The sequence below is a fragment of the Thalassobacillus devorans genome (assembly GCF_900176565.1).
GTDB classification, from domain to species: Bacteria; Bacillota; Bacilli; order Bacillales; family Halobacillaceae; genus Thalassobacillus; species Thalassobacillus devorans_A.
Genome location: NZ_FXEH01000004.1, coordinates 1 through 115,343, shown reverse-complemented (window position 1 = coordinate 115,343; position 115,343 = coordinate 1). Strand labels below are relative to the sequence as shown.

Annotated in this window: 121 protein-coding genes, 2 tRNA genes, 2 rRNA genes and 5 pseudogenes (1 of these 130 running past the window's edge); 53 read left to right on the top strand and 77 right to left on the bottom strand. The window is 39.9% G+C overall.

The genetic code is table 11. The features are described 5' to 3' along the window. Nucleotides 1-1,228: the 5' portion of a benzoate/H(+) symporter BenE family transporter gene (locus B9Y67_RS02550; protein ID WP_085505219.1), read on the bottom strand. 26 nt of this gene lie to the left of the window's left edge; 1,228 of the gene's 1,254 nt are visible here — the first part of the coding sequence; it begins with the start codon at nt 1,226-1,228; its stop codon lies beyond the left edge, outside the window. An 83-nt stretch (nt 1,229-1,311) separates the two neighbouring features. After that, complete coding sequence (locus B9Y67_RS02545; RefSeq protein ID WP_085505218.1) at nt 1,312-2,691, bottom strand: MFS transporter; 1,380 nt, start codon at nt 2,689-2,691, stop codon at nt 1,312-1,314. Nucleotides 2,692-3,031: 340 nt separating this feature from the next. On the opposite strand from B9Y67_RS02545, the gene B9Y67_RS02540 reads away from it, so the two are divergent. Next, nucleotides 3,032-3,817 (top strand): SDR family oxidoreductase, encoded by a 786-nt coding sequence (locus tag B9Y67_RS02540; protein ID WP_085505217.1) that lies wholly within the window; start codon nt 3,032-3,034, stop codon nt 3,815-3,817. A gap of 103 nt (nt 3,818-3,920) precedes the next feature. Here the strand turns inward: B9Y67_RS02540 and B9Y67_RS02535 are convergent, their stop codons facing one another. The 8 genes from B9Y67_RS02535 to B9Y67_RS02510 form a co-directional block, all read right to left on the bottom strand. Further along, nucleotides 3,921-4,772 carry a DegV family protein gene (locus tag B9Y67_RS02535; protein WP_085505216.1) on the bottom strand — a complete coding sequence of 284 codons (852 nt, stop codon included), beginning with the start codon at nt 4,770-4,772 and terminating at the stop codon, nt 3,921-3,923. Between the two features lie 683 nt (nt 4,773-5,455). Beyond that, nucleotides 5,456-5,707, bottom strand: a complete 252-nt coding sequence (locus B9Y67_RS02530; protein WP_085505215.1) for a hypothetical protein — start codon at nt 5,705-5,707, stop codon at nt 5,456-5,458. Nucleotides 5,708-5,927: 220 nt separating this feature from the next. Then, nucleotides 5,928-7,040 carry a DEAD/DEAH box helicase gene (locus tag B9Y67_RS20920; protein ID WP_369668739.1) on the bottom strand — a complete coding sequence of 371 codons (1,113 nt, stop codon included), beginning with the start codon at nt 7,038-7,040 and terminating at the stop codon, nt 5,928-5,930. Further along, nucleotides 7,007-7,588, bottom strand: a complete 582-nt coding sequence (locus B9Y67_RS21190; protein WP_441007543.1) for a TOTE conflict system archaeo-eukaryotic primase domain-containing protein — start codon at nt 7,586-7,588, stop codon at nt 7,007-7,009. The genes B9Y67_RS20920 and B9Y67_RS21190 overlap by 34 nt, the downstream gene beginning before the upstream one ends. Continuing rightward, nucleotides 7,518-8,240, bottom strand: coding sequence for a TOTE conflict system archaeo-eukaryotic primase domain-containing protein (locus tag B9Y67_RS20915; RefSeq protein WP_254901680.1), 723 nt, complete (start codon nt 8,238-8,240; stop codon nt 7,518-7,520). The genes B9Y67_RS21190 and B9Y67_RS20915 overlap by 71 nt, the downstream gene beginning before the upstream one ends. 303 nt (nt 8,241-8,543) lie before the next feature. After that, on the bottom strand, nt 8,544-9,134 hold the full coding sequence (locus B9Y67_RS02520; protein WP_085505214.1) for a zeta toxin family protein: 591 nt from the start codon (nt 9,132-9,134) through the stop codon (nt 8,544-8,546). Further along, complete coding sequence (locus tag B9Y67_RS02515; protein ID WP_085505213.1) at nt 9,124-9,333, bottom strand: hypothetical protein; 210 nt, start codon at nt 9,331-9,333, stop codon at nt 9,124-9,126. The genes B9Y67_RS02520 and B9Y67_RS02515 overlap by 11 nt, the downstream gene beginning before the upstream one ends. A 737-nt stretch (nt 9,334-10,070) precedes the next feature. Continuing rightward, nucleotides 10,071-10,346: a hypothetical protein gene (locus tag B9Y67_RS02510; RefSeq protein WP_085505212.1), complete on the bottom strand. Its 276-nt coding sequence runs from the start codon at nt 10,344-10,346 to the stop codon at nt 10,071-10,073. Nucleotides 10,347-11,395: 1,049 nt separating this feature from the next. Here B9Y67_RS02510 and B9Y67_RS02505 point away from each other — a divergent pair. Next, a complete protein-coding gene (locus B9Y67_RS02505) occupies nt 11,396-12,901 on the top strand; it encodes a potassium/proton antiporter (RefSeq protein ID WP_085505211.1) in 1,506 nt (501 codons plus the stop codon). 286 nt (nt 12,902-13,187) lie between these two features. On the opposite strand, the gene B9Y67_RS02500 is transcribed toward B9Y67_RS02505, so the two are convergent. From B9Y67_RS02500 to B9Y67_RS02470, 7 genes are all read right to left on the bottom strand, one after another. After that, entirely contained in the window at nt 13,188-13,376 is a 189-nt protein-coding gene (locus B9Y67_RS02500) for a hypothetical protein (protein ID WP_085505210.1), read from the bottom strand. 647 nt (nt 13,377-14,023) lie between these two features. After that, complete coding sequence (locus B9Y67_RS02495; protein ID WP_085505209.1) at nt 14,024-14,692, bottom strand: P-II family nitrogen regulator; 669 nt, start codon at nt 14,690-14,692, stop codon at nt 14,024-14,026. Next, the gene (locus tag B9Y67_RS02490; RefSeq protein ID WP_254901679.1) at nt 14,682-16,115 is read right to left on the bottom strand and encodes a DUF1538 domain-containing protein; all 1,434 of its coding nucleotides are present in this window, start codon (nt 16,113-16,115) and stop codon (nt 14,682-14,684) included. The genes B9Y67_RS02495 and B9Y67_RS02490 overlap by 11 nt, the downstream gene beginning before the upstream one ends. Nucleotides 16,116-16,548: 433 nt before the next feature. Continuing rightward, nucleotides 16,549-16,821 carry a hypothetical protein gene (locus tag B9Y67_RS02485; protein WP_176223894.1) on the bottom strand — a complete coding sequence of 91 codons (273 nt, stop codon included), beginning with the start codon at nt 16,819-16,821 and terminating at the stop codon, nt 16,549-16,551. Nucleotides 16,822-16,846: 25 nt separating this feature from the next. Further along, on the bottom strand, nt 16,847-17,329 hold the full coding sequence (locus B9Y67_RS02480; RefSeq protein ID WP_085505206.1) for a class I SAM-dependent methyltransferase: 483 nt from the start codon (nt 17,327-17,329) through the stop codon (nt 16,847-16,849). Nucleotides 17,330-17,454: 125 nt separating this feature from the next. Continuing rightward, on the bottom strand, nt 17,455-18,480 hold the full coding sequence (locus B9Y67_RS02475; protein WP_085505205.1) for a serine hydrolase domain-containing protein: 1,026 nt from the start codon (nt 18,478-18,480) through the stop codon (nt 17,455-17,457). Nucleotides 18,481-18,634: 154 nt separating this feature from the next. Then, the gene (locus B9Y67_RS02470) at nt 18,635-18,901 is read right to left on the bottom strand and encodes a CD3324 family protein (RefSeq protein ID WP_085505204.1); all 267 of its coding nucleotides are present in this window, start codon (nt 18,899-18,901) and stop codon (nt 18,635-18,637) included. 424 nt (nt 18,902-19,325) lie between these two features. On the opposite strand from B9Y67_RS02470, the gene B9Y67_RS02465 reads away from it, so the two are divergent. Next, nucleotides 19,326-20,087, top strand: a complete 762-nt coding sequence (locus B9Y67_RS02465) for a MerR family transcriptional regulator (RefSeq protein WP_085505203.1) — start codon at nt 19,326-19,328, stop codon at nt 20,085-20,087. Between the two features lie 605 nt (nt 20,088-20,692). Here the strand turns inward: B9Y67_RS02465 and B9Y67_RS20910 are convergent. The 6 genes from B9Y67_RS20910 to B9Y67_RS02440 all read right to left on the bottom strand — a co-directional run bounded on the left by B9Y67_RS20910 (nt 20,693) and on the right by B9Y67_RS02440 (nt 28,191). Then, nucleotides 20,693-21,346, bottom strand: coding sequence for an HNH endonuclease (locus B9Y67_RS20910; protein WP_254901678.1), 654 nt, complete (start codon nt 21,344-21,346; stop codon nt 20,693-20,695). Then, the gene (gene ltrA, locus B9Y67_RS20905) at nt 21,343-22,437 is read right to left on the bottom strand and encodes a group II intron reverse transcriptase/maturase (protein WP_254901677.1); all 1,095 of its coding nucleotides are present in this window, start codon (nt 22,435-22,437) and stop codon (nt 21,343-21,345) included. The genes B9Y67_RS20910 and ltrA (B9Y67_RS20905) overlap by 4 nt, the downstream gene beginning before the upstream one ends. A gap of 780 nt (nt 22,438-23,217) precedes the next feature. After that, on the bottom strand, nt 23,218-23,670 hold the full coding sequence (locus B9Y67_RS02455) for a hypothetical protein (protein ID WP_085505202.1): 453 nt from the start codon (nt 23,668-23,670) through the stop codon (nt 23,218-23,220). A 366-nt stretch (nt 23,671-24,036) separates the two neighbouring features. Continuing rightward, nucleotides 24,037-24,591 carry a GNAT family N-acetyltransferase gene (locus B9Y67_RS02450; RefSeq protein WP_254901676.1) on the bottom strand — a complete coding sequence of 185 codons (555 nt, stop codon included), beginning with the start codon at nt 24,589-24,591 and terminating at the stop codon, nt 24,037-24,039. Between the two features lie 252 nt (nt 24,592-24,843). Further along, entirely contained in the window at nt 24,844-26,658 is a 1,815-nt protein-coding gene (ltrA, locus tag B9Y67_RS02445; RefSeq protein WP_085505200.1) for a group II intron reverse transcriptase/maturase, read from the bottom strand. 768 nt (nt 26,659-27,426) lie between these two features. After that, nucleotides 27,427-28,191 (bottom strand): AAA family ATPase, encoded by a 765-nt coding sequence (locus B9Y67_RS02440; RefSeq protein ID WP_085505199.1) that lies wholly within the window; start codon nt 28,189-28,191, stop codon nt 27,427-27,429. Between the two features lie 467 nt (nt 28,192-28,658). On the opposite strand from B9Y67_RS02440, the gene B9Y67_RS02435 reads away from it, so the two are divergent. Then, entirely contained in the window at nt 28,659-29,216 is a 558-nt protein-coding gene (locus tag B9Y67_RS02435) for a hypothetical protein (RefSeq protein ID WP_085505198.1), read from the top strand. An 18-nt stretch (nt 29,217-29,234) separates the two neighbouring features. Further along, nucleotides 29,235-29,573 (top strand): hypothetical protein, encoded by a 339-nt coding sequence (locus B9Y67_RS02430; protein ID WP_085505197.1) that lies wholly within the window; start codon nt 29,235-29,237, stop codon nt 29,571-29,573. Between the two features lie 261 nt (nt 29,574-29,834). Here the strand turns inward: B9Y67_RS02430 and B9Y67_RS21120 are convergent, their stop codons facing one another. The 10 genes from B9Y67_RS21120 to B9Y67_RS02375 all read right to left on the bottom strand — a co-directional run bounded on the left by B9Y67_RS21120 (nt 29,835) and on the right by B9Y67_RS02375 (nt 37,407). Beyond that, complete coding sequence (locus B9Y67_RS21120) at nt 29,835-30,032, bottom strand: hypothetical protein (protein ID WP_369668735.1); 198 nt, start codon at nt 30,030-30,032, stop codon at nt 29,835-29,837. Between the two features lie 672 nt (nt 30,033-30,704). Then, nucleotides 30,705-31,439 carry an IS21-like element helper ATPase IstB gene (istB, locus tag B9Y67_RS02420; protein ID WP_441007547.1) on the bottom strand — a complete coding sequence of 245 codons (735 nt, stop codon included), beginning with the start codon at nt 31,437-31,439 and terminating at the stop codon, nt 30,705-30,707. A 26-nt stretch (nt 31,440-31,465) separates the two neighbouring features. Then, nucleotides 31,466-33,034 (bottom strand): IS21 family transposase, encoded by a 1,569-nt coding sequence (istA, locus tag B9Y67_RS02415; RefSeq protein ID WP_085505195.1) that lies wholly within the window; start codon nt 33,032-33,034, stop codon nt 31,466-31,468. 118 nt (nt 33,035-33,152) lie between these two features. Then, nucleotides 33,153-33,830 (bottom strand): MFS transporter, encoded by a 678-nt coding sequence (locus tag B9Y67_RS02410; RefSeq protein WP_085505194.1) that lies wholly within the window; start codon nt 33,828-33,830, stop codon nt 33,153-33,155. Nucleotides 33,831-34,245: 415 nt separating this feature from the next. Beyond that, complete coding sequence (locus B9Y67_RS02400; RefSeq protein ID WP_085505192.1) at nt 34,246-35,175, bottom strand: ABC transporter ATP-binding protein; 930 nt, start codon at nt 35,173-35,175, stop codon at nt 34,246-34,248. Beyond that, nucleotides 35,175-35,864, bottom strand: a complete 690-nt coding sequence (locus B9Y67_RS02395; RefSeq protein WP_085505191.1) for an ABC transporter permease — start codon at nt 35,862-35,864, stop codon at nt 35,175-35,177. The genes B9Y67_RS02400 and B9Y67_RS02395 overlap by 1 nt, the downstream gene beginning before the upstream one ends. 28 nt (nt 35,865-35,892) lie before the next feature. Next, nucleotides 35,893-36,171 (bottom strand): hypothetical protein, encoded by a 279-nt coding sequence (locus B9Y67_RS02390; RefSeq protein ID WP_085505190.1) that lies wholly within the window; start codon nt 36,169-36,171, stop codon nt 35,893-35,895. Further along, nucleotides 36,164-36,472 carry a DUF2089 family protein gene (locus tag B9Y67_RS02385; protein ID WP_085505189.1) on the bottom strand — a complete coding sequence of 103 codons (309 nt, stop codon included), beginning with the start codon at nt 36,470-36,472 and terminating at the stop codon, nt 36,164-36,166. Before B9Y67_RS02385 ends, B9Y67_RS02390 begins: the two co-directional genes overlap by 8 nt. Nucleotides 36,473-36,738: 266 nt before the next feature. Beyond that, complete coding sequence (locus B9Y67_RS02380) at nt 36,739-37,017, bottom strand: hypothetical protein (RefSeq protein ID WP_085505188.1); 279 nt, start codon at nt 37,015-37,017, stop codon at nt 36,739-36,741. A gap of 180 nt (nt 37,018-37,197) precedes the next feature. Then, complete coding sequence (locus B9Y67_RS02375; protein ID WP_085505187.1) at nt 37,198-37,407, bottom strand: hypothetical protein; 210 nt, start codon at nt 37,405-37,407, stop codon at nt 37,198-37,200. A gap of 426 nt (nt 37,408-37,833) precedes the next feature. Between B9Y67_RS02375 and B9Y67_RS02370 the strand changes: the two genes are divergently transcribed. The 3 genes from B9Y67_RS02370 to B9Y67_RS02360 all read left to right on the top strand — a co-directional run bounded on the left by B9Y67_RS02370 (nt 37,834) and on the right by B9Y67_RS02360 (nt 40,112). Then, on the top strand, nt 37,834-38,433 hold the full coding sequence (locus tag B9Y67_RS02370; RefSeq protein ID WP_085505186.1) for a recombinase family protein: 600 nt from the start codon (nt 37,834-37,836) through the stop codon (nt 38,431-38,433). Then, the gene (locus B9Y67_RS02365) at nt 38,426-38,653 is read left to right on the top strand and encodes a hypothetical protein (protein WP_085505185.1); all 228 of its coding nucleotides are present in this window, start codon (nt 38,426-38,428) and stop codon (nt 38,651-38,653) included. Before B9Y67_RS02370 ends, B9Y67_RS02365 begins: the two co-directional genes overlap by 8 nt. Before the next feature lie 640 nt (nt 38,654-39,293). Next, on the top strand, nt 39,294-40,112 hold the full coding sequence (locus B9Y67_RS02360; protein ID WP_085505184.1) for an ArdC family protein: 819 nt from the start codon (nt 39,294-39,296) through the stop codon (nt 40,110-40,112). A 138-nt stretch (nt 40,113-40,250) separates the two neighbouring features. Here B9Y67_RS02360 and B9Y67_RS02355 read toward each other — a convergent pair whose 3' ends face one another. Then, entirely contained in the window at nt 40,251-40,580 is a 330-nt protein-coding gene (locus B9Y67_RS02355; protein WP_085505183.1) for a hypothetical protein, read from the bottom strand. Nucleotides 40,581-41,005: 425 nt separating this feature from the next. On the opposite strand from B9Y67_RS02355, the gene B9Y67_RS02350 reads away from it, so the two are divergent. Then, entirely contained in the window at nt 41,006-41,278 is a 273-nt protein-coding gene (locus tag B9Y67_RS02350; RefSeq protein WP_085505182.1) for a hypothetical protein, read from the top strand. A 10-nt stretch (nt 41,279-41,288) separates the two neighbouring features. Here the strand turns inward: B9Y67_RS02350 and B9Y67_RS02345 are convergent, their stop codons facing one another. Further along, entirely contained in the window at nt 41,289-43,040 is a 1,752-nt protein-coding gene (locus tag B9Y67_RS02345) for a DUF4158 domain-containing protein (protein WP_085505181.1), read from the bottom strand. Between the two features lie 244 nt (nt 43,041-43,284). Between B9Y67_RS02345 and B9Y67_RS02340 the strand changes: the two genes are divergently transcribed. From B9Y67_RS02340 to B9Y67_RS02335, 3 genes are all read left to right on the top strand, one after another. Next, a complete protein-coding gene (locus B9Y67_RS02340; protein WP_085505180.1) occupies nt 43,285-44,538 on the top strand; it encodes an MFS transporter in 1,254 nt (417 codons plus the stop codon). 194 nt (nt 44,539-44,732) lie between these two features. Then, complete coding sequence (locus B9Y67_RS20565) at nt 44,733-44,888, top strand: hypothetical protein (protein WP_176223893.1); 156 nt, start codon at nt 44,733-44,735, stop codon at nt 44,886-44,888. 47 nt (nt 44,889-44,935) lie between these two features. Further along, complete coding sequence (locus B9Y67_RS02335; RefSeq protein WP_085505179.1) at nt 44,936-45,919, top strand: hypothetical protein; 984 nt, start codon at nt 44,936-44,938, stop codon at nt 45,917-45,919. Between the two features lie 302 nt (nt 45,920-46,221). On the opposite strand, the gene B9Y67_RS02330 is transcribed toward B9Y67_RS02335, so the two are convergent. Beyond that, nucleotides 46,222-46,464: a hypothetical protein gene (locus B9Y67_RS02330; protein ID WP_085505178.1), complete on the bottom strand. Its 243-nt coding sequence runs from the start codon at nt 46,462-46,464 to the stop codon at nt 46,222-46,224. A 659-nt stretch (nt 46,465-47,123) separates the two neighbouring features. Beyond that, nucleotides 47,124-47,261, bottom strand: coding sequence for a hypothetical protein (locus B9Y67_RS20560; RefSeq protein ID WP_176223892.1), 138 nt, complete (start codon nt 47,259-47,261; stop codon nt 47,124-47,126). Nucleotides 47,262-47,702: 441 nt separating this feature from the next. Here B9Y67_RS20560 and B9Y67_RS02320 point away from each other — a divergent pair. From B9Y67_RS02320 to B9Y67_RS02310, 3 genes and pseudogenes are all read left to right on the top strand, one after another. Continuing rightward, nucleotides 47,703-48,520: pseudogene (locus B9Y67_RS02320) on the top strand (ArdC family protein). Nucleotides 48,521-48,950: 430 nt separating this feature from the next. After that, complete coding sequence (locus B9Y67_RS02315) at nt 48,951-50,027, top strand: glycerophosphodiester phosphodiesterase family protein (RefSeq protein ID WP_085505176.1); 1,077 nt, start codon at nt 48,951-48,953, stop codon at nt 50,025-50,027. A 101-nt stretch (nt 50,028-50,128) separates the two neighbouring features. Beyond that, nucleotides 50,129-51,055 (top strand): phosphatidylinositol-specific phospholipase C/glycerophosphodiester phosphodiesterase family protein, encoded by a 927-nt coding sequence (locus B9Y67_RS02310; RefSeq protein WP_217807562.1) that lies wholly within the window; start codon nt 50,129-50,131, stop codon nt 51,053-51,055. 292 nt (nt 51,056-51,347) lie between these two features. On the opposite strand, the gene B9Y67_RS02305 is transcribed toward B9Y67_RS02310, so the two are convergent. Beyond that, nucleotides 51,348-51,971, bottom strand: a complete 624-nt coding sequence (locus tag B9Y67_RS02305) for a hypothetical protein (RefSeq protein WP_085505175.1) — start codon at nt 51,969-51,971, stop codon at nt 51,348-51,350. A 309-nt stretch (nt 51,972-52,280) separates the two neighbouring features. Here B9Y67_RS02305 and B9Y67_RS02300 point away from each other — a divergent pair, with 309 nt between their 5' ends. After that, entirely contained in the window at nt 52,281-52,904 is a 624-nt protein-coding gene (locus tag B9Y67_RS02300) for a restriction endonuclease (protein ID WP_254901673.1), read from the top strand. A 50-nt stretch (nt 52,905-52,954) separates the two neighbouring features. Here the strand turns inward: B9Y67_RS02300 and B9Y67_RS02295 are convergent, their stop codons facing one another. Beyond that, the gene (locus B9Y67_RS02295; protein ID WP_085505174.1) at nt 52,955-53,350 is read right to left on the bottom strand and encodes a GntR family transcriptional regulator; all 396 of its coding nucleotides are present in this window, start codon (nt 53,348-53,350) and stop codon (nt 52,955-52,957) included. A gap of 125 nt (nt 53,351-53,475) precedes the next feature. On the opposite strand from B9Y67_RS02295, the gene B9Y67_RS02290 reads away from it, so the two are divergent. The 5 genes from B9Y67_RS02290 to B9Y67_RS02270 are packed head-to-tail and all read left to right on the top strand — an operon-like array spanning nt 53,476 to nt 57,585. Beyond that, the gene (locus B9Y67_RS02290) at nt 53,476-53,835 is read left to right on the top strand and encodes a PadR family transcriptional regulator (protein WP_085505173.1); all 360 of its coding nucleotides are present in this window, start codon (nt 53,476-53,478) and stop codon (nt 53,833-53,835) included. Further along, nucleotides 53,822-54,583 (top strand): permease prefix domain 1-containing protein, encoded by a 762-nt coding sequence (locus tag B9Y67_RS02285; protein ID WP_085505172.1) that lies wholly within the window; start codon nt 53,822-53,824, stop codon nt 54,581-54,583. The genes B9Y67_RS02290 and B9Y67_RS02285 overlap by 14 nt, the downstream gene beginning before the upstream one ends. A 49-nt stretch (nt 54,584-54,632) precedes the next feature. Further along, nucleotides 54,633-55,415, top strand: a complete 783-nt coding sequence (locus tag B9Y67_RS02280) for an ABC transporter permease (RefSeq protein ID WP_085505171.1) — start codon at nt 54,633-54,635, stop codon at nt 55,413-55,415. A gap of 2 nt (nt 55,416-55,417) precedes the next feature. Beyond that, the gene (locus B9Y67_RS02275; RefSeq protein ID WP_085505170.1) at nt 55,418-56,932 is read left to right on the top strand and encodes a hypothetical protein; all 1,515 of its coding nucleotides are present in this window, start codon (nt 55,418-55,420) and stop codon (nt 56,930-56,932) included. Between the two features lie 17 nt (nt 56,933-56,949). Beyond that, nucleotides 56,950-57,585: an ATP-binding cassette domain-containing protein gene (locus B9Y67_RS02270; protein WP_085505169.1), complete on the top strand. Its 636-nt coding sequence runs from the start codon at nt 56,950-56,952 to the stop codon at nt 57,583-57,585. Between the two features lie 81 nt (nt 57,586-57,666). On the opposite strand, the gene B9Y67_RS02265 is transcribed toward B9Y67_RS02270, so the two are convergent. Next, on the bottom strand, nt 57,667-58,050 hold the full coding sequence (locus B9Y67_RS02265) for a hypothetical protein (protein WP_085505168.1): 384 nt from the start codon (nt 58,048-58,050) through the stop codon (nt 57,667-57,669). A 570-nt stretch (nt 58,051-58,620) separates the two neighbouring features. On the opposite strand from B9Y67_RS02265, the gene B9Y67_RS02260 reads away from it, so the two are divergent. The 4 genes from B9Y67_RS02260 to B9Y67_RS02240 all read left to right on the top strand — a co-directional run bounded on the left by B9Y67_RS02260 (nt 58,621) and on the right by B9Y67_RS02240 (nt 61,449). Next, nucleotides 58,621-59,433 (top strand): helix-turn-helix domain-containing protein, encoded by an 813-nt coding sequence (locus B9Y67_RS02260; RefSeq protein ID WP_085505167.1) that lies wholly within the window; start codon nt 58,621-58,623, stop codon nt 59,431-59,433. 3 nt (nt 59,434-59,436) lie between these two features. Beyond that, complete coding sequence (locus B9Y67_RS02255; RefSeq protein ID WP_085505166.1) at nt 59,437-60,009, top strand: MEDS domain-containing protein; 573 nt, start codon at nt 59,437-59,439, stop codon at nt 60,007-60,009. 844 nt (nt 60,010-60,853) lie between these two features. Beyond that, the gene (locus tag B9Y67_RS02245; protein WP_085505164.1) at nt 60,854-61,054 is read left to right on the top strand and encodes a hypothetical protein; all 201 of its coding nucleotides are present in this window, start codon (nt 60,854-60,856) and stop codon (nt 61,052-61,054) included. A 203-nt stretch (nt 61,055-61,257) separates the two neighbouring features. After that, nucleotides 61,258-61,449, top strand: a complete 192-nt coding sequence (locus B9Y67_RS02240) for a hypothetical protein (protein WP_085505163.1) — start codon at nt 61,258-61,260, stop codon at nt 61,447-61,449. Between the two features lie 209 nt (nt 61,450-61,658). Here B9Y67_RS02240 and B9Y67_RS02235 read toward each other — a convergent pair whose 3' ends face one another. After that, on the bottom strand, nt 61,659-62,570 hold the full coding sequence (locus B9Y67_RS02235; protein ID WP_254901672.1) for an endonuclease/exonuclease/phosphatase family protein: 912 nt from the start codon (nt 62,568-62,570) through the stop codon (nt 61,659-61,661). A 295-nt stretch (nt 62,571-62,865) separates the two neighbouring features. Here B9Y67_RS02235 and B9Y67_RS02230 point away from each other — a divergent pair, with 295 nt between their 5' ends. From B9Y67_RS02230 to B9Y67_RS02215, 4 genes are all read left to right on the top strand, one after another. Then, the gene (locus tag B9Y67_RS02230) at nt 62,866-63,495 is read left to right on the top strand and encodes a cell wall hydrolase (RefSeq protein ID WP_085505162.1); all 630 of its coding nucleotides are present in this window, start codon (nt 62,866-62,868) and stop codon (nt 63,493-63,495) included. A gap of 114 nt (nt 63,496-63,609) precedes the next feature. Continuing rightward, entirely contained in the window at nt 63,610-63,876 is a 267-nt protein-coding gene (locus B9Y67_RS20555) for a hypothetical protein (protein WP_085505161.1), read from the top strand. 191 nt (nt 63,877-64,067) lie between these two features. After that, nucleotides 64,068-64,394 (top strand): hypothetical protein, encoded by a 327-nt coding sequence (locus tag B9Y67_RS02220; RefSeq protein ID WP_085505160.1) that lies wholly within the window; start codon nt 64,068-64,070, stop codon nt 64,392-64,394. Between the two features lie 172 nt (nt 64,395-64,566). Next, nucleotides 64,567-64,866 (top strand): hypothetical protein, encoded by a 300-nt coding sequence (locus tag B9Y67_RS02215; RefSeq protein ID WP_085505159.1) that lies wholly within the window; start codon nt 64,567-64,569, stop codon nt 64,864-64,866. Nucleotides 64,867-65,212: 346 nt separating this feature from the next. Here the strand turns inward: B9Y67_RS02215 and B9Y67_RS02210 are convergent, their stop codons facing one another. Beyond that, entirely contained in the window at nt 65,213-65,770 is a 558-nt protein-coding gene (locus tag B9Y67_RS02210; RefSeq protein WP_085505158.1) for a recombinase family protein, read from the bottom strand. A 1,440-nt stretch (nt 65,771-67,210) separates the two neighbouring features. Between B9Y67_RS02210 and B9Y67_RS20550 the strand changes: the two genes are divergently transcribed. The 4 genes from B9Y67_RS20550 (at nt 67,211) to B9Y67_RS02190 (ending at nt 68,982) form a co-directional block, all read left to right on the top strand. Further along, on the top strand, nt 67,211-67,387 hold the full coding sequence (locus B9Y67_RS20550; RefSeq protein WP_176223891.1) for a hypothetical protein: 177 nt from the start codon (nt 67,211-67,213) through the stop codon (nt 67,385-67,387). A 54-nt stretch (nt 67,388-67,441) separates the two neighbouring features. Further along, nucleotides 67,442-68,080 (top strand): hypothetical protein, encoded by a 639-nt coding sequence (locus B9Y67_RS02200; RefSeq protein ID WP_085505157.1) that lies wholly within the window; start codon nt 67,442-67,444, stop codon nt 68,078-68,080. Between the two features lie 352 nt (nt 68,081-68,432). Further along, nucleotides 68,433-68,639: a VOC family protein gene (locus B9Y67_RS02195; RefSeq protein WP_085505156.1), complete on the top strand. Its 207-nt coding sequence runs from the start codon at nt 68,433-68,435 to the stop codon at nt 68,637-68,639. Between the two features lie 28 nt (nt 68,640-68,667). Next, nucleotides 68,668-68,982 (top strand): hypothetical protein, encoded by a 315-nt coding sequence (locus B9Y67_RS02190; RefSeq protein WP_085505155.1) that lies wholly within the window; start codon nt 68,668-68,670, stop codon nt 68,980-68,982. A 692-nt stretch (nt 68,983-69,674) separates the two neighbouring features. Here the strand turns inward: B9Y67_RS02190 and B9Y67_RS02185 are convergent. After that, nucleotides 69,675-70,019: a DJ-1/PfpI family protein gene (locus B9Y67_RS02185; protein ID WP_139823710.1), complete on the bottom strand. Its 345-nt coding sequence runs from the start codon at nt 70,017-70,019 to the stop codon at nt 69,675-69,677. A 44-nt stretch (nt 70,020-70,063) separates the two neighbouring features. On the opposite strand from B9Y67_RS02185, the gene B9Y67_RS02180 reads away from it, so the two are divergent. Continuing rightward, complete coding sequence (locus B9Y67_RS02180; protein ID WP_254901671.1) at nt 70,064-70,348, top strand: spore coat protein; 285 nt, start codon at nt 70,064-70,066, stop codon at nt 70,346-70,348. 157 nt (nt 70,349-70,505) lie between these two features. Here the strand turns inward: B9Y67_RS02180 and B9Y67_RS02175 are convergent. Then, nucleotides 70,506-71,058, bottom strand: a pseudogene (locus B9Y67_RS02175) (transposase); the annotation flags it as partial. On the opposite strand from B9Y67_RS02175, the gene B9Y67_RS20545 reads away from it, so the two are divergent. Both B9Y67_RS20545 and B9Y67_RS02170 read left to right on the top strand, forming a co-directional pair. Next, nucleotides 71,045-71,221 carry a hypothetical protein gene (locus tag B9Y67_RS20545; RefSeq protein WP_176223889.1) on the top strand — a complete coding sequence of 59 codons (177 nt, stop codon included), beginning with the start codon at nt 71,045-71,047 and terminating at the stop codon, nt 71,219-71,221. The pseudogene B9Y67_RS02175 and the gene B9Y67_RS20545 sit on opposite strands and share 14 nt — an antisense overlap. Nucleotides 71,222-71,337: 116 nt before the next feature. Continuing rightward, nucleotides 71,338-71,772, top strand: a complete 435-nt coding sequence (locus B9Y67_RS02170) for a cell wall hydrolase (RefSeq protein WP_085505619.1) — start codon at nt 71,338-71,340, stop codon at nt 71,770-71,772. A gap of 377 nt (nt 71,773-72,149) precedes the next feature. Here B9Y67_RS02170 and B9Y67_RS02165 read toward each other — a convergent pair whose 3' ends face one another. The 3 genes from B9Y67_RS02165 to B9Y67_RS02155 are packed head-to-tail and all read right to left on the bottom strand — an operon-like array spanning nt 72,150 to nt 75,821. Further along, nucleotides 72,150-73,235, bottom strand: coding sequence for a Ger(x)C family spore germination protein (locus B9Y67_RS02165; RefSeq protein WP_085505153.1), 1,086 nt, complete (start codon nt 73,233-73,235; stop codon nt 72,150-72,152). After that, complete coding sequence (locus tag B9Y67_RS02160) at nt 73,232-74,344, bottom strand: GerAB/ArcD/ProY family transporter (RefSeq protein ID WP_176223890.1); 1,113 nt, start codon at nt 74,342-74,344, stop codon at nt 73,232-73,234. The genes B9Y67_RS02165 and B9Y67_RS02160 overlap by 4 nt, the downstream gene beginning before the upstream one ends. Then, nucleotides 74,337-75,821 (bottom strand): spore germination protein, encoded by a 1,485-nt coding sequence (locus B9Y67_RS02155; protein WP_139823709.1) that lies wholly within the window; start codon nt 75,819-75,821, stop codon nt 74,337-74,339. The genes B9Y67_RS02160 and B9Y67_RS02155 overlap by 8 nt, the downstream gene beginning before the upstream one ends. Before the next feature lie 508 nt (nt 75,822-76,329). Here B9Y67_RS02155 and B9Y67_RS02150 point away from each other — a divergent pair. Continuing rightward, the gene (locus B9Y67_RS02150; RefSeq protein ID WP_085505150.1) at nt 76,330-76,743 is read left to right on the top strand and encodes a hypothetical protein; all 414 of its coding nucleotides are present in this window, start codon (nt 76,330-76,332) and stop codon (nt 76,741-76,743) included. A 1,023-nt stretch (nt 76,744-77,766) separates the two neighbouring features. Continuing rightward, nucleotides 77,767-78,006: a hypothetical protein gene (locus tag B9Y67_RS02145; RefSeq protein ID WP_085505149.1), complete on the top strand. Its 240-nt coding sequence runs from the start codon at nt 77,767-77,769 to the stop codon at nt 78,004-78,006. Here B9Y67_RS02145 and B9Y67_RS02140 read toward each other — a convergent pair. The 12 genes and pseudogenes from B9Y67_RS02140 to B9Y67_RS02085 form a co-directional block, all read right to left on the bottom strand. Then, entirely contained in the window at nt 78,003-78,170 is a 168-nt protein-coding gene (locus B9Y67_RS02140) for a YqzL family protein (protein ID WP_085505148.1), read from the bottom strand. The genes B9Y67_RS02145 and B9Y67_RS02140 overlap by 4 nt on opposite strands. 406 nt (nt 78,171-78,576) lie before the next feature. After that, entirely contained in the window at nt 78,577-79,437 is an 861-nt protein-coding gene (locus tag B9Y67_RS02135; protein ID WP_085505147.1) for a DUF421 domain-containing protein, read from the bottom strand. An 18-nt stretch (nt 79,438-79,455) separates the two neighbouring features. After that, nucleotides 79,456-79,662: a DUF1657 domain-containing protein gene (locus tag B9Y67_RS02130; protein WP_085505146.1), complete on the bottom strand. Its 207-nt coding sequence runs from the start codon at nt 79,660-79,662 to the stop codon at nt 79,456-79,458. Between the two features lie 12 nt (nt 79,663-79,674). Continuing rightward, nucleotides 79,675-80,025, bottom strand: a complete 351-nt coding sequence (gene spoVAE / locus B9Y67_RS02125) for a stage V sporulation protein AE (RefSeq protein ID WP_085505145.1) — start codon at nt 80,023-80,025, stop codon at nt 79,675-79,677. Beyond that, nucleotides 80,022-81,026 carry a stage V sporulation protein AD gene (spoVAD, locus tag B9Y67_RS02120; RefSeq protein WP_085505144.1) on the bottom strand — a complete coding sequence of 335 codons (1,005 nt, stop codon included), beginning with the start codon at nt 81,024-81,026 and terminating at the stop codon, nt 80,022-80,024. The genes spoVAE and spoVAD overlap by 4 nt, the downstream gene beginning before the upstream one ends. Beyond that, a pseudogene (spoVAC, locus tag B9Y67_RS02115) lies at nt 81,026-81,504 on the bottom strand (stage V sporulation protein AC). Before spoVAC ends, spoVAD begins: the two are co-directional and overlap by 1 nt. A gap of 13 nt (nt 81,505-81,517) precedes the next feature. After that, nucleotides 81,518-81,964 (bottom strand): YhcN/YlaJ family sporulation lipoprotein, encoded by a 447-nt coding sequence (locus B9Y67_RS02110; protein ID WP_085505143.1) that lies wholly within the window; start codon nt 81,962-81,964, stop codon nt 81,518-81,520. 73 nt (nt 81,965-82,037) lie between these two features. After that, on the bottom strand, nt 82,038-82,244 hold the full coding sequence (locus tag B9Y67_RS02105) for a DUF1657 domain-containing protein (protein ID WP_085505142.1): 207 nt from the start codon (nt 82,242-82,244) through the stop codon (nt 82,038-82,040). A 279-nt stretch (nt 82,245-82,523) separates the two neighbouring features. Further along, nucleotides 82,524-82,721 carry a hypothetical protein gene (locus B9Y67_RS02100; protein WP_139823708.1) on the bottom strand — a complete coding sequence of 66 codons (198 nt, stop codon included), beginning with the start codon at nt 82,719-82,721 and terminating at the stop codon, nt 82,524-82,526. 78 nt (nt 82,722-82,799) lie between these two features. Then, the gene (locus tag B9Y67_RS02095) at nt 82,800-83,003 is read right to left on the bottom strand and encodes a DUF1657 domain-containing protein (RefSeq protein ID WP_085505140.1); all 204 of its coding nucleotides are present in this window, start codon (nt 83,001-83,003) and stop codon (nt 82,800-82,802) included. Nucleotides 83,004-83,540: 537 nt separating this feature from the next. Further along, a complete protein-coding gene (locus tag B9Y67_RS02090) occupies nt 83,541-85,010 on the bottom strand; it encodes a phospholipase D-like domain-containing protein (protein WP_085505139.1) in 1,470 nt (489 codons plus the stop codon). 129 nt (nt 85,011-85,139) lie between these two features. After that, the gene (locus tag B9Y67_RS02085) at nt 85,140-85,823 is read right to left on the bottom strand and encodes a DUF421 domain-containing protein (protein WP_139823707.1); all 684 of its coding nucleotides are present in this window, start codon (nt 85,821-85,823) and stop codon (nt 85,140-85,142) included. Between the two features lie 224 nt (nt 85,824-86,047). Between B9Y67_RS02085 and B9Y67_RS02080 the strand changes: the two genes are divergently transcribed. Next, nucleotides 86,048-87,372, top strand: a protein-coding gene (locus B9Y67_RS02080) for an IS3 family transposase (protein WP_139823706.1) whose coding sequence is annotated in 2 segments (ribosomal slippage) — nt 86,048-86,417 and nt 86,417-87,372 — 1,326 coding nt in all. Because the reading frame shifts where the segments join, the coding sequence is not laid out codon by codon here. A 29-nt stretch (nt 87,373-87,401) separates the two neighbouring features. Here the strand turns inward: B9Y67_RS02080 and B9Y67_RS02075 are convergent. Continuing rightward, nucleotides 87,402-87,791: pseudogene (locus tag B9Y67_RS02075) on the bottom strand (cyclase family protein); the annotation flags it as partial. A gap of 169 nt (nt 87,792-87,960) precedes the next feature. On the opposite strand from B9Y67_RS02075, the gene B9Y67_RS02070 reads away from it, so the two are divergent. Both B9Y67_RS02070 and B9Y67_RS21185 read left to right on the top strand, forming a co-directional pair. Beyond that, on the top strand, nt 87,961-88,857 hold the full coding sequence (locus B9Y67_RS02070) for a cupin domain-containing protein (RefSeq protein ID WP_254901670.1): 897 nt from the start codon (nt 87,961-87,963) through the stop codon (nt 88,855-88,857). 317 nt (nt 88,858-89,174) lie between these two features. Beyond that, nucleotides 89,175-90,836, top strand: a pseudogene (locus B9Y67_RS21185) (IS1182 family transposase). Nucleotides 90,837-90,864: 28 nt separating this feature from the next. On the opposite strand, the gene B9Y67_RS02060 reads toward B9Y67_RS21185, so the two are convergent. The 5 genes from B9Y67_RS02060 to groES all read right to left on the bottom strand — a co-directional run bounded on the left by B9Y67_RS02060 (nt 90,865) and on the right by groES (nt 94,327). After that, nucleotides 90,865-91,434: a manganese catalase family protein gene (locus B9Y67_RS02060; RefSeq protein ID WP_085505136.1), complete on the bottom strand. Its 570-nt coding sequence runs from the start codon at nt 91,432-91,434 to the stop codon at nt 90,865-90,867. Between the two features lie 30 nt (nt 91,435-91,464). Further along, nucleotides 91,465-91,725, bottom strand: a complete 261-nt coding sequence (locus B9Y67_RS02055) for a spore coat protein CotJB (RefSeq protein ID WP_062446436.1) — start codon at nt 91,723-91,725, stop codon at nt 91,465-91,467. Next, nucleotides 91,725-91,949: a spore coat associated protein CotJA gene (locus B9Y67_RS02050; RefSeq protein WP_085505617.1), complete on the bottom strand. Its 225-nt coding sequence runs from the start codon at nt 91,947-91,949 to the stop codon at nt 91,725-91,727. The genes B9Y67_RS02055 and B9Y67_RS02050 overlap by 1 nt, the downstream gene beginning before the upstream one ends. Nucleotides 91,950-92,344: 395 nt before the next feature. Continuing rightward, nucleotides 92,345-93,982, bottom strand: a complete 1,638-nt coding sequence (gene groL / locus B9Y67_RS02045; RefSeq protein WP_085505135.1) for a chaperonin GroEL — start codon at nt 93,980-93,982, stop codon at nt 92,345-92,347. A gap of 60 nt (nt 93,983-94,042) precedes the next feature. Further along, entirely contained in the window at nt 94,043-94,327 is a 285-nt protein-coding gene (gene groES / locus B9Y67_RS02040) for a co-chaperone GroES (protein WP_139823705.1), read from the bottom strand. A 243-nt stretch (nt 94,328-94,570) separates the two neighbouring features. Here groES and B9Y67_RS02035 point away from each other — a divergent pair, with 243 nt between their 5' ends. From B9Y67_RS02035 to B9Y67_RS02025, 3 genes are read left to right on the top strand one after another with little or no spacing between them, the layout of a single operon-like run. Then, nucleotides 94,571-95,290 carry a type II CAAX endopeptidase family protein gene (locus tag B9Y67_RS02035; protein ID WP_139823704.1) on the top strand — a complete coding sequence of 240 codons (720 nt, stop codon included), beginning with the start codon at nt 94,571-94,573 and terminating at the stop codon, nt 95,288-95,290. Then, nucleotides 95,287-95,487, top strand: coding sequence for a YdiK family protein (locus tag B9Y67_RS02030; RefSeq protein ID WP_085505132.1), 201 nt, complete (start codon nt 95,287-95,289; stop codon nt 95,485-95,487). The genes B9Y67_RS02035 and B9Y67_RS02030 overlap by 4 nt, the downstream gene beginning before the upstream one ends. Before the next feature lie 57 nt (nt 95,488-95,544). After that, nucleotides 95,545-96,081, top strand: a complete 537-nt coding sequence (locus B9Y67_RS02025) for a GNAT family N-acetyltransferase (RefSeq protein ID WP_085505131.1) — start codon at nt 95,545-95,547, stop codon at nt 96,079-96,081. Between the two features lie 39 nt (nt 96,082-96,120). On the opposite strand, the gene B9Y67_RS02020 is transcribed toward B9Y67_RS02025, so the two are convergent. The 3 genes from B9Y67_RS02020 to moaC form a co-directional block, all read right to left on the bottom strand. Beyond that, a complete protein-coding gene (locus B9Y67_RS02020; RefSeq protein WP_085505130.1) occupies nt 96,121-97,539 on the bottom strand; it encodes an MDR family MFS transporter in 1,419 nt (472 codons plus the stop codon). A gap of 187 nt (nt 97,540-97,726) precedes the next feature. After that, on the bottom strand, nt 97,727-98,386 hold the full coding sequence (locus B9Y67_RS02015) for a redox-sensing transcriptional repressor Rex (RefSeq protein ID WP_085505129.1): 660 nt from the start codon (nt 98,384-98,386) through the stop codon (nt 97,727-97,729). Nucleotides 98,387-98,391: 5 nt separating this feature from the next. Beyond that, a complete protein-coding gene (moaC, locus tag B9Y67_RS02010) occupies nt 98,392-98,886 on the bottom strand; it encodes a cyclic pyranopterin monophosphate synthase MoaC (protein ID WP_085505128.1) in 495 nt (164 codons plus the stop codon). Between the two features lie 164 nt (nt 98,887-99,050). Between moaC and B9Y67_RS02005 the strand changes: the two genes are divergently transcribed. The 9 genes from B9Y67_RS02005 to B9Y67_RS01965 all read left to right on the top strand — a co-directional run bounded on the left by B9Y67_RS02005 (nt 99,051) and on the right by B9Y67_RS01965 (nt 110,604). After that, nucleotides 99,051-100,985, top strand: a complete 1,935-nt coding sequence (locus tag B9Y67_RS02005) for an ABC-F family ATP-binding cassette domain-containing protein (RefSeq protein ID WP_085505127.1) — start codon at nt 99,051-99,053, stop codon at nt 100,983-100,985. Between the two features lie 180 nt (nt 100,986-101,165). Beyond that, a complete protein-coding gene (locus B9Y67_RS02000; protein ID WP_085505126.1) occupies nt 101,166-101,855 on the top strand; it encodes a response regulator in 690 nt (229 codons plus the stop codon). Then, entirely contained in the window at nt 101,855-103,246 is a 1,392-nt protein-coding gene (locus tag B9Y67_RS01995) for a sensor histidine kinase (protein ID WP_085505125.1), read from the top strand. Before B9Y67_RS02000 ends, B9Y67_RS01995 begins: the two co-directional genes overlap by 1 nt. A gap of 12 nt (nt 103,247-103,258) precedes the next feature. Then, the gene (locus B9Y67_RS01990) at nt 103,259-104,320 is read left to right on the top strand and encodes an NAD(P)H-dependent flavin oxidoreductase (RefSeq protein WP_085505124.1); all 1,062 of its coding nucleotides are present in this window, start codon (nt 103,259-103,261) and stop codon (nt 104,318-104,320) included. Between the two features lie 185 nt (nt 104,321-104,505). Further along, on the top strand, nt 104,506-105,405 hold the full coding sequence (dsrO, locus tag B9Y67_RS01985; RefSeq protein WP_085505616.1) for a sulfate reduction electron transfer complex DsrMKJOP subunit DsrO: 900 nt from the start codon (nt 104,506-104,508) through the stop codon (nt 105,403-105,405). Between the two features lie 12 nt (nt 105,406-105,417). Next, nucleotides 105,418-106,692, top strand: a complete 1,275-nt coding sequence (nrfD, locus tag B9Y67_RS01980; protein ID WP_085505123.1) for an NrfD/PsrC family molybdoenzyme membrane anchor subunit — start codon at nt 105,418-105,420, stop codon at nt 106,690-106,692. A gap of 2 nt (nt 106,693-106,694) precedes the next feature. Then, the gene (locus B9Y67_RS01975; protein ID WP_085505122.1) at nt 106,695-109,796 is read left to right on the top strand and encodes a molybdopterin-dependent oxidoreductase; all 3,102 of its coding nucleotides are present in this window, start codon (nt 106,695-106,697) and stop codon (nt 109,794-109,796) included. A 14-nt stretch (nt 109,797-109,810) separates the two neighbouring features. Beyond that, complete coding sequence (locus tag B9Y67_RS01970) at nt 109,811-110,404, top strand: molecular chaperone TorD family protein (protein ID WP_085505121.1); 594 nt, start codon at nt 109,811-109,813, stop codon at nt 110,402-110,404. A 17-nt stretch (nt 110,405-110,421) separates the two neighbouring features. Then, nucleotides 110,422-110,604 carry a twin-arginine translocase TatA/TatE family subunit gene (locus B9Y67_RS01965; protein WP_085505120.1) on the top strand — a complete coding sequence of 61 codons (183 nt, stop codon included), beginning with the start codon at nt 110,422-110,424 and terminating at the stop codon, nt 110,602-110,604. Between the two features lie 349 nt (nt 110,605-110,953). On the opposite strand, the gene tsaD is transcribed toward B9Y67_RS01965, so the two are convergent. The 9 genes from tsaD to B9Y67_RS01920 all read right to left on the bottom strand — a co-directional run. After that, on the bottom strand, nt 110,954-111,994 hold the full coding sequence (tsaD, locus tag B9Y67_RS01960) for a tRNA (adenosine(37)-N6)-threonylcarbamoyltransferase complex transferase subunit TsaD (protein ID WP_085505119.1): 1,041 nt from the start codon (nt 111,992-111,994) through the stop codon (nt 110,954-110,956). Beyond that, nucleotides 111,981-112,439, bottom strand: coding sequence for a ribosomal protein S18-alanine N-acetyltransferase (rimI, locus tag B9Y67_RS01955; RefSeq protein ID WP_085505118.1), 459 nt, complete (start codon nt 112,437-112,439; stop codon nt 111,981-111,983). The genes tsaD and rimI overlap by 14 nt, the downstream gene beginning before the upstream one ends. Continuing rightward, the gene (tsaB, locus tag B9Y67_RS01950) at nt 112,440-113,126 is read right to left on the bottom strand and encodes a tRNA (adenosine(37)-N6)-threonylcarbamoyltransferase complex dimerization subunit type 1 TsaB (protein WP_085505117.1); all 687 of its coding nucleotides are present in this window, start codon (nt 113,124-113,126) and stop codon (nt 112,440-112,442) included. Then, complete coding sequence (gene tsaE, locus B9Y67_RS01945) at nt 113,123-113,578, bottom strand: tRNA (adenosine(37)-N6)-threonylcarbamoyltransferase complex ATPase subunit type 1 TsaE (RefSeq protein WP_085505116.1); 456 nt, start codon at nt 113,576-113,578, stop codon at nt 113,123-113,125. The genes tsaB and tsaE overlap by 4 nt, the downstream gene beginning before the upstream one ends. A 5-nt stretch (nt 113,579-113,583) precedes the next feature. Next, nucleotides 113,584-114,567 carry a thiamine-phosphate kinase gene (gene thiL / locus B9Y67_RS01940; RefSeq protein WP_085505115.1) on the bottom strand — a complete coding sequence of 328 codons (984 nt, stop codon included), beginning with the start codon at nt 114,565-114,567 and terminating at the stop codon, nt 113,584-113,586. A gap of 124 nt (nt 114,568-114,691) precedes the next feature. Next, a tRNA-Asp gene (locus B9Y67_RS01935) sits at nt 114,692-114,768 on the bottom strand. Between the two features lie 101 nt (nt 114,769-114,869). After that, nucleotides 114,870-114,946: transfer RNA gene (locus B9Y67_RS01930), tRNA-Met, on the bottom strand. Between the two features lie 50 nt (nt 114,947-114,996). After that, nucleotides 114,997-115,110 (bottom strand): 5S ribosomal RNA (gene rrf / locus B9Y67_RS01925). Nucleotides 115,111-115,234: 124 nt separating this feature from the next. Continuing rightward, a 23S ribosomal RNA gene (locus B9Y67_RS01920) occupies nt 115,235-115,343 on the bottom strand; the annotation flags it as partial.

Sequence of the window (115,343 nt, the reverse complement as noted above, 5' to 3'; positions counted from 1 at the left end):
TTCTCACTTTGACTTCTTTCTTTTTACTAAATGCGAAGTGATTTTTTTCAACGAGTAAGGAGACAAACAGACTTCCGATAATGGCCCACAATGGTGCACCGATTTTGAAGAAGTTTACGCCTGACATTCCGATGATTAAGGCAAAAAATGCACCCATTTGAAACTTAGTATCTGAGAACGCTGTTTTCAGTGAGTTGATGAGAACCCTTAGCATAGCCAGGCCGGCAATGACCGTAACGATGACACTCGGCATGGCAGTGACAAATGGAACAACGACCGCTGCAAATAAGCCAAAGCTTGCGAAGAACACGCCGTTCATGACCGATGCTGCATAGCGGCTATCTTTTTTACCGACTTCGTCTGCGGAACAGATGGCCGTCATTGGTCCGGCGATGCTGATTGCATGCCCCCCAAACAGAGAAGCGAAAAGTCCAACCGAAGAACCATATACAGCCATGCCCGTTGTTGGCGGTTTATAACCTTGAGCCAGTAGTATCCCTGTCGCTTGAGCATTTTCCGCACAGATAATCAAGAGTGTCGGTGGAATACTAATCGACACAATCGCCTCCCAACTAAATGCGGGCATCACAAGTTCTGGAAGCACAAACATACGCTGAGCAGCTGGATATTCAAAAGCATTTGTAAAGATCGCCACAACTACCGAAACGATTAACGCAGACAATACAGGTGGAACCTTTCTAAGGTATCGTAATGAAAGTAAAAACGCGAGGATCGCTGAGCCTGCGAGTAACGGTGCGAGAGTTATCGATGTAATCATGTCTATCGCAAATTGGATCATCACACCAACAATCATTCCCATAACAATCGGAAGAGGGATCCATTTCAGTACCTTTTCAATTAATCCGGTAGAACCAAGGAGGATAACAAGAATATTTGCAATGATATATGCTCCCACCGCTTCATGGATAGAAAAGTGATTTAACGACCCCGCCATTAGTACAGCGCCAGCGATTGTATGGGCTACGGAAATAGGCTGGCGATACTTTAATGCAATAAATATGCCGAGTAATCCACTAAAAAAATAAACAGCAAAAATCCAGCTGATCGCTTGTGTATACGTTAATCCACCATTCGTTGCCGCTCCGATGATAATTAATGCAGGCCCAGTGCATCCAAAAATGGCTGCGACTAAACCCGAACTAATGGCATTAATGTTCAAATTCTGAGGTAGTTCTTTTAGATTTGTCGGAAAACGATTCTCTTCCATATAATCTCCTTTCTAATAATGCCTAATAAGTGTCAGTCTTGAAGAAGATGTTCAAGAAGTTACGTAACCCATCTGAGCGGAAATTAGCAGATCCCTTTTTCACGTATATCACCTTTACTGGGTAGACCAGTATTCTGACTAGTCGCTTGCTCCTTTATATTAGAAGCTGAATATTTATCAGCAATCAATGATAACCCGATTGCAGCCACAATACTAACAATGGAAAATACGAGGAAATTCATGAATTCAGGTAGAGCTAATGTCAACAAGAACCCTCCTAAAATCGGTCCAGTCATACCGCCGAATCGACCAATTCCTGAAGCCACCCCTAAACCTGTTGATTTCATTTCTGAAGGGTAGAACGATGTAACATAAGCTTGAATTAAAACTTGAGCACCTGTTGTAGCAGCACCCGCAATTGCCACTAATATGAAGATATAAAATGTACTCCCGCCAAACCCTAGTAAAGCTAAAGCAATGGCTCCGGAAATATAAGAGGCCATAATAACCTTTTTAGAACCATATTCTTCACAAAGACTACTAAGAGCAAGAATCCCGATAATAGCTCCGCCTTGAAGGGCAATCAGGAAACCTAAACTTGAATTTAATCCGTAACCCGTTTCGATCATTAGCTTCGGTAACCAAGTATTTAATCCATATACCATTAAGAGGGCACAGAAGAATGCTATCCAGAAACCGATAGTTCTGAAAGCACGATTCTCCTTGAATAGTCCCGCAACAGGTACTTTTGTTTGTGTTACTTTTACTTCCTCAATTTCATCAGTCATCTTGAATGTTGAACCAGGACTTACTTTGGCAAGCGTGGAAAATAGTTCTTCTTTTTTATCAGTACGGATAAGATATTTAGAAGATTCCGGTAGTTGTTTCATCATAAAAGGAATAGCTAAAAGCGGTAATCCCGCAACAATAAACACAGACCGCCATCCAAATCCCTCAATTAAAAGAACTCCAACAGTCGGTGCAAGCGCTCCACCGATGGCAAAGCTGACTAATGTATAAGATACTAATTTAATTTTCATTTTTCTAGGAGCGTAATCCGAAACTAGAGCGGCAATATTCGGCATAATGCCTCCAAGTCCTAATCCTGCGATAAAACGATAGATAGAAAAAGTCACTGCTGAGTTTGCCAAACCACAAAGTAGAGTGAATAAGCTAAATAGAAGTACGTTGATAATAATAACTTTCTTTCTTCCAATACGGTCCGCCAGTATGCCAAAGATAATGGCGCCAAATACCATGCCGAAGAGACCATAACTTGCTATTGATCCTGCTTCAACGGCATTTAAACCCCAATCTTCCATTATGAGTGGTAAAGCTGTCCCATAAACAGCTAAATCATATCCATCGAATAAAATGATCAAGAAACTCCATAAAAATAAACTTAAATGTAAGCGGTTAAATTTACTTTCAGCAATAATTTGATCTGGATTTACTTTTGCCATACACATCTCCTCTTTCCCTTAAAAGATTTTTAAAATTTTTCAAGTAGTATCATTTTGAAAAACAATAATTATCCTTCTTTAATAATAGGGATCACCTCCATCCTTCCTTTCAGTAAACCTATTATATGGGCATGTAATGTATAAGATAAGATTGAGATTTCTCTATACGCAACAAAAATTGAAAAAATTTAAATAATTTAGAAAATACAATCAATTAATAGAGAACTAATTTACTGATGGTATAGAAAGCTTAAAAAGATGACGTCACTACACCTTATGGGAAGTTTTAACAAAGGGACAAGAGGGAACTTCTCTGACATAGGAAGGGAGGAAATAAAATATGAGTAAAACAATTTTCATCACTGGTGCAGGAAGCGGTTTAGGTAAAGGCACAGCAATCGGATTAGCTAAAAAAGGCCATCACGTGATTGCAGCGGTTGAGATTATCACCCAAATTACTAGTTTAAGAGAGGCAGCTTCAGAAGCTGGGGTAGAATTAGAGGTAATTAAATTAGACATTAAAAATAAGCGTGATCAGGAGTTAATTAAGGAGTACGATTATGATATTTTCGTAGCCAATGCAGCTATTGGTGAAGGCGGGCCCATTGCGGAGGTTCCAGTAGATCGTGTCCGGGATATATTTGAAACAAATGTATTCAGTACACTGGAAAACGCTCAAATTGCAGCTAAGAAATTCGTAGAAAAGAAAGCAGGAAAAATTGTGTTTTTGAGCTCAATTGTAGGGATTGTCGGTATGCCGTACCTTGGTCCTTATGTAGCTTCTAAGCATGCAGTCGAAGCGCTAGCGAAAACCATGAAAGCCGAGCTTGAAGAGTTTAATGTCCAGGTAGCTACGATTAACCCTGGACCATTTGAAACCGGCTTTAATGACCGTATGTTTGAAGAAAAGCATAAATGGTACGATGAAAACAAAAACTTCACACCAAGAGAATCGATTGCTGAAACGGAGAAAATACTAGACGATCAATACGATCCACAGGATATGATCGATAAAATGGTAGAGGTGATCGAATCCGATCATCATGCTTACCGAACAGCCTATCCTCAGGAGGCTGAAGATATGATGAAAGAGGAAGAAAAGAAGAATTGGGAAGCGAAAATATAATTGCTTTTTGAAAGTGCCTGACCCCCACTGCGTTATCACTTTAGCAGAGTGGTGATCAGGCACTTTCTTTTATAGTAGAAGGAAAGCTAACTTCACTTCAAAACTATTGCTCTACTCCTGCTACCCCAAATCCCCCGGGGCCAGAATGGGTAGAAATCATACCTCCCGCTTGGATCCACCTTATATATTGGAATCCGTTTGCTTTAGCAACCTCCTCCATCCGCGTCTTGATCCTTTCATCGAGTCCGATTGAGTAGATAAAATAAAGCTGCTGTCGATCGATGTTATATTCATTTAAATAATCGTGAAAGAGTTTTTCAGTAGCAGTACCCATTTTCCCGCGGTACTTCTTTGTAGACATAAGCTTTCCATCTTTCAACTCTATGCATGGCTTTATTTTCAACAGAGCTCCTATCAGAGAAGCCATATTGCTTACCCGTCCTCCCGCTTTAAGAAACTCCAGGATACCTGGGATGAAAGCCAGCCTTGATTTAGGAACAATTGCCTTTATCTTTTCAACAAAGTGTTCTGGTTCAATGCCAGGTTCTTTTTCTAATAACTCAGCCGCATACAATACAATTGCAGCTAACCCGCCAGTAACGTTCAGCGCATCAATGAGAAAAATGTCTTCATATTCTTCTGCAGCAATTACCGCATTTTGAAAAGAAGAAGATGCTTTTGATGTATAACCAATATGGATAATGATGCAATCTGGGAAATTATCTCTTATAGTTGCAAAAAACTCCTGATACTCATGAGTATTGGTGGCGGTAGTAGAGGGTATTTTCTTCGTACGCCTGTAGTAGTCATAAATATCCTCGACTGGCAAAGAACCGTCTAAATAATCTTTTCCATCCATAATAATGTGCATGGGAACTACTTGAACCTCGTACTTTTCAGCTAAATCACCCGGTAAGTCGGCACCGCTTTCTGTCGATAAGATTATCCTTCGCATTCTATTTCCCCCTCTGGTTATATTTGGCCTGCGTCCATTCTTCCTGCATTACATTATACTTTAACTATACATGAGATAATCCCATTCGCATTGTAATAACTTTTATTCGCCGTACTTTTAGTGCAATTTTTTAAAAGTGCCTGACCCCCACCTCGGTAGACACAAAACTTAACAAGCTGGCCTTTTAGAGGGCTTTTCCAATTAGTAATGGGGAACAGGCAAACACACCGATGAATAATAATGATTGCGACTCCCTCGCTCTTGGAGCTGTGATTATGATGGAGATTGTGAAGTTTTTGAGGTATCGAAAAGAATAAATTATAAACAAAAAGGGCTTCTTAGGAGTTATATTAACTCTTAAGAAGCCCTTATATTAGCATTTATTGGCATACAAACTAAAAGTATTTATTTACCAAGGGGTTAGGACGGTTGATTACATCATGCCGCCCATTCACTCGGCTATTTAATAGGACAATAATAAGACCCACAGAACCTTGTTATAGCAAGGTTTCAATCGTAAAGTTAGTTTATAAACCACAATAAGTTTTAATACTTTATGAACAGTATCCAGTCATAATCCAGTCCTCTATAGTGGAATAATAGACGCAATTCAATACTTTTGAATTGTGCAGTTTTTGAATAGGCGGTAAAATTATTTTTCAGAAAAAAATAAGAATTTTATTTTATGACCAACACACTTCGTCGATCTCATAATCTTCTGAGCCATCCGCTTCCCCAGTTATACAAGAAAAACACCCCTGGTAAGCAATTGCACTACCAATAGCCCAAATTTCCTGACCACAGTTGAAGCAGCTCGCCCCATTTTTCTTATTATTAACCGCCTCTTTAAGCCTTTTCTTTAATTTGTTTGGTTCTTCACCAGGATTACTCTTACAATGCTTATTCACGTAGGAGTCTATAGAAATAGGTACCATAAATGATTTCCTTTCTTATACTTTTTTATTATTTTATCGTAACTCTTTTATTCACTAAAGGGCTATAATTTCTTTTCAATACTAATTAAGGAATGTTTTAATCTTTTGAAAAGAATGGTAGACTCTTCGATTTGCTTAATCAGTTCATTCCATTTAAAAGGAGAGATCGAGGGATTTTGAATTTCATTTTAAATATTCATCCCACCCACAATATATTCTATCAAAATAACTTCATCTGTTGCCCGCTGCTATTTTCATCACCACCACCTTGAACTTTATAACCCATCGATTTATATCCCTGCATGCGCTTTTCATACATGTTCTTCAACTCGGGAACCTGATAATCAACATAATCGTATACTTTTACAACATTCTTATCTGTATGAACGCGATGTAATCTACCGACATATTGCTGGAGCGTGCCTTTCCAGGCGATTGGCATGGCAAGAAACAGAGTGTCCAGCCTAGCATTGTCAAATCCTTCTCCGATATACTTTCCGGTGGCAATGATAAGCCTCTCTTCATTATCTGAAAGACTTTCTATTAGTTTTAATCGGTCTTTCTCTTCTTGCTTACTCAGCTTGCCTGTTAACACAATTATATTCTTAGCAAATCCTTTAAAGAGCTTTTCCAATTCATGCACATGTTCGATCCGCTCTGTCAAAATAATTGGATTCGCATTATTCTCAAGTTCTCTTAATACATCATTGAATATCAGCTTGTTCCATTTTTCATTAATAGCTAAATTTGTATAAACCTTCTGAATGCTGTCATCGTTATTTTTAAAACTAGTAAACCGGGGAATAAGCACATGGTCAAACGGATGGAGTTTTGCCTGGCTTTTGGCAGTAACTTTATAACATATTTCCCCACATTGCATAGCAACTATCTTTTGCAGCCCGTCTTTTCTAGTTAGGGTTGCAGTTAGTCCGTGAATGTAAGCAGCCTCTACTTCCCTTAGTACTTTTTCGAAACCTACCGCTGAAATATGGTGGCATTCACCGACAATCACCTGTCCATAGCCTTTGGCTTTTTCGCGCATATCCTCTGATCTAATCAAAGTTTGAATCTTAGCAATGTCCACTTTACCTGTCGGTTTCTTTTTACCTCCACCTATTTGACCAATCTGATTTCCATCCAAGTTAAGAAAGGACTGCAAACTTTCTTTCCACTGGGTAAGTAGCTGCTTGGTATGCACGAGGATTAACGTGTTGATATTTCTCTCTGCAATCAGCGCTGCCGCCACAACAGTTTTACCAAACCCAGTTGCCGCTGATAGGACACCACAACTACTTATCTTCATAGCGTAGACCGCTTCATTTTGTTTCGGCAGAAGACTCCCACGAAAATGAAAATTGTGACTGCTACCTTTGTTTGATCATCGATGTAGAAGGTAATTTTGTTCCTAGATAATATAGCTTTTATATCTCCCAAACAGCCGTGCGGGATAACCACCGAGTCATCCATCTCATAACTACAGTCAATTTTTCTAGGTATCCTGTGTGTAGACAATCTTTTGGATTGTGCTTTATAAAATTCAGGGTTATTGATGACAGCGAGCTTTATTAACTCGTTCAAAATATTTGATGGAAGCTTATTTTTGGGAATATGTATGCCGTTTTTTCTTATGATGGTTATTTCAGAAGGTATATTTATATCATATGATGTTGGTTCACTTTTCACAGTGTAACTGCTCGAATTATTGTGCTTTAACAGAATTGATTCAACCGTTTTTTTACTGATTCTTTTTACAGACTCCAGATACGTCCATTGATCAATATATGGCTCGAATTTTTTATTAACAAAGACACTATAACCATTTTTCCTGGGGAATTTCTGCAAAGGTAGAGCGATCAGGTTTCCAAAACCTCCTTTTGGCATTGTATCTTGATTTGGAAAAAAACCGATCAAACGAATCAACACCTGTCTCGTATCGCTTTTCCAGGGTCAGGTTCATAAGAAGATTCCCTAATCTACGAGCAGTTTTAGCCTCCATTTTATCACTGAAAAAGATCCAGACATGGCAACCATCTCCAGATCTGGAAATTTCCACGCTTGCAGGCACACCTACATCGTTACAAACACCAATGAACGTGAGAGCGTCCTTTTGCCAGTCTTTTTTATCAAAATCAACGGCCAAAAACCAGCACGTTTCATCTTTTAATAAAGGATAGATTCCAATAGTTTTATTGCCACGCAAGTGATCCTCAATGACATTGTCCGTTAGTGGCAGCAAATCACGCTCTTTATATATTTTTTTGGGTTCATATTTACGGGCCGGCACATAGTTTGACTTTCCATTGCCCTCCCAACGCACCGCATATACCTCAGTCCGTCCTTTAAACAGTCTTCTGAAGATAGTGATGCGTTTCTGTAAAATTTCACTTCTCGCCATGTGTTGAACATGTTTGTCTTGATAGTTAGAGACAGGAATTTTATGCTTTGCCAGCAATTCTTTCAATTTTTGATTTTCATCTTTTAGCCGAGTGATTTCCTTTAATGCACTTTCCAATTTCCGCTCTAAATCGTTCATGAATTATCCCTCTTCATGCAGTTTGATTCCAGTTTTTAAATATATTGAGCCGTGCCTAACAATTCGTTTAACATTATCAATTTGTTTATGAAACCTATTTTTATTGTGATATGAGGATGTCAAAAAATCGCTATCCTTAAACAACCCTGCTCTGCCAGTTAAAAAACTACATTCCTGATAGTTCCTATACTTATATGATAATGGCAAATACTCTTTTAAGCATTAGCCCTTTTATAATGAACCTTTGATTTCGAGATATTATAAAAACTGCCTTATTTTTAGACAGTTTTATGAGGTTCACTATTAACTTTTCAATTGTTCTTTAATGGGAAGAACCCATTCAGGCAGCTCACTGCTTTCATATGCAATGTAGTTATCATAAGCCTCTAAGACGATTTCACCATTAAAATTACTATTGTCCATCACTACTAAATTATCTATTAATGACAAGTTTTTAATCAAATTTTCTTTTGACTTCACATGCCTATTAAGGATGTCTTCCGTGGGTATATGATGTCCTCCGTTTTGCACTCGCAAAGCAACTCGTTCAATATTCTGTTGAACATCTTCTAATCCAAGATAAAACATCGTTATTTCGAAACCATTTTCTCGAGCCATTTTAATTCTTTGCAGAAATGTTTTTCCTGAAAGTGTCGTTTCTACAGAGAAACTCCTCTTATTTTTGATACAATCTTTGGCTAATTTAATTGCTGACCGGCCGGCTTCTGCCCTCTTTGACTCAGGATTAGATGGATCTAAATGTCTTGCAATTCCGTCTGGATCTATATTCGTCTCAATACCAATCTTGTCTATAATTAGATTTCGTATTGTGCTTTTCCCGCTTCCATTGTTACCTGCAAAAATGTACATTATTGGTTTGTCACTAGATCTCATTTGATTTTCCCTGTCTCTCTTCAGTATATGGTTTTATTTCACCATTAGGGAATTCTTTGACTAAACCGTCTTTTGTAGCATACACAATGTAGGTGTTGTTGACTTTAGCATCTATTTTGGCTCTTTCTCCCGTCATTTTAGCCCATTGATTAACCCAGCCATACTTTCTTTTTCTTGAGTGTTCATTGTGTTCAAGCATAATAATTCCACCTCTAAATCATCGTTTTTCTTATTTCTATTATATCATACGGTAAAGCTATACAATGAACAGCCTGCTATCATAAATAAAGGTATATCCCATTTTTACACCTTATCTCGAAAATGCCTTCCATTATTCTGCCCTATCTTGAAAACTAGTTTTGAGATTTATCGTCCTGTCACTTTATAACCATTATTTCAAAATCAATCCTTTAATTTATCACTTATAAATTTAAAAATAAAAGAAAAGCCTCTCAAGAGTTTATAAACTCTTGAGAGGCTTTTAGATTTAGTAAACAATTTTAAAAACCAGTCAAAATCCAGTCAATTTGTTTTCAAATCCTATGATGAAAGGGTTTTGGGGGCTATCACATCATGCCGCCCATGGATTCACTTAAGTTAATAAAGGAAAATAACATCAAAACCGAGGGATAAAAGCAGTGTATATAAGGTCCGTATTCAACATCTATAACAAAAGAAAATAAATAGTTCTGTCGAATAGTATGTCAAAAAGTATGTCAATTGGGAAAGACCTGGTGAAAATAGTGGCTGACTATATCCGATTCCATAGGTGAAGAAAGTTCATAGCTTCTCCTTCCTTTCATTGAGTATAACTTATTTCTTTGAATAATTAGCACTGAAATTGAAATAAAATAACAGCCACTTACGGCTGTTATAGTTCACCAGTATTCTTATAGCGCTCGTATTTTTCTGTAAGTTAATTGACTTACAACATAACTAGGCATCTTCTAATTCGAAAAACTCCTGATATTTTTCAGGGTCATTGGCAAGTATCTCTTTTACTTTATCTTCATTTAATTTATTTAGTACATCTGATGTATTTTTACCTTCAACCAACTCAAACCAGTTTCCCTTACTTGTCTGATACAATTGCGCTGTCACCCAAGTCTTAGTATGACCATAAGTACTATCTATGTTGGCATATTTCTGAAACTCATAAATAAGGTTCGCTTTTTCAGTATCATACAATTTCCCCTCAATAACCTTTCTCATACCAATCCTCCTAAACCTTTATTTATGTTTTATTTCTCCGTGATAAAACTTTTCTCCTTGCCAGTATATAGTATGAGAACCAAAACATGAAGTGGTTCTGTTAATTCTTTAATCTATAATATTATTCATTTTTGATAATACAGCACAAAAGAACATAATAAAATAGATTATTTGTTAAAAGAACCTAATTTAGGACGGTTCCGGATACTCAAATAATGATCCTCCTAAAATAGGATGGCAACATAATAAAACAGACTAACATTTTTATTATGTTTTTTGGAACAGGTATATATGGTATTAACCAAGCCTTTTAAAAAGGTTAGAAGGATTTCATTGTATCGTCAACGGATACCGGTCAAGAGAAAAGAGCCACCCGATGCTCCTCCGCGGACCTTGTAACATAAAGACAATTATCTAGTCTTCTAAGTTTGCCTCTTATCAGAAGAATTAATATCAGATAATTTGATAACCATAACTCTACAGGCTAGTGCTTCTGTAGGCCGTTGCTAATTAATCCATAACTTTTCTCTTAATTAAGAAGCTATTGACTATGCGCTTATATTCTTGAAATCTTTAAGTACAATTTTTTGCTTTAGCGGCTAATTCTCCTTCTTTTTTGTTCAAATTATATCTATTATTGGTATAATTAGTTATAGTCTTAAAGGGGTGGAGTTTGGCAATTATGTGGTTTAACTTGTACTTCTTTCGCTGGTAAAGTCCAACTGAAATAGTTGCAACCATTGAGAGAAATTATTTAACCTAAACCTACAATTACATCTATAACTATTTCTGTCCATAAAGCTGTTAAAATCAACGGTTTGAAAATTCCTCTTCCTTACTCAGATCCACCTCAACAATGCAATTCACCGGTTTCTTTTTTAACACCCGAATAAGGTTGAAAAAGAAAAGTTCGAGGAACAACAAGGTGAGAATATAGGTTTTATTGTGACTGTAAAACACCAATCAGACTATACATAAATATTTCAAAATTGTATTCCAGTTAAAAAAGTATATACAAATTACATAATTTATAAGGAGAATTAAACACAATGTTTTTTGAAACATTCGGTACGGACACTTTCTTAATGCTCACTGCATTATTACTTTTCAGTGGAATATTCGCTTCAAAATTTTCTACTAAGTGGGGACTCCCCTCTCTTATCTTATTTATAATCGTAGGTATGCTCGCTGGAAGTGATGGTTTAGGAATTATTTTTTTCGATAATGCTAAGGTAGCCCAGATCATAGGTGTGTTCGCTTTGGTGATTATCCTATTTGAAGGAGGGCTACATGCAAAATGGGCAACGATTCGCTCGGTAGCGATTCCTTCATTATCCCTAGCTACAGTAGGAGTACTAATAACCTCTACAATTATTGGATATTCTGCTTTTCTCTTATTTGACTTAACTCTCCTAGAAGGAATGCTTTTAGGGGCGATTGTTGGATCTACAGACGCGGCAGCAGTTTTCGCTGCTCTTAAAGAAAGGAATATAAAAGCTAAGATGGGGGCTACTCTTGAGGCTGAATCCGGTACAAATGATCCTATGGCTGTCTTTTTAACTATATCACTCATAGAGTTAATTTCACGGCAGGATAGCTCTATTTGGATGCTAGTCCCTACATTCTTTTTACAAATGGGACTGGGACTTATTTTGGGAGTTCTTTTTGGCAGGTTAGCTTCTTTTTCTATTAACCGAATAAGATTAGAATCAAGTGCGCTTTACCCTATATTATCAGTAGCTTTTGCCCTGCTTATTTATGGGATAACTGCACTTATTGGAGGGAGTGGCTTATTGGCAGTATATATAGCCGCATTAGTGATAGGAAATCGGGAATTAACCTATCGATATTCCATTTTTCAGTTTAATGAAGGATTTGCTTGGATGGCGCAAATTATCATGTTTATTATCTTGGGGCTGTTAGTGTTTCCAGCGCAACTTTTTTCCTTACAAGTTATTCTAGGTGGATTAATTTTATCTGTATTGTTAATGCTTGTGGCCCGCCCTATTGCAGTTTTTCTTTCTTTAATAAAACTCAATTATTCAGTTAAAGAAAAGGTCTTAATATCCTGGGCAGGCTTACGTGGAGCCGTTCCAATTGTTCTTGCCACATTTCCAATCGTCGAGGGCCTTGAGAATAGCCAAACCCTCTTTAACATCGTATTCTTTATCGTATTAACATCAGCATTAATTCAAGGTTCCACCATCTCCTGGGCAGCTAAAAAATTAAAACTGGTAGGACCTAAAAAAGATGTTCCACACCATTCTATTGAACTGATATCCATGGGAAAAGTGGCTGCAGAGATGGTTCAATTTCAGACGAACAAAGAATCTGCGGTTGTTGGAAAGAAACTGAAAGAACTTTCTTTACCCAATCGTTCAAATGTAAATGCAATAATTAGAGACAACCATGTGATAACCCCCTATGGAGAAACCACAATACACCCGGGAGACTTCTTATATATTCTTGTTGAGTCAAAGTATAAAGACCAATTAACAAAAGAATTAGAACAAAAGGTTAGCTCAAAGGAAATAGATAAGCATCTAAAGGATTAAAATACAAAAACCAGCCCTTAATATTTATTAAGGGCTGAATGATTTCGTACTATATCAGATTTGAATTTGTCTAATGAATAGGTATGTTGTATTTCAGGTTCTGAAAGCGTGACAATAAAGAGACGGTCAATTAACAGAAACAATCACTATAGTACAATTTTAATCATGCTTTACAGGACATATATGAGCCCAGCTAAAAGGATTCTGTTTTTTTCCACCAAAATTCACCATGCTAAATTTGATCATCAGTGGGTGTGACTTAATAAATGGGTTTACCATTTTATCTTTATTCCAAACCCACTATCTGTTTTAATTCCCTAGCATTGAACATATCCCAGGAAAATCGAGGTATATATTCTCCCCATTCAACACCTGTAACAATACCTGAAATAAAAATACCTCCAAAGAAAATGATTAACACTAAGAAACTCATACCATAATACAATAACGTATCTTTATCATTTGAATATTTCATGTTTTCTCTCCTTTTTATCCTACTTTGTGCTTAGGTAGAGAGAAAATCATGTATAGCTTGATTGAAAGAACTTCACCTTCATAAACTGTGATAGTGATCTCACTGAAGTTACATAAGTGGGATAGGTATAACAAGGGAGAGAGCGCCGCAAACTGTAAGCTCTCTCTTTCGAGAGCTTTAATGGACGGAAATCCTCTTTCTCACTTTTCGGTAGAACAGTGGCATTTGAAAAATGCACAGCTTTCTGAGTTGAAACTACTGGTTTAGCCGTCAATTCAGTGGGGGAGGGATTGTATGGCTTTACAGCTATCTCATGAAATGAATTCACTGTTACCAACAATAAGAATAGTGAAATAACAATTTTATAAAAGTTAACCTCTCTCCCCTCCCTTCGGCTAGCAATGAAATATACCTCATTTTTATTTTACCAGCAAAAGTAAATAGTAAAAAGCATGCTTATCTATCCATTTGCTCTTTTTGTGAATTTTCATAATCCATTATAAATAATATATTCAGAAATATATTTAAAAATTGTATCGAAGAACTTTTTTGTGGTATATTCGCCAATAAGTCTAAGCAGACAAAAACAGGAAAAGCACATTTACCGCATTTCCTGCACTAATCAATTACCTTTTAAATTCTAAAAATCACTTATATAAACCATAAGTATTATTTACATCTTGAATGAAGATAATCCCGTTTCCTGGCTCATCAATCTTAAGCTTACTCCTTATTGACGCTACTATTTCTTCAGTACTTTCTTTTTCACTCAGAATCAAAACAATTTCTTTTTCAGGTTCAATATCCATTGCAAATACCTTGCTAGTCTCATGGATTCCAGATCCTCTTGCATTAATAATGGTGCCTCCTTTTGACCCCGCCTTGGTTGCTGCACCTATTACTTCTTCGGCATTCCCTTTTTCAACGATTACCGTAATTGCTTGATACATACTATGATCTACACCTCTTTCTTCTTTTCCTTTGTGTCCTTTATAATTTCTCGCCCCTACTACCTTACCTACAGAGATGGTAAATACAATACCTTTATGCTTTTTTATAAAATTGAATTTCTTTGCAAGTTGTTCAATTACATGATTGGCTTTTTCTCTATAAGAAAGCATCATTACAATCTCTTTGCGTACATCGTTGATTCCTAATAAATTCAGGAGGCGGCTTTTTAATGTCCCTCGTCCAAGTAACACTGTTCCGCCTGAAATACCATGTTTTTTAGCTGTTTGTACTACTTTGCTTCCAAGTCCCAGATCAACGATTACATAAACTAATTCTAATTCGGCGATATCTGAATTACTGGACATCCCTTACTTCGCCTCCTTTTCTCGCTTTTAATTTAAATACAAAACCAACTACCTGTAATGTGATTAGCGGGGTTAATGCTACCAGTGCAATCATACCAAATCCATCTATTAACACGTTGGCACCCTCTATCGCTTCAGCTGCACCTTGAACAAACGCCAATATAAACGTTGCGGTCATCGGTCCTGAGGCAACCCCTCCTGAATCAAAGGCAATTCCGACAAAAAGCTTTGGTACCACATAGGTCAAAGCTATGGCGATGATATAACCTGGTAAAAGATAATGCCATAATTGGAGTTCGGGAATAAGTATTCTTAAGATTGATAATGACACGGCAAAACCAACCCCGATACAGAGAGAAAACATGACGATCTTTCTCCTTACATAACCACTGGTAACATCCTCTATCTGATGTGTTAATACATAAACTGCTGGTTCTGCAAGAATCGTAACGACCCCAAGAACAAAAGCTATAATAACAATATATGATTTATTATCCAAAGATGCGATTGAATGTCCTATAGCGGTTCCAACTTCCATAAATCCAGCATTTACCCCTACTAAAAATAAAACAAGCCCAACAAATGTGAATAAAATCCCTGTCAGTATTTTTCTAACCGCTTTTATAGTCATTTTAAATGAAAATTTTTGGAATACAAGAAAAATTATTAAAATGGGGAGAAGTGCCAATGTGATTTCTTGTGCAATTATAGGAAGCTCATGTAAAAAAGCACCTAAAATCGATACGGAATCAGCCGAATGTTGATCAAGACTCCCCGATAACTTGTCCGTCTGAGCAATGATATTCATAATCATAACAGCTATAATTGCGCCTGTTGATGCAATAGCAACAAGTCCAAAACTATCTTTCTCCGAAGCTTTACTATCCCTCTTTAGAGAAGAAATCCCTAGTGCAAGTGCCAAAATGAACGGAACCGTTAACGCTCCTGTTGTTGCTCCAGAAGCATCAAAGGATATAGCTAAAAACTCGGGTGAAGTAAATAAAGATAGGACTAAAATAATCAGATACAAAACAGATAGTACTTTATATAATGGGATATTGAACACAATTCTAACAAGTCCTGTCGCAATAAGTACTCCAATTCCTATTGAAACAACAACCACGATACTAGCTTTTGGGATCAGACCTGACGTGACTAGATCAACCTGTCGGGCCAATATATGTAAATCAGGTTCCGCGATTGAAATAAAAAAGCCAAGTAACAGCCCAGCGATCACAACCACCCAAATTTTATTGGTTTTGGCTATTGTTTTCCCCATCGCTTTTCCGATAGGTGTAATTCCGATATCAACCCCAAATAAAAATATAGATAATCCAATAATGATGAATATTGCGCCGATTATAAAACTGACAATTAATGAAGACTCCAACGGAGCTAATGTAAAGTTCAAAATCAAGACCATTACTGTAATGGGAAGGACTGCATATAATACTTCTTTTAACTTTGAGACTATTACGGTCAAAAAGCTCATTCCTTTCTATGTAGTTTTAAGAAGCTCTGACACTACCATGTTCTAATTATTGATACTGGGCTAATGAGAGAATGTGAATTCAAGATGGAGGTTTAAAGAGGGTAATCAATAAAAAGGATACTACAGAATAATTGGAAAACTAAGATAAATTGATACCTAGTATAGTCAACGCATCTTCCTTTTTTAACCATACCGATATTTTATAATGATTGTAAGGTCTACTTTTAATTTTATCATTAACAAAGTTTTTGTAGGTAATTTTCTATTTTTATAACCTACGTATCAGCTAGTAATAGCTGCAATCGAGTTCGAGATATATCTTGGGGAGTCTTTTACTTTAGCACCCGTTTGTATTATAAGGATTTTATTTAGTTTTTTTACCGATATACATTATATGCTCTGCCATACTGAGTAAATCTTCTCGTTCACACACCTGCTCAGCTAAATCCAGCCAAGCATTTATAACTTTAGGGCGTTGTCTTAGAAGTTCAGGCTCACGTAGATACAAAAAACTTTCGCAATTAAGCAAGTGAAGTTTTTCTAGGTTAAATTGACTGAATAAAGGAAGTACATTTTTTGGTGATATAAAAAAGTTATCCGAAAACCCTTGTCCCGCAAAGTTTTCATCTTCCACCAAACTATTTAGCTGAGATTTCCGTTCTTCATCTAATATTAATTCGGGATTTCGTATGAGATAATCCCATACGAAAGAATAGGAAGAAACAAATGCCACAAATATAGTTCCATTTGGTTTTAGTTTTATTTCGGTCATCCTTACTTTTGAGATGATACATCGGTCCCATACAAAGAATGTGGTCAAATCTACTGTTGCCTAAAGATGATAAGTCACGTGCGTCTAAACACAAACCTTTCAATGAAAGACCGAGCTCCTTTGCTTTATTCAATGCATAATCAATATTATTTTGGGATAGATCTGCTAAAGTCACATCACATCCACGTTCAGCAAGATAAAGTGAATATTTACCTGGTCCACCGCCAAGGTCCAACACTTTATCATTTGGTTTAATATAACGGTTCATAAAGCGTTTACTAAGTTCATACTCCACTTTATGACGTTCAAGGCGCTCCCACTCATAATTTACTGTTTCGTCGTAAAATTTTCTCACAATTTCTAAGTCATCCATATATATCCCCCCTGTATTTTATATTTCCACAATCCTGCTCCGTTAGCACGATAAGCGATAAAAACTGTTCAGCTATCGCCCCCGTTTGTTGAATACTTGATTTCGAGATACTTTACCCAGCGAGTTTATTTTAAAAGTACTTCCTCAATTTTTTTCGTAATATCGAAAGGACCAGATTCGATATTGGAAGGTATAACCATCTTCAAATTAGATTCAGGGTAAATAGAAGATCTAAAGCTGACACCTGGATCATACCCCATCACATGATATTTATATATTTGCTGCATCCTTTTGTTCATCCATACACCGTAACCATAATGGATTTCTCCATTTACATGAACATGCGGTTTAAGCATTTTCATTGTCGTCTCTTCATTCAAAAGTTTAAAGTTAAATAACGATTCCCACAATTTAATCATATCGGCTGCTGTAGTAAATGCACCACCATCAGACCCACCTTTTTTAGGAATAGAATAAATATTTGTTCTCCAGGTATTATCTTTATGGTTATCAATGTATCCTTTTGCTGTGTTCTCGGGTAGTTGGTCCAAAGAGAAATACCCTGAATCTAACATATTGCACTTAAAAAAGACTTCTTTTTCTATGTATTCTGTAAAAGGCATTCCTGTTTGTTCTTCCAAAATCAGACCTAAGAGAATATATCCTGCATTATTATAATGGAAGCTATCCCCTGGCTTGAAGTTCATTGGTTCAGCTTGAAATAGAGGTAAAAAATCTTTAAGAGTATTGATTTGATAAACAGGATAGTCCTTCCACAAATCTTCATAATCACTCATCTTTTCTTCATCAAAGTAATCAGGTATGCCAGATGTATGTGTTAAAAGATGATGGATCGTAATCTCTTTATCGAAGTTTTGAAATTCTAGATCTAAGCAGTCAACTAAACGAGTCTCGAAATTTATTAAACCTCTTTCGACTAACTGTGAAATCCCGATAGCCGTAAATAACTTACATCCAGACGCTATCCCAAAACGGGTGTCCATATTGTTCAGCCTTTTTTCAGACCTGTCCGCATAGCCAAAGGACAAATTCGTTACATCCCCGTTATGTTTCACATGTACCACACCTGAAAAATCAATCTTATCGCCTATGTTAGTGATTATATTGTTTAATTCACTGTTCCCCATCATTTTTCCCCTCCGCATTGTTTCGCAATTTCAACTATTAAGTTAATTACAGTTTACGCTTCTTAGAGCTTCGGTTAAATACTCAAAATGATTATGAAAAAAACTCACCATAGAAAAGGGCTACCTTTAACAATGTAGCCCTCTATTTCAACCTCATTTAATTTCTTTGGTAAACAATATTCTTGATTGTTTCGGCAGAAAGAAAATATTCCTCAGATATCTCATCAATATTTATACCCAATTTGAATTTTTCTTTAATAATGCGATTCCTTTGATCTAACCTTCTTCTACTACCAGAATGTGTCCCCCACTTCTGATAGTCACTTTTATCCTTAGGTATATAAATCGTCTTACCTTGAACGTATTTTTGTAACTCTTCCAATAGTTCTGGAGGTAGTATACTTTCAGCTTTAACATAACTCATTTCTTTTGCCCCTTATAAGATATTTAAATTAGATATCACAAGGTGCAAAGCCTAAAAAGGTAGAAATGGTTACTAATAGCGAGCGACTTCTTATATCCTCACGCAAAGTATCGCTATACCTTATTAGACTTTGCATGAGGCATTAGCGATTTAGCAAACGAAATAACTTGTCTAATTTCAATCCCTCCCAACATTTTCAATTCAAACATATCAAATGAACAGTTCCTTTTCCATTTGTTCACTGGAAATGTATGCTATCAGTAAAAGAAAAAACGACCTCCGTATTTAACTAAAGCCCCCTTTAGCGAAAGATTCAGTTTCAAGATAAACAATATAAATAACATTTATTTATAAACATCCTAAAAAAACTCTTTACCTTGACGTTGCGTAAAGGTGTATATTAAGAATGTCAGGAGGTGAGCAGATGGAATATACGGTGAAAAAATTAGCAAAATTAGCTGGAGTCAGTTCCAGAACTTTACGTTATTACGATGAAATCGGGATTCTTAAGCCGGCAAGAATCAATTCTTCGAGATATCGTATCTATGGTCGAAAAGAGGTAGATCAACTGCAGCAAATATTGTTCTATCGTGAACTCGGTTTAGAACTGGAGAAAATAAAAAAAATTATAACCTCTTCCTCTTTCGACCCGGCTCAAGCACTTTTGGATCACCGAAGAAAGCTACTGGCAAAACGAGCACAGCTCGATCAATTGATTGACAGCGTGGATAAAACAATCGCTGCCTCAGAAGGGAGGATCACTATGCAGGATAAGGAAAAGTTTGACGCATTCAAGCAAAGACTCGTGGATGAAAACGAGAAAAAATATGGCAAAGAGGTTAGGGAAAAGTACGGAAATAATACTGTTGAGAAATCTAATCAACAAGTACTGAAAATGTCTGAAGCCGAATATGAAGAAGTTCAGAGACTAGAAAAAGAAATGAAAGATGAATTGAGCAAAGGGTTAAAAACAGGAAACCCAGCGAGCGAAGCAGCTCAAAAAGCTGCTGCTCTCCATCGCCAATGGCTAAGCTTCTTTTGGGTAAAATATACCCTTGAAGCACATGCAGGAATAGCGCAAATGTATGTGGATGATGAACGTTTCACAGCTTATTACGATGATGAGGAACCCGGTACAGCTAAGTTTCTCCGTGACGCTGTACAAATTTATACAGGGGCTAAGTAAGAATAACGGAGGAAGTCACACCCCAGTAGCTTCCTCTTTTTTTAGACTTTTTTATAGTTAAGGATAGACCTCACCCAAAAAAGCTTCCAATTCCCAAATATTCCACCTACGAGTGAAAAGAGTTATTGCTGCTATCCATTATTACTAATTATATTAACCATAGTAAGACCAACTAATATTCCTATTAAAAGAATTAACTACGATTTTAGATTTAATTTAATGGTGCCAGCCCCCTTATTACTACAGAAAAGTCTAATGAAAAATTCTAAAACCTCCAATAAAATTTTAAGCTCTGCTCATAATTAGTTCCAATTATTTCAAAACCACCTATTTACTCAGCCTTTTTATAAATAAAACATGAGTTATCTCGAAACTGAGTCTTCCACAATCCTGCCCCTTAGCAAAAAAGCGATTGCTCTTATTGAACAATGGTTAGCAATAGGTAAGCGTTTGAAGTTATCTCCAGCTTTTCCCCTGCTCCACACCGAACGTGCTAGTTTCCCAGCATTCGGCGCTCCATCTAAAGATATGTACTAAATTATAACTTTTCGAGACTGGATGCGTCGATCCCTTCCACCCCACATACCTTTCGGTATTGATTGATTTTATCTAAGATCAATCGATTCTGTGGTAATTGTTTGAGATAAACCTTTATCTTCTCTATATCTTTTACATGAATCAGTCGATGAATTATGAAGAATACGCAGGTTTTTAAATTGGTCGCTTCCTCCAAGATTCTTTGGCATATAGTGGTGACAGTGAACATCTGAAGCGTGAAGATATTCGCCTGTAATTTCGCATTTCCCCATCTTCATACTATACCGACTAATACGATTATCCAGGTATTCGACACTTCGATTCGGTAAAGAAGACTTCATTAAGTGTCCAATTTCTTTCTGGATATCTGGGCGGATACTTTTGTGTATCTGTTCTCTGCCTTTCTTCGTGTAAAGCGAAAGCTTTGAACTGAAGCTCATCGCATGAAATGTTTTCACATTTCCGATGGGAAATAGATACGTACCATTGATATAGATCGTTTTCGTTCCTAAACTAAAGGTTCTCTTATAAAAAGGCGGTGGCTGAAAAGGATGTTTTAGCGTTCCAATCGGTCGAAGGCGGTTCACTAAAAATGGTTTAAGATCGTAAGCAAGACGTGAAAACACGAGACTTACATGAGTCGCTCGCTTAAAGTATTGGTGAAGTCCTAGAACAAAGCTATTGTAACGATGAATATTCTCAGCAGAAGGCGAAGCTTTCATTCTTCGAATGAGCTTCTTCGCTTCCTGTTTGATTTTCTCACTTTTTTAGAAATGACCCCAGTATGGGCCACTCGTTTCTTACCCTTTTTATTCGCACGAATGGTGAACCCTAAGAACTCAGATTCCCGTTTTCTCAAGTTTACAATTTGAGATTTTTCTGGAGAGATGTCCAGTTTTAAGCGCTCTTTAAGGTACAGACGTACCGCGTGGTACCACCGTTGCGCTGTCTTTCCATCCCTGCATAGAATTTTAAAATCATCAGCATATCGGACCAGGTATCCCTTTTTCAGGTTCGTTTGTTTTCTCGCTCGCCTTCTGGCATCATCTGAGCTGTAAGGTTTCATCAGAGGAAATACTTCCCACTGATCCGCAACCCATTGGTCTAGATCATTTAAGACGACATTGGAGAGTAATGGTGACAGGATACCACCCTGAGGCGACCCTTTTTCTGGAACACCTTCACCATCAATTTCCGACTTGATCATTTTAGAAATACAAGCCAGTACCTTACGGTCTTGAATGCCGATATTCCATAGTTGCTTCTTCAATAGACGATGATTCACGTTATCAAAGAAACTTTTAATATCTACATCAACGACGTAATGAAGTTGACTATGATTAATCAAAAACTGTATCCTTGCCATAGCATGATGAGCAGATCGTAGAGGTCTGAAACCGTAGCTATGTTTAAAGAATTGAGATTCTACAATCGGTTCGAGAGCTTGTTTGAAGCATTGTTGGATCACTCGATCCAAGATGCATGGAATCCCAAGGGGTCTCCATTTTCCGTTCTCTTTTTCAATCCATTCTCTTCGAACTTTCTTCGGGTGATAGTTTCTAAGTTTGGTTCGGACTTCGTTTACCAGATCTTTTTCGGATAGCTCTTTCATGTCATCGCTGGTCTTCCCATCGGTTCCTGGTGTTTTTGATCCCTTATTGGTTTTAATCATGCGGAAAGCGAGCAGGATGTTTTCTCTCGATATGATGGTTTCATATAACTGAGAGAACGTATTTCCCTGACTCGCTTTTTCATGAAGATCCGTAAAGGTCTCCGTCATATTATAATAATCCCAGTTTCGCAGCGTTGACACTGTGGCATCCCTCCTTTGGAGGGATGTTCCTACCCGATCGGTGCCATTCACGTTAGGAAAATAATCGTTTCATACTCTAGACTTGGGGCTATTCCTCCACTTCCATTACAGAAGTTTCATCAGTCATTCCCCTACCCTTACAAGGATAAATGCTTTTCAGCATACCTTTATAGCAACCGTTTCGGGTGACAGCCCTTGATTCAACGTTCCTTGCTTTCCAAGTACCATACAACGTAGCTATCCATACTAAACGTAGATGCTTCCTTTAAGCCTGTGAGCTGGATACCGCCATCGTTCGGTATAGCGTCTTTCAGAGGGGGCAGTTTTACTCCACACCACTCACGTCATCGTAAGATGACACGTAAGTTTCCTTACGTTCGAATCTTTAGACCCTTACCTTCGGAAGTTCGTCAGTTCCTATCTCAAGGAACCATTCTCATCTTATCTAGTTTTTCAGCCGTGGGGCATATCCGTCAGCATACCCAATGGCTTCAGCCTTCGTTCTGCCCAATCTACCTGTGCTTCACACCCTAAGACCTGCCCGTCTTAGCGCATGCAGGAGTGTTGACGGGATGGTTTCCGGAAACATGGATCCATCATTCCCATCCTCCGTTGTACCGTTGAAGTTTATTAAAATAAACTTCCTGCCTTTCACGCTGAAAAGCGTTTATAGCAGAACTTGTCGCGCGCCCCCTATTGTTGAAGAATTGTTTTCGAGATACCCTGCATTAAATGAGCACTAACCCTGTACTAGTTCGTATAATAGAGGGAAATAGATCTCTACTCTAAAATATTATACTTCTTAAGTATTTTTATATAGAAGGCCGATACCATAAACCCAAATAAATAGATGAAAAGTGTCCAGAAAATGTTCCAACCATGTGAATAGATAATTTTACCCACCCAAACCCCCACAAGTTCCATAAAAGCGGTAATGAGCGTGAATAAAATAATAAGGAGAGGTGTATTGATTATTTCCTTTGCTTTTATATAACCAAACAAAACGGACAATAGGGGGAAGTAACCGACTTTGAAAGGAAACGCTGACAAAGAATTGTTCTGCTCATAAGTCGGAGTAACTTCCCAAAAAAGTCCAAAACCCCAATCACTGCCCACAAATGCAATAGCTACACCTAGTGGATACATCAATATGATTACCACTGGATTTTTTATAAATAAATAACCGATCGTTACCCAGGGAATAACTAGACCGACCACTATATTGATCCACATATCTGGGAACTCCTTTTACTTTTTTATTTTAATGTTCCCAGGCAAGAGTTATTTTATTAAGTAAGATATCTCGAATTCAAGAATTCAAACCTTCCACAATCCTGCCCATGAGTTAAAAAAAGGGAGCGTCTATATTGAACAAACGCCCCCTATTGTGGAAGACTTGATTTCGAGATATCTTGGAGCAGAACTTAAACTAAAGCCCCCATCAGTTTAATACATCAGGGGGAGAAACTTCATTATTGTTTTTATCGAACAAAGTTAACTCTGTGGGGAAAGGTCTTTCAATATAAACAATTGTATTAGTGACCAAGTAGATCCGCTATTAAATACACCGTCTGGGAACTAAAAATTGTAATAGAAAGATTATTCTCTTTTCGTTTTCCCAATTACAGTACCCTTAACCAGCCAATCGTTTCTTGTTAATTTCATGTTTATGGAGTCTATCCATTCCCCCTCGAACTCCAATTCATTTTCATCTACATTTTCTACTACAAATCCAACCTTTTGATATACATGCTTAGCTCTTGGGTTAAAGTCATACACACTCAAAGTTAATTGGTTTAGTTTCGTGTGATTAAATACATAATCTATCATTCGTTGGGATGCTTCCGTCCCTAAACCTCGATTTCTTCCTCTCGGACCAATAAGTATTCTAAAATTCATACTATTACTATTTTCATCATATAAATTGACGACAACTTCTCCTACTAAGATATTTTGGGATTGATCCACGATTGCAAGATCTAAACGATCCGTTTGTTTATTTCTTGTGTTATACCACTCTTGTACCGCATCCTTATCATAATCTGTGGTGCTTCCTGTTAGTTTTATGACTTCGGAATCTTTTAAACATTCCTCTATATAAGGAAAATCCTCCTCTTTAAAAGGTCTAAGAAAAATTTTCTCTCCCACAATCATTGGTTTCTGATTTGAAAATACCATTTCTCTCTCCCTCCATTGCATATACGCTTAAACAAATGGTCCCCTTAGAATGATAAGTCCCCCTTGACAAAACTACTCAATTATTAGACGTTCGTCTTCCACTTTTGTTAGCAATAGGTAAGCGTTTGAAGTTATCTCCAGCTTTTCCCCTGCTCCACACCGAACGTGCTAGTTTCCCAGCATTCGGCGCTCCATCTAAAGATATGTACTACATTATAAGTTCCTATGTTACTTTTCGAGACTGGATGCGTCGATCCCTTCCACCCCACATACCTTTCGGTATTGATTGATTTTGTCTAAGATCAATCGGTTCTGTGGTAACTTTTCAAGATAGACCTTTATCTTCTCTATATCTTTTATATGGATAAGTCGATGAATATCTTTATGAAGAATACGGAGATTTTGAAATTGATCGGTACCTCCTTGGTTCCTTGGCACGTAATGATGGCAATGAACTTCTGATGCATGGAGGTACTCGCCAGTGACTTCGCACCTCCCCATCTTCATACTATATCGACTAATACGATTATCCAGATATTCGATACTTCGTTTTGGTAGAGAAGACTTCATTAAATGTCCAATTTCTTTTTGGATATCCGGTCGGAGACTTTTGTGTATCTGTTCTCTCCCCTTCTTCGTGTAAAGCGAAAGCTTTGAACTGAAGTTCATCGCATGAAATGTTTTCACATTTCCGATGGGAAATAGATACGTACCATTGATATACATCGTTTTCGTTCCTAAGCTAAAGGTTCTCTTATAAAAAGGCGGTGGCTGAAAAGGATGTTTTAGCGTTCCAACCGGTCGAAGGCGGTTCACTAAAAATGGTTTAAGATCGTAAGCAAGACGTGAAAACACGAGACTTACATGAGTCGCTCGCTTAAAGTATTGGTGAAGTCCTAGAACAAAGCTATTGTAACGATGAATATTCTCAGCAGAAGGCGAAGCTTTCATTCTTCGAATGAGTTTCTTCGCTTCCTGTTTGATTTTCTCGCTTTTTGAAGAAACGACTCCAGTATGGGCCACTCGTTTCTTACCCTTTTTATTCGCACGAATGGTGAACCCTAAGAACTCTGATTCTCGTTTTCTCAAGTTTACAATTTGAGATTTCTCTGGTGAGATGTCCAGCTTTAATCGTTCTTTAAGGTACTGACGTACCGCATGGTACCACCTTTGCGCTGTCTTTCCATCCCGGCATAGAATTTTAAAATCATCAGCATACCTGACCAGATATCCTTGTTTCAAATTCGTTTGTTTTCTCGCTCGCCTTCTGGCATCGTCGGAACTATAGGATTTCGACAGGGGAAAGACTTCCCACTGGTCCGCAACCCATTGGTCTAGTTCATTTAAGACGACATTGGAGAGTAATGGTGACAAGATGCCACCCTGAGGTGACCCTTTTTCTGGGACACCTTCACCATCAATTTCCGACTTGATCATTTTAGAAATACAAGCCAGTACCTTACGGTCTTGAATGCCGATATTCCATAGTTGCTTCTTCAATAGACGATGATTCACGTTATCAAAGAAACTCTTAATATCTACATCAACAACAAAATGAAGTTGACCGTGATTAATCAATGATTGTATCCTTGCCATAGCATGATGAGCAGACCGAAGAGGTCTGAATCCGTAGCTATGTTTGAAAAATTGAGATTCTACGATCGGTTCGAGAACTTGTTTAAAGCATTGTTGGATCACTCGATCCAAGATGCATGGAATACCGAGGGGCCTCCATTTTCCGTTCTCTTTTTCAATCCATTCTCTTCGAACTTTCTTCGGGCGATAGGTTCTAAGTTTAGTTCGGACTTCATTTACCAGATCATTTTCGGAGAGCTCTTTCATGTGATCGATGGTTTTCCCATCGGTTCCTGGTGTTTTAGAACCTTTATTCGTTTTAATCGTGCGAAAAGCGAGCAGGATGTTTTCTCTCGATATGATGGTTTCATATAAATAAGAAAACGTATGTCCCTGACTCGCTTTTTCATGAAGATCCGTAAAGGTCTCCGTCATATTATAATAATCCCAGTTTCGCAGCGTTGACACTGTGGCATCCCTCCTTTGGAGTGATGTTCCCACGTTCCTACCCGATCGGTGCCATTCACGTTAGGAAAATAATCGTTTCATACTCTAGACTTGGGGCTGTTCCTCCACTTCCATTACAGAAGTTTCATCAGTCATTCCCCTACCCTTACAAGGATAAATGCTTTTCAGCATACCTTTATAGCAACCGTTTCAGGTGACAGCCCTTGATTCAACGTTCCTTGCTTTCCAAGTACCATACAACGTAGCTTTCCATACCAGACGTAGATGCTTCCTATAAGCCTGTGAGCTCGATACCGCCATCGTTCGGTATAGCGTCTTTCAGAGGGGGCAGTTTTACTCCACACCACTCACGTCATCGTAAGATGACACGTAAGTTTCCCTACGCTTATAAATTTAGACCCTTACCTTCGGAAGTTCGTCAGTTCCTATCTCACAGAACGATTCTCATCTTATCTAGTTTTTCAGCCGTGAGGCATATCCGTTGGCATACCTTAGATATGGCTTCAGCCTTCGTTCTGCCCAATCTACCTGTGCTTCACACCCTAAGACCTGCCCGTCTTAACGCATGCAGGAGTGTTGACGGGATGGTTTCGGGAAACATGGATCCTTCATTCCCATCCTCCGTTGTACCGTTGAAGTTTATTAAAATAAACTTCCTGCCTTTCACGCCAGAAAGCGCTTATAGCAGAACTTGTCGCGCGCCCCCTTTACTTGAAGACTCGAATTCAAGATAGTTCAAAAGATCTTTCATTATTTATTAGATATCAATTAACTGTCTTGTTCAAAAAGGTGATGTAATAGCCGATCCTTGTCTTCAAAAAATTGCTTCATTATATTGTAGTGATCGGTGTTCTCTAATTTTGTCTCTTTCATTCCTTCTTCACTAAGTTGAATAATTTTTGAATTTGGATAAGCCATGATTATTGGAGAATGGGTAGATATTATAAATTGAGAACCTTTATTAACAAGTTCATGTATTCGTGAAAGCATAGACATTTGTCTTAAAGGAGATAAAGCAGCTTCTGGTTCATCTAAGATGTATAGACCGTTACCTTGAAAACGGTTAGTAAATGCTGCAAAAAAAGATTCCCCGTGTGATTGTTCATGTAATGAATCTCCACCAAATGAATCAACAATTTTTGGACCAAAAGACGGGGCTCTATCTAACTCTTCAATATTCGTAGCTAAATTGTAAAAAGTTTCAGCTCTAAAGAAAAAATTATCTCTTGCCTTACTAGCCCCCTTGGACAATAGTAAATATTGTTCTAAGATAGAGTGAGAATCATAATTGGAAAAATTAAAATTGAGAGTTCCACCCTCGGGATTAAAGCCAAACTTAATGGCAATACCTTCTAACAGTGTTGACTTACCCATTCCGTTCTCTCCGATAATATAGGTAACATTAGGATGAAATAGCAATTCTTTAAAATTCCTAATAACAGATAAATTAAATGGAAAAGCCTCATATGAATTTATACTTTCTGTTTTTAGGTTTAGTCTTTTAAGGTACTGATTGTCTTTATTCAATATCACTCTGCAACCCCCTCACTCTTATTTACTTCCTAAAGAAATCAACTACTTAATAGAAATTCGCTCAAAGCTATAGATTTTAAATTTGTAGTTTTCTGCAATCAGGGCTATACATCAATTCCTGCATAACCCTGGACAAGTGGTTAAGATAGACTGTGTAGCCCTGCATGACCTTACTGGCTACACTGCAAGGATCACTTAGCCACATAGGCCCCATGTCAAGTTACTCAGGCAAAGAATAAATATAATTCAACTCTTATATTGCCGATTGCCATTTCCTACATATTTCTTAATTGCCAAATATATTCAAAATAAAATAATATACCACTATATGACAATAGCCTAATGGTAACATTTTATAAAGTTTATTAGTTTAATTAAAAATGAGAATTCATAGAATTAGATGTTGCATTTAAAAAGGAATAAAGTTACTATTAGGAAGTATTTTACATTTTTGGGAAGTATGTAGTATGAAAAAGCCTATGATTTCTTTAATCAGTGCAAGTATTATTTTTTCTGGATTTTCTCCAAGCTTAACAAACGTCGTTTCTGCTGAAGAACATGACAACAATCCCTCAGTAAATGTTGAACAACAGAAAGAGGGTATTGCTTATGATGAAAAAACTATTTCAGATAAGTTAAGAGAAACATCAACGTTTGCTTTGGTCTTACCATACAAAGAAGGTATTGTGGAGGTTCCTGAAGGTTATGTAGTTTCTTTAATAACCAATCCTCAAACTAATCTTTCTTTCTACAAAATAGAAAGCCAGGTACAAGTTCAAGGATTAAAGAAAACAGCTATCGTCTATGCTTTTCGATATGGAGGTAAAGCCTTAAGTACTGTTTTGGATGTAGTTAGTGACAGTACAGCGAAGTACGTGAAAAAGAATTCCGGTAAGATTGCGGATGCTATAGATGACGCAAGTACAATGATTCATGGTGAGATTTATCAATCTCTCCTCTCTGCTGGGGTTCCAACTTTCTATGCTCGAAATATAGCGTGGGCAATAGATGCATTCCTACTGTAAGAAAGGAAATAGAACATAATGGAAAATAGCCAGTATAAAGAATTATTAGCTGAAATAGAGAAATTAAAGTTTCACAACCGCAGTCTCCTTACACTTGTGGGATTACTACATGACGATAAAATGAAAGAGCCTACTATACATGAAACAGTAGTTACGTATGATTTATCAAAAAAAGATTTGAGAGAACTTACAAACCTTATTCAAAATTACGATGGTAATAACTTTGCTTTGGAACAAAAAGCAATAAAAATTAACCCGATCTTTAATAGGACTAACATAATTTCTATTGTTAAATCGCTTGTAGTCTCGGGTTTATTTAAAGAAAAGAGCTTAGAAATCTTAGAATCATATAAGTAATTATTTAGTTTTTAGATCTTTACATAGTTTGTAAAGATCTTTTTTTTGGGATTTCGAAATTAATTAGTATATTTATCCATTTATCAAATTTTCTTGAAGTTAAATCTTCCACTATCCTACTTGTTTTAAAAATAAGAGAAAAAGCTGAAGATCAACTATACTATCTTCAGCTATCGCCCCGTTTCTGTAATACTCGAATTCGAGAAATATTTTGAGAAATCTTTACTTTAGCACCGTTAATACAATAAGGGTGACTGTATTCTATTTATATGTCTTTGCAAATGTCGAAGGTGAAAATGAAACTTTATACTTTCCTTCAAGTTCTTTCTGTACTTTTTCTGTTAGTTTCAATCCTTCTTTATTATGCTCTTCTTCAAGTTCAACGGCATTAGGTACTATTCCATCTTTGTCCCAATCAATCCATACACCATACTTCCCAATCCATTTTATTAACTCCAACTTCAAATCGTATTTAATTGAAATCTCTTCTATGTCAAGGTTACAATTACACCGATTACACCAAATAGGGTCTGCTCCCTTAATTCATTTGTTTCCTGTTGTTTACAAAGACATCTCATAGTGTATTCCATCTCCATTTATTAAAGTAAACCACCCCTTTAGTGATCATCCTTATTAAACGATTGCCCCCGTTTCATGAAGACTCGATGTCGAGACATTACGAACCTAATTTAGATTGTGCGGAGTAATTCGAAGAGATTTATTCCTAAATACAACTAAACCTAAAGTGATGGTAAAAAAACCTGATATGAATACGGTATTAGAGGCGCCTATCCAATCCCTTAATAAGCCGCCTAAAAATGTCCCCACTGGAAAACCAACGCCTGCGATCATTCCTAGTACTCCTAACACTCTCCCACGTATTTCATCGGGCACTAACTTTTGTTCCAGCGTGGGTTCTACAATGTTATAAGGCGCGTACACCATTCAACCTAAGAACATAATACAGTAGATAACAACCTCATTGGTAAGCTGGCTCATCACTAGCGGAGCCACTCCCCATAAGCAAATGACAATCCCAAGTGAATAAGAGTAGTAAACATTAAATTTCAGACGCACCCATATAAATGAACCTGCTGTGACCGTCAAGTAAAATGACACAATTTCTGCTTGTTAATTTGAAACACTTTGCTGCCCAAATATGGTTTTTCGATGCTTCATACGCCAACTGTCTTCATTTAAATGAATGATTTCCACTCGATGTAATATACGATCTAAAATCGCGGTTGTAATTGCCTGATCTCCTAATAATTCACCCCATTCTTTAGGACCTTTATTGGACGTTAATATAATCGATGTTTGATTGTACAGATCATTGATCAAATGAAAAAACATATTGGCTTCCTGTTTGTCCATTGCCATAAACATTAAATCGTCAATGATAACTAGATCTGCTTCTCGTATTCTCTTCATTCTTGTTTTCGATTTCCTTGTGATTTCTTCAGTCTTTAATACATGAATGAGATCACCCATCGTAGTAAAAATCACTTTATATCCTTGGTTGAGAGCCTCTATGCCCAGCCCAATCGATAGGTGGGTTTTGCCGACACCTGGCGGTCCAAGGAAAATAATATTATATAGCTGCTCCATCCACGTTAAGTCCTTTAACTGATTTAGTTTCTTTGAACTTAATGCTTTCTGTTCTTTTAAATCGTATTCTTCCAGAGTGCTGAAAAACGGGAACGTCGCCCATTTAAACCGTTTCTCTAATAGCTTTTCTTCTCTGCGCTTTTGTTCATAGGTTGCCACATCCAGGAGAAACTGAGTAAAGGATGCGTCCTTTTGCTCAGCTTCTCTTAAGAGTGTAGGAAGATGGTTAGCTGTTTCGGTCAGGCGGAGGGTTTTCATCAAATCTTGTAATTGATTCAGCTGACTCAATTAGACTCACCCTCCAATATTTCAGTATAAGCATTTACTGTTCTCTTTTGGGCTTCCGTATCCATGAGCCAGCCTGAAATCTTATTTATTGATGATACAGCCCGGGCGTTATCGGTTACTGTACCATCAACTTGGCGTTGTCGTTTGATGTATGAAACGATATCGCTAAAATCTGTCGCACTATAAAGATTTCTTTTCACACATTCTTTCAGTGCTGCTGATAAGATTGCCCCATTGTTCTCCTTTGTCTGCTTTAAAATAATCTGCAGCTGATCTCTAATATACCGAGGGTAGTTTTGCCGGATGATACTAAGATAGTCGTATGCGGAATCCACCTCTTCAAATCGTTTCGCAACCGTATCCATAAATGCATTGATGCCTTTTGTCCGATCGCGCGAATGGCTTCTATCCTTCACTAATTGGCCTTTTCCTTCAGGAATAGTGTGTTTTGCAATCAATTCTCCTGTATCGGTAATATAGATGAATAGTTGTTTGTCTTCCGTTTCTTTGATACCGACGGTATCATATTTATGGAATGTTCCCAGTGGAAGAGAATACCGATTCGACAAATAACGAATTGTATTGTCCTTATGGACGCTTCTTGTTATACTATTTTCATAATTGTTTTTGATTGTTAATTTTTCTGTGACTGGTCTCAAGTGTTGCTTTTCCAAGGAGAACACTTCGACCGGTCTTTTTTTTGTTGTGTTGTGGATTTTATAGTTCCCTGTTCGGTTTAGCCACTGCCAACCCTGCTCATTCCAGGAATCAATGTTGTGATACACTCTATGTCTCGCAAAGTTATGCTTGATAAAGCCAACCACATTTTCAATTTTCCCCTTACTTTCTGGGTCAGCTTTTCTACAAACCCGAAGGTTTAAACGCCTGGTTTCCTTATAATGTTGAAACTCTTTCGTTAAGATAAGATCCCCACCATTTTCACTGACCACGATTAAATTATCCTGATCATAAACGATTTCTCTTGGGATTCCGCCATACCACCGAAAAGCATCTTCATGTGCTTCCATCACATCCTGGGTAGTGAAAGGTCTGTCTAACCATTTTTTATATTTGTATCTCGAGTTAGATAAAACAAATGCGATAAAGCTCAGCTTCACCTCTTGATTGTCAGGTGTTCTTTGTTTTGTATGACCAAAATCAACCTGCATTTGTTCTCCCATTGGCTGGTCAGGAATAGCTTCATAATTCCGTGGTAGAGTCTCTTTCTCTATTCTATATTCAGTACGTAATTCTCTAACGTAGGCACGAACTGTGCTCTCGCCAATCTCCAGTGATTCATACCTTTCCTGTAACCAATCTTGCACTTGTGCTGCCGACATATCAGGATGTTCTCTCAGCCAGGATAAAATTAACGCTTTGTAAGGATCTAACTTTTTCTCTCTCGTTTTTATACTTTCTACCCATTCGGCCATCTCCGAAGGAGACTTCTGCAGGTTGCGGTACACCGTTGATCTTGATACCCCCAACTTTTCCGCCACCTTCGATTTACTAAACCCTTGCTTAATTAACTGTTGAATCTCCATATACATTTCCCACTTATCCACCTTTTCTGCGCCCTCCATTGATGTCTGTATAATCTTAAATATCATACAATGGGAGAGCTATATATTTTACTGGTATATTTGGGTAAATAAGTGTTTCTTCTAATCTAGCGGAAACTGTCTACTTTAGTTTAGCAGTCACACCTGCCAGTGCTCCTACAGCAAACACGGACCAAATTAATCCCAAGGTGCTTGAACCGCCACTTAAGGATTCACCCACGAAGACCGGGAGTACAGGTTCTAATGGGGCATAGGTGACATTAAAAGCTAAGGTTACACTTGCGATCACCATCAATATTTTATGCCTTTTTAAAAAAGAAAAACTTTCTCTTAAATCAGTTATTATATTTTGAATCTTTTCTTTCCATGGATCCGTATGTAATATTCGAGATTTGTCTTGGTGGAATACCTCTTCAGGAATACGAAAGTAAAGAAAGGAAGCCATTAAAAAGAATCCTACCGTAACTAACAGCGTAACTGAAGCACCAAGAAAGGAAGTTAGAAAACCTCCTACTGCCGGCCCTATTAAATAGCCTGTTTGCCCAGCAATAGCTAACAGTGCATTAGCGTTTTCTAACTCTTTCTTAGATACGAAAGCTGGTAAAATAGTAATGCTTCCTATATCAGTAAAAGCTGACAATAAACCATTAATAAAGACAATTAATAAAATAATGGATAATGTCAAAAGACCATTCCAATGTAAAAGAGGAATAAGCAGAAGTAACATCCCTCTACAAAGGTTGTCTACCACCATTAAAGTTCTTCTGTTATATTGATCAAGAATTACTCCCACGACCATACTATCAGTGGGGCAATCGTTGCTGAGGTAATCACGAAACCAATGGCAGAAGCTGAACTAGTTTGTTGATATACAAACCACGCTAAAGCAATCCAGGATATCTTTTTACCTAGATCAAGTACCAAACGAGCAATAATAAAAGAGCTGAAATTCTTATCGAACATTAGATGAAACATATGGGAAGAACCCCTCAGAAAGCGTAATACATTATGAGTTTTATGAGCTATATAAAACTCCATTATCCATACCAATTATTTCAAATTATACCCAAGAACTCAATGCAGCCACTCGTTACCACTAGCCCCACTTTCATACTGAGCTTAAATCCTTTTACCATAATCACTAGATATTAAAGAATTGCCCCCGTTACTTGAAGACTCAGTTTCGAGATAATTAGTTATTTTTCATCTATATACTAGGCACTATCCTTCTGTTCATTCAAGTTAAGAAAGATTTCTTCCAAAGATGGCTCATCGACTTCTAACCTGTACACATTTATATTATTGATCACAAAAATTTTATTGATTTCAGGTATAAACTTTTCTTCCTCAATTAAAATCTCTGATAACGTATCTCCTAGGTTTACATCATTCACCCAAACACTCAGATCCTTACCCATTTTTTCTCTTGAACCTTCTAAAATAGAACTGTGTTTTATATATAAGGTAATATCTCTTTTATAATGAGCTCTTAACTGTTCCATATTTCCCTTGGTTTGTATCGTTCCGTTGTTCATTATGGCAACTTCATCACACAACTTTTCAACTTCATCTAAATTATGTGATGTTAAGAAAATCGTAGTACCAGTAGCCGCGATCTCATTAATCAATGTATGTATACTTAGAATGGAATTAGCATCAACACCAGATGTAGGTTCATCTAAAAACAAAATATCGGGTTTATTTATTATCGCCTGTGCAATACCTAGTTTCTTCTTCATTCCGAAAGAGAAGTTTTTTGCCTTCACTTGGATAGCGTCTTCAAGACCGACTCTTTCCAGTGTATCGATCATTTCTTTCTTAGGCGTTGAAAGCTTCATCACCTTACTAAAGTACTTCAGATGGTCCAAAGCAGTAAGGTCGTCATAGAAAGAAGAATAGTCCGGTAAAACCCCGATTCTGTGCTGTATGTCTCTTATACCTTTTCCCATGTGTCCAAGAATTTCAAAAGAACCGTCAGTAGGCTCCATTAGGCCGGTAATCATATTGATGAATGTGGATTTACCAGCACCGTTTTTCCCAAGGAACCCAAAAATCATGCTTTTATCTACAGTTAAATCGATTCCGTTAACAACTGTCTTTTTTCCGAATTTCTTAGTTAAATTGCGTGTGGTAAGTGCTGACATCATAAATCCCTCTTTCTAAATATCAATAAACTGAGTATTACGAATATCAAAGTGAATAGAACAACAATGTAAGACATATATGTTTGGTCTTGCGAGTAATAGAAATAAGGTGTGATGTAACCGATCATTTTCACGAATACATTCTCTGTCGCTAAGCTCCATAATCCAAGAACCTGTAATGCTATTGAAATAGTGATACCCAAAAACATCGTCAATGAAGGGCTGCGGAAGATAGTCGATAAGAAAACTGCAAGTCCTATGAAATAAGAAACGAACACGACCATCTGAAACCACTCAACAATATGAAATGTGTTTGAAAAAGGAATAATGAGAAGCAATGCGAGAAATAGACAAATGGCCCAGAAAAAAAGATTGCCTAAGAATTTCCCTAATATGATATTTGCTCTTGAAGTTTTCGTTGCAAGGAACCTTACTGTTCTGGAGGCCATTTCCTTATTCACGACACTGTGAGCTAAACTCGTTACAAAAAGTGGGGCAGCAAAAAGTAATAGTGCCATCAATGCACCTGCGTATGCATCATCACCTATGCCGAGCTCTTGAAGCTGTGTCTGAAAATTACTGATGATTTTAGCCGCTCCTATAGTCACCCCGAAAAGAACAGCAATAATAATTATAGAGCGGATACTTTTGAATAAACTTGTGAATTCTCTAAAAGGTATTGTAAACATCGTTTCTACCACCTTCTCCATTTATAGGTTATATGTCTTGTGTTCTCATTTTGTTTAATTCTTTTTCCCTCTTCTTTTGTAAATCTTTTCTTCCTTTTTTCCATTCTCCGACCAAAAATAGTAGACCCACTAGAGTAATTAGCAAAGAGCTGAGCATTCCGCTATTCCCTGCTATAATGAAATATGCCATTGTAATAACGAAAGCCACTGGTATTAATCCACCCCAATAAAAATTATTTCTGGAAGATAAAAAATACTGAAAACCAAGTATGAACACAATTAAAATAAGTCTTACAAATTCATTCATTCTTTCCTTCCTCCTTTTCACTTTTGTACTTCTCTATAATCAATTTTGCTTCCTCTAGGCTGATTCGATCTTCAATAGCTAACTGTTTTATAAAATTAACAAACCCCTCTCCTTCTAAATCTTGATTCAAATTAATTTTTTGAATTAATCTGTCCAACCTTGTACGTACAGTCGGATACGATACATCATAACTTTTAGCTATTTGCTTTAATGAACCAGAAGACAATACAAACTTCCTAATAAACTCTAGATCTTCACTATCTAGATCTAGAAGCCATTTAGGCAGATAATTACTTGGCATTTTTCATCTCCACCCTTCACAACCTATATATTACCACTAACATAAATAAAGTTAAAGTATTTTTTAAAATTATTCATTAAATTACTTAAAAATATATTAATTTTGTTCATTTAAGACATTCAAGACGACCTTTTAAAACATCTATATCAACAACACAATAGGGGGCGAATCTTTATTTAAGACTCGCCCCCTATTATCGAATAATTGTATCGAGACATCTTTCATAAGATCTTTAACTTACGCCCCGTCAGTTGAAGATGATCCTTTTATGCTTGTTGGAAACCATACATCGCAATAAAGACTAAAAATGTAGATAGAAGCACCCCTAAGACATTTATCAAAACAAGGCTAATTTTGACCTTGCCTTTAATCCCAGTTAAAGCAAATATTAAGCCCAAAACTCCTAATATCAAAGGTAAAAAGATGCTTATATTAATTGCAGCAACATATAGTGCATTACCCCATTCAGTCAAACCAGCTAGTAGTGGAAAAACAGCCAAAATGAAAAAAGATACTGATAATATTGAACAATACTTTTTTGTCATAATTAGTCTCCCTCTGTAATTTTTATTCAATTAAACTGCTCCGTCAGTTAAATAGATTAATCCCCTAATATTCCTTGTGCTTATGTAATAAAGGGCTAATGCTTATTGAACAATCGCCTTCAAGATCCATATAGTTCGCCTTTCTCATCACTCTACTTAATAATGCACGGTAGTAATACTTTACATAATAGCATCAAACAGTCTTTGATATCCAAAAGGTAAAACTACTGCTACGAAAGTTCCAATAAAAATTGATATAGCCATAATAAGTTTATATTTTCGTTTTGATATCTCATCTCTATTTAAGGCTATACTTAAAACCTTGATTATCGAATGAACAGTTATGAATATGATTACTGCCGAAAAGAAACTAATCAAAAAAACTTCCATACTTCTCCTCCTTTCCAATTAACCGGGCGGAAGAAAAATCACTAATAACTTTCTTGCCGTTTTTTGTCATACTCTTCCTCACTCCATACGTTCACATAGGAAAAAACGTTTCAATTTTAGCAGTTATCTCGAATTCAAGTCTTCCACAAACCTGCCCTATTCTGGAAGACTCAGTCTCGAGATAAAGCGAATAATTTATAATGTTTGAACACTTTTTCCTGACGCTACCCCAAAAAAAGAATACTTGGTCCACCTGAAAGTTCCCTTCTATGCTTTCCCAAATAAGTCTACTTAAATGGGAAAGGTTACGAGGGTAATAATTAAGCATAACAATAAGCTTCGACTATTCCCAATAGACTTTTCCCGAAAGTGAGTGGTATTCTTATAAAAGAATGGGACAGTAACTTATAAATGGGGTGTTTTTAAATGAGATACGGTTATGCGAGAGTTTCAACTAAAGAGCAGAATTTAGGACGGCAGATTAAACAACTAAAAGAGGCTGGTATTCAGGAGGGAAATATCTTTAAAGAAAAAATAAGTGGTGCAACCACCGAGCGAGAAAAACTTCAAGAGTTGTTAGAAGTGATTGGATATAGAGATGAAATTATAGTTGTTGATTTAACAAGGATCAGCAGGAGCACACAGGACCTATTTAAACTTGTTGCAAATATAAAGGAAAAAGGAGCTACTTTAAAAAGCTTAAAGGATACATGGCTAGATACATCAAGTGATAATCCTTATAGTGAATTTCTTCTTACAATTATGGCCGGCGTGAATCAGCTGGAACGTGATTTAATAAAAATGAGACAGCGTGAAGGGATTGAGATCGCAAAAGAAAATGGAAAGTATGAGGGCAGACCAAAAAAATATACCGAAAAACATGCTGGAATGAAAATGGCCTTACAGTTATATGAAGCTGGAGAACATACCATTAAGGAAATTGAGGAAATAACTAATGTAGGCAAAAGCTCTTTATATAGGGAGCTTGCCAAAAGGAAACAAAAAGGAGTCATCCAGGGTGGATAAGAATTGTAATTACTGTATTAAAAAGACAGAAGTCTATCCATTAGCAAGTTGGAATAATAAAGAAGTCATTCGTTATTACTGTATAAACTGTCTCCCAATGGTTAAGAAAGTAGAAGAAAAAGAAAGGCAGCAATTTATAATGTATTATTCAGATCCGACGAGGTACTCTTGGCTGCCGGAAAAATCAAAGGAATTATATAAGGAAATATTGGACCAGTAGGAGGTGGTTTTTTGTACTCCTACCGCCTTTTCTGTATTGCTGCGGTGAAAATGTAGGCCCACTAATCCATTTCGTTTAATAACTTCCTAACAGTCTTTCCTTTGTGATCTTTCATTTCTAAATACACCTTATCAGCTATTGAAGCATTTTTTAGTTCTTCCTCTTCATTTAGAATAGCTTTGAACTCAATCTTAATTATATGTTTAGGTGAAATGTTTAGATTTTCTAAGTTTTCGTAAGTAGTTTTGTTCCTGATCCGTTTACCCTCCGGCCATACCGAACGAGTCGAAGTTCAAAAACTAAAAACCTAAGTTTCCAAGAGGAAAGCAGACATATGTCTGCTTTTTTATTTTGGTTATTTTTCCTTTTGCACTCCGAATCGTACAACGCCCTTGAATCTTCTAACCTTCCAATGGGGCAGGAACCGTATGCCTTTCCCCATTGGAAGCTAAGAAGGTTAGGAAACCATCAATAAACTTTCACGGCATAGCCTTCCCTTCAGTTCGGTATTCCATGGTTTAGTTGACGCTTTCCTATAAGGGGTTGTGAGATTCTCCATAGCAAAAGGGAAAAATAATCCCCTTTTGGGGAACAAACTTCTCTTCGGAGTTCCAAAGGAAAAATAAGGAGGATAAAAACCATGAGTAAAAAAATCTATGAAATGATTACCAATCAAATCATTGAGAAGTTGGAGCAAGGGGTCATTCCTTGGAGAAAACCTTGGGTCAATGGCATAGCGGTGAATTGGAAGACTCAAAAGGCTTATCGAGGTATTAATACTATGCTTTTAGATGGTGGGGAATATGCGACCTTTAAACAAATCAAGGAAGCCGGAGGAAAAGTCAAAAAAGGCGAAAAATCTCAGATTGTCGTGTTCTGGAAGATGCTTAAAGTGGAAGATGAAGAAACAGAAAAAAAGATTCCACTTCTGAGATATTATCGTGTTTTTAATATTGGAACTCAAGTAGAAGGATTAGAAACAAAACGAACCTATGAAACGTTCGATCATGACCCTATAGAAGAAGCTGAAAAGATAAAAAAAGATTATTTTAATGGTCCATCTTACAGCTTTCAAAGTGGTCGTGCATATTATGTCCCCTTTGAAGATCGTGTCAATGTGCCACCTAAGAAAGACTTTCAAGACATTAACGAATATTACAGCACCTTATTTCATGAAATAGTCCACAGCACAGGGAATAAAGATCGACTAGATCGAGAAGGCGTAACGGGAACAATCAGCTTCGGAAGTGAAAATTACAGTAAAGAGGAATTAATCGCAGAATTAGGAGCTTCGATGCTTTGTGGAGTGACCGGAATTGAAAATCACACAATCGATAATAGCGCTTCTTATATTCATTCCTGGTTACGAAAACTTAAAGATGATAAAACCCTGATCGTAAAAGCGGCTCAGAAAGCGCAAAAAGCAAGTGACCATATCTTAGGCGTGGAGTTCTCATAAACCAAAAACAAGCCCCTGCATGGAACATGCAGGGGACAAAGGGGGAATTTAAATGGTACGAAAAACAACCATTTCTTATGTGACATTAGGTAGTTATGAAGGACAGGTTCACCTTCCAAAAGGTTCCTTTTTAAATCATTATTCATCTATATCATCTGGGTCGTTTACATCTTTAGGATCTTCAATTTGTTCTTCTTCATCAGGCACTAAATCAGCTTCATCATCTTTATTTTCATCTACATTATCTGGGTCATTTGCATCTTTAGGATCTTCAATTGGCTCTTCTGTATCATGGTCCACATCATTTTCATCTATATTATCCGGGTCATTTACATCTTCAGTATCTTCAATTGGTTCTTCTGTATCAGATGCTGGTGGATCATTATCCTCTTCTACATTATTACACCCCACTAACATGATGGCAGATAGAAAAACTGCTGTTAATAGTCTTAACCACTTTAGATTCATTTTTTACCGCCCTTTCTATCGTCATTTTATATTCTAAATTATTTTCTCCGTTTATTATTTTTTTATTCTAATTTTTATTCTACAGGTTATACGCATTGCCCAAGCTAAAAGCCTCCATTAAGTTGTACAATACAATGAAGTGAAGTTTTGGGAGTAGTTAATGCTAGGGAATCAGATATTGCCTCTTTTTAGGAAGATTATTAAGAGCTGAAGGTGATAAGGGGATGTTACTGTTACTAGTCGGGAACGTTGGAATAAACAAAAAAGGATATGATGATAAGTCATATCGTTAATAAAATGAATTTAGAAACTGAATCGTACTATAAGCTTGGAGAGCTTCAAAAAAGGGGGTCCTGGAATATTTATGACCATTGTGTGGCAATCTAACTACGAAATTAAAACAATGATAACGAGGAGGAAACATAATGCAACAGCAGACGGGTATAGATAATCAACAATCTGTAATGATGGAACCGCCTGAAATAATGTCAACAAAGGATCATCTGTATGTAAAGGATATGCTAAGCTGGAATCTACTTGCGATGAAGAAAATGCATTTTTTTGCTCAACAATGTCAAAATCCGGATGTAAAAGAAGCACTTGAACAAGCTGGACTAATGCACGATCGACACTATCAACAGCTGCTTCAACAAATGCAACAGTATTTAAATCAACCTTCACAAAATATAAGTCAATAAGGAGGAGACTTTAGTGAACAAAAATACTGATTGGCCACCGTTTCATAACTTCACCTTTAAGACGTGATAAGTTCATTGGTTCTAGTAACGGTTCATACGGTGAAACGGAGATCCATCCGTTTCCTTTCGTAGTGATTCGTACACTTGGATTTTTTGGTATTCTATTGTTTAGTTTTTCTAAAGCCCGCATCATTTCACTTTTAATATTCTCCTCAAATATTTCAGCATCTAGAGGTTTGTTTAACGCTTTATAATTCTCTTCTCGCCTTTCTTCAAAGTCTTGTGGTAAATCTTCATCCGGGTTTCGATAACGGTCAGAACCTTTCACCCATATTTCCTTACAACGGAGCCTATCTCGTAAGGATTGTAATGCACTGATTTCATAATTGATTCGATTAATTCTATCATCACCATTGTCATCTTTCTCAATAATTAGGCTCCTCCATACTGACCGAATAACACCATCTATTGGGATGTCCTCTGTTGTAGGAAAATAATGCATACCAGAATCCGAATAGGATTTAACTAGATCTAAAGCCTTAATGACAGGACGGTGAACTTCATTATTAGAACAAAACGTTAACGTGTTTAAAATAGGAGGGACCATACGACGGTAATGCGTGCTATAAGATGAACGTATTACCGTATGTACCTTTTCTTTGTATGCTGGTCCTGTATGTTTAATTTCTTTTACTAAATCTTTTAACGTTTGTTCGCTTACAACAGGATATAATACCTCTTTTATAATTCCATCAGGATTGCTCAAAGCTTGTTCAGCCATATTTAATAGGATAGAAGTTTTGCCACTTACGCGACGTAAGTCATTTAATATCTCTTTTTCTACTTTTCTTTCGGCTCTTACATTAATTCGATGGATTATTTGGATTAAAAGTTCAATCAAGTTATCTGTAATCTCCATATTTCGAAGCCAAAAGAAGGAAGAAAGAAGCGTATAACGAATTGGCTCAGGGTGTCTTCTTAATGCACTAATATCCTCAGTTGCTGTTCGTTGGCGATACTTCTTAATAATCTTAGGTGGAATTTCTTTAAAAAGATCATGAGGTAGATTAAGTTGGCGAATCGTACGTAGCTTTTGCAGTTCTTTAAAGACTGTATCTAAACCGACCCGTCCAGGATCAGATTTTAATTCATTAAATGAAAGACTGTCTGTAGGTGATTTGTCTTCAGTAGTGTCTTCCATATCTGCTATACTTTCAATCAGTGAATCTAGCTTTGCTAATGTTGGTTTTGATAGTTTATCATACGTAGCATTAAAAAAACGTTGTTCATAAGAATTAACAGCAGAATGGATAAGACGTTCCATCCGATCAGTGGTAGGGGGTTCAATTCCAAGTTCCCGGAATCTTTTGTAAACTTGATCTTCTACAAAGTTCAGTTCATGATTATGATATAGAACAGATTTGCAGAGCCAATCAACCATTTCGTCTATATCCTGTTTTTCAACTTCTCGAAAGCCAAAATAATTACGTATCTCTGTTCGATGATAGCTTATAGTTCTTCCAGTCCAATTATACTGTTCAAAAACATCTGGATTCAAAAATAATTGTTTTGCTAAATAGTGAATTAATGATTTAGGTATTTCATTTTTGTGGTATGGAAATCTTGCTTCATATTGAAAGAATTTAAACAATACAGCAAACCCCAGTTTTGTATTTCCTCTTTTTGTTTGGATCAATTTTAATTCATCAGGCATTAAGGTGAAGTGATCAATTAGCTCATCCAATTCCCAATTTCTTTTCAAAATATCTCCTCCTATAAAATAGTTCCGTTAATGGCGAGTGTCGGTACTATTTGGACTTTATTATATATTATGGTGTCAGTGTAAACCACAAAAGTAAGCAAAAACTGAAAAAGTTCCAAACACAAAGACTAAATCGGAACTTTCGTGCCTTGAATTAGTCTGCCTTTTTTTGAAAAAAATGTTATTATGTAACTGTCAGAAATTTCTGTTTTAAACATCTTGATTACCAAATGAGGTGACCATCATGTATTTATTTAAAGATAAAAATTTCTTACTAATATGGCTTGCAAGGGTAATATCTCAGTTAGGAGACTGGGTTTTACTTATTGTACTTCCATTCTACGTTTATGAAAGTACAGGGTCTAGCCTGGCGACAGGAGGTATGTTCATAGTCCAGGTTTTTCCAAGGTTGTTATTTGGTTCTATTGCTGGTGTACTGGTGGAAAAATGGGATAAAAGAAAAACCTTAATATGGGTGGATATTCTCCGATCCATGATATTGTTCCTTCTATTTATACCGTTAGATAGTCTATGGATATTTTTTGTAGCAGCATTTTTACAAAACGTAGTAGGTACTTTATTTATGCCAGCTCAACGAACATTGCTATTTGATTTAGTTGGGCGTGAACACATAGGAGATGCTAATTCCATAACAGTAGTTAGTGATAACGTGGTTCGTCTTGCCGGTCCTTCCATTGGAGGGGCATTACTTGGGTTAGGAGGACTGCATATCGCGGTCGGAGTTGATATAGCTACATATGTCTTATCAGCCTTTTTTCTAAGTTTAATTTCTCATCATACATCGGTAGATACACCTGAACAGCTGCAATCAGTGGGAGAGCGATGGATACAGTTTTGGGGAAATTGGTTGAAGGGACTCGGACTAGTAAAAAACCTTCGGATAGTCCTCCTTGTATTTTGCATAATGTCCGTTACTTGGATTGCACAGGGAATGGTAAATGTACTATTTGTTCTCTTCGTAAAAGATATACTAGGGGCAGGAGCTACCGAACTTGGATGGATTGAATCTGCCGAAGGAATTGGTGGTCTAGTAGGAGGCTACTTATTATTTAAATTAAACAAAAAAATCAGTCCATTTTCTATTATATTTTCCAGTCTAATATTGACAGGAATTCTATTCTTATTGATATTCAATATACCAATCTTATTGGTCGTTATATTGTTAAATATTCTTTTGGGGATACCAAATATTATGTATAGTGTGAGATTGGAAACACTACTGCAAGAATATGTCCCGAAAAACTATTTAAGCAGAGTATTCGGCTCTTACCAGACGACTGTCTCTTTAATGATGATTTTTGGTATGGGATTAGCTAGTATCCTACCTAATATAATTGGCATTATTAACACCTTAAATATTGCGGGTTCCATGTTTCTCGCGGTGGCAGTAATTACATTAAAACCACTTAAAAAGTTAACCAGAGAATTTAAGCATGGAGTCTCACGATCATCATCTGATGCAAAAGTTAGTCAATGATTTCATTTGCGACATTTCAGAGCTAGTAAAAAAACACCATCTAGACTAGTTATATTTTCTCAATATTTTCAGAATATTAATTCTCTTGGAAAAATAATTGAATTTACTTGAAAATATTGTAATAATTGGTGTGAAGTGGCGCCAGTAATTTTGACAGGTGTGACTAAAATTATACACGAAAGGATGACAATTCCATGGAAAAGAAGAAGAGAAATCTAACTCTAGTTGCTGAAGGATGTCATAAAAAGCCTTATTTAACCGTGGATAATCGTAAGTTGCCAGTAATGAATGATCAAGCACAAAAATATGAAGTGTACCTTCCTTGTTCTTGCGGAACGGCACTAGCTTAAAGCGCTAATGATTAGGCGCCACTTTATTTAATTATGGAGGTGTTGTAATGAATCTCACCGCAGAAATACAAGACTCAAAAGCAAAACTTGATTCTAACTTTAAGCTTATTTTTGGGGATTTACCTACAATTCTTACTGATAGTACTGAATTAATTAATTTGTTTAAATCTTTAGATTATATTACTTATGATTTCAGTGAAGAAACTGAAATTCCTCCTAACCAATCTGAAAATGTTGTAATTATTCCTACCATTGCTGATAATATCCCTCCATACGAAGAGTGGAATAGGTTATTTAAAGACTCCCGAGTTTTGACTATCCCTTTGCTTTCTTTTAGCTCTGAATATAACGCCTCTCTATACACAATGAAATTACTCGCTGATTCTGATTTTGAATATGCCGTTAAAGCAAATGAAGAGTGGATAAAATATATGATGGATATTGATGGACCTATGGTTTTCCATGGAGAAAATAGCAATTTTTCATGTGAGTTAGATGAAGAAGATGTTCATGTTATGAAACCAAAGATTTCGGTCGAAATTGAACCAGGTGAATGGGAGAGTATAGGGTCTTATTTTGAAGTTGGGATGGTACCTGACCCCGAAGATTTCAGACCAGGTTTTATAGTAAATGGGACATTAAGTGTACCAGGAGTGGCTATCGCTCATCACAGACAAATTCATGATAATTTAAAACCTTATCATGCAGAAGCATGGAATTTGTTCACAGACCTTCACGAAGAAGGTTTATTTCCGCTAAAAGTTAATATAAAAGATTCTCATGTTCAAAGTATCTTAGCTGGGGACCGTGATATTTCTGATAAACTTTTAGAAATCACAAATAAAAAAAGAGAGCTTGTTTTAACAGAAATGGCTTTTAGCACTAATAGAGGAATTGTGCCTGAAAATATTGATTGGAAGATAAACTCCCAACTTAATGAAGGTGCACTAGGAATACATGTGGGTATTGGAGTTGGATTAACGGGAATACACATTGATTTAATCTGCCCAGATGTAGAACTGCAACATTGAGGATGTATTAAGCCAGGTCATTAAAGATGCACCACAGACAAGACTCGAAATATAGCAAATTAGATTTATCTTTAATCATAAAGTGTTTAAATGTTCTTTTTGTAAATACTTAGACTTTTTCAAATTAATCCATATAAGAATTTGAGAGCAATCCATCATTAATCTGCTGGATTGCTCAATTAGTTTTGAATTCATTTTGTTGTTTAAGAAAGAAACACGATCGCCAATATCAATTTAAACAATTCTAGCTATACTACAATTATGAGTGAAATAAGGATGTCAATTTACAATATTCTATATTTTTACATATTATTGCGGGTAATGACAGCTAGGCTGTTGTTACCCCTAATAGTTTCTAATTCAAAACAAACTTCCTGTAACCATCCTTTAGCTAAAGTATAGTTTGTGGTCAATTCTTCCCTTACTGCATACCAAACTGCTTTCTCTTGCTTTCTTTCATTTCTTAAAGTTAAAAGCCAGCTACCTAAAAAACCAATAACTGCCCCAATTAAAGCAGTAGTAACACCTAACCAGAAACCTGACATATAACCACCCTCATTTATATAATCAAAAAAGAAGGAGTTGGGGTGGGATTAGTCCCTCCCCTCACCCGTTTTATACTGCTGTCAGCAATACTTGGATTATCAGGCCTGTGTAATACATGGCCTTTGGAGAAATCTCCACTTCAAATGAACCTTTGAATTTCATTTGATTCCACCTTTCTGCCTCTCCGGGCTTTGCTCAACAATCATTATTTTTACACTTTTCCAAAAAATTAAAATAATTATTTCCTCTGTATATTCTTTAGCTGTGTGTGGCATAATGTTGATTTTAGGCTTGTCTCTCTTGCCTCTATTATGCATTATATCTTCCTATGCATCATATATACTCTTATTCTAAAGGTCATGCATATTTTTAATAATTTTTTAGGAGCTCCTAAGTTGAATATAGCATGCTTTGAGGCTTTCGGATAAAGATGTAACATGTGTAACTTTTGTAACCTGCAGCAACCCTCACACTATTAATATAGCAATGTTAGGGGCTTAAACTAAATTCCTCATAAAATATTTTTAATGACCGCTAGCTACAGTTTTATTGTAATCCTCCTAACTAAAGCAGTGCCACTCCTTGTAAAAAAGTGTTATAAATACACGCCTTTCACCCACTGTCTACTAGCTTTCCTACTTGCAGAATATGTATCATTTTATCCTTTAGGTTTAGGGAAAATGGTGGCTGCCTTGGCTGCCCCGTAATAAAAATGATATTCATCGTGCGACTGCACAAGGGACTGATTGAAAAGATAAATACGCTTTTCGTCATTCCCTACGTGTCGCTTCGGCATTAAACGTATCGATAACGAGGGATTGTAGGGCTCATTCCTTCGCCGACACTCCCTACGTTCCTGATCCGTTTGCCTCCGGCCATACCGAACGAGTCGAAGTTCAAAAACTAAAAACCTAAGTTTCAAAGAGGAAAGCAGACCTATGTCTGCTTTTTTATTTTGGTTATTTTTCCTTTTGCACTCCGAATCGTAAAACATCCCAAATCTTCTAACCTTGTAGCAGGCAGGACACCCGAACCTTTCCTGCTGCAAGGCAAGAAGATGAAAAAGAAGTCCATAACCTTTCACGGCATATCCTCGCTTCACTACGGTATTCCATGATTTTATGGACTTCTTCTTATGGTCGTTTTGAGATTCTCCATAGCAAAAGGGAAAAATAATTCCCTTTTGGGGAACAACCTTCGCTTCGGAATTCCAAAGGAAAAATAAGGAGGAAAAACCATGAGTAAAAAAATCTATGAAATGATTACCAATCAAATCATCGAGAAGTTAGAGCATGGGGTCGTACCTTGGAGAAAGCCTTGGGTAAATGGAATAGCGGTAAATTGGAAGACACAAAAGCCTTATCGAGGGATTAATACCATGCTTTTAGATGGTGGGGAGTATGCGACCTTTAAGCAAATCAAGGAAGCAGGAGGAAAAGTCAAAAAGGGTGAAAAATCCCACATTGTCGTGTTCTGGAAGATGATAAAAGTGGAAGATGAAAAAAAAGAAGAAGAAAAAAACGTTCCGTTGCTACGGTATTATCGAGTTTTTGAAGTTGGCTCCCAAGTGGAAGGATTAGAAAGAAAACGAACCTATGAAACCTTCGATCATGATCCTATAGAAAAAGCTGAAAAGGTAAAGAAAGAATATTTCAATGGACCATCTTATAGTTTTCAAGGTGGGAGAGCTTATTACACACCATTTGAGGATCGCGTCAATGTTCCACCTAAAGAACATTTTGAGGATATCCACGAATACTACAGCACATTATTCCATGAAATCATACACAGTACCGGCCATAAAGATCGACTAGGTCGGGCAGGAATTACAGAGAAAATCAGCTTTGGAAGCGAAAATTACAGTAAAGAGGAACTCATTGCCGAGTTAGGGCTTCGATGCTTTGCGGGGTGACAGGAATTGAGAATAGCACCATTGATAACAGTGCTTCTTATATTCAGTCGTGGCTGAGGAAATTAAAAGAGGATAAGACTCTAATAGTCAGTGCTTCGCAACAGGCACAGAAAGCCAGCGATTATATTCTGGGTCAGTATTAATGAACCTCCCCTGTATGAAAAACATACAGGGGGGTTACATGATATTTATATATAAGCCGGATTTTATTTAAGTAGTTGTGTGTAATCAACGTTTTTTCTGTCCCGGTCAGCTCAAAACGCAAATAACAAACGTAAACGTCAACGTTTACGTTTGTTATTTGCGTTCCTTGTGTAAGCACAATCAAAGATTAGAGAACGGAGTGGAAAGATTTATCCGAAAAGAAGACAACCAGCCCTACCTCCCGTGCATGTGTATGCTTTTTTATTTTTATATCATCCTCTTATTCCAATCATGTAAACTATCTGCCGCAGATTTGTCCGGGCTGCATCCCCAATCATTTCTTAACTTTACTTTTACAACTAACTAAATCACGTTTAATAATCTTCGGTTACTTTTAAAATGTATCAAATTTTGGAGGGAGTGGAGTAGATGAAAAAGAAAAAGGCATTGACCATAGCAATTGCTGTATTTATGTTATTTTCGGCGGCCCAGCCTGCTTTTGCTAAGTCGGAACGATCTCACAAGGAAAGCTTCGGTCCGAAAACGTTTGACCTACAGGCACACCGCGGAGGTATGGGGCTAAATGTTGAGTCTTCCATTGCATCCTTCTCCCATGCACTTGAAATGGGAATAAGCACACTGGAGCTTGATGTGCAAATTACGGAGGACCATCAGGCTGTTGTCACTCACGATCGTAAAATTTCCAAAAGAACTTGCAGGGATACAAGTCCGGCGTTCCCGGGAGATCCAGAGTTTCCATATGTAGGCAAATACATAAAAGATCTTACCCTTGCACAGATCCGTACGATGGACTGTGGCACAATGACAAAGGATGAGTACCCGGAGCAGCAACCCAGCCCAGGAGCTAAAATGTTGTTACTGAGCGAGGTTTTCGACCTGGTGAAGCGTTATAAGGCCAAGAAGGTATGGATGAATATCGAGACAAAGGTAGAGGCAGGGGCGCCGTGGGAAACGGCGCCACATGAAGCGTTCGTACAAGTCGTGTCTCAAGAAGTACGTGAAGCAGGAATGCTAAACAGAGTATCCATTCAAAGCTTTGACTGGGGTGCGCTTATGCGCATGAAAGAAGTTGAACCACGCTTACCTATCATTGCACTGACCAATGGTCCGCAATTCTTACGGCCGGGACAACCGGGGGCATCCCCATGGTTAGGTGGAATCGACATCGATGATTTCGATGGAGATCTTGTGGCAGCAGCCCAATCGTTTGGCGCAGACGCCATCTCCCCGGTTCACGGTTTTCCCCAAGACGGTAAAATCAATGATGATAACTACGTTCCATACGTCACCGAGGAGATGGTCGATGCTGCACACAAGGCCGGCATGAAAGTCATCCCTTGGACAGTTGATGATAAAGCAACTATGAATAAGCTGATTGACAATGGAGTCGACGGGATCATCACTAATTATCCAGATCGTTTACGTGAGGTCATGAAAGAGCGTAAATTCAAGCTTCCTAAGGATTATCAAGTCACAAAAAAGTGAGGAACGTATATAGATTATAACTATTATCTATTTGTTTCGAACAGTTAAGAATATTAGATTCACTATCAATAGATACAAACTCAATAGGAGGTACACAAACGATGAAAAAATGGATAATTTTATTTATGCTTGCTGTTGTTTTGATCCCTTTTGCCGAAAACTCTGCTTCTGCCAAGGAGGGGGGTGAAAAGATATCAGATGAAGAGGTGCTGCCGTTGGCAAAAGCACATGCCCATAATGACTATGAACATACTCGTCCATTATTTGATGCACTGCAGCATGGGTTTACAAGCGTTGAGGCTGACGTCTGGCTCGTGGACGGAGAACTGCGAGTTGCCCATGATAAAGAAGATGTACGCGCAGGTCGTACCTTACAATCCCTTTATCTTGAACCCTTGATGGGAAGAGTCAAGCAAAATGATGGGGCCGTGTATGAAGGTTATGATCATGAGTTTATTCTATGGATTGATATAAAATCGGAAGGGAAGTCTACTTACCGGGCGATTGATCGACAGCTGCGCGAGTACAAAAGCATGCTAACTAAGTATGTACCTTCCGGTGTAAAACCCGGCGCTGTGACCGTGTACATTTCTGGAAATCGTCCAGGGGCATTGATGAAGAGCCAAACCGTTCGGTATGCCGCTTATGATGGCCGGATGAGCGATCTTGGAGCAGGCGCCTCCAGTGCATTCATCCCCGTTATCAGCGATAATTGGACAAAGCATTTTACGTGGATGGGTGTTGGTCCGATGCCCCAAGAAGAGCGTGAGAAGCTTCGTTCAATCGTGGCAACTGCTCATTCCAATGGACAAAAGGTTCGTTTTTGGGCTACGCCTGACCAATCTTCACCTGCACGAGAAGCTTTGTGGAAGGAACTTTTGAAAGCTGGTGTCGATTTCATTAACACCGATGACTTAAAGGGGCTGGAAGAGTTTCTGAAGGAGAACGATCCAAAGCCATCCGAACCGCGGATTTCATTCGAGGACACAAGAAATGATAGAGAGGATAAACATCAGGAGAAGAATTAACATTTATAGATAAATCATCATATTTTCCCCACTATAGGTGGGGATTTTTTTACGCATACAAATGAGGAAAGATAGTGCGATCTATGGTAAAACGGTAAAAAATCTTGTGGTTAAAGAATTTGCAAACCAAGGCTGTACGGCACGACGTAAGCCAGCATCTCAACCCATTGGATATAAGAAGGGTTGACCCCTGAGTTTTTCTAATTTCTCGATAAACCTTTCATTCGTCCATTGCACTTTTGATGGGATCCGTACATTGAGAGCTATTAAGAATCAAAATCAGCCTTTAACCCTATTTCATCTTCTCCATCCACTCATTCAAACTGTCGGCTACATGATTCGCTCCCAGTTTCAATTCTTCATACAGATAGGAAAGCAGTACGCCCCAGGAAATCTGTTCTTCATAAGGATTATTCTGATTGATGAACCGGATCACTTTTTTCAGTTCCCGCATCCGTCCCTCATCGAGCTGTCCCTGCAGGTAGTGCCTGGTGAAGGCATCGATGAAGTTTGTGTTTTTCACGCTGGCTTCTAAGAGAATCGCCGTCGCTCGGGATGGTGTCACGTCAAGCGCATAGGCCAGAGCGCAGATCCGTTCATGGATACGCTGCGTAAACCGGATCGTTACTCTTGCTGTCTTTTCCTTACCCTTCTTCGCTTGCAAGGATTCTCTCTCCAAATCCCCCATATAAAACGTGTTACCCAACCGGAAATCCCTTCGGAAAAACTGGGATAGATGTTCAATGACGTTTCGGGACCGTAGCCCAACCACACAAATTTCTTCCGCCACATCTTTCACCGGTGTGTTGGTGATATAAGCTAATCGATAGATGCATTCCTTGAGGTGAACCGAAATCGTCGGTTTGCAGTCGATTTTTTTGTCGCTTCTTTTTTTCCGCTCATTCCCTTGTATCATGCCTCATCCCCACCTAAAATTTCGAATTTATCGTTAGGACACATTCCCGATGTCCAAGCTTTACTCTTAATCTATGGGGAGGGACGGGGGAGTATGTATAGGAATTTATCAATCTGTCAAAAATGGTGGGTAAAGAAGTAGAAAGGGGAATCAGTGATGGGTATGTCGAAAAAAGAAGCCAGGGATTTAGCCAAAAAAATCGTTGCTAATGGAAAAAAGCATAGCATCCCAATGAAGAAAAAGAAGAAAAGATGAGTATATCCTACGTGACTAGAAGATGTTTCCACAGAGGACCAAGGGGGGCTTTTATTGGGAGTTATTGAAATCGCTGCGATTATTGTGATGGTTATTGCACTTGCTCACTTCTGGATTGTACGGAAAGCACATCAACATAAAGGGTTAGCCATCTTAGAACAGATGGAGACAGATGAAACAATCAAAAGAACCCTGGCAATGGGATTATATTATCGTTTTAAAAGGAAAGAGCAGCCACGAGAAACAAGAGATGGAAAAGTGATAGAAGAAACGCATTCCAACATTTTCATCCGGGAAGGACCGATTCATTTTGAAGAGTTCGCGGCGCAAGTACTTGCCAAACATTTCGATGGGACTTATTGGGTAAGCCCGCCATCGGGAGATTTCGGGGTAGATTTTGAAATAAGAATTAACAACAAAAAATACTTAGGGCAGGCCAAATGTTATAAGGACGATATACACTACGAACCGATCGCTGTTTTGCATTCCAATGTTGTCAAAGAGAAGGCGGATGGGGGTTTTTTTGTAACCACTAGTTCCTACAATAAAAATGCGCTCAAGTATATTAACGGCCTGGATAATATCCAGCTGATCGACGGGGTTCCCCTGGTGGAACATTGGTTGGATGGCATCAAGCAAAAAGATCAGGAGCTCATCGGCAGGCCTGAAAACGTGTAAACCCAACACAAACGTAAACATCAACGTTTACGTTTGTGTTTTTTATGCATTTAACCTTTTTCATTACTGTGAAATTGTTTTGTATAACGGTCGATGTAATCGATTAATCCCTGTTTTTCTATTCCGGTGAACGCTGCATCGATAATCAAACATTTGAGCTTTTCCTCGATTTCTTCCTTATCCTTCAGTTTAACCTTTGAAGGTTTTCGTTGAGCTACAAATGCCCCCTTTCCTTTGATGATATAAATAGCCTGTTGGCGTTCCAGTTCGCTATAAGCCTTCATAATGGTGTTTGGATTAATTTCGCATCTGGAAGCTAATTCTCGAACAGAAGGTAAAGGGTCTCCTTCCTGCCGTTCGTTTTTTAGAATCTCCTCTTTGATACGATGAACGATTTCTAACCAAACAGGGGTCGGGCTGTTTGGCTGCAGTTTCAAAGCTGCCATCCATCGGACACCTCCATAAAAAATTCATTTTAAAATTATAATACATTGCATTATTAGGTACTTTGTTATAGACTATAACATGAATAAGGAAATTATAGGAAAGTTTTTTCACGAGGAGGGATAGTTTGGAAATTGGAAAAGAATTATTGAAGGGACATATCGATACGCTTATCCTATCCCTCCTATATAAACATGACAGGTATGGGTATGAGATTGCCAAAATGGTACGAGACCACAGTGGAGGAGCCTTCGAATTGAAGGAAGGTACCCTTTATCTATCGTTGAAGCGTTTGGAAAAGAAACAGTGGATTGCTTCTTATTGGGGAAATGATCAAGGATCGGGCGGTCGTCGGAAGTATTACCGCATGACAGATGAAGGTTGTGAGAATTTCTACATAAAAGTAAAGGAATGGAACTTCATCAAAACATTAATGGATTCGTTTATAGAAGAAGAAGTAAAGGAGGGGGAGAATGAAAACCGTTGATGACTACGTGAATCAGTTATATAAGCAGGCAGACCCTAAACACCCTGATACCATTGAAATTAAAGAAGAGACCCGTGTCCATCTGAATGAATCGGTGGATGAGCTGAAAAAGGAAGGCTATTCGGAAGAACGAGCGCTGCAAACAGCGATTGAACGGTTTGGGGGGATTGATCAGGCAGAAAAGTTGATCTCTCTGATGGAAATCCGGCAGAAGAAACTGGCCATATGGCTGTTGCGGGCGGGGGTCATCAGTCTTTTACTGGGCTGTGTCCTGTTTGTTTCATCCCTCTTTATCGGCAATGATAATGATCAGCACCTTGCTGATATCGGCTACCAGTCAATCGAAGCTTTCGCGAAGGAAGACACGGAACAACTACAGCGTTTATATGAGGATGAGGCGTTGATTCTGCAAGCGACGATCGAAAGGAATGAATCCTCCAGTAGTCCTGATGGAGAAGTATTGAAACAAAACGAATTCTGGGTGCCGGACCTTTTGATGAGCGAACGCTTTTATCGTGATGATGCGTATTTTGTTTGGTTTGAAGTGATCGACGTCCGGAATATCGGCTTTCTTGCCTTCCTGATGGGAGTATCGTTTTATTATGTACTGTTTACGGTCTGGAGTTTGATCCGTCTGTATCACGCTGGCCGTTTAACCATGGGATGGACGGCCAATATGCTGTTTTTAAATGCCCTCGGCTATCTTCTATTCATCATCAAAGAAAAGCGGTGGCGTTGGAGGAAATAGTTACTCATTAAGATTCACCAGTTAAACTAAATGTCAGGAGTGGATACGTATGCTGGCTAATCAGTTTTCCGTAGAGTTGAAACGGGCTTTTACGTGGAAAAGAGTTTTATTGTGGTTATCGATCATCTTTTTACTGCCGTTGCTGCGATTTTTTATGATCAAAGACGGCTATCAGTTCTTTGAAAAGCAGGAAGTGTTTCAGGAAATGGTGTCTGCCATCATTCCATTAGTGTTCCCGGTTCTTATCATTATGGTTTATCTGCCGTCATTCCTGCATGAAAAGCGGAATAATTTCATTACCTATACGCGAACTCGCGTCGAGGTGAGTAAATATCTGCTCAGCAAGGGTATGGTCAATGCGCTTCTTACAGGAGCAGTCGTTTTTTTCATGATGTTATTCGCTTTTATCTTCGCTTTTTACATCGAACCAGCGATCGGCATGATTTATTATTACCCAATGGATGAATATTCGGTGGTTCGGGAAGTGACGTTTTCTGAACTCCTGACGTATGGGGAACTTTTCTATGGCATCGTTTATGCGATATGGGTAGCGGTGAATGCAGTGATTTATTCCACGATCGCGTTTTTGCTGCTGCTGGTAGTAAACAATGCTTTTGTCGCCCTTTCTGTCCCTTTCTTGTTTTACCACGTGTTCAACTTCATTACAGGGGTGTTCGATGTACCGATGTTTTCGCCATTGAGTACACTGTTTCCGTTCAACATTGTTGCCCAGCCGATCTGGACGGTTTTTGTTCCATTTTTTGTTTTAATCTTCGGTTTGGCAGCGACATCTATCTATATCATGCGTAACCGGAAAGAATGGATGATCTAACCATGGCAACAATTATTACAAAGATGAACCACTTATTAGATGAAATGATTCGTATGAAATGGTTAGCCGTAGCTGTCGTTTTCTATTTTTACGGGATGATGCTCAAAAAGGAAATTGCCCTTTCATCAGGCGAGCTCGGAGTGGCATTCAATAATTGGGATATTTCATTGAGACTTTTGAACGATATGTACCTTATCGTTTACTTTATCATTCCGTTTGTATTGTTCCTTTCCAGCCGTACGGTTCTAAAGGACTTTGATTACCAGCTGTTGATCCGATTAGGTTCTTACCGGAGGTGGGTTTATCATTCTCTGGCATCATTCTGGGCAAAGGCATCGCCTTTATTTACCCTATGGATTTTCCTTTCCTTATTCATGGCTATCGGCTTTCCTTTTTCCTGGCACTGGAGTTCTTTAAGTGGTACGAGCTACGCCACAAACACGCTGAATGGCCTGGCTGCTGTCTTTGAATTTCCTTTTCTGGCTCTGGCTGTCCAGGTATTCCTGATTGCGTTCGCTTTTTCCTTGATGCATATGGCTTTGGGGATTTTTTATGTACTAGTACAACATAAAGCGTTCATGTATTTGGTGAGTGCCGTCATTTTCCTGGTTAGTGTCATCGGTTTCAAGGTGCTCCCCAATCATTTAGCATTTCTTGTGCCACCAACGTATTTTTCTTTAACGAAAGCGGTTGAATTGTTTCAGTCCCTTTGGTTGTTAGGGTTAAGCCTTTCCATCATCGGGGGTTTATACTATCTTTGCATTCGGTTTTTGGATGTTAATAAGAGGAGGTATCTCTCTTCCTTTAGCCTCTATTTCCCTGTTGTCGGCTACGTTACCCTCTGCATTCTCGGCATCATTGCTGTGGGGAATTCCTTGAAGGAGTCGGATCAAGCGAGCATCTGGGATGTATGGGCCATGGCATTTACGGGAGTCAGTACCGAGTATTTTTCCTATCTCCCTTTTTTTTACTATATCATTGTATTTTTTGGATTTGTTTATGGCGTGCAGGTTTTCTTAAGCCGGGAAGTAGAGCAGCTGGGCTACTACAAAATCATTCGATTTCAAAACTTGGGCGCATGGATGTGGAGCTGGATGAGACGCCTGTTGGTTGCCATTTTCCTTTTTCTCATCGGTTTAATGGCCCTCGCTTTAATGATCGGAGCACTTCTTGGCAGGGAGACAGACTTTCAAGTATTGATGTTTCCTAATCCCCTGACAGAAATTATATACCATTTTTTCTTTAATGGTTTTCTGCAGGTGGCGTTGTATATTAACATCGTGTTTATCGTTTCCTGGGTCAGTAAAGAGTCCATTCACGGAATGGTATTGATCAGTATCTTCATGGTACTGATGCTGCCAGGATTTAATGTTGCCGGTCTGGTGCCGGTAGGACTGAATGGCATGGCTTATTTGGTGGAGTATTCTCCTTACTATCTGTCACTTGTTTTGCTGGGATTCAATCTCTTCGCAGTTTCTATGATTCATGTATTGTTCAAACGAAGCTTAAAAATCTAACCGATGAGGTGAAGAAAATGTCTGTAATTACCATGAAAGGGATTAGCAAAAGTTATAAAGGGATGAGGCTTTTTGATGGAGTCGACTTGAACATTGAAAAAGGGAAGATTTATGGCATTATTGGTCCTAACGGCTCCGGAAAATCTGTATTGTTTAAGATGATGTGCGGATTTGTCTTTCCAGATCAAGGAACGATTGAAGTTCAAGGAAGTGAACTCGGAAAGAGCAAAAGGTTTCCGGACGGCTTCGGCATTATCATCGACCGTCCTGGGTACATGGCAAATAAAACCGGTTTTGAAAACTTGAAAGAATTAGCCATGATTCAAAACAAAGTCGATGATAACAAAATTGCCCAAACTATGGAACTGGTAGGGTTGCAGCCCCAGGCAAAACAAAAGGTGAAAAACTATTCCTTAGGAATGAAGCAGAAACTAGCCATCGCGCAGGCAATCATGGAAGACCAGCAAGTGCTCATCTTGGATGAAGCATTCAATGCGCTTGATGCCGATAGTGTGGAGAACATCCGAAAGTTGTTGATTACATACAAAAAAGAAGGACGGACGATTCTGATCACCAGTCACAACCAGGAAGATATTAATCTCTTATGTGATGAAGTCTACCGTATCAATCGTCAACATTTAGAGCTTGTTTGATGGTATAAACCGGCAAAAATAACCCCCTGATCTTTTCAAGAGAGATCAGGGGGTTATTTCGTTCATTTAGGATAAACAGGATTAATTACTCTTCCAGTAGCCAGTTACCTGGACATTTACTGGAGTGTTCCAGTCATTACTGAATTGAACACGTGCGCTCTTCCCAGCGTTTACCGAGTTCGGCAAGCTGCGGAAGTCACTATCGGTCACATCTCTTACCCATGGACCAGTTCCGGAGCTTGCTTGCATTCTAGCATCCACCACATACGATCCACCTACAGTACGAGAGTCCAAGTATCCATATGTACCAGAGGAAGACTTCGTTTGATAACCAGTATATCCGCTTCCATTAAACTTCCCTACTGTGGTGTCATAATAGGAGTAACTGGTACCTGCCTGTACAGCCCCTCCGAAAGCCATCAACCCCACCGCTAAACCAAGTGCTGCAACTTTTTTCTTTTTCATATTTTTATCCCCTTTCTAGAAAAAAATGTAATACAAGTAGATAGTATCCAAACAGGGATTAAAATACAATATAATTACCATAAAACGGTATCTAATCACTATGTTTATAGTTCAATAGAATCTATTTAATTACAAAAAAAGTAAATTTATTCTGTGGTTTTAGTTTGTTGTAGGATAATAGTCTTTTGGCAGGGACGAATAATAAAAGCTTTCCAGAATCGGGATAGGACCATTCAGATCTTTCCCCTGTATCATGGCCATCCTTATCTAAAGGAAGCTTGAGATTTGCTAAGTGAATTGTAGCTTTTGAAAAATATTGCTTCCTAATGAAAAAGAAGAGTCTATCTGTGAGTCGGTGATAAATCCAGAAATCTATGACAGGGTATCTATGCAGGAGAAGGCTTATTAGTGGTCGAAAAATAATCAAATTTTTAATGTTTCATGATGTAACATTCCCCGAAAAAATGTCCAATTCACCAGCAAATATAGGTATAATAATCTCAACTCCAATAGATGATGCAACAAGATTTTTTAGGTAATCTGTAGGCGACCGAGGAGGAACGGAATATAATGAAAAGGGAATGGTTAAGTGACATTCCCCAAAAGAAAAACATGACCCAAGAACAAGTGGCGGCGCAGGCATTTCTCAATCGGTCTTATTATTCATTAATAGAGACGGGTAAGAGGAATCCAAGCTTCAATATTGCGATTAATATTGCCAAGGTCCTGGATTTTGACCCCATGCGGTTTTTCGATGAACAGGTAGAATTCGAAAGTGATTTTTCCGATGATGTTACCGCTGATATACATACAAGGTTGAAGGAAACTAATACAGGTGACATTTTATACTTATATGATAAAAATATATATTATATTGAAAATGTAATTACGTTTATTGCAACAGGAATGGAAAGAGGAAGTACTTGCATTATCATTGACGATACATCAAACTTAACTCTTATTGACAGGAAGTTAAAGGAAACCATCAGTACCCCAAAAAGAGAAAAAATGATACTTTTATTGCCTATAAAGAAACTTTCCAACGGCATGTCAACCATACAGAAACTATTAGAAACGTCACCATCCGTTCGGTTGTGGTGGGGCGGGAAGAGAAAAGGACCCCCAAGGGATATCACCAGCCGACTATATGACAAGAAAAACAAGGCGTCGGTGTTATTTTTGTGTTCGTATAATGCATCTGCTATTTCTGCAGCCTCGTATATTCAGCTGATGCGTATCTATCGCTTTTTAATGACCGATCATGAATTGATCGAATCCCCGTTTTATTTGAGTGAAGATCAACATCCAGAAAAGCCCGACTACATAGAATTCAGGCTGGATAACGTGGGGCAGGAGTCTAGAAAAAAAGAGGGAGAAGGGTGAACAATGGAAAAAACGGTATCAGATGCAAATATTATGGAAACTCTGAATGCCGCTCATATCTTATACGTTTATGAAGAAAAACAACACTATCTGAACAATATTATCGGTTTTCTCCGTACAGGTATAGAGAAAGGGGACCATATGCTGATGATTGAAAATCAGTCGGTGTACCGCGAAATTGAAGGCCAATTCTTGTGTTCGCTTTCCCAACAACAACGGGAGTGTGTACATTTTATAGATAATCATTCCTTCTACGAATTTTGCAATACCTCCGGTACATCCAACGTATGGGAGCACTTCAAGGAGATTTTATCCCCCGTTTTCGACAGTCAAAAGGGGGTCCATACCTGGGCACACATGGAGTGGGCATCCTTGGGGCAGGATGCCATAGATGGTATCAAGCATTTAGAGGATGTAGCAGGGGAAGTCGCCAGTAAAAACGGGGCATTGTCGGTATGTGCTTACTCAGCGAGTGATGTTTCTGCTTCTTTTCAAAATAATCTGATGCGTACCCATAAGTACCTCATGACTGATAAAGAAATCGTCCTATCCCCGATGTATCGCTGTTCTAGATAAGGTAGTACAGTGTAGAACCATCAAGTAAAGCAGATATTCCTATGGCTTCCACTAGAAAAGGATTGAGCGTTTCCATCACGCCTAATCCTTTTTTTGTTGGCCAGGGACTACAATGAACTATCCCGTTTAATATATAACCATATCCCCATCATTGCTATAGAATTTGGTATCTGCCCCGGTAAGATAACAGCGTTAAATACTCAGTTCTTTCCCCCTCCTCCCTATCTTCCTCCATCGATTTTCTATCTTCCGTTAAATACGACAAGTTGTTACAAATTGAAACATGAAATTCCTGACTAATCGTAGGCAATGATGACCAAAAGCAGTTACTATGTAAGTAGTACCAGCGGAACAAGGCTGAGACAAAACGTAACGTTTCCATAGATAGTACATAAGTTGTCTTGGTTCAAGGTCTTAAATAGGTTGCTTTCTTAAGCGTGTCACTGTTTAAACCTTGTATTTTGGTTTCGAAACGCTTATTGCGAAAACAAAAATCGGAATATTCAGTTAAATGGATGCTTCTGCAGGAGGTAACCAATTGGTGCGAGTGGTCGGATTCAAGTTTTGTGTTTTCAATTTGGTTCACGTCAATCGCAGAGAGCGATGTTGTCTTCGGAGGGACGGTGCGTTCGCAATTGAATTTAAAAGAAAATCCGAGCTTTCTTTTTCAACAGTGAAGAGACAGAAAAACGTATTTGAAGAAGGTAAAGGTTTTCGGTGGTCTTCTGTATGAACTTTATCTGCTGCAATAGCTAGTTGCAATATCCGTCATAAAGTCAATTGTTCGTTACATTATGCCGGTCAGCTCTCATTATTTATTCGCGAATACATCGGAGGGGAACGCATGTATAGCATTCATGTAGGAGATAAAATTTTTTATAAGGGGATTTCAACCAATGTCAAAGAAATTCGAATGATTGATTTTAATGTGCACTATGTTCTTGCCACCCGGGCAGGAAACACCTATGTCGTTCATAGAGATGCGATCATTTTAGATGGGAATCAGTACATCGCCAATAACGGACCTGAATATAGGAAATTATGAATTTCGATCCGCCAGGTTAGAGAAGCAGAAAATGAAAGATGGAAAAAACATTACTTGTTGCCCTTCGATAACATGCCACCGCAACCACCGGTCATGAAGCGGCAATGGTACACGTAAGAAGTTGCAGGATTATCACCATATTTTATGACGCCAGTACATCCATTAACCGGAGTCTCTTATTCTGGTGAAAGGGGGAGGTGCTTTTGGGGTTTATAGTGATTGCCTGGTATCACAAAAAAACAGCCATCAGCTTTCATCATAGTGTTAATGAAAACAAAGAAAATCAACAGCTATGCTTCCACACGCGGGAGGATGCCCAAGCGTTCATTGGTTTATTGGAAAGCTACGAGTACCTTAAATCTAATGCCTATACGTTTACGATACAAGCCGTGTGATGAAAAAAACGTCATTCCAGAAAAAAATTGTTCAGCCCTTTTTCCAATAAAAAGCCCAGAAGGAATCTGGGTTCCTTCCGGACAAAAGGGGGCATCCATTTCAAGCAGCTGGGAGGTCAAACTCGAATGGAATGTTCCGTGTTTATTATAACAGAACATACGTTCCTTTTAAAGTTTTTCCGCGTCGTCTTTCTGTGTACGAATGGCAATCAATAATGTAATGTGACCTCAGCGCTCACCGGATAATGGTCACTCGGATATTGGCCATTCTTCTGGTAATTGATGATCTCGTAATGATTAGCGGTTACATTTTCCGTTGCCAATATCCAATCGATACGGGAATCCGGTCCGCCTCCCGTAGGGTCATCAAACCCGTTGAAAGTGCCGAGATTTTCATTGATGACTGTACCGGCCGTGTGATAAAGGTCGACGATCGGGGTGTCTTCTGTCATATTCTGATAAGGGATGCTGTTTGGACTGGCATTGAAGTCCCCGGTTACCAACACTGGCAAATCGGGATCGAATTCCTTCATCTTCTCCACCACCAGATTGGCGCTTTTCTGCCTGGCTTCTTCCGACTGATGATCAAAGTGGGTGTTCACAAAATAGAATGACTGGTTCGTTTTCTCATCCAAAAACTTCACCCATGTCACCATCCGTGGAATCGAGTTGCCCCATGACGTCGATCCTACAACATCGGGCGTGTCCGATAGCCAGTAATGATCGTATTCCGTCGGGGTGAACCGGTTCTTTTTATAATAGATTGCCATAAATTCCCCTTGATTACCGCCTTCCCGGCCCATACCGATCCACTCATATCCCGGCAGGTCCTGATCGACATCCTTTACCTGCTGGTAAACGGCTTCCTGGGTCCCGATAATATCCGGCTGTTCCATCCGTATCACCTGGCGAACGGTCGGGTGACGTTCTTCCCAGGTATGAGGGGAAGGGTCATGGTCGTTCAAATACCTCAAATTAAAAGTCATGACGTCTAAATCCATTTCCGAGTTTCCTGAAGTGGCTGCAGCAGCCGGTGCTGCAGTTACCGGGAGCATGGCCCCTAGTACCAGCATGAACATGATAAATAGTTGTAAGGACTTTCCGCTTGTTTTCTTCCTCATTTGCATCCCTCCTAATTTGTTCAATTCCATCATATAGAAATGATGTAAAAGACAGGTTAATCGCACGTATAGGATTGTAAAAGTTATTGAGTGCGGTGGCTTTTTATAATTAGCGAGGCGTAACTATACAAATTACTTCCTTCTCATAGGCCTTTTGAACGGAATATGTAGCGCTTTACCCGTGTTTCCTTCCTCTTTGCGTTTGATGAGAGGACTGGATGGATATTTCAGGGGAAAAGGAGGGGGTTATTGTGGCTTTACATATGAATAAAAGATCTATCATAGGAGGGGGATCATGTTGAAAAGTATACATATTCTAGTTTTGGTTACTATCATGCTATTCACAAGCCCTAAAGTATCATCTGCTTATACAGATGTATTGCAGCGTGGCAGTCAAGGACCATCGGTTACTGCATTGCAAGAAAAATTAGCACTTTTAGGTTACCTTGAAATAGAACCTACCGGGTACTATGGAACCTTGACCGAGCAAGGTGTCAGAGAACTCCAGGAGGATTTTAACCTCTCCGTCGATGGAGTGGCAGGTCCTCGTACCAGCTATCGGCTCATAGAAATAGAAAAGATGGCAAGGGTGGTGCATGGGGAAGCAAGGGGGGAATCCTACCAGGGGCAAGTAGCCGTGGCTGCAGTAATTAAAAATCGTGTGCATTCCCCGGCGTTTCCTTCCACCATCGAAGGTGTCATTTACCAGGCGAATGCGTTTACTCCGGTAGCAAACGGGCAATTCGCATTGCCTCCCAATTACATCGCCTATCATGCGGTCAAGGATGCGTGGAAGGGATGGGATCCGAGCCAGGGATCCACTTACTTTTACAATCCTCAAACCGCTACGTCTTCCTGGATTTTTGACAACACTGCACCAAGGCTCAGTATCGGAAACCACCTCTTTGCCGTGTATGATGATTGAATCCAAATCAGTATCTTTCCCTTGCTTAATGATTCTCCTAGGGAAAAGGATTACGTTTTTCAATCGCCAGGCGAATGAAAAAGCACCCCATCTAGGACATATGAAACCATCCCCATGAACAGCGTCCTTGTACACATAAAGACAATAACAGCAAGAAGCAGAGATGACAAATCAAGCTGGCAACACCTAAATTCAAAGTTGGATGCAGGGATCACAGAACTAAAGAAGGCAATGGGTAAGGATGACAGTGCTGTCAAGCGTGTGAATATAAAGGAAAAATTCGATTACCTCCTTTATTACGCCAATAATATAGCCCAGCTCTATGGGATTGATATAAAGAGAGATCCAGTGGAAACGAAGTTATATAATAAAGAGGATTAATATTGTTCCTATCTTTCCCACCTCTACTCATGACCTTTCATTTTGGTGAGGATACTTTCACCAGTTCAGGGGGGGAACGGGAGAAATGTGAGAGAAACAGATGTGATCAGCGCTTGCTGAAACCTTCTATTTAGCAAATATGTCACTTGAAATAATCAACCGTCTATTAAATAATAAAAGGGGAAATTCATATGGAACTTGTAAAGTATCGCTCCCGGCAGCTGCCGAAGCGGCCGGTTATTCATATGCCTGGCAAGTGGTGCAGAACGTTTGGTATTTATGCAGGAGAGGAAGTTGATGTCATCCGTGACAGGCGAACTATTCTCATTGAAAAATCGGATCCCGAAAGCACCCATAACAAACGTTATGTGTCAGGGACCAATGCGATCAACATCCCGTTAGAAATTATCAATGACCTGGGCATGCAACCTTACCAATTATACAGCCTCTTTATCGACACAAGAAATGAGCGCTTTATCGTATCTTTGGATAACTGGGACGAGCCTTCGCGGGACTAATTCAGCTTGTCCTAAAAGGTTATTGGCACGCCAATTCCTCTCGCTTTCTCCCACACAAACGTAAACATCAACGTTTGTGTGGGGGGAGACGTATACCAGATAAAGGGTGGCCAAGCCATAAACACAAGGCCTGAAAAAGTCAGGAAGCATGATTAATAGGATGTGAGTTAAAGTGGTAGAAGTACAAGTGAAAATACTGGAAAAAGAGAGTTCAGGGAAATTCCTTTATGTGAAAGGGATGGAGAAGGATCAGGGTGTCCGCATTCATCAAAGTTTGCAAGAGCATTTTTCCCCTTCTCGTTTGCAGGAGGAACTCCCTGTAATTCAGGTGCAGTTATGGGAGGTCGGTGGAGAAAGGAAACAGTATAGAAAATTGATAACAGAGTCTTATTTCGCATATGCCGACAAGGGTGAATTGGTGTCCTTCTTGGAAGAGGAGCATAAGAAAGGGACTAATTTACCCGGTTCCTGAAAAGAGAGACACTCCATAAGAGGTCGGTTCATGCAAAAAGATAATATCGCCCTACTAAAAACAAACGTAAACGTTGATGTTTACGTTTGTTTAATAGGCAACCATATAACCATGAATGTAGGGGAAGTCATGTGTTGTGTTGCCTTGACATCCCTTATTCTAGCAAAACAATTTGTATCTTATTAAGAGTATAAATAATTATTTTGCCATGTCAGAAGTCCTGATGGCTGTGTTTCTATCATTCAGATAATCTATATCTCTTCATCTGCACAAGAAACAAGTTGTAAAACCTATGGTTAATTCTTGTGTTGGTGCTATTGGAAGTTTGTTTTAATTTATCGTTTGTTTACTTGCGATTCGACAAGTACCGATAAAACGTAGCTCTCCCCATCCCCGTCGCATCCAGGATTTCCTGGATGCTATATTCTTTGCTGTCATACATACGGAAAGCCATATTGAGCTTAGACGGGTCTTTTTTTGGTCGCCCGCCTTTTCTTCCCCTTGCCCGTGCAGCATCCAACCCTGATTTTGTCCGTTCTGAAATGATATCCCGCTCAAATTGCGCCAACCCACTGAAAATCGTAAACACTAATTTCCCCATTGCGGTGGTCGTATCAATATTTTCATTAATGGATACAAAGTTGATCCCCTTCTCTTCAAAGTCATTGATGAGTTCGACAAGATGTTTCGTACTCCTTCCAATCCGATCCAGTTTGTAGACGACCACCGTATCTCCTTCTCGCAAAAATTTCAACATCTCATTAAAAGCCGGCCGGTCTTTTTTCGTACCGGTGATTTTCTCTGCGTAAATATTTTCTTCTTTTACACCATAACGCATTAACGCATCAAATTGCATATGTAAATTTTGATCCCTGGTACTCACTCGGGCATATCCAAATAACATTTTCTGGAACACTCCTTTTTTTAGTTTGTTACTTTTACATTATCAAAAAGGGTAGAAAATGTACATATTAGAATTTAGATTTAGATACGGTTTTTGGAACTGAAAATACAGGGTGTATACTAGAATTTTAAAATTGAAATGGCATGTTATCAAAAATGAACGTTTAAGATACTTAAATCTATTTTAATTAATTCAATTTAAAATATCTTGAATCTGAGTCTTCAAGATAAGGGCAGGATTGTTTAAGACTCAGCTTCAAGATATTTTGGAAGTTGGTGGATTTATTGTTCTAAAAAAGTAGAATGTACAGAAAAACTTTTTGTATATGTGAATTAGGTATTGAACTTGCACAAGGAAAAAACGGTTATTTCTATATTCACCAAACGATGAAGTAAATCAATTAGAAACGACCAGTACCTTCTATCACCTTCCTGAAGTAAATACATCAAATGGAAGTATTGATGAATTATTAAATATAGTTACTAAATAACAAGTACCTTGATACTAAGTCTGTTTCGAATTTTATTGGTTCAGTCAGGGGGTAAATCATTCTGGTTTTTAATGATGAAAAGCGTGCAATTTTGACCGTTTTTAAAGAATGCAGGCAATTAGCAGCCATTGGAAGTACTTAGGATTTGAATGGGGAGGAGACTGACCAACTTTCAAAGATTATCTTCACCTGCAGCTAACAGGCGGTCTGTCTCTGGATGATTTAAGAGCAGGAAAAAAAGCTGGTCTTTAGGTACACATGCTAGCCTAAAAAGGAGAAAGAGGAACAGCTGAGTGAAAGGTGTTACAAGCTTCCTAAGTATGTAACTGATGGATAGTATGGTACCCAATTTGAAAGCTACGGTGAAAGCACTTCAGAGGATCGAGGCACTAAGATGGATGGCATTGTGGGACCAGTAACGAGGCAGGAACTGAAGGAAGCAGTTAAACCAGTTCTAACAGATGAAACCTTTTAGGTGCAAACTCCTCTGCTTACGGTAATGGGGTACTTGCTGTTCAAGGAGTACTAGCAGCAAACAATCAGCTTTTCTACCCTGAAAAAGGCGCCAAGGATAATGGGATAGATGGATACTATGGCTTGAATACAAGTGATGCGCTTGAGCAATTTCCATCTTATTATGGATCGAAGTAAACTGTATTTACGGCCAGAATACTCAAAGAAAGCTAATTAGCCTTATTAAATAAACACATCGTCTAATTACTATCAACGCGAAGATCTGTGTGTTCTGTTACCGGGGATAAAAGCAAAAGCCCTCCAATGGCTGGTGGGCTTTTTATGGATTTATTGTATATATTCAACATACCTTTTGAAAAATCAAAGCGTGTATTTATGAAAATTGACCTACAAAGTCATACAATCGTTCCATTGTTATTTAATGTCAAAATGATAGCATTAAAGTTAGACTAAAAATTTCAGCAAGGAGGAAAAACATGACAAAACCCTTAGAATGGATTGGTTTTATATTAGGTTTAATTATAGTGTTGCTATATGGTTTTAGTGATGTGATAGAGTCTAAAACTACTTTATCTATTGGATTAGTAGTAGCAATCTTAATTACTTTAATAGGTTTTACTTTTAGGAAATTTAAGGAGAAACAGGGTTGCTAAATTGTAAAAATATGGTGATATGAAAATGGATTTAATAAAGGAGTTGGTTAAAAGATGAAGGTTAAATTATTGTCAGTAGTTACCTCAATTGTATTGTTAATGCTAACAGTTTACCCGAGTATACAAGCTGAGGCGTCCACCGATCCAATGCAACAAAACAAGGTTATTAATACGGAAGAGTATGAGATTAAGTTTCTAGTTGATAAAGAGAGATTTCAAAAAATTAAATTTACTAACAAACAAACTGGCGAAGTTGAGTTCTTGGAAAGAAAACAAAAAGGTGAGAAGAATATTTACATAGCAACCGACCGTAATGGACGCACACAAACATATGAAGAGAAGAGCTTAAGTGAATTGAATTTAGGTGAGAAAAACTATGAATCCTCAGGTCCTAGCATCATGACTAGTTGGATTTATGGATGGACATCAAAGGGGTCATCTTCTATTTCTGCTACCTCAATATCTGCTGTTGCTGGGATATTTGCATCTATAGCTGGTGGACCTGTGACAGGTGTTTTAACTACTGCTGCTGCAACTTGGCTATCATTGGATGTTGACGAAGTATGGTATAAGTTAAGTTATTATACAGATGCAGATGATTATTGCCATCAACAAAAAGTAACTGTGTTTTATGGCTATCCAGACTATACTAATTATTTAGCTACTGAATTTAATGATTGGTATGCATGTTAGTATAAAAACTATCCAGGGAAGTTATTACGAAAGAACAAAAAGGTATTCGTTTTGATATTATTAAATAGCTCTCCAGTTATCTAGTTGGAGGGCTTTTTTGATTGATCATAATTGAAAGTTTTTAAAAATGTAAATAGGCATTGAAGTTTTTCTTATACTTAAATAACTCGAAATCGAGTCTTCATGTATAGGGGGCGATTATCCAATAAGGGTAGTCGCTTTTTTACTTTAGTATAGGGCAGTATTACATAAGACTTGATTCATATTATTGTGTATTTAAATTGATAAATAGAGTTCCTTTTGAAATAATTGACAGTAATCAACCAGACTTTGGTAAAGGGAGGAGAGTTCTTTGGAAATTAAAAGGGCTACTTTAAAAACTAAAGATATTAAAAGTATGAAACACTTTTATACTGAAATTCTTGGAATGTCATTGACAAAGGAGAATAAAGAAAGTTTCCAGGTTTCTGCAGGTTCAAGTCTTTTGAAATTCACATCAAGTAATGTAGCTGGCAAACCATATTATCACTTTGCTTTTGATTCCTTCAAACAAATTTAGGGAAGCAAAAACATGGGCGGAATCGAAAGTGAAGTTAAATTCGGAAGAAGGAGAGGATGAGGCGGATTTTTCGCATATTCAAGCTCATTCTCTATATTTTTATGATCCTGCTGGAAATGTAGTTGAATTTATTTCTCGTCATTCTACAGCAGAAAAGAGTGAGGAACCTTTTTCATCAAAAAGTATTTTAAATATAAGTGAAATGAGTTTAACAGTAGAGGGTGCAATAAAGACTGGACGAAAGCTTATAGAGCTGGGACTTAAAGAGCGTGATGACGATCCAATCAGTGATTCATCTCTTAATTTCATGGGTAAGAATGCAACCGGTCCTTTCCTCATGTGAGCTTTTGTCTTATGATTACAATCATTTTCATTTATTTAGCGATTGTTTGGAAAAAGAATAGGAATAATCAAGTCTTCCACTAAAAGGGGCTCTTATTGAAAAGAATGGTTGTCTTCTACATTTAGTAAGAGCTGCACAATTGGAGGGTGCGCCAGCACTTTCTAAATAAAGGTTACAGATAGATGACTAAACTGAATGGGATAGAGTTATAGGGAGGTTCTCTAATGAAAAGTATAATAGTAATCACTTTGATTTTTGCTTTAGCTGTATTAGGTATCTATTTTATTGTAAACCCCATGGATGTTTTTGATTTGATTATAAGATCATAGTTTTGATGAATAGGATCTTGGGATATCTCGATCTAAGCTTTCAATTGAGGGGTTTTTACTCACAATACACGCCCTTATTACATATTTAACTATTCAACATAGTGCAAGAAGAGATAAGTGAGTATTTTCAGGTAGAGGAGATAAGAAATGAAGAAGCGAAAGGTAGGAATTTTACTCTGGCGCACAACCATCCCAGCCAGGGCGTGCAGCCTTCGCCGCCAGAGGTTATGATGTTGCCATCTTGTATGACTTTTTTATCTGATAAAACTTTAATAGCAGGATACTTTTCTTGCATCAGTTTCAATGCTAAATGGTGGGTAGTAGCTTTAACAAGCCAGTTTCCCCTAATATGTATGCTCCAGTTCAAACAGTACTGATATATTCAATACTTTTATGCTTCAAAACCCAGTCTAATACCTTTTGGTTTTTAGCAATAGATTGAACCGCTCTTAAAGGACCACCTGGAATTATTAAAATATCTAATTCAGGATGACTATGATCAATGCTAAAATTAGGATTTATTTTGGTTCCGGAATGAGTTTTTATTTCTTTTCCTGTTTCCGATAGGGTAAATACTTCGAATGGTCTCATTGGTAGTAAATGCTTTTTATAGAGGGTTAATGTTTGTTCAGCTTTGTTATTTGCAGCTAATGATAAAACTTCAGCTGGACCAGCAAAATCTAAAAGATCAACATAGTCAAACTCCAAACGGGATTAAAAATCCTCAAACACCAGTTCCTAAGACGCCCCAAATGAACGATAGAGATTTTATAAACGATGCCTTAACTACGGAAAAATATTTAACGTCCTCATACTCGATTGCTTTGAAAGAAGCAAGCCATGAATCGTTGTATCGTACTATTGCGTCTGTTTCCCAAGAAACGCAAAACTGTCAGCGCAATCTATATAACTTAATGTTTAAAAACGGCTGGTACGGTATTGAAAAAGAAACTCCACAAAATATTCAAACATCCGTTCAGCAATTTTCTAACTACTTGGAAAGCCAAGATCCTTATAGAGGCAATGTAATGCAATAAGTAGAAAAGCGTAATCTTTACGTTTAATAAAAAAGAAGGCCATTCTATGGAGGCCACTGAAAAACTAACGTTTTAGTTTTATGGTGTCGGAAAAATATAAAGAAAAGGGGGTCTGTCCGTTCAGAATTGAACGGACAGACTCCTTTTTTCCTTGCTTTCATTCCTTTGGTTCGTTCATTAGTTTGATAATTCGTTTCAAGTTCACGGTGAAAATCGACATTGCTCCCTGCATTTCCATGCCAACGAGACCCGAGGAAGATACTAATCATACCCGTGTCTTTGTTTTAGTTCACTATTTTTCGCTTCAATTTTGTAACGTTCTTTGCTTTTTCACGAAAATGAGGACTTTCCTGAAAGACTTGCTGCTCCATATGTTCGGAGGATTTAATTGTGACGGAGTAAGTCTTCGACTTCGCCCCCTCTTTATAACACCCATCCCGAAGCGGGCAGATTCCACATCAAAATAATAAATATAACTTTGATTCGATGATTTCTTACCAGTACGTGCTTTCCATATGGCCATATTTTCTGCCTTACAAACATACATGCCGGCATCCTTATTGAATTCAAACTCGTTTTCTTTCTGGTGTAATGAGTGGATGTAGCTTTGACACTAATTCTAAATTATTTTGGTTTGCGTATTGGATATTGTATTTTTCCGATTAAGCTGTATCTCCAATAACACGCTTCACATTCATGCCTGTACTTTGCGTATTTTCAAGAAGGGGGATTGGCCAGATTGTGGATACTGAAACCATTTTTCCTATTATCGGAACGGTAGTGGTATTAATCAACACTAACGAAACGATCGTTGATACCGCGGTTACAGATGAAGAAGGAATACCGGTTCGAAGATGTGGCGGGCGTTTTTAATGATGATGACTCCAGTTCAGTATTTATTGCCATTAATTAAGGCCTATATCTTGATATCAAGTCTTCCGGAGAATGAGGAGGGGAACTTTTTCATACAATATTTTGGAGGTGAAAAAATGCCGAGAATAAAATACACAAGTCCCGACGTTGCCTTAATGGCAAGAATGATGAGAGCGGAAGCCGTAGGAGAAGGGAAACAAGGAATGTTGTATGTCGGAAATGTAATTGTTAATCGTGGCGTAGCGGATTGTTTAGATTTTAGAGATGTAAGAACAATTCGACAAGTTATTTTTCAAGTACAAGGAGGAAATTATTCTTTTGAAGCTGTCCAAAAAGGTAATTTATTTTATCAAAGAGCGAGATCAGTTGAAAAAAGATTAGCAAAAAAGAATTTGGATTATTGGAGGCAACACCCGGCGAAATATTCTCTTTGGTATTTCAATCCATATGGTCCATGTCCTCCAACATGGTACGGTCAGCCTTTTGCTGGTCAATTTAAAAATCATTGTTATTATGAACCAGCAGCTGGAACATGTCCCAGTGTTTATTAAGTTATTATATCTATCCAAGAAAACAAGTTTATGAAATATTGTACTTAAACTACTGGTCACTTCATAGAAAAAGAATGACAAAAAAGAAAGCAAATCACTTAACATTCCTTATAAGCCCGTTTTAGTCATTTTAGGCGGTGTCAAAACTAAATGTTTATAATAAAACGCTTAAAATGTGTCTGAGAGGTTGCGTGTTCCATGTCTGGAGTTATTACTTGGAACACAAAGCAATAGCTGCAAGATATTGTTACTATACTGCGAATATAGAGAGGTTATCCCTTAGAAAAAATACTGTCAGGATAAAAAACAAGCCAGGAAAAGAATAAGTAAAATACACAAATAAAGCGTCCTAGAAAAATTTATTCCCAGGACGTCATTTAGGAAGTAATTCCTGTTTCAATTATTTCTACGTCAATTTTCACGTCTACGGGGACGGTAGGATAAACACCTTCCCATTTTTTTAAATCAAAATTTCTCCTGCGATTTTTCAGCTCATTACCCAAACCCAGGGGATCGATTTTTAATTCCTGGAACTGCTTGATCATTTCGATACTTTGAGCTTGTAATGTTTTTTCAAAATCCTCTTCCACACTTTTAATTACGGATCCCTTCAGCTTTAAATTGATGTTTTCCACTTCATTTATAAATCCTTTAATTTTAATATCGAGCAGGAACCTAGGATGTTCTATCCCATCTATGACATGATAAGTCACTCTGGAACCGATGTTCTCCAAAACTATACGTTCTTCTTTATATTTGATTCCTTTCGTTCCTCTATTAAAATCTTGTTTCATTATTTTAAAATTGAATGCTTCTGAATAAGGTATACTGTGGACCATCTTTGCCCCATCGAAAAAAGCGATTCCATCTATTTCAACTTGACTGTCTGTTCTTTTAATGATCGGGAGAAAGGGATCCATCCCGTCAGCATAATAAGCATATAAAAACTTATGCAAATTTGTTTCAGGAAAGTTACTTTTATTTATATTTTGTTTAATCAATCCGGCTATATATTTAGAGGTTGTTTCACTTTCACTGTATTTAGCCTCAATAAGTCCTTGTGTCTCACCTTTTACGACACTGAGTAAACTATTTCGGCCGATTTTAGGGTCCCTTCCTAAGAAATCGATGATATTTTTCAGCCCATTCTTAGTAAGCTCTTCATTGAATAAAGAAATCTCTAACTTACCAATGGATATCGGTTTAGATAACTTTCTTTGAATATTTTCATGGGCCTCTTTCACAGAGTGATCAACAGCTGACTGATATTTTTCAGTAGGTGTTCCACTAGATTCATCCCTTCCGTATTGTGGAATAGCTACTGTAGCTTTCAACCGATCTTCGTCCACAAAATCATAACCTGCAATCCGTATGACAGCCCGCTCTTCTACACTATATGTTTCGGCACAACCAGTGAGGAACATGCTGCCAATTATCACCATTACGCTAATATTATTTTTCAATTTGTATCCCTCACTTTATCTCTTGCCTTTTTAAAAAGAAAGAGGACAGGAATATACATTAAGACATAAAATCCTATCATATTTGCAATGTCATTCAGTTCCTTGATTTGTTGGCGCTCGTCCAACATGATTGTAGCCACATAAAGAATGAGACAATAACCCCCCACCATATAGGTTTGCCTTATATTAAACAATCTTTTCGGGATACGGCTTGCCGCCCACAAGGAGAAACAGATGTTCGGTATGACTACATATAGCCAAAGGGCTATACCGATGAACTCAAAACGTTCAACAAAAGGAAATTCGACAATTTTCCAAAGCGATATTGTTGCCCAATTCACTTGATCCAATTGTTTTTCACTGAAATAAATAAAAGCTGTGATCGCACTGATCACATAGATGATAGTGGTAAAAAAAACGCCATAGTGCGCCCATTTCTTTGACTTCTCGGGGTTTTTGATAAAAGGATAAAAGACCAATAATAATTCAAACCCCAGAAAGCCTAAAATGCTCGTTTTAGCTGAACTAAGCAGCTCGACTAATGTATGGTCGATAATTGGAAATACATTATTGATATCTCCAGCTTGAATAGGAAAAAATTTGAGCCATAGAAGGGGCAGTGCTAATAGGACACTGATTAGACATAGACCGGTTATCATACGGAAGCCTCCAGCTACCAAATAATAGATCAACAACAGGAGAGCCAATGTGAAAAACCATACGTTTAATTGAGGAAAAACCCATGTTTGGATGACCTCAATAAAGGTTCGAAGCACCGTCAATGTCAATAGCAGTACATATAAACTGAAAATAATGCTTAAAAATCCACCGATATATTTACCAAACGTCTCTTCATGTATAGAAACGATATCACCTTTGCTGCTCTGGAGAATGTTATAAACTATCCAAAGCAGCAGATGAATAGCTGCCCCTGCAATCAAAAGACTGATCCAGGCATCATAACCAGCGTCCCTGGCAATATACGTTTCAAAACTAAGTATTCCTACCCCGAGTTGCATAGCATGAATCAGGAAAAAAACAAAAAACGGAGTAACCAATAGGTTTTCAGGAACATGAAGATCGATCTTGGATTGCCTCTTTTTATTCATCGATATCCCTCTTCTTATTGGCATCAGACGGTTGTAACCGCTCTGATTTTAATGGTCGTGTCTGTATAGGCCGTTGTGTTTGTTTATTGAATGGCAAACGAATGAATGCATCCTTCAAATCTGTGATTCTTAATGGATAAATCGGTGCAAAAAATGGTGTACCTATCGATTGTAGCTTTATTAAATGACCGATAAAGAATGCCATCACCATGGAAACACCAATCAATCCCCATAATTGCGCCCCAATAATGAATGGAAATCGAACCAGACGTATCGTGTTACTGATTTGATAGACCGGTGTAGTAAATGACGCCAAAGCGCTTAATGCTACGATGATTAACAATACATTACTCGTAAGCCCTGCGTCTACGGCGGCGGTTCCAATAACGATACCACCGACGATACCAATTGTTTGGCCGATTTTTGTAGGCAGTCGTGCCCCGGCTTCTCTAAGTAACTCGATGGAGAGCTCTAAAATAATCACTTCGAGTATTGGTGGGAATGGAATATCAGCCCTTGAAGATATGATGGTAGCTAATAATTCTTCTGGAATCATCTCATGGTGATGTGTGAGTATAGCTACATAAAGTGATGTACTTAAAACAGAAAACAATACAGCGAACAATCGGATTAACCGAAAAGCTGTAGCCAAATGCCAAGGCAGAAAGTAGTCATCCGAAGCAGAAAAAAATTCAACAATAGTCGTTGGGCATGTCAGTGCATGAGGAGAACCGTCCACAAGTATGGCTATTTTCCCTTCCACGAGAGCCTCTGTCATTCTGTCTGGCCGTTCTGTATCTAATAATTGAGGAAATGGAGAATTGGAGTTGTCTGCAATCATTTGCGTGATATAAGAGCTATCAATCATTTGATCATAATCAATTTCTTTCAAGCGCTGCATCACTGTATTTATATTTATCTCATTAGCTATCCCGTCTATATAAACCACCGCAACACGGGTGTTTGTCAGTTTACCTATGGATAATTCCTTTACTGTAAGCTCAGGTAATGGAACACGCTTACGTATTAAATTCATGTTCTTATCCAAGCATTCGACAAATGCCTCTTTCGGTCCGACGACACTGAATTCTACTTCAGGAATGCTTACCTTTCGACCTACCTTTGTACTTGCTGGTATAAGAAGTACCTGATTGTCATTCTCTGTCATCTGTATAATCACATAACCTTGTAAAACTTTCTCTTTTATTTTCTCTGCTTGGTCTGTAATAGAAATGTTTTCAACAGGAATGGCTTCTTTTATTTTCTCCAGCGAGTGTAAATCAGCCTTTTTTAAGCCAGGTAAAATAGACTCATTTAATATTTTGGGATCAGCCATAGTTTTGAGATAAGAAATGACACAAGGGGTTGGCTCTGTATGATGATAGACCACAAAGTCCTTTGATTCTTTCAATTTTTCATAGAGTGTTTGTATTGTGCCTGCTTTATTAAGTTGTTGGTTTCTTCCCCTTCTTCCCATATGAAATCTCCTTGTAGAGGACTGTTTTCTGTCTTCCATTCTTGCCACATGAATTATAAGTTATACTCTTATAGGGCAAGATAGTTTTAGAGTTTTATAAATAAAAATGGAGGAGAAAAGAATATATGTTAGTGGCATACTTGAGCCCCTTGATTATTTTAGTATTATTTTTCCTGTTTGCTTTTTTTCTAGTTGAACTAGCTGCAAAGCTCTTTCTATACGCTTGCTTGACCTGTCTTGTGTTTCTCCCTATCATCCTGGTGTATATAGAGGAAGTAAAAGAAAACAATAAATAGACAGTAAGAACAAAATCGCAACGCGATTAACTACCCGCCCAGATCAGTGCTATTGGAAATTCTAATATTAAAAAGCCTAATTTCTCAGCATAAAAATTGAGAAATTAGGCTTTTTTGATCAATAATTTGGAAGCTCGTGTCTCGCAAATCGAACAGGAAGAGCCCCAATACGACAAACAACAATAATGGTGAATGGGAGAGGTTAGCTGGTTATGGCTAGCCTTTTCCTTCTAAAACCGCTTTACCAAGGTGGTGAAATCAATATGAGAAAAATTCTGACCGTACTAATCACAATCGGGGTGTTGACTTCCGGGTGTCAGTCGGGAAATGGGGCAAAAGAAAAGACGGAATCTTCTCAGCTTATGCCTATTTCGAATACGTACGAAACCTTCAGTCAGCTCCCTTCCAAACAAGCCGAGGAGATTTTGCAAAAGAAAAACCACTTAAAAGACATTAAAGCTGTTAACGATGACAAAAAGCTTTTAATAGCTGCACAAATTCCGCATAATGGTCGCTTTCAAATCAAAGACATTGAAAAGGATCTAAAAAAGCAAGCCAAAAAACAATTTCCTAGCCATAAGGTTACTCTTTCTTTAGACCAAAAAATTAACTTGGAAAGTAAATGAGTTGAAACAGCGGATAGCGAAAAGGGAAATCAGCAAGAAAAAATTATCAAAAGAAATCGATCGTATTATTAAACTGTCGAAAAGAAAACCATAAAGGTGGGCATATGTTTTCCCGGAGATTCATAAATGATTGTAGCAGTTTTATTTTACCCTTCTCCCCCTACTTGTAGAAACATGTTTGAGGTTGGCTGGGACCTAGATCCCATATAACAAGCGAAGCTATGTCACTGCAAGATAGGTTAGGGGCTGCAAACAAAAGAAAAAAGGTAGCCTTCTGGCTACCATGACAATACATAAGTGAACCTATATGCTTAATCAAGATTAAACATAATAAATGGGGACTTCTTTAAATGCTTTTGCACCAGGTGAGCAGTACGTGTATCTAATGTTATTTTCTGATTGTAAAGAATAGTTAAGCAGCCATAAGGGATTACCTTACTAAAATCCATACATAAAAGGAAAAACGAACCATAATACTTGGGAATTGAGCAGGTTAACTACTTTTTGATTGAGGTTTTAAATCCGCATTACACCAACTTTTTGTTACCATATCTATGAAAGTTTCCTTAGTAAATTGCCCTGTCAAGAGCAAAAATTCAATTCATACAAGCATCATCATGAGTTTTTAAAATAATTTGTATTCATACCTACTCAATAAATACTTCTTTAAGGCTCCATATCTGCCCTCCTCACTTCATTTCATCCTGTACTATATGAACCGCCGTTCATGTTGGTGTCTGTCAATGCATGACTTAAAACCAATATGCCTCCAACTTGGGGTATTAGCTAAAAACTCCATCATTCCATTTATTGGTTTCTTCTCTCACTATTGCTTCTCAATAAAGTTAGAAGATAATTAAATCATTATGTAGCATCTTATTATCCCCAAAATATCTTTACCTCCCATCTATAATGTTTTCCTGAGATAAAAAAATTAAAAATGTATATATTAAAAAATGTTTCAATCTAAAACTACTGGAGGTTATAGCATGAAGAAGAAAATGCTCACCATAATAATGTCTGTTGGCTATCTTAACGGCATGTAACTTTGATAACGACAATGACATGAATGAACAACCGGAAGATGTGAATTATGAGCCTACTCGTTATAATGACGGAGAAAATGACTTAGACAATAATCGAGGGGCAGATACTGACCCGCGTGATGTTAGGGATCATAATGAACCCGATACGCCTAATAACATGGATGAAGAAGAACCAAACCCTGACGAAGAGCCATCAGAAGAAAGATGCGGTTATTAAGTAGAACCTTGATTTTGTTTTTTACTACTTGCCAGTCTTTCAAGGTTGTTTGTTCTTGAATTTGCATGGTGACCAATTGTCTCCATTTCTTTCATTAACAAATAGGCTTCTATACTTCCAGATTGCCTGAATATATTCCATGAAATATTGTCCAGAGCAATCATCTCCTTTCTTTCATTAACTCACATACATAAAGTATGTGTACTTTTTATTTAGATTGCTTCAACTAATAAGTTTTCTTATAATTCATAAAAAGGATTTCATAGATATGGTAACGTGTTTGTTTATCAATTTTTTATATACGATCATTTGATAAATTCTGCTATTTCATCCATTATCGTATCTGCCACCTGGTGGTGACCGGAAGGTATTTGTAGAAGTCGTGAAAGTAACAAGTAATGAAATCATGCTTCTCTCTAGTATGTTGTTCCCCGCAATACTGGATCTGGACTGCCTCCTTTCACTAATCGTGTGTCCTAATCCCATTTCAATGTTGTACAACAATCATAAGCTTGGGCCTACTTGTTTTGCTCAGTTTTTTACTAATAGTTAGGGTTTATGTTGTAGTTCTTATCCTTTTAAATGAGGGGAAAGCACATCCATCGACTCCTGCAGCTTCTTGGCATTGGCTGCATAGAGACGTTTCGCTTTTTCCGACTCGGTAGCTAATGCAAACAGTTCCAGATCAGCCTGGCATTTTTTCATATTCGCAAGCAGGAGGGGTTTATCCTGTGGAGTCGGCACCTCGATTTTGTCATCATATAAATCAATCGTAAGCTGTCCGGAAGCGTCTACCTGCCCAAGAAAGACATTCTCGATTGTGACGTTCTGCTTATCTAATTCCTGTTTCAGCCATGCCCGGTTCTTCCCGGCAGAAGCCAATTTTTCATCAAAAATCTCCCCGTCCATAACGATCGTGTGGGGCTCCTTTTCATTGATACTGGGCAAATCTAAGTCCTTTCTTGTCAGGGGACGATTGTCTTTCTTCAACAGAACGCTTAATTTACCATCTGCTTCGAGAACCGCATATTCTACTTCATCCACTTTAAATACGTCTCTCCCCCTTAACAGCTGTAAAAGTTCATCCGTGGTGTACTTCTCTTTTTTTAAATTATCTTCGAGAATTTTGCCATCTTTAATCAATACAGTTCCTTTTCCTTCCACCACATCACGGACTGTTTTACTGTGGAGCGACAGGATTTCCACAAAGAAAGGAAGCACCGCGAAAATAGCGACACCGATGATCCCATGCCAAATATTATTTTCCAGTCCCATCATGACTTCCGCCGCAATACTACCGATGGTGATGCCTGAAACGTATTCAAAAAATGAAAGCTCTGATAACTGTTTCTTTCCTAGTATCTTTGTTGTCAGAAAAAGAACAAAGAGAAATAATACACCCCTTACTACCACTTCCAACCATCCTGGCACTTTACATCACTCCTTGGGTTAAAAACCCTTATACTGCTCTTCTTCTCGTTCTACTTCTCCAATCCGTTTCATTAAATCCTGTTTTATTTCTTCGATGACCATCATTTGTTCATGATAGAGTTGCTGTTCATCCTCCGCGTTTGTGTTAATGGCCAGCGAAGATAAACCCGCTTCGATACTTTTGATTGTGGCAAGACACTGTTTGATATCCGCACCAACTGTCATATCTGCTACTCCTTATCCTTTTGGCTTGAAAATGAGGGCAGCAAGAGTCCCGAAAATGATGGCAGCTGAAATACCTGCACTCGTAACTTCAAACATTCCGGTCACTACCCCGACAAGTCCGTGTTTTTGTGCTTCTTCCATCGCTCCGTGGACAAGGGCGTTTCCAAAACTTGTGATTGGGATGGTCGCCCCAGCGCCTGCAAAATCGATTAATGGTTCGTACAATCCAAATCCATCCAAAACAGCTCCTGCCACTACTAACGCACTTAAGGTATGGGCAGGGGTCAATTTGAAAACATCAAACATGATTTGACCGATCACACAGATGATTCCTCCAACTACAAACGCCCAGAAAAAAATCATAGGCTCCCACCCCCATATTCAATCGAAACTGCATGGGCGATACATGGAATGGTTTCCCCTTGTTGAAAAGTCAAGGGAGATAATAAGGCACCGGTTGCTACTACTAATATCCGCCTCAATTCCCCTTTTTTCATCCGGTTCAATAGATGACCATAGGTGACAACAGCGGAACATCCTGCCCCACTGGCCCCCGCCAGTACCGGCTGGTCTTCCCGGTAGATCATCAGGCCGCAATCCTGGAATTTTTCTTCCGGTATATCGGTTCCATGTTTTTTCATCAAATCAAAGGCTACTTCCCGGCCGATGTGGCCAAGGTCGCCTGTAGCGATCAAATCATAATGGGAAGCATCAATGTTCCGGTCACGAAAATGGGTTTCAATTGTATCGACAGCCGCAGGTGCCATCGCTCCTCCCATATTCATCGGATCCGTAAGTCCCATATCGACGACCTTTCCTATAGTAGCCGAAGTGACAACGGGCCCTTCACCCTGAGCCATTACGACTGACGCGCCTGCACCTGTTACCGTCCACTGGGAAGTCGGGGGGTTCTGTGCCCCGTACTCTGTCGGATAACGAAATTGTTTTTCAACAGCGGCATTATGGCTGGCTGAACCTGTCACTATGCACTTCGCGCCGCCGTTATTGATGATAAAAGCACTTAGTGCCAGCCCTTCCATGGAAGTGGAACAGGCACCGAACAAACCAAAATAACCAGCCCCGATTGTTTTGGCAGTAAAGCTTGTCGGGGTGATCTGATTGATCAAGTCACCACCAATAAAAAAGTCCACCTGTTCTTTTGTGAGTCCGGCCTTTTCTGTCGCTCTAAGTGATGCTTCCTCAAAAAGCACTTTGTGCGCTTTTTCATAGGTATCTTCATTCAGCCACAGGTCACCATGCAAAGTATCAAAATCATCGGCCAGCCGACCATTCGCTTCAAAAGGACCGCCAACCGTACCCGTGGAAACAATGACTGGCTGCTGTTCAAATTCCCAAGTGCGCATCACAAAGCCCCCCACTGGATCAATAAGGTTTTGATCAAGCCAACGATAAACGCAGCGAATACCCCTGACATGATGACCGATCCTGCTAACTTGAACATGTTGCCTCCTACTCCCAGTATGAAGCCTTCACTCCTGTGTTCAATCGCAGCAGAAATGATCGCATTGCCAAAGCCTGTTACAGGAACGGCAGAACCTGCCCCCGCGAATTGAGCAAGACGGTCATATACTCCGAATCCTGTCAACAACATTGCGATGAATATCATGACGGCAACGGTAGGGTTTCCGGCAGTCTGCTCGGTGAAGTTATAGTTATAGATAAAAAAAGTTTGGATGAACTGTCCGATCAAACAGATTAACCCGCCGACGAAGAAAGCCTTAATACAGTTTTTTACGACCGCCTTTTCACTTCACGCTCGGATTGAAACTGTTGATATTCCTGTTGGACTGGAGTCAGATTTTTTTTCCTATTATTAGCCATGGCGCCACCTACTTTATGTTTTTTCTTGAGAAAGCTTGATCAGTCCATCTAGCTCTTTGGATAGTTTCTTCTTATCTATTTTTCCTTCGGCCATTAGCCTTTTCAGCCGCATTACTTCTAGATGTATTTTTTTATCAAGTGAGAGGGTGACCTTATAATCAGGAAACTTCTTTTCCGCTTGGCTGGTCAATTCCTTCTCAATCTTTTTCAGATGAAAACGTTCATTATGGGGAACTTGCGCAGCAATCAACAACTGTTTATCATCATTGACTGCCTGAACATCAGTTAAATTGTTTTTTCTGCGCAGTGACCGCTCAGCCTGCTCGGAAACAGACTGATCAAGCCCATTTTCATTCGAAATTTTTAATGGCTGGTTCAAATCTTTTGTTTCCTCATTGCCACCAGCCTGACATCCCATAACGAATACGAGCATAAGTAAACAAGTCAGTAATTTATTCAAAGTCCTTCCACCACCTTTACAGCGGTTCATGGCAGAATAAGGTTAGCAGTACGCTAACCTTATTCATCCTTGCCTATTGCTGTTTATATTGAGGTTCTTCCTGCTCGATTTCAGTTACACGCGGATCTACGCTGTCGATGATCGCCTGTGTCTGCTCGGCAGCCTGCTGATACAGTTGCTTGGCTTGTTGATTTTCTGTACCAAGGGCAAAGGTTTCAAAGTTTGCCTGGGCACTTTTCAACCCCGCGACTGTTTGTTTCACATCGCTGATGACAGTCATATCCATCGCTCCTTTCTTTTTTACAATAGTTATTTTTTACCTCATCCTTGATTATATGTTTACCAAATTTTTCATTATTATGATGGATACTTGTATGAAGCGTGAGGAAACCAAACCATACAATAAGCAAATCGTGGCTCGAGGATGTGAATGAAATCCACCGATTGCCGGCGCGCTTGAAACCAGTTCTCCGTATGGGATGCAGAATGACCTCTTTGACGGGGCGATGGAGATCCATCAAGGCATGGATTTCGGCTGCATCAATCGGGTCACTCCCATTTATGCGCGGCATACGCCGGCCGGTTCGTGGTTCGCCCCTAGACTGCCGATCGAGGAGGGGGTTTGATCGGCCGGTTGTTTATTAGTAGAAAGTTGGACAGTCTGCGAAGATTCATCCTTGTTTTTTGCTTCATTCCCCGTCTGACAGCCAGCAGCCAGTATCACTATTGTAAGCATTACGGTTAAAAACCTTTTCATATCTAGTTCACCACCCTTGGTCATGCGGGTAACAAAGGAAAAGGTCAGCAATAATGAGCTAACCTCTTCCGTTCACCATTATTGTTTGTATTGTGGTTCTTCTTGTTCAATTTGAGTCACACGGGCTTCTAAATTAGTAATTAATTCTTGTGTGTCTTTTGCAGACTGTTCATAGAGCTGTTTAGCTTGTTGGTTCTCTGTCCCCAGCGCAAACGTTTGGAAACTTGCCTGGGCACTTTTTAGACCAGCTAATGTTGTCTTCACGTCATTTATTACTGTCATTTCCCTCGCTCCTTCATTTCGTTATTACCATAGTTATTTTGCACAAGGGGAAAAGGATCATAACTTCCTATTTATTTCATGATATAACACCTTATCCGTTTTTCTTATGAAAGCCAGTTTATCAATAATAATAAATATTAATGTTTTATGAACGGTATCCATTCAAAGTCCAGTCACCGAAAAAGCTCGGATGAAGATATCAATTTAACTGAGTATCAAAATACATAAAAAAGTATAAACTCCTCTTAATGTGAAAGAGGGTTTACACTTTTAATAAGACTATGCAAGCGATATATTGCATCTATATATTTCAACTTAACCACTCTTCCTCGATTTCGAAGGTACGCAATAGGTATTAACGTTATTGAATCCGTAATCCAATTACTATCTATCAAAAGAATAGCTTATATAATTAGCAGAATCCTCGGTACCCTATATGGGATCGCCAAGTTCTTACGCTCTCTTTTATACCGTCTCTAGAGAAGAAGTAGGTTATATAAAAAAGCATATAAAAAGTTCGACTACATTTTTTACATCCTATAACAACGGAGACAAAAGGCGAGCGCTTTGTTCCACTAAGCGCTTGGAAAAAGAACGCTGTTTCACATCTTCTATAGTTAACTCTTTAGACTCTGATAGATCACGTTCGAATTGCACTGTGAGTTTCTTAGCCACGTCTTTACTATAATAAAATTGACATGTCTCATAATTTAAACGGAAACTTCTCATATCATAGTTGGCAGCCCCTATTTCAACTATCTCTCCGTCAATGACCATTTGCTTCGCATGCAGCATTCCTTTTTCGTATAAGAAAATATTTACGCCTGCTTCTAATAGTTCTCCATAGTAGGTACGGCTTGCAGTTCCTACTACTATTTGGTCTACACGTTGTGGAACTAATAACCTAACACGTACACCTCGTAACGCCGCCGTTTTTATCGCCATAATAATATCCTCATCAGGTATAAAATAAGGAGTAGTGATGTCAATAGTTTTGACTGCTTGGGTTATACAAATGAAATAAGCTTCTCGGATAACGGGAGTTGGAATACCCGGATTTCCTTCTAAGGTATGCACATAAACTTCTTGTTGGGTTTTTGTAGGCGATTCTGTATCAATCTCCTTGATGTGAAATTCTGTGCTCATTTCTGTTGTCCACTCTAATGATTTGCCGGAGGAAATTTTGTTCTTTGTACCTCCTGTTTGTGTATCCCTGATTTTGCTCTTTTCCACTTCAGCGATGTTCCAATGGCTGTCAAAAATCCTCTGTAAATCTGCTGAAGCTTCTCCTGAAATGTGCACATGTGTGTCACGCCAAAATCCTACGTCAGGCTTCAATCCCGTATACTCATATCCAATGTTGATTCCACCAGTAAATGCTTCCTTTTTGTCTATCGTAATTATCTTACAGTGATCTCTATAATTCCAGTTTGACGTTATCCAAGGAAAGCGCAAAGGAAAAATTGTTCGGCATTCAATGCCAACATTCATCATGCGCTTGATTTCGCTGCGAGGAAACTTCCTGCTTCCCCAGCCATCTCTTATAAAACGAACTTGCACTCCAGCTTCTGCTCGTTCGATTAATAATTCCGTAATCCTCTTACCAATTTGATCATCACGGTAAATGTAATATTCAAGATCGATCGTTTTTTGGGCATTTTTTAGAGACTCGAAAATGTGTTTGTAAGTTTCAATCCCGTTTGTAAGTACTTGGATTTTAGCACTATGCAGCCCATTTACACTTAATTTCTGTAATGCATAAGCAATGCGTGAAGCTGATGGACTAAAGGAATGCAGCTCACAGGGGTTATCACTTGAAAATGAGAGCCTTTCTTTATGAATACGTTTGGGATTTACTGTACTAATATAGAATACAAATCCAACAATTGGTAAAATAAGACAAATCGCCAACCAGTTTAAAGCCTTAGCTGGTCTGCGGACTTCGCGGACTGCTATAATTAACATAACTATTGTATTTATAAGGTATAACCAAAGAATCCACTGCAATTGGATTTCTCCTCTCTTTTTTTATAACATTTGCGAGCCTTGACTGTTTTATACATGGAGGAACTGGTAAATTGTCGTTGATTTAGTTAAAAGCTTATCTTAATGATTTAAAATAAGCAGGAAGAGTTGTTATTTAGGACTTATATGAATACCCTCACTTTTTCTCCAATCTGCATAGAAAATCTTAGTTTTATCATTATACCCATTAGCTGTTAGTTCATTATTTAGCCACTCTTCATCAAATCCACACTCACTTAAATTGTCCCATAAAACTTCACCGTCAATAATTAAGCTGATCGGTAGATCTACAAAGCTTTCTGGCAGGTTGAGATCTTGCTTGTCTGGTTGTTGATATTTAGATTTTAGCAGTGTACTGATTTGACCATTAGGTTCGAGTGTGCCGTACTTGACTTCACGTACGGAGAAAACATTATTTTGTCGAAGTAAGCTTAATATTTGATTCATATCTAATTTGTTTTTTTTCGCTATATTTCGGTCAATGATACCATCTCGAATGATTATTGCAGGTTTCCCTACCAATATAGAACGTGTCGATTTTATTTTCAAAGTAAGAAATTCTACACCCAACATCAGCAATGTCCACAAACCAACAGCATATAAAAAAGACAAAATCCCGATATCGTCTACATAAATAGTATTTTCTAAAAACCCTCCAAGCAATAGCACAAAAACTAAGTGAAATGGTGTTAGCTGATATATGGCTGTTTTTCCTGTTAAGATGACAATGAAAAAGAGTGTGAAAAAACCAATGATGACTTTCATTGTCAGTAAGTCCATACTAATAGTACCCAAAATATTTACCTCCTGTTTATAAAATTTCCATAATTTTCAACATTTTAACTAACGCAAAAAGAACATCCCTTTTATTATGAACATTTAAGCGCATATCATTAAAAATTGAACTATAACCCGAATAATGGACATTTAATAAAAAGCGTCCATTATTCGGGTTTTTCTATGTTTAAATAGATATCCCGTTTATAATGAAACAAAGTATTGGATCGGAGGGATATATCATGGCGAGGAGCTTTTCAACATTCGAATTAAAACAATTGGAGAACAACCCAAATGTGCTAAAAGTGTCTGATCGGTCTATAACGTATCACCCAGAATTTAAAAAATTGGCTGTCCACGCATATAAAGAAGGGACTAGTCCTACAGAAATATTTCTTGAACATGGTTTCGACCTGTCGGTCATTGGAAAAGAACAACCCAAACGGTGTCTCCAGCGATGGCGTGGTACTTATGATAAGTATGGGGAAGCAGGATTAGAAAATGAGCGTCGGGGTAAAGGAAGCACTGGTCGCCCTTCTTCCAAGCATCTTACAGTCGAAGAAAAACTAAAAAAAGCAGAAGCTCGAATCAAATATTTAGAAGCAGAAAATGAATTCCTAAAAAAGCTCGAAGAGATGGAAAGGCAGGCGATGAAGAAGAAACAAAACTAGCCCCTTGCGAAATATATGAGCTTATCGAACAGTTGCTTCGTAAGTATAAGCTTAAAAACATGGTCTCCCATTTATGCCAGCTGGCTGGTATAAGCCGAAGTGGGTATTATGCCTGGTTAAAAGGCGAAACAAACAGGCAGCTTAAAGAAGAAAGCGATGAAAAAGATGCGGAACTGCTTATAGAAATCTTTCACGTAAACGATGGAAAAGTGGGAGCACTTCAAATCAAAATGATCCTTGAAAACAATTATGGCATCATTATGAATCATAAAAAGATTAGACGATTGATGAAAAAGTTTCGTTTAGTGACAAAGATCAGGCGAGCAAACCCTTATAAGCATATGATGAAAGCCACGCAAGAACACGGAACCTGTGATAACCTTCACCGGGAATTCGACCAAAAGGAGCCTGGTAAGGTGTTCCTTACGGACATCACATATATCTACTATGGTAAGGGACAAAAAGCTTACTTATCGTGTGTGAAAGACAGCACTACAAAAGAGATTATTACTTATGTGATATCTAAGACATTGGAGATGGAAATTGCCTATCGTACACTTGATAAATTGAAAGAAGCAGTAGGAATGTTTCACCCCGAAGCCATCCTCCATTCAGACCAGGGAGTACATTATACACACCCTGTGTTTCAGGAGAAGGTGAAACAAACGGGGCTCCTTCAATCAATGTCGCGACGTGGTAACTGTTGGGATAATGCCCCGATGGAGTCTTTCTTTGGCCACTTCAAAGACATGGTGGATCATAAATCGTGTGAGACACTTGATGAGTTGAAGAGGAAAGTAGGTAATTATATCGATAGATATAATAATGAGAGGTATCAATGGGGGTTAAAGAAAATGACCCCGGCACAATACCGAGGTCATCTATTAGCAGCTTAGACCTTTTTTATAAACTGTCCATATTATGTATCATAGGGCTTTAAGGTATAGTCCATTTCCTTCAGCTGCTGTTTCAGGTCCTTTGATGAAATTTCATAGCCTGGTGGATGGCTGCTGAAGTCAAACAGGACGTCATCTCCATAAAACCATTCCAGCGGCATTTCATCAATCGTCCTTGTCGGCTTTCCTTCTGATGTTTCGCCATAATGCCACGGCGCATCGACGTGGGTTCCGGCATGGGTGTTGGCTGTCACTGTTTCGGTTCCCCATGCTTTACCGTCGCGAAAGGCTTCTTTCTCTATTCCAAGAATCTGAGCGCCTTGCACTGCTCCCTCTTCATGGGAGTGATAGGTGATCGATGGGGGAAGCGGCTCTTTTACCGCAGGACTTAAAGGTACACTTAAATCAATTAACTTCATAATCCTTTCTCCTTTCACATGCGATTAACCGCAACTTCCGAAATGGAATGGTCATGGCTTACCAGTTTTATACTAATTCTTCTTCTGGGCCATAATTCCTACCTTTTCCAGATTTATTCCCTTTTCGCCATCTTATTGCATAGATATGGTTGTGAATCCCCGGAAAGGAATGAGAGTAATGTACAATGGTTCTTATATGTATGCCAACCCATATTATGGCATCTTTCAGATGCACCAATGGAATAGAAGCGACAGTAACGAAACGACGGCGCTCCTCGATGCGATCAAAAGAAAAGCGAAAACCATCAACCTATACCATCGCCTATCAGGAAAAGCAACAGGTCAGCAGGAACAAGCGGCTTTATTGCAGGCATTAGAAGAAGAGCGCACGCATTTACAGCACTTCACTGAATTGTATGCCCGACTTAGCGGGACACTGCCAGAATATGAAACTGAAAAAATCACGTTCCACTCGTATCAGGAGGGCGTGCGAAAAGCTTCCGAGATAGAAGCAGAGAATTACGAAGCGATGAGATCTTATTATTACCATTCCCCTCAAACTGCGGCAGGTCACGCATTTCTACGAGCATGCCAGGACGAAATCAGGCATATGGAGCAAGCGGGACAGTTCGCAGCAAATGGAGACAGTCGTCAAGAAACAACAGACTTTGGCGGGGAACCATATGTGGTTGATATCGAAGAGGCAACACTCAACAATGATACGTTCCGGACAGCGATATGGACCGGGGAAAACTTTCAAGTAACTCTGATGAGCATAGATGTCGGCGATGATATCGGCCTGGAAGTCCATCCGAATGAAGATCAATTTTTACGCTTGGAACAGGGGGAAGGCCGGGTACAAATGGGAGATAGTCAAGACAATTTAGATTTTGAAGCGTATGTCGAGGATGATTATGCCATCATGGTACCAGCCGGAAAATGGCATAATATTACCAACATCGGCCAGACACCAATGAAGCTGTATGCCATCTATGCACCGCCTGTGCATCCATTTGGCACGGTCCACAAAACAAAAGCAGATGCCCTGGCAGCAGAAGAAAGTTAAAGGAAAGGTGCCTCCCCAATATAAAGGGAAGAGGAAAGCAGACATACGTCTGCTCCGCTTGTAGAGAAACCCCGTGTTTTTCTACAAGCTTAAGGGGCTGTCCCATAAGTCTATAAGAGACTTATAGGGGCAGCCTTTTTTCATTATTGTTGATACTGGAAAAGTGGGGCTGGGAAACGATTCCCTTTCCACGGGGAAGACGACAAGTCTCCTCGGGCTTCGCCCTGCGGGGCCTCGTCAGTCTTGCCTCTCCCGTAGGAGTCTCATCGTTTCCCTGCCCAAATTGGCAATCAACAATACAAAAACCTTCTTTTTTTATGAGTAACTCTTCAGCTACTTTCATTGATTATAACATGGGGCAATTGGTTCTACCAATGGACTTCAGTGATTTAATTCCTGAGGACCATGTGGTCCGTGTCATTCATGCCATGGTGGAACAGGTCAACGATGACATCTTTTTCTCTCAATATCAAGGCGGCGGTCGGAGCTCCTATCATCCCAAAATGATGACAAAAGTTATCTTATACGCCCTACACGCAAAAAATCTATTCCTGCCGCGAAATCGCCAAAGCTCTTCGAGAACATCTGCCGATGATGTGGCTGGCCGGCCAACAGTCACCAGATTTCCGAACCATCAACCGGTTCCGTTCCGAACGGATGAAAGCAATTATTGAACCTTTATTTACTGAGTTGATTAAGCTTCTGATCGATCAAGAGTACATATCCATGGACAATTATTTCCTTGATGGAACAAAAATAGAGGCAAATGCCAATAAGTATACATTTGTGTGGAAAAAATCCGTCCAACGTTACGAAAAAAACTTACAGGAAAAGTTGGATCAAACTTTCGCGGATATTGAAGAAGCTATTGAGTTAGACGAAAACATACTTACTAATGAGGAATCTCCTGCCAAGCGAGTAACTTCCGGCAATTTGAAAAAGTTGTCGAGCAGGTAGAAGCTCAGGTGGAACAGGCGGAAAAGGCGGTCGAAGAGGAAGCTGATAAGGTAAAGAAGAAAGAAAAAAAGGAAGTATTCCGCGCCAAACGACGTATCTATAAAACGTTGAGCCAGGACTACCTACCTCGTTTAAAAAAGTATGAAAACCAGCTGGCCACCTTCGGTGACCGGAACAGTTATTCTAAGACAGACACGGATGCCACCTTTATGCGAATGAAAGAAGATCATATGAAGAATGGGCAACTGAAACCGGGTTATAATGTGCAGGCAGGAACAGAGAATCAATTCATCATCGGCTACTCGATCCATCAGCGTCCAACAGATACCCGTTGTTTTGAACCGCATTTTCAAAAGCTGCAGGCTGCAGATCTTCCGTTCCCCAACACAATTGTCGCTGATGGAGGTTATGGCGGAGAAACCAATTACAAATACGCAAAGAAGGAAGGGTTTGATACACTCATTCCCTATAACACGATGCGAAAAGAGCAGTCTCGTTCGTTCAAGAAAGACCCAAGCCAGGTTATGAACTGGAGTACAAGGAAGAAGGGGATTATTATATTTGTCCGAATGGACGAAAGGTCCCTTTTCAATTCCATTCTCACCGTACCGATAGGTACGGATACACGCGAGCCTTCAAGGTCTATGAATGTGAAGCGTGTACCGGGTGCCCTATAAAAGAAAAATGCACGAAAGCAAAAGGAAACCGGCGTGTTTACTATAACCCGGCATATGAACAACTGAAGAAGGAAGCAAGGGAAAGCCTTTGGTGTGACGAAGGAGCACAAATCTACGCCAAACGAAAAGTTGAGGTGGAAAGTGTGTTCGGTCATATCAAAGGCAATCGGTCGTTCCGGAGATTTTCTCTCCGGGGCATCGATGAATATAGAGTTTGGGCTGGTCGCCATCGCCCACAACTTCCTGAAACAGGCGGAGTGGAACCGCCTGTTTCACTGGGGAAATAAACTCACCACGAAAAAACCACGAAGAAAAATCAATTTCTTCGTGGTTTTTTCATTTTAAAGAGACTTTTGGGACAGCCCCTTTTTGCTTAGAAGAATTGTTTCTTATCCCGTTCTTCTTTAAGTATCTCAACGGATTCCCGGAAACGCAGGGAGTGGACAATCTCCCGTTCTCTTAAAAATGCTAGACCATCATTCAAATCAGGATCATCTGACATATTGATGATCCACTGGTAAGTTGCGCGTGCTTTTTCTTCTGCCGCGATATCCTCATATAGATCTGCTATCGGGTCGCCTTTTGCTTGAATATAAGTTGCTGTCCATGGGACTCCAGCCGCATTCTGATAGAATAAAGCATTATCATGATCGGCGTAATGAGCTCCTAATCCAGCTTCTTTCATCTGTTCCGGTGTTGCGTCTTTCGTTAATTTATAGACCATTGTTGCAATCATTTCTAAATGGGCGAACTCTTCTGTCCCTATATCTGTCAATAACCCAATAACCTTGTCAGGGATGGAATAACGCTGGTTCAGGTAACGTAAAGCAGCGGCCAATTCCCCATCGGCACCTCCATACTGCTCGATCAAATACTTGGCTAGACGAGGATTACAGTTGCTGACCTTGACCGGGTATTGTAGCTTTTTCTCGTAATACCACATGACAAAGAATCACCTCCGCTTAAAATTTTTTTATACTTGCCATGGCCAGGGGCTATCTTTCCATTGCCATGGTACACCGGAATAGCTTTTTCCATACTGCATCAACGGACCGAACTGTTGTTCAAAATTCTTTTTCAGCCTGCGACTTTCCCGGGCGCAGGCATTGAACTGTTCGATTGCATCCTGATCATTTGGATGAGTATCTAAATATAAGGTTAATTCCACTAATACAAAGTCCACGGCCTGAATTGCCTCCATCTGGTGGTAATATTCAGGAGGGATGGTCGCCATTATTTCCCCTCCTCTCTGTAGGGCTTCTTTTTCGGGTAAGGATCAAATAAAGCTGGCCATAATGTCCCTTTTCTTAGTGCAACCCGGGGGTCGAACTGTTGTAATCCCGGCGGCTGGTAGGGCATGTATAGATTTGGCGGGGTAGAATAGCATTTGATTTCCCTTAGAGGGCAGGGATCCATCGGACTATGGAAAGGTCGATAGCATTTCTGCTGGGTGTACATCATCATCACCTTCCTTAACGGAGACTATTGCAATTGTATGTACACGAAAGGTCGTCCTATACCCTAATTAAAGAAGGAAATTTGTCCTCCTTAGTCGAATTATAATTAAAGTAGTCATTATTAAATGTTGGAGTGATGAGAATGTTTGTCAAAAGTATCATGAAGCCACCCCATGAATGTAAGTGTGCACAAAAACATGACAGCTTGAACTTCAATTATTCCAAAAAGTTATTGGGAGAGATTGGCAAGTTAATAACTGCTACCCATTAAAAGAAAAGCCTCTCAAGAGTTTTATACTCTTGAGAGGCTTTTAAATTTATTAAACGATTTTTAAAACCAATCAAAATCCAGTCAAGTTGTTCTCAAACCCTATGTTGAAAGGGTTTCGGGCGTTATCACATCATGCCGCCCATTCCGCCCATGCCACCCATGTCTGGCATGCCGCCGCCTGCTCCGTTGTCTTCTTCTGGAAGATCAGCAACGACTGCTTCTGTAGTCAAGAACATAGCTGCTACGGAAGCTGCGTTTTGTAGTGCGGAACGTGTAACTTTAGTTGGGTCTACGATACCAGCGTCAACCATGTTGACCCATTCGCCGGATGCAGCGTTGAAACCTACGCCGACTTTTTCACCTTTCAGGCGCTCAACGATGATGGAGCCTTCAAGGCCAGCGTTGTGTGCGATTTGACGTACTGGCTCTTCTAGAGCGCGTACGACGATTTGTGCACCTGTTGCTTCGTCGCCAGTAAGGTCAAGGCCTGCTACTTTTTCGTAGATGTTAGCGAATGCAGTACCACCACCGGCTACGATACCTTCTTCAACCGCAGCACGAGTAGAGTTCAACGCGTCTTCGATACGAAGCTTACGCTCTTTCAATTCTGTCTCAGTAGCAGCACCGACTTTGATGACAGCTACGCCGCCAGAAAGCTTAGCAAGACGCTCTTGCAGTTTTTCTTTATCGAATTCAGAAGTAGTTTCTTCTGCTTGAGCACGGATTTGAGTGACGCGGGAAGCGATTTGCTCAGCGTTTCCTGCACCTTCAACGATTGTCGTGTTTTCTTTTGTAACAACCACTTTCGAAGCACGGCCCAATTGCTCGATGCCAGTGTTCTTAAGCTCAAGACCAAGGTCTTCTGTTACTACTTCAGCACCAGTTAGTGTAGCGATGTCTTCAAGCATTGCTTTACGACGGTCACCGAATCCTGGAGCTTTAACAGCTACAGCGTTGAATGTACCGCGAAGTTTGTTCACAACTAGTGTTGCAAGAGCTTCACCTTCAACGTCTTCTGCAATCAATAGAAGCGGCTTGCCTTGTTGTACGACTTGCTCAAGTACAGGCAATACTTCCTGGATGTTGCCGATTTTCTTATCAGTGATCAGGATGTATGGATCTTCAAGAACAGCTTCCATTTTATCCTGGTCGGTTACCATGTATGGAGAAGCGTATCCACGGTCGAACTGCATACCTTCTACTACTTCAAGCTCTGTGTTGAAGCCTTTGGATTCTTCGATCGTGATGACACCATCGTTACCAACGCGCTCCATTGCTTCTGCGATCAATTGGCCTACTTCATCGTCACCAGCAGAGATGGAAGCAACTTGTGCGATAGATTCCTTACCTTCAATTGGCTTGGAAATGTTCGCTAGTTCTTCTGTAGCAAGCGCTACTGCTTTCTCGATACCGCGGCGTACGCCTACTGGGTTCGCACCGGAAGCAACGTTTTTCAATCCTTCACGGATCATTGCCTGAGCCAGTACAGTCGCAGTTGTTGTACCGTCACCAGCTACATCGTTTGTTTTAGAAGCAACCTCCGATACAAGCTTGGCACCCATATTTTCGAAATGGTCTTCCAGTTCGATTTCTTTCGCTATGGTTACACCGTCGTTTGTAATTAGTGGAGAACCGAATTTCTTCTCAAGAACGACGTTACGCCCTTTTGGTCCTAATGTCACTTTTACAGCATTAGCAAGTGAATCTACACCACGAAGCATTGCGCGTCGTGCGTCTTCATTAAATTTAATTTCTTTAGCCATGAATAAATGCCCTCCTTATCAAACTTGAATCTGTACGTATTTTATTTGAAACTTAAGGAATTACTGAATGACAGCCAATACGTCGCTTTCGCGAATCACTAAGTATTCTTTGCCTTCATACTTAACTTCTGTTCCTGCGAATTTAGAGTAGATGACATGGTCGCCTTGAGCAACTTCAAGCGCTACTTTTTCGCCATTATCGGTAACTCGTCCAGATCCTACCGCTACTACTTTACCTTCTTGAGGTTTTTCCTTCGCGGAGTCTGGAAGTACGATTCCGCTCGCAGTTTTTTCTTCCTGTTTTACAAATTCAATCACAATACGATCACCAAGTGGTTTTAACAATTCGGACACCCTCCTCAATGTGATTCTATTCATTTATCAATTTATTAGCACTCGACATTCTTGAGTGCTAACACAATTATTATAATAATCAATCACATTTTATTTTGCAAGTAAGAAGTGTAAATTTTTTTCGAAAAAGATTGGTGAAAAATGTCGGGTAAATCCTTATTGTTACGCGGGCTTTTCAAACTGTGTTAAAATACGGAGAGTGACCGAAATTGTACGTAAAGGAGTCGTTCGATTTTGCCAAATAGATATTGGTATATTATCGCTATATATATTGCAGCACAGTTATCATCTATTGTAGGAGTACCGCTCCTGATGGCAGTTGGCCTCGATAAGGGCATAGCGATTACAAGCTGGGCGGTGTTCAGCTTTTTTATCGCCACTTTAATCATTCTATTCTTATTGAAGCCGGATATGAAACAAGCTTCCTTGCAGCGGGAGCGTTCCAGTGCAGGAAACATCGCGTTATGGTCGTTCCTTGGGGTGTTCCTTGCTTATTTCGCACAAATGATTGCGATTCTAATTGAAACATTTGTCTTTGGCATCAAGCCGGGATCTGAAAATACACAGGACCTGATGGAGTTCGCCCGTATGTCACCGGTGTTCATCATCGTCATGGTCTTATTCGCACCGATTTTAGAGGAAATCATTTTCCGTAAAATCATTTTCGGTACGATTTATAAACGGTCGAACTTTATTGTGGCAGTGCTCGTATCGGCAGTGGCATTCGCCGCTTCCCACTTTGATTTCACCCATATGGTAGTATACACGGCAATGGGGATCGTCTTCGCTTACTTGTATGTGAAAACGAAAAGCATCATCACCCCGATCATTGCCCACATGGCAATGAATACCGTTGTGGTCATTGGACAATACAGCCTGTCGGAAGAAGATTTCAAACGGATGCAGGACCAATTTGACCAGCTACAAACCATTTTTGGAGGCTTCTTACTATGAGAACATCACCGCTATTCATGGCCTTCCTTTATTTTATAATGGGATTGGTTTTCACCTATATAGCGGCACAAAGTGTCGATGATACGATCTGGAATTTCATTACGATCTTTCTGGCTATTCTGGCCACTTTTGATTTTGCCGTTTCGATCCGGTTATTTAATCTGCACATCAGGCTGAAAAATTCAAATAAGAAATAACAACACGAGGCCTGTTTTTTAACAGGCTTCTTTTTGTTTAAAGGGGGATACATAACGATGAAGACTTTATTACAAGGAAAACGGGTGAGACTGACACAGGTGACCAAGGAAGACCTCGAGGCGATAGCAGACTGGTATCACAACTCTAATTTCTCCCGCCTGTTTGACGCATTGCCAGCAGCCCCGAGAACAATGGACCAGTTGGAGTCATGGCTCCAAGAGTCCAATGAGTCTAACAACCAATACACCTTTTCGATTCGGAATGAAAGCAATGAATTTGTCGGATATGTGGAATTAGAAAGCATCTTATGGATTCATCGAAACGGCTGGGTCAGCATTGCCATCGGCGATGAAGAATATCAGGGAAAAGGTTACGGCATGGAGGCGATGCAATTACTGATCGATTTCGCCTTTTATGAATGCAACCTCCACCGTCTTCAGTTGACGGTATTTTCCTATAACCAGCCTGCCATCTCCATGTACGAAAAACTCGGCTTCAAAAAAGAAGGCACCCACCGGGAATTCCTCCTTCGCGACGGACAAGCATTCGATATGCACCTGTATGGACTGCTAGACTATGAATGGATAAAGTAAAAAACGCCTCTGCTCAGCTCTTTAAGCTGAGTCGAGGCGTTAATTGTTTTCCTGGCTTTCCTTTTTATCACTTTCCACACCCTTTAAGATGAAAGAAAATGGAATCGCAATGATCAATATGACTGCGGATACGAGAAAAGCCTCATTAAGTGTCTGCAAGGTTGCTGCCTGCATATCCAAATCGGGCGAGGTCGCAATCGCTGCACGTCTTACTTCATAATAAATGGAGAAGAAAACGATCCCTAACGAAGATGATATCTGCCGTAAGATATTGTTCATCGCAGAACCCTGTGCTACGAGATGTTCCGGGATTGCGTTCATACCGGATGTCGTGGCGGGCATGTTCCCCATCCCCATTCCAAGACCTCGGATCGTATTCAATACTAATATCCACCAATATGGCGTATCAAGGCTCAGAAAACTTAACCCCAGGGTTGCTACTGCCATGATGGCAAGGCCGGGAGGAACGACGAACTTCGGCCCTTTTTTATCAAGCAGCCTTCCACCAATCGACATGAATAATCCACTGGCCGCTGCAGCCGGCAGAAACAGAAGGCCTGTTTTGATCTCCCCTAACCCATAGACATTCTGAATCAATAATGGCAATAAGAAAATACCGGAGAAAAGACCGATCGAGGCCGCTGATGTAACAAGAATCGATACCGAATACGTTGGCACCTTGAATACAGATAGGTTCAATAACGGCTGTTCCTGGCGGTTTTCATAAAAAACGAAAGCCACTAACGCCAGGATACCTCCGATGATTAGTACCATACTCACAGGAGACAGCAGTAATTCCAGCGTCCTCCCTCTTCCAAGTGCATAAAGGATGGCACCAATCCCCGTAGTGACGATCACAAAGCCGCCTGCATCGAATTTCAGATCCGGCTTTGTCTCGGTCGGTTTCAAATACTTGCTCGATAACAATATGCCAAGCAAGCCGAACGGTATGTTGAATAAAAACAGCCACTGCCAGGCGAAGAACTCGATGATAACCCCGCCGATCGTCGGACCGATGGCTGGAGCGACCATGACAGAGATTCCGTAGATACCGACAGCCAGCCCCCGTTCATCCCTAGGAAAAGCATTGAAAATCAGTGCCATCGCTATCGGCATCATTAGACCGCCTGCCATCCCCTGAATTGCCCGGGCGACGATAATCATGCCTAACGACGGAGCGAGCGAACCGGCAATCGACCCGATAATGAAGACACTGAGGCCAATCAAATATACTTTCTTCTTGCCGAACCGGTCTCCAAAATACCCCGTAAGAGGCATTGTCATCCCCATGGAAACCATAAAAATTGTCAGCATCCAGCCGACATCTACCGCATTAGCATCAAAAATTTCCATGAATCGGGGAAGCGTCGGATTCAGCATGCTGTTATTCAATATGACCGTGAAAGTTCCAAATAAAACGGAAACGACAACCAGCCATTTTGATGGCAACTTGCCCATACAGCTCCCCTCCAGTTAATTTATTTCGAAACACGAACTATCATCTACTATACCATAGTAACCCAGCCACTTCTCTCATCTTGCCTTCCATGATATACACCTTCCGTGTAATATCTAAACTTGAAACCAAAGGAAAACGGTAAAACTCCTGTGTAACCAAAAAAGGACGACCGTGGTGGTCATCCTTTTATTCTTCTTGTTCCTCGCCCGCTTCAAGCGGATAGTGCTTCAGGAAATACACCAGCGCTTGAAGTTCGATCGACAAATCGATATGGTGGACCCGGATATGTTCCGGCACCGTAATCCTGGCCGGGGTGAAATTCAAAATTCCGGAAACTCCCGATTGGACAAGCCGGTCCGTAATACCCTGGGCCGCTGCAGACGGAACGGTAAGTATCGCTGCAGTGATATCGCCTTTTACCATATCTTCGAGTTCATCGATATGCTTCACAGGAACCCCGCCGATTTCCGTTCCTACTTTATCCGCATTAGAGTCGAATGCATACTCGATTTTAGTATTATTGTTTTTCATGAAGTTATAATGTAAAAACGCGGTACCAAGATTACCGACACCGATCAAGGCTACTTTCGTGATTTCATCCTGATCGAGCGTTTTTCTGAAAAAGGAAAGCAAGTATTCGACATTATAGCCATAACCTTTTTTACCAAGGGCTCCAAAATAAGAAAAATCGCGACGGATGGTTGCAGAATCTACCTTGACCGCCTCACTGAGCTCCTTGGAGGATACACGCTGTTTCCCCTGGCTGTGCAGATTATTAATGAATCGATAATATAATGGCAGCCGCTTCGCTGTCGCTTGTGGTATTTTATGTTGCTCGATATCCATATCTTTCACTCCTTGCTTTCTCTATAGAAGTCCCCGCTTTTCCCGCCTTTTTTCTCCATTAAATAAGTAGGTCCAATGACCATTCCTTTATCAACGGCTTTGCACATATCATAAACGGTAAGCGCAGTCGCTGAAGCTGCCGTGAGCGCTTCCATTTCTACACCGGTGCTTCCCTTCGTTTTGACTGAAGCATCAATCATCAAATGGTAGGTATCTTCCCTTTCTTGCTTCCATTCGAAATTGACGTCGACACCCTTCAACTGTAATGGGTGGCACATCGGGATCCAGTCGGGTGTCTTTTTAGCTGCCATGATACCGGCAACCTGAGCAACCGACAGCACGTCCCCTTTGGCGATTTCTTTATTGGTGATCTTCTGATATATTTCATGGTTTACCTGGACACTGGAAACAGCAGTCGCTGTTCGTGTGGTGACATCCTTTTCCGAGATATCGACCATCCTTGCCCTTCCCTGCTCATTGAAATGAGTGAACTCTGTCAAAGTAAAGCCTCCCTTGAAGCAGAAATTCTATTATGTGTATTTACATTACTTGTATTTTACCAAAAATGCAAAAGATAGTCGTTAAGTTTTTCACAATCTGCCATCATGCTTCTTGCCTGCCAGCTTTGATGTGAGATACACTTGACTCATTGAGGTGAACAGACATGATTCTGATGCAGATGAACCAGATTGAAAAACGATTCGGTGCTGAACTCATTCTATCGAATATTAAAATAGAAGTACAAACGAATGACCGGATTGCCATTGTCGGTCGTAACGGCGCAGGGAAGTCCACCCTGCTGAAAATCATGGCGGGAGAGATGACCCATGATGGCGGGGAGAAATTTCAGCCAAAGGACGTTTCCATTGGCTACCTGGCCCAGAACACCGGTCTTGAATCCGACCGGACGATCTGGGATGAAATGGAGAAAGTCTTCAGCCATCTGAAGAAACTGGAAAGCGAGCTTCGTTCCATGGAAAGCCGGATGGCGGACCCCGACCTGATGGCAAACGAAAAAGAGTACCAACAACTATTGAAGGAATACGACAGTAAGCAGGAAACATTTAAAATGGAAGGCGGCTATCATTATGAAGCCGATATTAAAGCCGTACTGAACGGTCTTAACTTCCATGATTTCGATCTTGCTACCCCGATCAATACGTTAAGTGGCGGGCAAAAAACGCGGCTCGCGCTCGGGAAGCTTTTGCTTTCCAAACCGGATGTCCTGATTTTGGACGAGCCGACCAACCATCTGGACATTGATACACTCAGCTGGCTGGAAAACTACCTTCAAGGCTATCAGGGTGCAGTCGTCATCGTATCCCACGATCGGTACTTCCTGGATAAAATCGTGAAGACGGTGTATGAAATCGCCTTTCAATCTTCCAAGAAATATCATGGAAACTATAGTGATTATTTGAAAAAGAAAGAAGCCGATTTCGAGCTGGAAATGAAGCAGTACGAAAAACAGCAGGCCGAAATCAAAAGGATGGAAGAATTCATCCAGAAAAATATCGTCCGGGCGACGACAAGTAAGCGGGCACAAAGCAGGAGAAAGCAGCTGGAAAAAATGGATCGTGTCGATAAACCGAAAGATGAAAATCAATCGGCGAAGTTCTCTTTCCAGGTTTCCAGACAAAGCGGTAATGACGTCCTCCGCCTTCGTGACCTGGCTTTCCGTTATCCGGATAGTGAAACGAACGTGTTCGAAAACGTCCACCTGGATGTTAACCGCGGTGACAGCATCGCGCTTGTCGGTCCGAACGGTGTCGGCAAAACCACTTTGCTTAAGACCATTATCGGCGACTTGAAAGCCCATAAGGGAACGATCCAAATCGGAACCAATGTCCAGGTCGGCTATTATGACCAGGAACAGACAATGCTTCATTCAACAAAAACTGTGCTCAATGAGCTTTGGGATGATTATCCGATGAAAAACGAAAAAGACATCCGCACCATTCTCGGAAACTTCCTGTTTAGCGGCGAAGATGTGCTGAAGCCTGTTTCGTCTTTAAGCGGCGGCGAAAAAGCCCGTCTGTCCCTGGCTAATTTGATGATGCAGGAAGCGAACCTGTTGATTCTCGATGAGCCGACCAACCACCTGGATCTCGACAGCAAAGAAGTATTAGAAGCGGCACTGGTAGACTTCCCAGGCACGATTATTTTCGTTTCCCACGACCGTTATTTCATTAATAAAATCGCTACACAGATTTTTGAAATGACCACTGGGGAGTCTCGTATGTTCCTCGGTGATTACGACTATTATATAGGGAAAAAACAGGAAGAATATGAACTGGAGCAGCTGGAAAGCCAGGATCGCCAGCAGGAAACCAGCACCACACCAGACACGAAGACGAGCTTCCATCAGGATAAAGCCCAGAAACGGGAAGCCCGTAAACGCCAGCGGCTCATCGATGAAATCGAAACAGAAATTGCAGAAATCGAAGCAGCCATCGAAACCAACGATGAACTCTTATGTGAACCGGATATTTACCAGGATCATGAAAAATCACTGGAATTAACTTCAGAGAACGAACAACTGAGCAACAAGCTGGAGCATTTAATGGAAGAATGGGAAGAACTTCATACCGAAGAATAATAGAGCTTTGCTGATCACAGAATCAGCAAAGCTTTTTTACTTAGGGGAAACCGATGGAAACTTATCATTTCTACCCGTTGTATAAACGTAAAATACTAAAAATCTTTCATAATTTAGTACCCATTTCCTTATACCTCCTATGGTAAGCTAGAGGTATGTACTAGAACAGGAGTGTTGGAAATGTTGAAGGTGCTTATTGTCGATGATGAACCTATGATTCTCGAAGTCTTAGAAGCTTATATAAAAAAAGAAAATTATGATGTCTATTTGGCCGAAAACGGCGAAGAAGCATTGCAAATGTTTCATAGTGTCCACCCTCACTTCGTCATCCTCGATCTGATGCTGCCGGACCTTAGTGGCGAAAGTGTTTGCCAGCAGATTCGAAAAACATCGGATGTGCCAATCATGATGCTGACGGCAAAAGGACAGGAAAATGATCGCATCAATGGCATTGAAATCGGAGCGGATGATTATATCGTCAAACCATTCAGCCCCCGCGAAGTAATCGTGCGGATGAAGTCGATTTTAAAAAGAACAGGCTATCTCTTTATGGAAGATTCCTTATCTTTCAATAACGGGAAGCTGACGATTTTCCCGGCTAAGAAGCTGGTATATGTCAACAATGAGTCCGTTTCATTGACACCGATTGAATTTCAATTGATTACTCAAATGGCTAACCGGCCAGGCTACGCGTTCACACGTGCGGATCTCTTGAAAACCATCCAGGATGCCGGCTATTTTGAGGGTTATGAAAGAAACATAGACGTCCATATCAAAAACATCCGGAAGAAGATTGAAGAAGATACGAAACATCCCAAGTACATCCAGACCGTTTTTGGTACAGGATATCGATTTGGAGGGGAAAGCTGATGTTCCGAACACTGCGTGCCAGAACCTTGATTGCCTTCATTGCTATTTCTTTGATTGGTGTTGTTTTTATCAGCGGAGCTTTTAAATATGCTTTTGAAGACTGTTTCAGTGATTACCTGGATGATAAACGAGAAGCAGAAGTGGACCGGGTCGTCACATTCCTTCAAAAGGAACACCAACGTGATGGTAAGATAACAGGAGACAGTATTGATGCGATGCTTCCCTATCAGGCGATGACAGAAAGCTTATTTTATCGAATCTATGACAGCAGCGGGAATCTGGTGCTTGATTCTACAGACCTCGTAAAGGAAATAGCCAAAATGAAAGAGGATCAGCATGGGGAAGCACCGAATTATAAAGATATGGATTACACTCAGGAGACGCGGGAACTGACTTATGACGGCGAAAACATCGGCACGATGGAAGTCAATTATCATCGTGGCTATGAGAAAGGTGAATTTCAGTTCCAGGCTAAAATCGATAAATACATTGCTGTCTCAGCCCTTGGAATTTTCGGGTTATCGATCGGGCTCAGCTTTTTATTCAGTAACCAGCTGACTTCAGGTTTGCGCCGGGTAAAGGATGCAGTCCAGGCGTTAAGCAACAATGATACGACCGTACGTGTTACGAACAGTAAACTGACAGACGAAATCCAGCAGGTAGCGGATGCCTATAACCAGCTCGCGGAACGCCTTAACAGCCAGCAGATGCTGCGCAAACAATTCACAGCGGATATCGCCCACGAACTCCGCACGCCCATTACAATTTTAAAAACACAAATCGAAGCCTTTCAGGATGGCATCTGGCAGCCGACCCAGGAACGCCTGGCAAACAGCCATAAAGAGCTGATGCGACTGGTACGAATGGTCAATGACCTCGAGGAACTGATGGAAGCAGAAAACCCTGATATCCATTTGAATGTGGAAGAAGTGAATACGAACCAAACACTCACCCATATTAAAGAGCACTTCTATGTCGCGGCCAAACAAAAAGATCTTCAGCTCGATTTGACCCTCCCGGAGGAACCGATTTATTTTGAAGGCGATAAAGACAGGGTCTGGCAAATCATGTTGAACCTTGTATCAAACGCTATCCGTTATACTCCGGAAAAAGGAACAATCCGGATTCAGGCAAATGAAACGGCAGAAAATGTCTTTATTACGGTAACCGACGATGGAATCGGCATCGCTGCGGAAGACTTACCGCATATATTCGACCGCTTCTACCGTGCAGAAAAATCACGGGCCCGCAAAACAGGAGGAGCTGGAATCGGCCTGGCAATCGTGAAAGCACTCGTTCAGGCCCATCATGGTCAAATAAATGCCCAAAGCACAGAAGGAAAAGGTACAAAAATGATCGTACAGCTTCCTAAAAAAACTTCCACTAAGTAGGAGGATGATTGGATGTGGCAGCACAATGAAGTGACCTCCCTGCTTACGATTGAATTCCCTATTATACAAGCAGGCATGGCAGGGGGCGTCACTACGCCGGAACTGGTCGCCGCAGTATCTAATGCCGGAGGGTTAGGAACAATCGGAGCCGGTTATATGACCCCAAAGGATTTACAGACAGCTATCCGGGAGACAAAAAAGCGGACAGATAAGCCGTTCGGTGTCAACGTGTTCGTACCGGAAGAAAGCACAGGATCTGAAGCAGATATCTCGTTCGCCAATGACTTGTTGCAGCCTTTTCATGAGGAATTACAAATAGAACCGACCGAGGAGGTATCGCATTCCTCCTCTACTTTTCAAAAGCAGCTGGACATCATTATAAAAGAAAAAGTTCCCGTTTGCAGTTTTACTTTTGGAGTACCATCCGAAAAAGTGATTAGTCATTTAAAAAACCATCAGATTCGCCTGATCGGTACAGCGACTACAGTCATAGAAGCAATCATCAATGAAGATGCCGGAATTGATCTTGTCGTTGCACAGGGCAGTGAAGCCGGCGGTCATCGTGGAACATTCGCTGCTTCCTTTGAGCAGGGAGCGGTAGGTATCATGTCGCTTGTTCAAAGAATGGCAGCCCGGGTATCTATTCCAGTCATCGCTGCCGGTGGTATTATGGACGCGCGTGGCTTTGTCGCTGCGACTAAGCTTGGCGCTCAGGGAGTGCAAATGGGTACCGCTTTTCTGACCTCACCAGAAAGCGGTGCAAAACCGCTTCATAAACAAGCAATTCTCGAAAGCGACGGTGATGATACGGTGCTCACCCGCTCGTTCAGTGGAAAACCAGCACGAGGAATTGAAAATGCCTTCATTCGCCATTTGCGCCATCATGAGCATCAATTGCCGCCTTATCCCATCATGAACACGTTAACCAAAACATTGCGAAAGGCAGCAGCAGAACAAAACAAACCCGACTACATGTCCCTCTGGGCAGGCCAGAACGCCACCCTCAGCCGTGAAGTCCCTGCGGGTCAAATAATCGAACGCATGGTCAACGAAATAAAAGGACTATGTGAATAAGGGGAAACTGTCATGAAATTTTCATGGCAGTTTTTTTGTGTCCATTTTTGACTACTTCGTGGCTAACTTATAAAGAAGATATGAAGACGTCATTTTTCGTGACATTTGTCACAGTTGAGTCTCCCACCCTCTCTCTACAATAAAGTTAACGACAAGGATGAGAGGTGAAATCAATGCTTAGTAACATGCTTGGAAGTAAAAACATGACAGAAAAAGACTGGAACAACTTGCTTGATACAGCGTTGCCAGATGTAGAGAAAGAGATGGAGGCATCTCCCTTCGATACAAAGCTGAGTTTCAATATGGCGGATGATGCCAGAAAGGTAATCAACGGGAAGTTGAATATCAAAGACTTCCATAAGAAATACCATTCCAAACTGATGCGGGAGTTCGGGGAGGAAGTCGGACAGGACTTTGCTTCTGGTGCCGATGATGACAGTACGGCGACAGACGGCGTCAAATGGGGCATGGTCATCGATTTACGGAAATGCGTCGGATGTGATACCTGTACGGTTTCCTGTAAGGCGGAAAATCGTACTCCACCCGGGATCTCCTATAATGTTGTCCTGGAACAGGAAATCGGTGATTTTCCGAATGTCGCCAAAGTGAATTTACCGCGCCCATGTATGCAGTGCGAAAAGCCTTCCTGCGTGCAGGTCTGCCCGACCAGGGCGACATTCAAACTGGATAATGGCATCGTAACCATTGATAATGACCGCTGTATCGGCTGTCGTTATTGTATCGTTGCCTGTCCTTACGGTGCGAGATCGTTTGATTTCGGTGAAAGCTACGAAGATGAAATGCTTGGCTATAACGATGTAACCAGTCCGGAATATGGGATTGAACGCGGGGAAAGAAAGCCAGGCAAAACACCAATTGGCACCGTAAGGAAGTGCAACTTCTGTCTGCACCGTCTGGAACGTGGCGAAGAGCCGGCTTGTGTAGAAACTTGTGTCGGCGATGCCAGATTTTTCGGAGATTTGAACGACCCGAACAGTACCGTATCCAAGCTATCTAAAAGTCCGCGCGCCTTCCGCCTGAAGAGTGATCTAGGCAACGGACCGAATGTCATCTATCTAAAATAGGAGGTGGAACCTATGGCAACTACTGCAGTAGCTGCGCCGAAGGTTAAAGTCAAAGAAAAACAAAGCAAACGTTTTAAGCTATGGATAGGATTTTTATTGTTATTGTTCTTCGCTGGCGGTTATTTCATCGTTGAGCGTCTCGTCCAGGGGCTTCCGGTCACCAATTTATCATCGATCACCCCCTGGGGAGCCTGGATTGCCTTTTATATCTTTTTTGTCGGCTTGAGTGCAGGGTCCTTCCTATTGTCTACATTGATCTATGTATTCGGCATGATGGAATATGAGCGGATCGGAAGGATGGCCCTATTTACTGCCATTGTCTGTATGATTGTCGCTTTGACCTTTGTATTGATGGACCTCGGCAGGCCGGAACGGATGTTGAACGCCATCATTTATTGGAATGTTACCAGTCCGCTGGCATGGGAGGTCCACTTTTATCTCGTCTACATCGCCCTGCTCACGACAGAATTATATATTGCCATGCGGGAAGATCTCGTTCGGTTAGCTGGAACGCCTTCTTTAAAAGGAAAAATCGCCAAGTGGCTCACATTCAAAAACAGCCCCATCAATGAAAGTACAAAGAAACGCGACCATAAGTGGATGAAGATACTCGGAACCATCGGGATACCACTTGCGATTTTAGGTGTCCATGGCGGTACTGGTACCATTTTTGCCGTTGTGCAGGCACGTCCATCATGGAACACTGGTCTCTTCCCTGTCATCTTCGTCGTCTCGGCTATGGTTTCAGGGACCGCCCTGTTACTTGCCATGTACATCATTAAGAAAAAAGCAACCAGACAAAAAATCGACCACGGCATGGTCGTTTCCCTTGCGAAGATGATGGTTGCATTTCTATTCATCGACCTTGGTCTCCAATTCTATGAATACCTCGTCGGTGTTTATGGATTGGAACATCACCATCTCGAAGGGCTTGGCACGATGATGGGAAGCGCCTACAGCTGGTCCTTCTGGGGAGTGCAAATGTTCCTTGGAGCGGCTATTCCCACATTTTTAGTCTTCTATAAGAAAACGAGTAAAAACGTCAACGCCTTGCTGACTGCCGCCATCCTCATCGTCATCGGCATCATCGGTGTAAGCTTCAACATCGTCGTACCTGCACAAATTGTCCCATTGTTCGAAGGGTTCCCTGCCGGTGACTACTTCCCTACTTTTAATGAATGGATGGTAAGCATCGGAATAGCAGCAATGGGATTGCTAATTTATACGTTCGGAGAACAACTTTTGCCGATTGAAGAAATTCAATCACCGGAGAAATCGGAGGGCTGATCATGGATAATAAACCAATGAAACGGAGAAGTTTTTTAAAAGCATTAGGAGCCTTTAGTGCCGTTGCGGTTGTCGGGCCTGCCTTTATTGGTCCTGTCAAACAAGTGGCCAGCGGCGTGTGGGGAGATGAAGGACATGGCTACGGCAGTGATTATCAGGATTATGGCGCAGAAGACGTCATTTTTACCACCTGCGAGCAATGTAACAGTTTCTGCACCATCAAAGCTTACGTGACGAGCGGCAATAAGAACGGACCCTACAGCTCCATCATTCGTAAAATCGCAGGAAACCAGTATAGCCCAATCAACATGGTACCTTACGGAGCAATCGCCTATGATACTTCTCTCGATGATGCTGTCCGGGGTACAGGAGATGTTAAAAGAGAAGGCCGAGGCTTCCGTGGCGGCCGTACCTGCTTGAAGGGGCAGGCAGGCATCCAGACTGCCTATGATGCTTATCGGGTCAAGAAGCCATTGAAACGTGTTGGTCCACGCGGCAACGGCAAATGGAAAACGATCAGCTGGGAACAGGCTTATGAAGAAATCATCAACGGCAGCAGCGACCTGAAGACTCCTGGTCTCAAAGGACTTTCTGCTTATGTTCCGGAAGAAGACGTCATGAGTGATTGGGAAAAAGTGAAAGAAGAAAAGATGGACTTCGAAGCATTCGATAACAAGTATCGCGATGTATTGATTGATCCCAAACATCCCGACTTTGGCCCAAAGGTCAACCAGGTTACCTTTATGGTCGGCGACCGGCGCGACTTCATGGAGCGCTTCATCCTGCAAAGTCTTGGCAGCAAGAACTATTATCACCATGGCGGTGTCTGCGGTATCAGCTCCGTTACCGGCAATGTCCGCTCCTACTCTGCCAGTGAAAAGAAGAAAAAACGACAGTATGCGGATGTAGAAAATACATTGTTCTTACTCGTATGGGGCACGAACCCAATGGTCGCCAACAAAGGACCGACCTGGCTCGCTCCTAAAATTACAAATGCGATCGAAAATGGCATGAAAATGGCGGTTGTTGATCCACGCCTCAGTAAAACCGCCGAAAAAGCGGATATGTGGCTTCCTGTCAAACCAGGAACCGACGGTGCACTGGCCCTGGCTATCGGCCGCTGGATTATTGAAAATAAGCAATACGATGAATCGTATTTGACCAACCCGAATAAAAAAGCTGCTGAAATGGATGAGGAACCGACATGGAGTGATGCAACCCATCTTGTAAACCTCAGTGATCCAAAACGGCCGAAGCTCCGCGCAAGCGACCTTGGCATCGGATCAGAAGAGCAATTCGTCGTCATCGAAAACGGCAAACCCGTCCCTCATGACAAAGCTATGGAAGGTGAGCTGGAAGTAGATACAAAAATCAAAGGTCTAGAGCTGAAATCGACCTTCCAGCTTTATAAAGAACGAGTTATGGAAAAATCACTTGATGAGTACGCAGAAATTACTACGATTGATAAGCAGCAGATCATCAAATTAGCCAAAACATTCACTTCCTACGGGAAGCGTGCAGCTATTATGGCTTACAGAGGCCCTGCGATGCATGAAAATGGCTATTATAACCAGCGTGCAATCGTTATGCTGAATCATTTAATCGGAAGCTATGACTGGAAAGACGGTAACATCACTACCGGCGCCTCCTATCAAGAATTCACAGGACGCTACGATTTAATGACTGTCCCCGATGGCAAAAAGGCTTGGGGGGTTCCAACAGGCCGCTATCAGTCCAAATATGAAGACTCGACACTGTTTGAAAAAGACGGATACCCTGCCAAACGTCCATGGTTCCCGCTCAGCGGTCAATCAGTCGCAGAAGTGCTGCCAAGTGCTTTAGATGGATACCCATATCCTATTAAAGCCTTGTTTACCCACCGGATGTCCCCTGTTCTGTCCTCTCCTAATGGGCAAGTACAGGAAGAGGCGCTTAAGGATCCGAAGGTGCTTCCATTGTATGTAGCATCGGATGTCCAAATCGGGGATTCATCGAAGTATGCTGATTTCATTCTTCCAGATACGACCTATTTAGAGCGCTGGGGCAGAGAATCCATCTACCCGAACATCACCACTAAGTTCACAGGTGTCTACCAGCCGGTTACACGGGTGTTCCCGGAGGTCCGCTCCTTTGAAAACAGCGTCATTGAACTGGGCAAACGGATGGAACTTCCCGGTTTCGGAGACAAGGCATTCCCTGATGGCAGCTCCCTGCATAGGGAAGAAGATTTTTATATCAAACGGGTCGCCAACATCGCTTTTGATGAAAAACCAGTACCGGACGCTTCTCAGCGGGAACTGAACATTTTCACAAGCGCCCGTAAGAAAGGATTAGGAAAATACTTTGATGAGAACAGATGGAAACAGGCTGTCAAACCGGAAGAATGGGCGAAAGTCGTCTATGTGCTGAATCGTGGCGGGCGGTTTGAAGAAGCAGGAAGCGAGTATAATGGCAACCATATCAAGTACCAGTACGGCGGTCAGGCTGACTTTTACGATGAAGGGGTGGCCGCTCACAAGAATACATTTAACGGGGAACACTTTGAAGGCATGCCCTATTACCAGCCGATCAAAACCTTTGATCGTAAGCCCGTCGACCAGCCAAAACCATTGCAATTCATTAACTGGAAATCCAGGAATTTAGGTACCTACCGCAACGTAAGCAGTGCCTGGCTGAGAGAAGTACGTTCAGATAACTATATTTGGATCAACCCGGTTGATGCCAACAAGCGAGGATTGAAAAGCGGCGATACCGTGACGATTGACAATGATACGATCAAGCTGAAAGGCACGGTCACCGTCACAGGTGGTATCGCTCCAGGAGTCGTCGGTTCTGCCTATAACATGGGACAGACAGGTTACGGGGTGAATAGCCAATACATTGACGGCAAAAAGGAAAAAGAACTTCCGGAATACAACCACACACCATTTGAGTTCAACAAGCCGATGCATGAAGAAGCAGGATTCCCAGGATCACGTGGAGATGGATTTATCGTCAACAAATTGACATATGTGGATGACAGCATGAAGCATGGCGTGATGTATGATGAAATTGGGGGCTCCCCTGGTCAATTGGATATGTTTGTAGATATTAAGAAAGCTTAAAGGAGGAAATTGACATGCTTACGATTGAAGAACGTAACGGTCAATTATTGTTGACGCAGTTATTTACCCACATCTGGTTCGGCGAATGGGATCATTATGAAAAGGTATTGAATCAACTGCCCGATGAACTGAAAGAATCATTCCCTTTCCATCCGTATTATAATCGGGAAGACTTCGAACTCTGGTATGAAAATTACTTTTCTATCCCAGGCGTCTACTTCATTCCTCCTTACGTGTCCAGTTACACGGAAAAGACAGAGGAAGCGATCGACCGCTCCCGTCAGGATCTTCTTTGCCTGATTGGTAAGTTTGAAGAAATGGGTTTTTACTATCCAATTGAAAAGGGAGAATTTCCGGACCATATCGGCAGCCTGACTGCCTTTCTGTCAGCGGCAGCAACAGAAGAGATTAAGGCGGAACAGGAAGGAAATACCGAACTGGCCAGACAGTTACGGAATGCCCAACTCGATATGTATCAGTCTCATATTAAGCAAGGGCTGAAAAAAGTCGCCAGACATAGCAAAAGAAAACTGGAAGATCCATTTTTCAGTGTTTTTATCCCGTACTACCTGGATACAATGAAAGAGTTATTTGATACCCATAAATAATAGAGGAGTTGATCCGCATGTTATCTAATATCGGAATCCCTGGTTTGATCTTAGTATTAGTAATCGCATTGATTATCTTTGGCCCATCCAAATTGCCTGAAATCGGGAAAGCGTTCGGCAGCACATTAAAAGAATTCAAAAAGGCGACCAATGAACTTGTGAGTGACGATCCGAGTAATGACCAGAAAAAAGAACAATAACTAAGCAAGAAGGACTGTTGCTGAGACAGTCCTTCTTTTATGCATCCAATGAATCGAATAGCTAACAGCATCCACATAGTTATTCACAGTTGAACAGCTATTTTATTACTTTTGCACAGGTTTATACACATTATCCACAAGAGGATTCACATTTATCCACTTTTCCCACAGATAATATGAACACTTAGGAATAAAGTGTTTGCGAATGATTATCCACAGTATATTTATGCATCTGTGTATAACACCTTACTTTCCCCCAATAACTTATACACATGGTCATTATAAAAAACTTGGCCCTTAGCCTATTGAATAATTTACAAATAAAAAAACTCCCTGATTTAGGGAGTTTTTAACTTTGTTTTAAAGATCTGTTCGCATAACGTTCCAGGCTTAACGATGGATTGGCGTTTAAATCCCACCCGGCACGATGGCCTTGTTGATACGCAACAGCCCCTGCCGCTGCAATCATTGCGGCATTATCTGTGCAAAGTTTTAATGGAGGAATCAACAATTCGATCTCTTCCCCTTCGAATTTGTCTGCCAAAGCCTTACGCAGCCCTTGATTAGCCGCTACTCCTCCGGCTACAATCACCTGCTTCACCTGATACTCCTTGGCAGCCTGATATGTTTTTGTGGATAACACGTCAACTACACTCGCCTGGAAGCTTGCTGCTACATTTTTGTCTTCCAAAATGTCACCTTTTTGTTTCGCGTTGTGCAGCTTGTTGATAACTGCGGATTTCAATCCACTGAAGCTGAAGTCATAAGAGCCCTCTTCGAGCCAGGCTCGTGGAAAATCAATCGTTTCGTCGCCCTCTTGAGCAAGCTTATCGATATGGGGACCACCAGGATAAGGCAGTTTCAACGTCCTGGCTACTTTATCATAAGCCTCCCCGGCAGCATCATCCCTGGTCTCTCCAATTACTTCAAAAGAACCATGTTCCTTCATCAGAATCAATTCCGTATGTCCGCCGGAGACGACTAAAGATAATAAAGGGAATTCAAACTCTTTTTCCAGCCGGTTGGCGTAAATATGTCCGGCAATATGATGGACCCCCACCAATGGCTTATTTTTAGCAAAAGCGAGGGCTTTAGCCGTATTTACACCGACAAGCAATGCACCGACAAGTCCAGGCCCTTCCGTTACAGCAATGGCATCGAGATCGTCAATCTCCATTCCTGCCTGAGACAATGTTTCTTCCAATGTAATCGTAATCTGCTCGATATGGTGGCGGGATGCTATTTCCGGAACAACTCCGCCGAAGCGTTTATGGCTTTCGATTTGTGAAGCTACAACGTTAGCTACGAGCTCTCTGCCATTTTTCACAATCGCTGCAGCTGTTTCATCACAACTCGTTTCAATCGCTAGTATATAATTATCTTTCGTCATGAAAATTCACCCACATCACTAATGCGTCCTCTCCATTATCCGTATAATATTGCTTGCGAATCCCACCAGGAACCAACCCGAATTTCCGATACATGTGCTGTGCTCCTGTATTAGTTACACGCACTTCCAGGGAGAGCATGATAGCCCCCTTCTCGACAGCTTGTTCGATGACATGGCCAAACAATAAAGCCCCATAGCCTTTCCCTCGATGGCTTGGAAGTATAGCGATATTGGTAATATGAGCTTCATCAATGATCATCCATAATCCGCAATAGCCAAAAATACGGTTTTCGTCTTCAATTACATAATAAACAGCGAAATTATTCTGCTCGACTTCCCCGACAAAAGCTTCTCGTTTCCAGGGGATTGCGAAGGAAGCATGCTCGATTTCCATCACTTCATCGATATCGTCGACAGTCATTTCCCTGACCGTTACGTTGTCCATTTATCTCTTCTCCTGCTGTTCCAGCCATTTAGCTTCAGCTTCTACCAGCCTTAAATAGTTAGGAACGAGACCATGCAAAGGTTCAGCTTCCTTGCTCTTTCCTGCCAAAGCTAATGCACTAGGGCGAGGGACATGCCAGGCTTGCGGGGGGATAACCGCCTGATCACCTAATATTTCTTCAATAGCTTCCCGGTAGAGCTCAACATCCTGACTTAAAAATAAAATCGGTTCTTCCCTATCCTTCAATTCTTCCAGCCATTCTGTCATCAGTATATTGGTTTCATCTTTCACAAGCTTCATATCCTGGTCGTATAAGCCTGTGTAAACCAAGCCTCTTCTGGCATCAAAGAAAGGACAGATGCTGCCATTAAAATACATCCCCTGATAGGCTAATACTTCCAGGCTTGAAACGCCTATCACAGGGATATTCAATGCCCATCCCATTGATTTTGCTGTGGTAAGACCAATCCGCACACCGGTATAGGAACCCGGCCCTTTGGCAACAACGATTCTTTCCAAATCGGAAGGAGCCACTCCTGTTTCCTTCATCAATTGATCGATGGCCGGCATCAATCGTACAGAATGATTTTTCTTTATATTTGTAATCAATTCACCAGCTGTTTCTCCATTTTTTACAACAGCCACTCCCAAGATTTGATTAGATGTATCTATAGCTAATACGTTCATAAAAATAGCTCCTCGCATATCTTTTCCAAATGAGGATCCTCTGTTTTCCCTTCAATGAAACGTGCCCGTTCATCCAGATAAATGATAGTAAGATCCAGCCTTCTTTTCGGTAAAAAATCCTGAATGAACTGTGCCCATTCTACCACCGTAACTCCTTCTCCCTCAAAATACTCCTCGAAACCAATATCCTCTTCGCTGTCTTCCAGGCGATAGGCATCAATGTGATAGAGGGGGATACGGCCTTCATACTCTTTCACAATCGTAAACGTCGGGCTGCTGATCGTCCGTTTGACTCCAAGCCCTTCTCCAAGGCCTTTAGTGAAAGTTGTTTTTCCAGCGCCTAAATCACCTTCAAGAGTCAAAACGTCACCTGCCTGTAAACGCTCGCCAAGCCGTCTGGCGAGTTCCTTTGTCTGTGCCTCGGAAGTTGACGTGATTTTAAAAGATTTCACCCTTATCACCTATCCTGTCGTAAATGTGTATAGCCCGATTTCGCTAATCGTGATTTTTCATTTTCTTCATATAGAAACACAACCGGTTCCGTATCCTTTTTTTCTGTCACCGAACCAATTTTAGTTACACGGGTGGAGGACGCTTTGGCAGCCTGTTGTACAGCTTCCCAGTCCTTTTCCGGGACAGCTCCGAGCAGCTCGAAGTCTTCTCCTCCTGATAACATCCATGATTTACATATTTCCTTTTCCAGCCTGCTCAAATAGTCCACTCTCGGCAAGTCCTCATACTTGATATGTAGATCAACACCGGAAGCTGCAGCAATTTCATTTGACTCGCTGGCAACACCATCGCTGACATCATTTAAGGCGACACGCTTCAGTGACTGCAGCTGAAGGGCAAACGCTACACGAGGAGCCGGTTGTCTGTGTCGGCTAATAAAATAGTCAGCTGCAGCCTCATCGAAATGATGCTTGCCTAATAAATATTCCAGCCCGGCTTGTGCATCACCCAAGGTGCCAGTCACAAATAAGACATCGCCTGATTTGGCCAAATTGCGATACCTGCTTTTGTCAGGTGGTACAAGACCAAATACCGTAACAGAAACCACCAGCTCTTTTCCTGAAACCGTATCGCCACCAATCAGATCCATCCTGTATTGCTTTGCAAGCTCCTTCATACCTGAATAAATTTCATCAATTTCCTCTACAGACCAATCCTCCGGAATCACAATAGATACCATATAAAAAGCAGGGGCTGCACCCATAGCAGCTAAATCACTGATATTGACCGCGAGAGCACGATAGCCCACATGGAACGGCTCCATGGTCTCCCTTGAGAAATGTACATCTTCTACCAGTGTATCCACCGCGGTTATAATATCCTGGTTATTCGCTCGAAAAACTGCTGCATCATCACCGATGCCCTTCAGCACTGAGGGCTGAAAATAAACATCCTGCTTGATGGAATCGATGAAAGAAAATTCATCCATAGATGGTGAGCCTCCTACGTTCATAAAAAGATAAGTTCATTATATCAATAACTTGTCCAAAGATAAAAAAATGCATAACAAAAGCCTTAGGATTTACCTAAGGCTTATCATATCGAATTTATAATGGCGGTCCGGACGGGACTCGAACCCGCGACCTCCTGCGTGACAGGCAGGCATTCTAACCAACTGAACTACCGGACCAAAGCTAAGATATATGTAAGTAAAAAAATTTGATTGTACTTTACAGTACACGATTTTCAACTAACTAGGAAGATTATTCGACGTTGCAAGTGAAAATATTTTGGTTGCGGGGGCAAGATTTGAACTTGCGACCTTCGGGTTATGAGCCCGACGAGCTACCAGACTGCTCCACCCCGCGATAGTGTAAATGCATTTCTTTCTGCACTTACGATAAGTATAAAATTGACAGCCTAGCAGCGTCCTACTCTCACGGGGATAAACCCGACTACCATCGGCGCTGGAGAGCTTAACTACTGTGTTCGGCATGGGAACAGGTGTGACCTCTCCGCTATCGCCACTAGACCTTTTATATTAGCGACAAGATTAATTATATTAACTTTCCGCTAAAAAATCAAGAGTTTTTTTAGTAAACCCTCAAAACTAGATAAGCAACATTCAACGACGAACGTCGTTTCCACGACATTTGTTAGTTAAGTCCTCGATCGATTAGTATCCGTCAGCTCCACGTGTCACCACGCTTCCACCTCGGACCTATCTACCTCATCGTCTCTGAGGAATCTTACTCACTCGAAGTG

Coding starts and splice junctions, on each gene's coding strand:
- B9Y67_RS02545 (WP_085505218.1), bottom strand. CDS start 2,691: ATGGCAAAAGTAAATCCAGATCAAATTATTGCTGAAAGTAAATTTAAC.
- B9Y67_RS02540 (WP_085505217.1), top strand. CDS start 3,032: ATGAGTAAAACAATTTTCATCACTGGTGCAGGAAGCGGTTTAGGTAAA.
- B9Y67_RS02535 (WP_085505216.1), bottom strand. CDS start 4,772: ATGCGAAGGATAATCTTATCGACAGAAAGCGGTGCCGACTTACCGGGT.
- B9Y67_RS02530 (WP_085505215.1), bottom strand. CDS start 5,707: ATGGTACCTATTTCTATAGACTCCTACGTGAATAAGCATTGTAAGAGT.
- B9Y67_RS21190 (WP_441007543.1), bottom strand. CDS start 7,588: ATGCCAAAAGGAGGTTTTGGAAACCTGATCGCTCTACCTTTGCAGAAA.
- B9Y67_RS20915 (WP_254901680.1), bottom strand. CDS start 8,240: ATGAACGATTTAGAGCGGAAATTGGAAAGTGCATTAAAGGAAATCACT.
- B9Y67_RS02520 (WP_085505214.1), bottom strand. CDS start 9,134: ATGAGATCTAGTGACAAACCAATAATGTACATTTTTGCAGGTAACAAT.
- B9Y67_RS02515 (WP_085505213.1), bottom strand. CDS start 9,333: ATGCTTGAACACAATGAACACTCAAGAAAAAGAAAGTATGGCTGGGTT.
- B9Y67_RS02510 (WP_085505212.1), bottom strand. CDS start 10,346: ATGAGAAAGGTTATTGAGGGGAAATTGTATGATACTGAAAAAGCGAAC.
- B9Y67_RS02505 (WP_085505211.1), top strand. CDS start 11,396: ATGTTTTTTGAAACATTCGGTACGGACACTTTCTTAATGCTCACTGCA.
- B9Y67_RS02500 (WP_085505210.1), bottom strand. CDS start 13,376: ATGAAATATTCAAATGATAAAGATACGTTATTGTATTATGGTATGAGT.
- B9Y67_RS02495 (WP_085505209.1), bottom strand. CDS start 14,692: ATGTCCAGTAATTCAGATATCGCCGAATTAGAATTAGTTTATGTAATC.
- B9Y67_RS02490 (WP_254901679.1), bottom strand. CDS start 16,115: ATGGTCTTGATTTTGAACTTTACATTAGCTCCGTTGGAGTCTTCATTA.
- B9Y67_RS02480 (WP_085505206.1), bottom strand. CDS start 17,329: ATGGATGACTTAGAAATTGTGAGAAAATTTTACGACGAAACAGTAAAT.
- B9Y67_RS02475 (WP_085505205.1), bottom strand. CDS start 18,480: ATGATGGGGAACAGTGAATTAAACAATATAATCACTAACATAGGCGAT.
- B9Y67_RS02470 (WP_085505204.1), bottom strand. CDS start 18,901: ATGAGTTATGTTAAAGCTGAAAGTATACTACCTCCAGAACTATTGGAA.
- B9Y67_RS02465 (WP_085505203.1), top strand. CDS start 19,326: ATGGAATATACGGTGAAAAAATTAGCAAAATTAGCTGGAGTCAGTTCC.
- B9Y67_RS20910 (WP_254901678.1), bottom strand. CDS start 21,346: ATGAAAGCTTCGCCTTCTGCTGAGAATATTCATCGTTACAATAGCTTT.
- B9Y67_RS02455 (WP_085505202.1), bottom strand. CDS start 23,670: ATGTGGATCAATATAGTGGTCGGTCTAGTTATTCCCTGGGTAACGATC.
- B9Y67_RS02450 (WP_254901676.1), bottom strand. CDS start 24,591: ATGATTGTGGGAGAGAAAATTTTTCTTAGACCTTTTAAAGAGGAGGAT.
- B9Y67_RS02435 (WP_085505198.1), top strand. CDS start 28,659: ATGAAAAAGCCTATGATTTCTTTAATCAGTGCAAGTATTATTTTTTCT.
- B9Y67_RS02430 (WP_085505197.1), top strand. CDS start 29,235: ATGGAAAATAGCCAGTATAAAGAATTATTAGCTGAAATAGAGAAATTA.
- istB (WP_441007547.1), bottom strand. CDS start 31,439: ATGAAAACCCTCCGCCTGACCGAAACAGCTAACCATCTTCCTACACTC.
- B9Y67_RS02410 (WP_085505194.1), bottom strand. CDS start 33,830: ATGGTCGTGGGAGTAATTCTTGATCAATATAACAGAAGAACTTTAATG.
- B9Y67_RS02400 (WP_085505192.1), bottom strand. CDS start 35,175: ATGTCAGCACTTACCACACGCAATTTAACTAAGAAATTCGGAAAAAAG.
- B9Y67_RS02395 (WP_085505191.1), bottom strand. CDS start 35,864: ATGTTTACAATACCTTTTAGAGAATTCACAAGTTTATTCAAAAGTATC.
- B9Y67_RS02390 (WP_085505190.1), bottom strand. CDS start 36,171: ATGAATGAATTTGTAAGACTTATTTTAATTGTGTTCATACTTGGTTTT.
- B9Y67_RS02385 (WP_085505189.1), bottom strand. CDS start 36,472: ATGCCAAGTAATTATCTGCCTAAATGGCTTCTAGATCTAGATAGTGAA.
- B9Y67_RS02380 (WP_085505188.1), bottom strand. CDS start 37,017: ATGACAAAAAAGTATTGTTCAATATTATCAGTATCTTTTTTCATTTTG.
- B9Y67_RS02375 (WP_085505187.1), bottom strand. CDS start 37,407: ATGGAAGTTTTTTTGATTAGTTTCTTTTCGGCAGTAATCATATTCATA.
- B9Y67_RS02370 (WP_085505186.1), top strand. CDS start 37,834: ATGAGATACGGTTATGCGAGAGTTTCAACTAAAGAGCAGAATTTAGGA.
- B9Y67_RS02360 (WP_085505184.1), top strand. CDS start 39,294: ATGAGTAAAAAAATCTATGAAATGATTACCAATCAAATCATTGAGAAG.
- B9Y67_RS02355 (WP_085505183.1), bottom strand. CDS start 40,580: ATGAATCTAAAGTGGTTAAGACTATTAACAGCAGTTTTTCTATCTGCC.
- B9Y67_RS02350 (WP_085505182.1), top strand. CDS start 41,006: ATGCAACAGCAGACGGGTATAGATAATCAACAATCTGTAATGATGGAA.
- B9Y67_RS02340 (WP_085505180.1), top strand. CDS start 43,285: ATGTATTTATTTAAAGATAAAAATTTCTTACTAATATGGCTTGCAAGG.
- B9Y67_RS20565 (WP_176223893.1), top strand. CDS start 44,733: ATGGAAAAGAAGAAGAGAAATCTAACTCTAGTTGCTGAAGGATGTCAT.
- B9Y67_RS02335 (WP_085505179.1), top strand. CDS start 44,936: ATGAATCTCACCGCAGAAATACAAGACTCAAAAGCAAAACTTGATTCT.
- B9Y67_RS02330 (WP_085505178.1), bottom strand. CDS start 46,464: ATGTCAGGTTTCTGGTTAGGTGTTACTACTGCTTTAATTGGGGCAGTT.
- B9Y67_RS20560 (WP_176223892.1), bottom strand. CDS start 47,261: ATGCCGAAGCGACACGTAGGGAATGACGAAAAGCGTATTTATCTTTTC.
- B9Y67_RS02315 (WP_085505176.1), top strand. CDS start 48,951: ATGAAAAAGAAAAAGGCATTGACCATAGCAATTGCTGTATTTATGTTA.
- B9Y67_RS02310 (WP_217807562.1), top strand. CDS start 50,129: ATGAAAAAATGGATAATTTTATTTATGCTTGCTGTTGTTTTGATCCCT.
- B9Y67_RS02305 (WP_085505175.1), bottom strand. CDS start 51,971: ATGATACAAGGGAATGAGCGGAAAAAAAGAAGCGACAAAAAAATCGAC.
- B9Y67_RS02295 (WP_085505174.1), bottom strand. CDS start 53,350: ATGGCAGCTTTGAAACTGCAGCCAAACAGCCCGACCCCTGTTTGGTTA.
- B9Y67_RS02285 (WP_085505172.1), top strand. CDS start 53,822: ATGAAAACCGTTGATGACTACGTGAATCAGTTATATAAGCAGGCAGAC.
- B9Y67_RS02280 (WP_085505171.1), top strand. CDS start 54,633: ATGCTGGCTAATCAGTTTTCCGTAGAGTTGAAACGGGCTTTTACGTGG.
- B9Y67_RS02275 (WP_085505170.1), top strand. CDS start 55,418: ATGGCAACAATTATTACAAAGATGAACCACTTATTAGATGAAATGATT.
- B9Y67_RS02270 (WP_085505169.1), top strand. CDS start 56,950: ATGTCTGTAATTACCATGAAAGGGATTAGCAAAAGTTATAAAGGGATG.
- B9Y67_RS02265 (WP_085505168.1), bottom strand. CDS start 58,050: ATGAAAAAGAAAAAAGTTGCAGCACTTGGTTTAGCGGTGGGGTTGATG.
- B9Y67_RS02260 (WP_085505167.1), top strand. CDS start 58,621: ATGAAAAGGGAATGGTTAAGTGACATTCCCCAAAAGAAAAACATGACC.
- B9Y67_RS02255 (WP_085505166.1), top strand. CDS start 59,437: ATGGAAAAAACGGTATCAGATGCAAATATTATGGAAACTCTGAATGCC.
- B9Y67_RS02245 (WP_085505164.1), top strand. CDS start 60,854: ATGTATAGCATTCATGTAGGAGATAAAATTTTTTATAAGGGGATTTCA.
- B9Y67_RS02235 (WP_254901672.1), bottom strand. CDS start 62,570: ATGAGGAAGAAAACAAGCGGAAAGTCCTTACAACTATTTATCATGTTC.
- B9Y67_RS02230 (WP_085505162.1), top strand. CDS start 62,866: ATGTTGAAAAGTATACATATTCTAGTTTTGGTTACTATCATGCTATTC.
- B9Y67_RS20555 (WP_085505161.1), top strand. CDS start 63,610: ATGAACAGCGTCCTTGTACACATAAAGACAATAACAGCAAGAAGCAGA.
- B9Y67_RS02220 (WP_085505160.1), top strand. CDS start 64,068: ATGGAACTTGTAAAGTATCGCTCCCGGCAGCTGCCGAAGCGGCCGGTT.
- B9Y67_RS02210 (WP_085505158.1), bottom strand. CDS start 65,770: ATGTTATTTGGATATGCCCGAGTGAGTACCAGGGATCAAAATTTACAT.
- B9Y67_RS20550 (WP_176223891.1), top strand. CDS start 67,211: ATGACAAAACCCTTAGAATGGATTGGTTTTATATTAGGTTTAATTATA.
- B9Y67_RS02200 (WP_085505157.1), top strand. CDS start 67,442: ATGAAGGTTAAATTATTGTCAGTAGTTACCTCAATTGTATTGTTAATG.
- B9Y67_RS02180 (WP_254901671.1), top strand. CDS start 70,064: ATGAACGATAGAGATTTTATAAACGATGCCTTAACTACGGAAAAATAT.
- B9Y67_RS20545 (WP_176223889.1), top strand. CDS start 71,045: ATGCCTGTACTTTGCGTATTTTCAAGAAGGGGGATTGGCCAGATTGTG.
- B9Y67_RS02170 (WP_085505619.1), top strand. CDS start 71,338: ATGCCGAGAATAAAATACACAAGTCCCGACGTTGCCTTAATGGCAAGA.
- B9Y67_RS02160 (WP_176223890.1), bottom strand. CDS start 74,344: ATGAATAAAAAGAGGCAATCCAAGATCGATCTTCATGTTCCTGAAAAC.
- B9Y67_RS02155 (WP_139823709.1), bottom strand. CDS start 75,821: ATGGGAAGAAGGGGAAGAAACCAACAACTTAATAAAGCAGGCACAATA.
- B9Y67_RS02150 (WP_085505150.1), top strand. CDS start 76,330: ATGGCTAGCCTTTTCCTTCTAAAACCGCTTTACCAAGGTGGTGAAATC.
- B9Y67_RS02140 (WP_085505148.1), bottom strand. CDS start 78,170: ATGATTGCTCTGGACAATATTTCATGGAATATATTCAGGCAATCTGGA.
- B9Y67_RS02130 (WP_085505146.1), bottom strand. CDS start 79,662: ATGACAGTTGGTGCGGATATCAAACAGTGTCTTGCCACAATCAAAAGT.
- spoVAE (WP_085505145.1), bottom strand. CDS start 80,025: ATGATTTTTTTCTGGGCGTTTGTAGTTGGAGGAATCATCTGTGTGATC.
- spoVAD (WP_085505144.1), bottom strand. CDS start 81,026: ATGCGCACTTGGGAATTTGAACAGCAGCCAGTCATTGTTTCCACGGGT.
- B9Y67_RS02105 (WP_085505142.1), bottom strand. CDS start 82,244: ATGACTGTCATCAGCGATGTGAAACAAACAGTCGCGGGGTTGAAAAGT.
- B9Y67_RS02100 (WP_139823708.1), bottom strand. CDS start 82,721: ATGAAAAGGTTTTTAACCGTAATGCTTACAATAGTGATACTGGCTGCT.
- B9Y67_RS02095 (WP_085505140.1), bottom strand. CDS start 83,003: ATGACAGTAATAAATGACGTGAAGACAACATTAGCTGGTCTAAAAAGT.
- B9Y67_RS02070 (WP_254901670.1), top strand. CDS start 87,961: ATGAGAGTAATGTACAATGGTTCTTATATGTATGCCAACCCATATTAT.
- B9Y67_RS02060 (WP_085505136.1), bottom strand. CDS start 91,434: ATGTGGTATTACGAGAAAAAGCTACAATACCCGGTCAAGGTCAGCAAC.
- B9Y67_RS02055 (WP_062446436.1), bottom strand. CDS start 91,725: ATGGCGACCATCCCTCCTGAATATTACCACCAGATGGAGGCAATTCAG.
- B9Y67_RS02050 (WP_085505617.1), bottom strand. CDS start 91,949: ATGTACACCCAGCAGAAATGCTATCGACCTTTCCATAGTCCGATGGAT.
- groL (WP_085505135.1), bottom strand. CDS start 93,982: ATGGCTAAAGAAATTAAATTTAATGAAGACGCACGACGCGCAATGCTT.
- B9Y67_RS02030 (WP_085505132.1), top strand. CDS start 95,287: ATGAGAACATCACCGCTATTCATGGCCTTCCTTTATTTTATAATGGGA.
- B9Y67_RS02025 (WP_085505131.1), top strand. CDS start 95,545: ATGAAGACTTTATTACAAGGAAAACGGGTGAGACTGACACAGGTGACC.
- B9Y67_RS02020 (WP_085505130.1), bottom strand. CDS start 97,539: ATGGGCAAGTTGCCATCAAAATGGCTGGTTGTCGTTTCCGTTTTATTT.
- B9Y67_RS02015 (WP_085505129.1), bottom strand. CDS start 98,386: ATGGATATCGAGCAACATAAAATACCACAAGCGACAGCGAAGCGGCTG.
- B9Y67_RS02005 (WP_085505127.1), top strand. CDS start 99,051: ATGATTCTGATGCAGATGAACCAGATTGAAAAACGATTCGGTGCTGAA.
- B9Y67_RS02000 (WP_085505126.1), top strand. CDS start 101,166: ATGTTGAAGGTGCTTATTGTCGATGATGAACCTATGATTCTCGAAGTC.
- B9Y67_RS01995 (WP_085505125.1), top strand. CDS start 101,855: ATGTTCCGAACACTGCGTGCCAGAACCTTGATTGCCTTCATTGCTATT.
- B9Y67_RS01990 (WP_085505124.1), top strand. CDS start 103,259: ATGTGGCAGCACAATGAAGTGACCTCCCTGCTTACGATTGAATTCCCT.
- dsrO (WP_085505616.1), top strand. CDS start 104,506: ATGCTTGGAAGTAAAAACATGACAGAAAAAGACTGGAACAACTTGCTT.
- nrfD (WP_085505123.1), top strand. CDS start 105,418: ATGGCAACTACTGCAGTAGCTGCGCCGAAGGTTAAAGTCAAAGAAAAA.
- B9Y67_RS01975 (WP_085505122.1), top strand. CDS start 106,695: ATGGATAATAAACCAATGAAACGGAGAAGTTTTTTAAAAGCATTAGGA.
- B9Y67_RS01970 (WP_085505121.1), top strand. CDS start 109,811: ATGCTTACGATTGAAGAACGTAACGGTCAATTATTGTTGACGCAGTTA.
- B9Y67_RS01965 (WP_085505120.1), top strand. CDS start 110,422: ATGTTATCTAATATCGGAATCCCTGGTTTGATCTTAGTATTAGTAATC.
- tsaD (WP_085505119.1), bottom strand. CDS start 111,994: ATGACGAAAGATAATTATATACTAGCGATTGAAACGAGTTGTGATGAA.
- rimI (WP_085505118.1), bottom strand. CDS start 112,439: ATGGACAACGTAACGGTCAGGGAAATGACTGTCGACGATATCGATGAA.
- tsaB (WP_085505117.1), bottom strand. CDS start 113,126: ATGAACGTATTAGCTATAGATACATCTAATCAAATCTTGGGAGTGGCT.
- thiL (WP_085505115.1), bottom strand. CDS start 114,567: ATGGATGAATTTTCTTTCATCGATTCCATCAAGCAGGATGTTTATTTT.